The organism is Staphylococcus saccharolyticus (genome assembly GCF_900458815.1).
GTDB classification, from domain to species: Bacteria; Bacillota; Bacilli; order Staphylococcales; family Staphylococcaceae; genus Staphylococcus; species Staphylococcus saccharolyticus.
In genome coordinates, this window is record NZ_UHDZ01000001.1 from 115,343 (window position 1) to 230,685 (window position 115,343).

At 32.2% G+C, this 115,343-nt stretch carries 73 protein-coding genes, 36 pseudogenes and 1 riboswitch (2 of these 110 running past the window's edge); of the genes and pseudogenes, 74 read left to right on the forward strand and 35 right to left on the reverse strand.

Annotated elements, in window-relative coordinates; all coding sequences use genetic code 11:
- From DYE57_RS00455 to DYE57_RS00465, 3 genes and pseudogenes are all read left to right on the forward strand, one after another.
- Positions 1-435 (forward strand): annotated as a pseudogene (locus DYE57_RS00455) (flavocytochrome c); it begins 2,594 nt to the left of the window's first position.
- Positions 436-448: 13 nt separating this feature from the next.
- Positions 449-1,791: pseudogene (locus DYE57_RS00460) on the forward strand (MFS transporter).
- 137 nt (positions 1,792-1,928) lie between these two features.
- Complete coding sequence (locus DYE57_RS00465; protein ID WP_115312490.1) at positions 1,929-2,702, forward strand: acetoin reductase; 774 nt, start codon at positions 1,929-1,931, stop codon at positions 2,700-2,702.
- A gap of 724 nt (positions 2,703-3,426) precedes the next feature.
- Here DYE57_RS00465 and DYE57_RS12665 read toward each other — a convergent pair.
- Positions 3,427-3,978 (reverse strand): annotated as a pseudogene (locus DYE57_RS12665) (DUF5067 domain-containing protein).
- A gap of 610 nt (positions 3,979-4,588) precedes the next feature.
- Between DYE57_RS12665 and cntK the strand changes: the two are divergent.
- From cntK to cntE, 9 genes and pseudogenes are all read left to right on the forward strand, one after another.
- Positions 4,589-5,416 (forward strand): histidine racemase CntK, encoded by an 828-nt coding sequence (gene cntK / locus DYE57_RS00475; protein ID WP_232619764.1) that lies wholly within the window; start codon positions 4,589-4,591, stop codon positions 5,414-5,416.
- A pseudogene (gene cntL, locus DYE57_RS00480) lies at positions 5,413-6,225 on the forward strand (staphylopine biosynthesis enzyme CntL). The gene cntK and the pseudogene cntL overlap by 4 nt, the downstream one beginning before the upstream one ends.
- A pseudogene (cntM, locus tag DYE57_RS00485) lies at positions 6,218-7,453 on the forward strand (staphylopine biosynthesis dehydrogenase). Before cntL ends, cntM begins: the two co-directional pseudogenes overlap by 8 nt.
- Positions 7,454-7,567: 114 nt before the next feature.
- Positions 7,568-9,164 (forward strand): annotated as a pseudogene (gene cntA / locus DYE57_RS00490) (staphylopine-dependent metal ABC transporter substrate-binding lipoprotein CntA).
- Between the two features lie 12 nt (positions 9,165-9,176).
- Complete coding sequence (opp1B, locus tag DYE57_RS00495) at positions 9,177-10,112, forward strand: nickel/cobalt ABC transporter permease (RefSeq protein WP_115312491.1); 936 nt, start codon at positions 9,177-9,179, stop codon at positions 10,110-10,112.
- A pseudogene (gene cntC, locus DYE57_RS00500) lies at positions 10,109-10,976 on the forward strand (staphylopine uptake ABC transporter permease subunit CntC). The gene opp1B and the pseudogene cntC overlap by 4 nt, the downstream one beginning before the upstream one ends.
- Positions 10,973-11,795 (forward strand): annotated as a pseudogene (gene cntD / locus DYE57_RS00505) (staphylopine uptake ABC transporter ATP-binding protein CntD). Before cntC ends, cntD begins: the two co-directional pseudogenes overlap by 4 nt.
- Positions 11,788-12,544: pseudogene (locus tag DYE57_RS00510) on the forward strand (ABC transporter ATP-binding protein). The pseudogenes cntD and DYE57_RS00510 overlap by 8 nt, the downstream one beginning before the upstream one ends.
- 11 nt (positions 12,545-12,555) lie before the next feature.
- Positions 12,556-13,731, forward strand: a pseudogene (gene cntE / locus DYE57_RS00515) (staphylopine family metallophore export MFS transporter CntE).
- A 189-nt stretch (positions 13,732-13,920) separates the two neighbouring features.
- On the opposite strand, the gene DYE57_RS00520 reads toward cntE, so the two are convergent.
- Positions 13,921-14,607, reverse strand: coding sequence for a response regulator transcription factor (locus DYE57_RS00520; RefSeq protein ID WP_115312492.1), 687 nt, complete (start codon positions 14,605-14,607; stop codon positions 13,921-13,923).
- A gap of 3 nt (positions 14,608-14,610) precedes the next feature.
- On the reverse strand, positions 14,611-17,256 hold the full coding sequence (locus DYE57_RS00525; RefSeq protein WP_115312493.1) for a sensor histidine kinase: 2,646 nt from the start codon (positions 17,254-17,256) through the stop codon (positions 14,611-14,613).
- A 268-nt stretch (positions 17,257-17,524) separates the two neighbouring features.
- On the opposite strand from DYE57_RS00525, the gene kdpA reads away from it, so the two are divergent.
- Genes kdpA through kdpC form a run of 3 tightly spaced genes read left to right on the forward strand, consistent with a single transcriptional unit; the run spans position 17,525 to position 21,817 of the window.
- Positions 17,525-19,204, forward strand: a complete 1,680-nt coding sequence (gene kdpA, locus DYE57_RS00535) for a potassium-transporting ATPase subunit KdpA (RefSeq protein WP_115312495.1) — start codon at positions 17,525-17,527, stop codon at positions 19,202-19,204.
- 16 nt (positions 19,205-19,220) lie between these two features.
- Positions 19,221-21,242 carry a K(+)-transporting ATPase subunit B gene (locus tag DYE57_RS00540; protein ID WP_115312496.1) on the forward strand — a complete coding sequence of 674 codons (2,022 nt, stop codon included), beginning with the start codon at positions 19,221-19,223 and terminating at the stop codon, positions 21,240-21,242.
- Positions 21,243-21,256: 14 nt separating this feature from the next.
- Positions 21,257-21,817 carry a potassium-transporting ATPase subunit KdpC gene (gene kdpC, locus DYE57_RS00545; protein ID WP_115312497.1) on the forward strand — a complete coding sequence of 187 codons (561 nt, stop codon included), beginning with the start codon at positions 21,257-21,259 and terminating at the stop codon, positions 21,815-21,817.
- 244 nt (positions 21,818-22,061) lie between these two features.
- Here the strand turns inward: kdpC and DYE57_RS00550 are convergent, their stop codons facing one another.
- A complete protein-coding gene (locus tag DYE57_RS00550) occupies positions 22,062-22,301 on the reverse strand; it encodes a hypothetical protein (RefSeq protein ID WP_115312498.1) in 240 nt (79 codons plus the stop codon).
- A gap of 279 nt (positions 22,302-22,580) precedes the next feature.
- Between DYE57_RS00550 and DYE57_RS12945 the strand changes: the two are divergent.
- From DYE57_RS12945 to gtfB, 5 genes and pseudogenes are all read left to right on the forward strand, one after another.
- Positions 22,581-22,724: pseudogene (locus DYE57_RS12945) on the forward strand (YSIRK-type signal peptide-containing protein); the annotation flags it as partial.
- A pseudogene (locus tag DYE57_RS12950) lies at positions 22,725-23,447 on the forward strand (Ig-like domain-containing protein); the annotation flags it as partial.
- Between the two features lie 117 nt (positions 23,448-23,564).
- Positions 23,565-24,887 (forward strand): annotated as a pseudogene (locus DYE57_RS12955) (SdrD B-like domain-containing protein); the annotation flags it as partial.
- A gap of 162 nt (positions 24,888-25,049) precedes the next feature.
- Entirely contained in the window at positions 25,050-26,558 is a 1,509-nt protein-coding gene (gene gtfA, locus DYE57_RS00560) for an accessory Sec system glycosyltransferase GtfA (protein ID WP_115312500.1), read from the forward strand.
- Positions 26,551-27,870 (forward strand): accessory Sec system glycosylation chaperone GtfB, encoded by a 1,320-nt coding sequence (gene gtfB, locus DYE57_RS00565; protein ID WP_115312501.1) that lies wholly within the window; start codon positions 26,551-26,553, stop codon positions 27,868-27,870. Before gtfA ends, gtfB begins: the two co-directional genes overlap by 8 nt.
- A 248-nt stretch (positions 27,871-28,118) precedes the next feature.
- Here the strand turns inward: gtfB and DYE57_RS00570 are convergent, their stop codons facing one another.
- From DYE57_RS00570 to DYE57_RS00580, 5 genes are all read right to left on the reverse strand, one after another.
- Positions 28,119-29,117 carry a glycoside hydrolase family 5 protein gene (locus tag DYE57_RS00570; RefSeq protein ID WP_232619725.1) on the reverse strand — a complete coding sequence of 333 codons (999 nt, stop codon included), beginning with the start codon at positions 29,115-29,117 and terminating at the stop codon, positions 28,119-28,121.
- Between the two features lie 306 nt (positions 29,118-29,423).
- Complete coding sequence (locus tag DYE57_RS00575) at positions 29,424-30,218, reverse strand: chitosanase (protein WP_232619724.1); 795 nt, start codon at positions 30,216-30,218, stop codon at positions 29,424-29,426.
- Positions 30,219-30,232: 14 nt separating this feature from the next.
- Positions 30,233-30,418 (reverse strand): hypothetical protein, encoded by a 186-nt coding sequence (locus DYE57_RS12040; protein WP_232619723.1) that lies wholly within the window; start codon positions 30,416-30,418, stop codon positions 30,233-30,235.
- Between the two features lie 488 nt (positions 30,419-30,906).
- The gene (locus tag DYE57_RS12045) at positions 30,907-31,179 is read right to left on the reverse strand and encodes a LysR substrate-binding domain-containing protein (RefSeq protein ID WP_306171761.1); all 273 of its coding nucleotides are present in this window, start codon (positions 31,177-31,179) and stop codon (positions 30,907-30,909) included.
- Positions 31,137-31,709: a LysR family transcriptional regulator gene (locus tag DYE57_RS00580; protein ID WP_232619722.1), complete on the reverse strand. Its 573-nt coding sequence runs from the start codon at positions 31,707-31,709 to the stop codon at positions 31,137-31,139. Before DYE57_RS00580 ends, DYE57_RS12045 begins: the two co-directional genes overlap by 43 nt.
- A 97-nt stretch (positions 31,710-31,806) precedes the next feature.
- Here DYE57_RS00580 and maeA point away from each other — a divergent pair.
- From maeA to DYE57_RS12055, 3 genes and pseudogenes are all read left to right on the forward strand, one after another.
- Positions 31,807-33,424, forward strand: a pseudogene (gene maeA, locus DYE57_RS00585) (oxaloacetate-decarboxylating malate dehydrogenase).
- Positions 33,425-33,448: 24 nt separating this feature from the next.
- The gene (locus DYE57_RS12050) at positions 33,449-34,054 is read left to right on the forward strand and encodes a 2-hydroxycarboxylate transporter family protein (RefSeq protein ID WP_232619721.1); all 606 of its coding nucleotides are present in this window, start codon (positions 33,449-33,451) and stop codon (positions 34,052-34,054) included.
- 37 nt (positions 34,055-34,091) lie between these two features.
- Positions 34,092-34,799: a 2-hydroxycarboxylate transporter family protein gene (locus DYE57_RS12055; RefSeq protein WP_232619762.1), complete on the forward strand. Its 708-nt coding sequence runs from the start codon at positions 34,092-34,094 to the stop codon at positions 34,797-34,799.
- 94 nt (positions 34,800-34,893) lie between these two features.
- Here the strand turns inward: DYE57_RS12055 and DYE57_RS00595 are convergent, their stop codons facing one another.
- Entirely contained in the window at positions 34,894-36,390 is a 1,497-nt protein-coding gene (locus DYE57_RS00595; protein WP_115312502.1) for a basic amino acid/polyamine antiporter, read from the reverse strand.
- 16 nt (positions 36,391-36,406) lie between these two features.
- Positions 36,407-37,339 carry a histidine decarboxylase, pyruvoyl type gene (gene hdcA / locus DYE57_RS00600; RefSeq protein ID WP_115312503.1) on the reverse strand — a complete coding sequence of 311 codons (933 nt, stop codon included), beginning with the start codon at positions 37,337-37,339 and terminating at the stop codon, positions 36,407-36,409.
- 262 nt (positions 37,340-37,601) lie between these two features.
- On the opposite strand from hdcA, the gene DYE57_RS12060 reads away from it, so the two are divergent.
- The 5 genes from DYE57_RS12060 (at position 37,602) to pflA (ending at position 41,754) form a co-directional block, all read left to right on the forward strand.
- Positions 37,602-37,787 carry a hypothetical protein gene (locus tag DYE57_RS12060; protein WP_232619719.1) on the forward strand — a complete coding sequence of 62 codons (186 nt, stop codon included), beginning with the start codon at positions 37,602-37,604 and terminating at the stop codon, positions 37,785-37,787.
- Positions 37,787-38,128, forward strand: coding sequence for a cation efflux transmembrane domain-containing protein (locus DYE57_RS12065; RefSeq protein WP_232619761.1), 342 nt, complete (start codon positions 37,787-37,789; stop codon positions 38,126-38,128). Before DYE57_RS12060 ends, DYE57_RS12065 begins: the two co-directional genes overlap by 1 nt.
- A complete protein-coding gene (locus tag DYE57_RS12070; RefSeq protein WP_238394099.1) occupies positions 38,070-38,435 on the forward strand; it encodes a hypothetical protein in 366 nt (121 codons plus the stop codon). The genes DYE57_RS12065 and DYE57_RS12070 overlap by 59 nt, the downstream gene beginning before the upstream one ends.
- A 295-nt stretch (positions 38,436-38,730) precedes the next feature.
- Positions 38,731-40,977, forward strand: coding sequence for a formate C-acetyltransferase (gene pflB, locus DYE57_RS00610; protein WP_115312504.1), 2,247 nt, complete (start codon positions 38,731-38,733; stop codon positions 40,975-40,977).
- A 21-nt stretch (positions 40,978-40,998) separates the two neighbouring features.
- Positions 40,999-41,754 carry a pyruvate formate-lyase-activating protein gene (gene pflA / locus DYE57_RS00615; protein ID WP_115312505.1) on the forward strand — a complete coding sequence of 252 codons (756 nt, stop codon included), beginning with the start codon at positions 40,999-41,001 and terminating at the stop codon, positions 41,752-41,754.
- Positions 41,755-41,848: 94 nt separating this feature from the next.
- On the opposite strand, the pseudogene DYE57_RS00620 reads toward pflA, so the two are convergent.
- Both DYE57_RS00620 and DYE57_RS00625 read right to left on the reverse strand, forming a co-directional pair.
- Positions 41,849-42,758, reverse strand: a pseudogene (locus DYE57_RS00620) (ketopantoate reductase family protein).
- Between the two features lie 163 nt (positions 42,759-42,921).
- Positions 42,922-44,138: pseudogene (locus DYE57_RS00625) on the reverse strand (ArgE/DapE family deacylase).
- Between the two features lie 351 nt (positions 44,139-44,489).
- Here DYE57_RS00625 and brnQ point away from each other — a divergent pair.
- A complete protein-coding gene (gene brnQ / locus DYE57_RS00630; protein ID WP_165417842.1) occupies positions 44,490-45,851 on the forward strand; it encodes a branched-chain amino acid transport system II carrier protein in 1,362 nt (453 codons plus the stop codon).
- A 100-nt stretch (positions 45,852-45,951) separates the two neighbouring features.
- On the opposite strand, the pseudogene DYE57_RS00635 reads toward brnQ, so the two are convergent.
- From DYE57_RS00635 to DYE57_RS00655, 5 genes and pseudogenes are all read right to left on the reverse strand, one after another.
- Positions 45,952-47,043 (reverse strand): annotated as a pseudogene (locus tag DYE57_RS00635) (sensor histidine kinase).
- The gene (locus DYE57_RS00640) at positions 47,031-47,696 is read right to left on the reverse strand and encodes a response regulator transcription factor (protein ID WP_115312506.1); all 666 of its coding nucleotides are present in this window, start codon (positions 47,694-47,696) and stop codon (positions 47,031-47,033) included. The pseudogene DYE57_RS00635 and the gene DYE57_RS00640 overlap by 13 nt, the downstream one beginning before the upstream one ends.
- Positions 47,697-48,371: 675 nt before the next feature.
- On the reverse strand, positions 48,372-49,082 hold the full coding sequence (locus DYE57_RS12075) for a hypothetical protein (RefSeq protein ID WP_238394098.1): 711 nt from the start codon (positions 49,080-49,082) through the stop codon (positions 48,372-48,374).
- A gap of 94 nt (positions 49,083-49,176) precedes the next feature.
- The gene (locus tag DYE57_RS12080; protein WP_232619715.1) at positions 49,177-49,491 is read right to left on the reverse strand and encodes a hypothetical protein; all 315 of its coding nucleotides are present in this window, start codon (positions 49,489-49,491) and stop codon (positions 49,177-49,179) included.
- The gene (locus tag DYE57_RS00655) at positions 49,478-50,371 is read right to left on the reverse strand and encodes an ABC transporter ATP-binding protein (RefSeq protein ID WP_115312507.1); all 894 of its coding nucleotides are present in this window, start codon (positions 50,369-50,371) and stop codon (positions 49,478-49,480) included. Before DYE57_RS00655 ends, DYE57_RS12080 begins: the two co-directional genes overlap by 14 nt.
- 332 nt (positions 50,372-50,703) lie before the next feature.
- Between DYE57_RS00655 and DYE57_RS00660 the strand changes: the two genes are divergently transcribed.
- From DYE57_RS00660 to DYE57_RS00700, 9 genes and pseudogenes are all read left to right on the forward strand, one after another.
- Positions 50,704-51,216: a TetR/AcrR family transcriptional regulator gene (locus DYE57_RS00660; protein ID WP_232619760.1), complete on the forward strand. Its 513-nt coding sequence runs from the start codon at positions 50,704-50,706 to the stop codon at positions 51,214-51,216.
- A 97-nt stretch (positions 51,217-51,313) separates the two neighbouring features.
- Positions 51,314-51,742, forward strand: a pseudogene (locus DYE57_RS00665) (beta-keto acid cleavage family enzyme); the annotation flags it as partial.
- A gap of 56 nt (positions 51,743-51,798) precedes the next feature.
- A pseudogene (locus DYE57_RS00670) lies at positions 51,799-52,708 on the forward strand (3-hydroxyacyl-CoA dehydrogenase NAD-binding domain-containing protein).
- Entirely contained in the window at positions 52,705-53,139 is a 435-nt protein-coding gene (locus DYE57_RS00675; protein ID WP_115312508.1) for a thioesterase family protein, read from the forward strand. Before DYE57_RS00670 ends, DYE57_RS00675 begins: the two are co-directional and overlap by 4 nt.
- Positions 53,140-53,323: 184 nt before the next feature.
- Positions 53,324-54,511: a betaine/proline/choline family ABC transporter ATP-binding protein gene (locus tag DYE57_RS00680; RefSeq protein ID WP_115312509.1), complete on the forward strand. Its 1,188-nt coding sequence runs from the start codon at positions 53,324-53,326 to the stop codon at positions 54,509-54,511.
- Positions 54,508-55,143: an ABC transporter permease gene (locus DYE57_RS00685; protein WP_115312510.1), complete on the forward strand. Its 636-nt coding sequence runs from the start codon at positions 54,508-54,510 to the stop codon at positions 55,141-55,143. The genes DYE57_RS00680 and DYE57_RS00685 overlap by 4 nt, the downstream gene beginning before the upstream one ends.
- Before the next feature lie 18 nt (positions 55,144-55,161).
- Complete coding sequence (locus DYE57_RS00690; protein ID WP_115312511.1) at positions 55,162-56,106, forward strand: osmoprotectant ABC transporter substrate-binding protein; 945 nt, start codon at positions 55,162-55,164, stop codon at positions 56,104-56,106.
- Positions 56,107-56,123: 17 nt separating this feature from the next.
- Positions 56,124-56,771, forward strand: coding sequence for an ABC transporter permease (locus DYE57_RS00695; RefSeq protein ID WP_115312512.1), 648 nt, complete (start codon positions 56,124-56,126; stop codon positions 56,769-56,771).
- Between the two features lie 33 nt (positions 56,772-56,804).
- Positions 56,805-57,562, forward strand: a pseudogene (locus DYE57_RS00700) (alpha/beta hydrolase).
- A 119-nt stretch (positions 57,563-57,681) separates the two neighbouring features.
- Here the strand turns inward: DYE57_RS00700 and DYE57_RS00705 are convergent.
- From DYE57_RS00705 to argF, 3 genes are all read right to left on the reverse strand, one after another.
- Positions 57,682-59,247: a YfcC family protein gene (locus DYE57_RS00705; protein ID WP_115312513.1), complete on the reverse strand. Its 1,566-nt coding sequence runs from the start codon at positions 59,245-59,247 to the stop codon at positions 57,682-57,684.
- A 178-nt stretch (positions 59,248-59,425) separates the two neighbouring features.
- Entirely contained in the window at positions 59,426-60,358 is a 933-nt protein-coding gene (arcC, locus tag DYE57_RS00710; protein WP_115312514.1) for a carbamate kinase, read from the reverse strand.
- Between the two features lie 22 nt (positions 60,359-60,380).
- Positions 60,381-61,382, reverse strand: coding sequence for an ornithine carbamoyltransferase (argF, locus tag DYE57_RS00715; protein WP_115312515.1), 1,002 nt, complete (start codon positions 61,380-61,382; stop codon positions 60,381-60,383).
- A 500-nt stretch (positions 61,383-61,882) separates the two neighbouring features.
- Here argF and DYE57_RS00720 point away from each other — a divergent pair, with 500 nt between their 5' ends.
- The 7 genes from DYE57_RS00720 to dhaM all read left to right on the forward strand — a co-directional run bounded on the left by DYE57_RS00720 (position 61,883) and on the right by dhaM (position 67,815).
- Positions 61,883-62,107 carry a hypothetical protein gene (locus tag DYE57_RS00720; protein ID WP_115312516.1) on the forward strand — a complete coding sequence of 75 codons (225 nt, stop codon included), beginning with the start codon at positions 61,883-61,885 and terminating at the stop codon, positions 62,105-62,107.
- A 287-nt stretch (positions 62,108-62,394) separates the two neighbouring features.
- A complete protein-coding gene (locus DYE57_RS00725; RefSeq protein WP_115312517.1) occupies positions 62,395-63,270 on the forward strand; it encodes a 5'-nucleotidase, lipoprotein e(P4) family in 876 nt (291 codons plus the stop codon).
- A gap of 180 nt (positions 63,271-63,450) precedes the next feature.
- Entirely contained in the window at positions 63,451-64,416 is a 966-nt protein-coding gene (gene bioB / locus DYE57_RS00730) for a biotin synthase BioB (RefSeq protein WP_115312518.1), read from the forward strand.
- A 308-nt stretch (positions 64,417-64,724) separates the two neighbouring features.
- The gene (locus DYE57_RS00735) at positions 64,725-65,831 is read left to right on the forward strand and encodes a glycerol dehydrogenase (protein ID WP_115312519.1); all 1,107 of its coding nucleotides are present in this window, start codon (positions 64,725-64,727) and stop codon (positions 65,829-65,831) included.
- A gap of 14 nt (positions 65,832-65,845) precedes the next feature.
- Positions 65,846-66,808 carry a dihydroxyacetone kinase subunit DhaK gene (gene dhaK, locus DYE57_RS00740; RefSeq protein WP_115312520.1) on the forward strand — a complete coding sequence of 321 codons (963 nt, stop codon included), beginning with the start codon at positions 65,846-65,848 and terminating at the stop codon, positions 66,806-66,808.
- Positions 66,809-66,861: 53 nt separating this feature from the next.
- Positions 66,862-67,437 carry a dihydroxyacetone kinase subunit DhaL gene (gene dhaL / locus DYE57_RS00745; protein WP_115312521.1) on the forward strand — a complete coding sequence of 192 codons (576 nt, stop codon included), beginning with the start codon at positions 66,862-66,864 and terminating at the stop codon, positions 67,435-67,437.
- 3 nt (positions 67,438-67,440) lie between these two features.
- Complete coding sequence (dhaM, locus tag DYE57_RS00750) at positions 67,441-67,815, forward strand: dihydroxyacetone kinase phosphoryl donor subunit DhaM (protein ID WP_115312522.1); 375 nt, start codon at positions 67,441-67,443, stop codon at positions 67,813-67,815.
- Positions 67,816-68,094: 279 nt separating this feature from the next.
- Here dhaM and DYE57_RS00755 read toward each other — a convergent pair.
- Both DYE57_RS00755 and DYE57_RS00760 read right to left on the reverse strand, forming a co-directional pair.
- A pseudogene (locus DYE57_RS00755) lies at positions 68,095-68,716 on the reverse strand (type I secretion system protein).
- A 243-nt stretch (positions 68,717-68,959) separates the two neighbouring features.
- Positions 68,960-70,105: an MFS transporter gene (locus DYE57_RS00760; RefSeq protein WP_256728376.1), complete on the reverse strand. Its 1,146-nt coding sequence runs from the start codon at positions 70,103-70,105 to the stop codon at positions 68,960-68,962.
- Between the two features lie 183 nt (positions 70,106-70,288).
- Between DYE57_RS00760 and DYE57_RS00765 the strand changes: the two are divergent.
- From DYE57_RS00765 to DYE57_RS12085, 11 genes and pseudogenes are all read left to right on the forward strand, one after another.
- Positions 70,289-71,176 (forward strand): annotated as a pseudogene (locus tag DYE57_RS00765) (LysR family transcriptional regulator).
- Between the two features lie 76 nt (positions 71,177-71,252).
- Positions 71,253-71,531 (forward strand): hypothetical protein, encoded by a 279-nt coding sequence (locus tag DYE57_RS00770; protein WP_115312523.1) that lies wholly within the window; start codon positions 71,253-71,255, stop codon positions 71,529-71,531.
- Positions 71,532-71,645: 114 nt separating this feature from the next.
- Entirely contained in the window at positions 71,646-71,981 is a 336-nt protein-coding gene (locus DYE57_RS00775) for a hypothetical protein (RefSeq protein ID WP_115312524.1), read from the forward strand.
- Positions 71,982-72,522: 541 nt separating this feature from the next.
- Positions 72,523-73,861, forward strand: a pseudogene (locus DYE57_RS00780) (MDR family MFS transporter).
- A 657-nt stretch (positions 73,862-74,518) separates the two neighbouring features.
- Positions 74,519-75,757 (forward strand): MDR family MFS transporter, encoded by a 1,239-nt coding sequence (locus DYE57_RS00785; protein ID WP_165417841.1) that lies wholly within the window; start codon positions 74,519-74,521, stop codon positions 75,755-75,757.
- A 202-nt stretch (positions 75,758-75,959) separates the two neighbouring features.
- Positions 75,960-83,120 (forward strand): aureusimine non-ribosomal peptide synthetase AusA, encoded by a 7,161-nt coding sequence (gene ausA / locus DYE57_RS00790; RefSeq protein WP_115312526.1) that lies wholly within the window; start codon positions 75,960-75,962, stop codon positions 83,118-83,120.
- Positions 83,121-83,126: 6 nt separating this feature from the next.
- The gene (ausB, locus tag DYE57_RS00795; RefSeq protein WP_115314102.1) at positions 83,127-83,750 is read left to right on the forward strand and encodes an aureusimine biosynthesis 4'-phosphopantetheinyl transferase AusB; all 624 of its coding nucleotides are present in this window, start codon (positions 83,127-83,129) and stop codon (positions 83,748-83,750) included.
- Positions 83,751-84,110: 360 nt separating this feature from the next.
- On the forward strand, positions 84,111-86,309 hold the full coding sequence (gene lip / locus DYE57_RS00800; protein ID WP_115312527.1) for a YSIRK-targeted triacylglycerol lipase: 2,199 nt from the start codon (positions 84,111-84,113) through the stop codon (positions 86,307-86,309).
- Positions 86,310-86,583: 274 nt separating this feature from the next.
- A complete protein-coding gene (glcP, locus tag DYE57_RS00805) occupies positions 86,584-87,924 on the forward strand; it encodes a glucose transporter GlcP (RefSeq protein WP_165417840.1) in 1,341 nt (446 codons plus the stop codon).
- 179 nt (positions 87,925-88,103) lie between these two features.
- Positions 88,104-89,776: pseudogene (locus DYE57_RS00810) on the forward strand (ABC-ATPase domain-containing protein).
- A gap of 538 nt (positions 89,777-90,314) precedes the next feature.
- On the forward strand, positions 90,315-90,614 hold the full coding sequence (locus DYE57_RS12085; RefSeq protein ID WP_232619713.1) for a MepB family protein: 300 nt from the start codon (positions 90,315-90,317) through the stop codon (positions 90,612-90,614).
- A gap of 220 nt (positions 90,615-90,834) precedes the next feature.
- Here the strand turns inward: DYE57_RS12085 and DYE57_RS00820 are convergent.
- Positions 90,835-91,820, reverse strand: a pseudogene (locus tag DYE57_RS00820) (HoxN/HupN/NixA family nickel/cobalt transporter).
- A gap of 225 nt (positions 91,821-92,045) precedes the next feature.
- Here DYE57_RS00820 and DYE57_RS00825 point away from each other — a divergent pair.
- Positions 92,046-92,265 (forward strand): annotated as a pseudogene (locus tag DYE57_RS00825) (zinc ribbon domain-containing protein).
- Between the two features lie 189 nt (positions 92,266-92,454).
- Positions 92,455-93,357 (forward strand): EamA family transporter RarD, encoded by a 903-nt coding sequence (rarD, locus tag DYE57_RS00830; protein ID WP_115312529.1) that lies wholly within the window; start codon positions 92,455-92,457, stop codon positions 93,355-93,357.
- A 112-nt stretch (positions 93,358-93,469) separates the two neighbouring features.
- On the opposite strand, the pseudogene DYE57_RS00835 reads toward rarD, so the two are convergent.
- Both DYE57_RS00835 and DYE57_RS00840 read right to left on the reverse strand, forming a co-directional pair.
- A pseudogene (locus tag DYE57_RS00835) lies at positions 93,470-94,376 on the reverse strand (ABC transporter substrate-binding protein); the annotation flags it as partial.
- Between the two features lie 57 nt (positions 94,377-94,433).
- Positions 94,434-94,535: riboswitch (TPP riboswitch) on the reverse strand.
- Positions 94,536-94,679: 144 nt separating this feature from the next.
- A complete protein-coding gene (locus tag DYE57_RS00840; protein ID WP_115312530.1) occupies positions 94,680-96,098 on the reverse strand; it encodes an anion permease in 1,419 nt (472 codons plus the stop codon).
- Positions 96,099-96,420: 322 nt separating this feature from the next.
- Between DYE57_RS00840 and lpdA the strand changes: the two are divergent.
- Positions 96,421-97,770 (forward strand): annotated as a pseudogene (gene lpdA / locus DYE57_RS00845) (dihydrolipoyl dehydrogenase).
- A gap of 37 nt (positions 97,771-97,807) precedes the next feature.
- Positions 97,808-98,644 carry an SMP-30/gluconolactonase/LRE family protein gene (locus DYE57_RS00850; protein WP_115312531.1) on the forward strand — a complete coding sequence of 279 codons (837 nt, stop codon included), beginning with the start codon at positions 97,808-97,810 and terminating at the stop codon, positions 98,642-98,644.
- A gap of 158 nt (positions 98,645-98,802) precedes the next feature.
- On the opposite strand, the gene DYE57_RS00855 is transcribed toward DYE57_RS00850, so the two are convergent.
- Entirely contained in the window at positions 98,803-99,318 is a 516-nt protein-coding gene (locus DYE57_RS00855) for a YceI family protein (protein WP_115312532.1), read from the reverse strand.
- A 212-nt stretch (positions 99,319-99,530) separates the two neighbouring features.
- Between DYE57_RS00855 and DYE57_RS00860 the strand changes: the two are divergent.
- Positions 99,531-100,059: pseudogene (locus DYE57_RS00860) on the forward strand (VOC family protein).
- Positions 100,060-100,418: 359 nt separating this feature from the next.
- Positions 100,419-101,238 (forward strand): annotated as a pseudogene (locus DYE57_RS00870) (alpha/beta hydrolase).
- Positions 101,239-101,631: 393 nt separating this feature from the next.
- Here DYE57_RS00870 and lqo read toward each other — a convergent pair.
- Positions 101,632-103,128, reverse strand: coding sequence for an L-lactate dehydrogenase (quinone) (gene lqo, locus DYE57_RS00875; RefSeq protein WP_115312533.1), 1,497 nt, complete (start codon positions 103,126-103,128; stop codon positions 101,632-101,634).
- Positions 103,129-103,495: 367 nt separating this feature from the next.
- Between lqo and DYE57_RS00880 the strand changes: the two genes are divergently transcribed.
- Complete coding sequence (locus DYE57_RS00880) at positions 103,496-104,002, forward strand: GNAT family N-acetyltransferase (protein WP_115312534.1); 507 nt, start codon at positions 103,496-103,498, stop codon at positions 104,000-104,002.
- Positions 104,003-104,120: 118 nt separating this feature from the next.
- On the opposite strand, the gene DYE57_RS00885 is transcribed toward DYE57_RS00880, so the two are convergent.
- The 3 genes and pseudogenes from DYE57_RS00885 to DYE57_RS00895 all read right to left on the reverse strand — a co-directional run bounded on the left by DYE57_RS00885 (position 104,121) and on the right by DYE57_RS00895 (position 105,705).
- Positions 104,121-104,690, reverse strand: coding sequence for a DJ-1/PfpI family protein (locus DYE57_RS00885; protein ID WP_232619712.1), 570 nt, complete (start codon positions 104,688-104,690; stop codon positions 104,121-104,123).
- A 37-nt stretch (positions 104,691-104,727) separates the two neighbouring features.
- Positions 104,728-105,134 (reverse strand): annotated as a pseudogene (locus DYE57_RS00890) (YjdF family protein).
- Between the two features lie 160 nt (positions 105,135-105,294).
- Positions 105,295-105,705 (reverse strand): Lrp/AsnC family transcriptional regulator, encoded by a 411-nt coding sequence (locus DYE57_RS00895; protein WP_115312536.1) that lies wholly within the window; start codon positions 105,703-105,705, stop codon positions 105,295-105,297.
- 91 nt (positions 105,706-105,796) lie between these two features.
- Here DYE57_RS00895 and DYE57_RS00900 point away from each other — a divergent pair, with 91 nt between their 5' ends.
- The 4 genes from DYE57_RS00900 (at position 105,797) to DYE57_RS12100 (ending at position 107,504) form a co-directional block, all read left to right on the forward strand.
- On the forward strand, positions 105,797-106,216 hold the full coding sequence (locus DYE57_RS00900) for a carboxymuconolactone decarboxylase family protein (protein ID WP_115312537.1): 420 nt from the start codon (positions 105,797-105,799) through the stop codon (positions 106,214-106,216).
- 150 nt (positions 106,217-106,366) lie between these two features.
- A complete protein-coding gene (locus DYE57_RS12090) occupies positions 106,367-106,843 on the forward strand; it encodes a serine hydrolase (protein WP_254426206.1) in 477 nt (158 codons plus the stop codon).
- Entirely contained in the window at positions 106,840-107,085 is a 246-nt protein-coding gene (locus DYE57_RS12095; RefSeq protein ID WP_254426207.1) for a hypothetical protein, read from the forward strand. Before DYE57_RS12090 ends, DYE57_RS12095 begins: the two co-directional genes overlap by 4 nt.
- 152 nt (positions 107,086-107,237) lie before the next feature.
- Positions 107,238-107,504 (forward strand): DUF1958 domain-containing protein, encoded by a 267-nt coding sequence (locus DYE57_RS12100; protein WP_232619711.1) that lies wholly within the window; start codon positions 107,238-107,240, stop codon positions 107,502-107,504.
- A gap of 255 nt (positions 107,505-107,759) precedes the next feature.
- Here DYE57_RS12100 and DYE57_RS12105 read toward each other — a convergent pair whose 3' ends face one another.
- The 4 genes from DYE57_RS12105 to DYE57_RS12120 form a co-directional block, all read right to left on the reverse strand.
- Complete coding sequence (locus DYE57_RS12105; RefSeq protein WP_238994479.1) at positions 107,760-108,029, reverse strand: TetR-like C-terminal domain-containing protein; 270 nt, start codon at positions 108,027-108,029, stop codon at positions 107,760-107,762.
- Between the two features lie 86 nt (positions 108,030-108,115).
- Positions 108,116-108,370 (reverse strand): TetR/AcrR family transcriptional regulator, encoded by a 255-nt coding sequence (locus DYE57_RS12110; protein WP_232619709.1) that lies wholly within the window; start codon positions 108,368-108,370, stop codon positions 108,116-108,118.
- Positions 108,371-108,718: 348 nt separating this feature from the next.
- A complete protein-coding gene (locus DYE57_RS12115) occupies positions 108,719-109,126 on the reverse strand; it encodes a TetR-like C-terminal domain-containing protein (RefSeq protein ID WP_338014859.1) in 408 nt (135 codons plus the stop codon).
- A gap of 40 nt (positions 109,127-109,166) precedes the next feature.
- A complete protein-coding gene (locus DYE57_RS12120; RefSeq protein ID WP_232619708.1) occupies positions 109,167-109,310 on the reverse strand; it encodes a hypothetical protein in 144 nt (47 codons plus the stop codon).
- A 622-nt stretch (positions 109,311-109,932) separates the two neighbouring features.
- Between DYE57_RS12120 and DYE57_RS00920 the strand changes: the two genes are divergently transcribed.
- From DYE57_RS00920 to hisA, 7 genes and pseudogenes are all read left to right on the forward strand, one after another.
- Entirely contained in the window at positions 109,933-110,748 is an 816-nt protein-coding gene (locus tag DYE57_RS00920; RefSeq protein ID WP_238994480.1) for an ATP phosphoribosyltransferase regulatory subunit, read from the forward strand.
- Positions 110,749-110,774: 26 nt separating this feature from the next.
- Positions 110,775-111,389 (forward strand): annotated as a pseudogene (hisG, locus tag DYE57_RS00925) (ATP phosphoribosyltransferase).
- A pseudogene (gene hisD / locus DYE57_RS00930) lies at positions 111,382-112,591 on the forward strand (histidinol dehydrogenase). Before hisG ends, hisD begins: the two co-directional pseudogenes overlap by 8 nt.
- 12 nt (positions 112,592-112,603) lie before the next feature.
- Positions 112,604-113,610, forward strand: a pseudogene (locus DYE57_RS00935) (pyridoxal phosphate-dependent aminotransferase).
- Positions 113,588-114,162 (forward strand): annotated as a pseudogene (gene hisB / locus DYE57_RS00940) (imidazoleglycerol-phosphate dehydratase HisB); the annotation flags it as partial. The pseudogenes DYE57_RS00935 and hisB, both read left to right, overlap by 23 nt.
- A pseudogene (hisH, locus tag DYE57_RS00945) lies at positions 114,163-114,682 on the forward strand (imidazole glycerol phosphate synthase subunit HisH). It begins immediately after the preceding pseudogene.
- Positions 114,675-115,343, forward strand: the 5' portion of a protein-coding gene (gene hisA, locus DYE57_RS00950; RefSeq protein ID WP_115312539.1) for a 1-(5-phosphoribosyl)-5-((5-phosphoribosylamino)methylideneamino)imidazole-4-carboxamide isomerase. It continues 36 nt past the right edge of the window; 669 of the gene's 705 nt are visible here — the first part of the coding sequence; the start codon lies at positions 114,675-114,677; the stop codon falls past the right edge of the window. The pseudogene hisH and the gene hisA overlap by 8 nt, the downstream one beginning before the upstream one ends.

The window sequence follows — 115,343 nt, forward strand, 5'->3', positions numbered from 1 at the left end:
GAAGATAAAATCAATCAAGAATTAGCAGACGGAACACTTTTAAAAGCGGACACGTTAGAAGCTTTAGCAGAAAAACTAAATATTGATCCAACGACATTTGTTGACACTATTAACAGATATAATCACTTTGTTGATGAAGGACATGACGAGGACTTTAATAAAAATACCTTTGATTTAAAAATCGAAAAAGCACCGTTTTATGCAACACCACGTAAACCTGCAGTGCATCATACAATGGGAGGCTTAAGAATTAACACACAAGCCCAAGTGATAGATGTAGAAGGACAAGTGATTGAAGGACTTTACGCAGCAGGAGAAGTTGCAGGTGGTATACATGCAGGTAATCGCTTAGGAGGTAATGCGTTAGCAGACATCTTTACATTTGGACGGATTGCTGGACAAAGTGTTGCTACACATTTAATTACTGGTAAGTAGGAGGTTGTTTAATATGAGTACTCAGTTTAATAAGGGTAAACAACTTATTGTAGCCATTATTTTAGGTATTCTCACATATTGGTTATTTGCTCAATCATTTTTAAACATCGCACCACATGTTCAACGGTTTTATCACGTGGATATGAGTATTGTTAATATTGCGGTAAGTCTAACGTCACTCTTAACAGGTGTCTTCATCGTAGTCGCAGGGGATTTATCGGATAAAATAGGGCGTGTCAAAATAACGAATGCAGGTTTAATATTAAGCATACTTGGTTCAATAGCACTGATTATATCCCATGCGCCAGTGTTATTATTAATTGGACGCGTACTATAGGGATTATCTGCTGCATGTCTATTACCAGCAACAACTGCACTCATCAATTCATTCTTCCATGGAGAAGAACGTCAAAAAGTATTAAGTTACTGGTCATTTGGTTCTTATGGTGGTACTGGACTAGCTTCATTGTTTGCAAGAATTATCGCAACGTTTATCGGATGGCGCTTTATCTTCATACTATTCTATTATTTTTGCTGTTATTGCATTAATTTTGCTTAGAGATATGCCAGAATCTAAAGATGAGTCTGCACACAATAAGAAATTCGATATTATAGGAATTATAATTTTCGTCATCATGATGTTAAGCATTAATGTAGTTATTACTCAAGGATCAAGAATAGGGTGGTTTAATCCAATCATTATGATATTGATTATCTTATTTATTGTGACAATAATGACGTTCTACATTTTAAAAAAAGACAACGTGAACCCTTTATAGATTTTAGTTTATTCTCCAATGATATTTATATTGGAACGACATTAGCTAATTTGATGGTCAATATGGATATTGGCTCTCTCGCATTATTTAATATTTATGTTCAAGATGATAAACACTTAACAGGAGCTAAAGCAGGTTTAATAACTATCCCTTATATGTTATGTAGCTTGATTATGATTCGTGTCGGCGAACGTTTTATGCAAAAAAGAGGGCCTCAATTACCTCTAATATTAGGTCCGATATCAATTACATTAGGCATTGTGCTTTTAGCCTTTACATCATTACCTAATGTACTTTACTATGTTGTTGCATGTATAGGGTTTATCTTTATTGGTCTAGGGTTGGGCTTCTTCGCTACACCGGCTTTATCAACAGCTGTATCTAATGTTCCAGCTGAAAAAGTAGGTACAGATTCAGGTATTATAAAAATGACATCAACTTTAGGTGCAGCATTTGGTATCGCTGTAGTAGCAACAGTTTACATAACATTATCTGTGAATCATCCTGCGCAGTACTAGTCTTTGTCGCATTTATTGCAGCTTATAGCTTAGTGCCTAAGCACAATGTTGAAATTTGACGCATTTTGGCGCTAATTAAAAGAATGGTAAACTTCAGAATATTATTAGATTTTGAAAAACAACATTTAACAATTATTGATTATTCTGATACTCAGTGTGTTATGAGGGTAATTGATATATAAGGAGGTGGATATTTATGAGTAAAACAGCAATCGTTACAGGTTCAGCAGGTGGTTTAGGAAAAGGCATTGCAGAGCGACTTGCTAATGATGGTTTTAATGTAGTTTTACAAGACATTAATGAAGAACTTTTATTAGAAACTGAGAAAGAATTCAAAGGAAAAGGCTTTAATGCCGTTGCTTTCAGAAGTGATGTTTCTAAGAAGAAAGAACAAGAAGAATTAGTACAATTTGCAGTAACAGAATTTGGTCAATTAGATGTTATGGTAAATAACGCCGGTGTTGATGCAGTAACGTCTATCTTAGAAATTGGAGAAGACGAACTAAAAAAACTTTTCAGCATTAATGTATTCGGTACGTTATTTGGTATTCAAGCAGCAGCAAAACAATTTATGAAACAAAACAGTAAAGGTAAAATTATTAACGCATGTAGTATTGCCGGACATGAATCTTATGAAGTGTTAGGTACGTATTCAGCTACTAAACATTCTGTACGTTCATTCACTCAAACAGCAGCCAAAGAGTTAGCAGATAAAGGTATTACAGTGAATGCTTATTGTCCAGGTATTGCAAAAACTAAAATGTGGGATCGTATTGATGAAGAAATGGTTAAACTTGATGATAGTCTTGAAATTGGTGATGCCTTTGCAGAATTTTCATCAGCGATTAAACTTGGAAGATACCAAGAGCCGACTGATGTTGCAAACTTAGTATCATTCTTAGCATCAAAGGATTCTAATTACATTACAGGACAATCTATCTTAACTGACGGTGGGTTAGTTTATAGATAAAAATGACTTTAACTTGAGTCAATAAGAAGAGAAAAAGGCTTGTTCCCTAACAAATAGGGGACAGGCCTTTAATTATGATAGCGAGACAAAATTCATTCTGAATTCATAGTTTCACCAACGTTTATGTTTTTTCTGCAAAGTTTCAAGATAATATTCACTACGCTGTACCTATACTTGAAAAAACTTGATTTAAACACATCCTCAATTCGATGGCTACTGCGTGTTTAATAATTTGTTGATATGATTTTTTCAAATGAACTCGTTGAAACGATTCATTTGAAACATAGTACCCTCTTAATCTTTAACCATTAATATTACAAAGTATTATCGTACTTCTCAAATGCCCAGTGTTGTTAATCTAAAACATTGCGATAAAAAGGATTTTGACCTATTTTAGCTATGGACTTCGATAATCCTAATTCCTTCAAGAACGTTTTAGAAGTATTCGCATGTAATTCATAAGAATTTAAAAAATGAAATGTCTTTATGTTTTTCCTGAAATTTCATCTCATTATCGAAATAAGTATCGACATATAATTTTAAATTTTTAGCAATCTTTTTTCACTTAATATATACATTCTTTGGGATGTTAGTTATGAATGCATTAACTCCTAAGGATATTCACAAAATGATTAATAGTCCCACTACGATAAGCACTATTATTTTAACTTTTTTAGACATTAAATATCCTCCCAATTATGTCTATTCATGTATACCTGTGTATTTATTTTTCTTTAATTTTAAATTCTTTGGTACCCACTTTTTCATTTAAACCATGTTCTGGGTCTTTTGTTTCAAGAGTTACTGGTGTCTTTCAATTTGAAGAATTGAACACTTTTTACTTTTCCGCCTTTATTAATTTTGTCTTCATATTTATCCTTTAAATCAGTATCCAATCCTCCACCAAATTCTAATTTTCTCTTAACATCTTTAGAATCTTAATATACATCAAATGCTTGGATAAATGCTGAAGATGCTGTCATCTCTTTATCTTTCTTATTTTTTACACTATAGATGATGGCGATGCTTGGTTTATCGTCATCATCATACTTAGGCGCTTTGACAGTTTTGGCTTCTAAAATTTCAATATCATAATTGTCTGAGGTTAATTTATCTTTCTTGAATTTCGCTGTTGTTTTACCTTTTTTTCATATTTTTCTACTGAAACGTTATCAGTAGAATTAGATGAAGATTCTTTTTTAGAATCGTCATTTTTGTCATCACATGCCCCTAAAACGAGTGTTGATGCAAATAAAAGTGCTAATACTTTTTTCATTATTAATATCCTCCCGTAAATAAATATGTAAATGTAAAACATCCAACTAATAACATTAAAATATAATATAATTAATATTTTATTTATTCGTTGTATCACTCGTTTTAAATAATAATTATTTTATTTAAAACTTATATTTTTAATATGAATTTATAATTTTTATAATATAAATATGAAGAAGTTTAAATAATACGAAAAACTATATTTTTATTTAAACTTATTGTATTAAGTTAAATTTGCTTGATGTAGTTCTAATAACAGTGACTTAGATTCATGTTTGATATTTTCAATAAATTTGATCAATTTTAAAATGTTAATTCTTCTGCTTTTAGCTTCTGTTAATACATATTTTATTTAATTTCTAGTTATTTTTTAGTGTTTTGATCTTAAATCATTAGATTGATTATTCATGCTTTTTAATTGAAAATAATTATCATTTATATTAACATTCTATCTTTGCTCGTATAATATATTTTTTAAATCGAAACGTTTACGATTTGTATTATATAACTTATTTAAAGTTACTGATAACTGTACACATAATCGTTTTTATTAAAAATTTTATTTGAGAATAAATAGCAAAAAGGAGTGTCATATGCGACGTTAACTCATTGAATTTTCAAAGTATAATCCGTCGGGAAATACGACGATACTTGTTTATTCCAAACATCATCCAAGTGAGTACGCTAAGATTGCAAACCAGCTAATGGCAACGACACATGTATGTTGTGAACAAGTCGGCTTTATTGAATCAATCAATTATGATGATATGGAACATTACCATTTAGTAATGAGTGGCAATGAACTTTGTGGCAATGCCACGATGTCTTACATCCAGTATCTAAATGAACGATTGCTATTACAACACCAACAATTTCAGTTAAAAGTATCAGGATGCTCACATCTTGTGCCTTGTACCGTTCATAATCATCAATGTTATGAAGTAGGTATGCCACAGGTACAGTGTGTCACTCGAAGACGCTTAAAGATTGCTGAACAAGAATGGTCTGCCATAGAAATAAGCTATGAATCATACGTACATTACGTGATTGCCTGTGAAGACACTTCAATATCCTTAAAACAAAAAGTTGAAGAGTTCGTACGCCACCAATCATGGCATACGCAATATAAGACGGTTGGTGTGATGTTATTTCAACCACAGCAACAATTTTTACAGCCGTTAATATTTATACCTGAAGTACAAAGTTTAGTTTGGGAAAATGGCTGTGGCTCAGGTGTAGCATCAATTGGAGTATATCTAAATTATCAAACTAAGGGAGCATTCGAAGACTATAAAGTAAATCAACCTGACGGGAGTATACGAGTTACTTCTTCATTTTCTAATGAACAGGGATATCAAACATCGATTAAGGGTCAAGTTTCAACTGTCGCAACAGGACAAGCATATATAGAACAGGAGACGATGACACAAATATGAATTTACATAATAACATAGAGAAAGAATTACACCATTATTTAATGCAATTTGAGAATCTTTACAATCAAGTTTTAACAGATAGACGCTACGTTAAAGATTTAGAGATACTCGTCGACCAGTATAGTCAGTGGATACTTGATCCATTAGCGAAACAACAATACTTAGCTTGGGATCATCATGATAAAAAAAGGAAACTGACACAGCAACTACAAGCTGTTACTTCACAATGTGTTAAACAAGTAGAAGTCATACGTGCAGAGCGCTTATTGAACGGTCAGACCTCTACATCAGGGTACTTCAATAATATTGAACATTGTATCAATGAGGAGTTGGTCAATGGACGATTAAAGACAATGACAAGTTACTGTTAATTGGTTCAGGTGCTTATCCTATGATCTTAATTCAAGTAGCCAAGGAAACAGGGGCATCTGTAATAGGTATTGATATTGACCCGCAAGCAGTTGATTTAGGTTAACGTATTGTCGATGTGCTTGCACCAAATGAAGATATTGAGATTATGCAGAAAACGGTTAATCAATTAGAATCGATTAAATCCATGACACATATCATCTTTAGTTCAACCATTCCAGTAAAATACGATATTTTAAGTCAATTGCATCAGCTAACAAATGATGAGGTGGTCATTGCTATGCGTTATGGCGATGATATGAAAGCATTATAATCACCCATCACAATCTACCCATGAACATCAATGGCATTGTGTTGATCGACAAACACGACCGCAACAAATCTTTGATATTGCGCTTTATCGTAAGGTGACGTCTAAGTCCGGTGTCAAGCATGTCTAAAATATTAATTGTGGGAAGCAGACCGGTAGCAATTCAGTTAGCACAAATTTGTAATGGGTTAAGGCATGACAAAATTGATATGGTCAGTCGTGTTAAAACTTCAACTCAATCAAGAAGTGTATACAATGCGTATCAGAGAGATGGTTATTTCAAAGTGACGACTCAAAATGATTTACATCTTCAATTGTCAGGTCAATTTTCAATAGGTCATTTCTATACAAAGATACAAGATGTGACTCAACAATACGACACGATTATTATGGCGTGTACGGCTGATGCGTATCGTCCTATGTTACAACAACTGACAATGTCAACATTACAACATGCTCGACGTATTATTTTAATGTCGCCAACGTTGGGCTCACATATGATTGTCGAACAATTGATGTCGACATTGAAACCAGATATAGAGGTCATTTCATTTTCAACTTATTTGGGAGACACGCGTATCGTTGATGGAAATCAACCTCACTGCGTCTTAACAACTGGGGTAAAGACAATGCTATTTGTAGGATCTAATCAAGAAAGTTCTACTACATTATCAGAACTTAAAAAGTTATTTGCACAATTAAACATTGATTTAGTAATCATGGATACGCCGTTACAAGCTGAGATACATAATAGCTCACTCTACGTACATGCACCACTATTTATGAATGATTTTTCATTACAAACTATTTTCGAAGGTTCCGAGATACCTGTTTATATTTATAAAATGTTTCCTGAAGGTCCTATTACAATGAAGCTTATTCGAGAAATGCGTATGATGTGGCAAGAAATGATGTCGCTATTACAACAATTAAAAGTGCCGTCAGTTAATCTTTTGAAATTTATGGTGAAAGAGAACTATCCAGTAAGACTAGAAACAATAAGTGAAATGGATATCGAAAATTTCGAAATATTATCATCCATACATCAAGAATATTTACTATATGTGCGCTACACTGCTATATTGATTGATCCGTTTTCAAAGCCGAATGAAGAGGGCACTTATTTTGATTTCTCTGTAGTCCCATATAAGTGCATTGATGCGGATGAACAAGGGGTTATACATATACCACGTATGCCAAGTGAAGATTATTATCGCACGCTTATGATTTAAGCCATTGGTTGAGCTTTGAATATACACATACCTATGATAGATACATTCTTATCACGATATGAAGACTATCTTTATCAATATCGAACAACACATCCAAACCAAAATTTATCTACACAATTTGAGTAACATCACTTTGATAAAGATTTAGTACTAGTCACACAATTTTTAAAATCAAATTTTAAGTAACATGAGGAATGTTTAATTAGGCTAATATATTTTGTATAAAGAAAGAGAAAAACAATGAACAAACTAACAAAAATGAGTACTGTACTTTTAGCATCGGGGTATTATTTTAGCAGGTTGTGGTGGCAACAAAGAATTAGCAGAGAAAAAAAGATAATAAAGTATTGTCTTATACAACAGTAAAAGATATTGGAGATATGAACCCACATGTTTATGGTGGCTCAATGTCTGCAGAAAGCATGATATATGAACCGCTTGTACGTAACACCAAAGAAGGCATTAAGCCATTACTTGCTAAGAAATGGGATATTTCAAAAGACAGGAAGACATATACATTTCATTTGAGAAACGACGTGACATTTCATGATGGCACGAAATTTGATGCTGAAGCGGTAAAGAAAAATATTGACGCTGTTCAACAGAATAAGAAATTACATTCATGGTTGAAGATTTCGACACTGATAGATGATGTCAAAGTTAAAGATAAGTATACGGTACAGCTACACTTGAAAGAAGCGTATCAACCGGCTTTAGCAGAACTCGCAATGCCACGTCCATATTTTAATCACCTAAAGATTTTAAACATGGGACTACAAAAGATAGTGTGAAGTCCTTTAATGGTAAAGGTCCATTCAAAATGGGTCAACATAATAAGGATGAGTCTGCTATATTTAATAAAAATAATCAATATTGGGGTGAAAAATCTAAATTAAATAAAGTAGAAACAAAAGTGAAACCTGCAGGAGAAACAGCATTTCTCTCAATGAAAAAAGGTGAAACAAACTTTGCTTTTACCGATGATAGAGGTACAGATAGCCTTGATAAAGATAGTTTGAATCAATTAAAAGATACTGGACAATATCAAGTTAAACGTAGCCAAGCAATGAATACGAAGATGATTGTTGCCAATTCAGGCAAAAAAGATAGTGCCATTAGTGATAAACAAGTGAGACAAGCACTTGGACATATGGTTAATAGAGAAAAAATTGCTAAAGATATCTTAGATAAACAAGAAAAACCTGCCACACAATTGTTTGCTAAAAATGTAACAGATATTAATTTTAATTTACCAACGCGTCATTATGATACGAAAAAAGCTCAAGAGTTGTTAGATAAAGCAGGCTGGAAATTATCTAAAGATAGGCAAGTACGTCAAAAAGACGGAAAAGAATTGAATCTCACACTGTATTATGACAAAGGTTCTTCAACCCAAAAAGAACAAGGAGAATATTTAGAAGCAGAATTTAAAAAAATTGGAGTTAAATTAGACATCAATGGTGAAACATCAGATAAAATTGCAGAACGTCGCACATCTGGAGACTATGATTTAATGTTCAATCAGACTTGGGGGCTCTTATATGATCCACAAAGTACAATGGCAGCATTTAAAACTAAAACAGGATATGAGAGTGCGATATCAGGAATTAAGAATAAAGCACAGTTATATAAAGAGATCGACAGCGCCTTTAAAATTCGAAATCAACAAGAGCGTTCTAAAGCGTATCAGCACATCTTAAAACAAATTGATGATGAAAGTATTTTCATTCCTATTTCTCATGGTAGAATGACTGTTGCTGCACCTAAAGATTTACAGAAAGTGTCATTTACGCAATCTCAATACGAATTGCCATTTAATGAAATGCAATACAAATAAAGGAGCATCTGAATGTTTAAATTTATGCTAAATCGTCTTGCACTCGTGTTTCCTTTATTGATTGTAGTGACTTTTATGACATTTATGATGACGTATCTTACTAATCAAGATCCAGCTGTAACTATTTTACATGCACAAGGCATACCTAATGTTATGCCACAATTAATTGCAGAGACGAATGAGAAATATGGTTTAAACCAACCCATACTTATTCAGTATAAACAGTGGTTATTTCAAACGATGCAATTAAAATTTGGTACAAGTTATATCACAGGCGATCCAGTTTCTGAACGCATTGGGCCAGCATTTTTAAATACATTAAAGCTAACAATCATTTTAAGTATAACGGTAATGATAACGTCAATTATAATGGGCGTTGTGAGTGCTTTAACCAGTGGAATGTTTGCAGACCATATTATACGATCTGTGTCATTCTTTTTAACTACATTACCGTCCTATTGGATTGCTTCTATACTAATTATTTATGTGTCAGTGAAAATGAATCTTTTACCGATATCTGGCTTAACAGGTCCAGAAAGTTATATCTTACCAGTTTTCGTCATAACAATTGTCTATGCTGGTATTCATTTTAGAAATGTCAGACGTTCAATGATTGAACAATTGAATGAAGACCATGTGTTGTATTTAAAGGCAAGCGGTGTACCAAGAATCGCATTGTTACATCATGTTTTGCGTAATGCGTTGCAAGTAGCAGTATCAATATTTTGTATGTCTATACCAATGATTATGGGTGGATTAGTGGTGATAGAAAATGTCTTTGCGTGGCCAGGACTTGGCCCACTAAGTATTAAGGCGATTACTGAACAAGACTTCTCAGTAATTCAGGCGTATGTACTCATTGTCGCCGTGCTATTTATTGTTTTCAATACGTTAGCAGATATGATTAATGCATTGTTAAATCCTCGTTTAAGGGAGGCGATTAAATGATTGTCTTACAACGACTTTTACGAGATAAAGGCGCTGTAATTGCTTTAACTATTATCTTAGTTTACGTAGTATTAGGATTATTTACACCAACAGTAACATTTTACAATCCTAATCACGTGGATACAGCTAATAACTTTTCCGGAATGAGTTGGGCTCATTGGTTAGGAACAGATCATCTAGGGCGAGACGTATTAATTCGAATGATTTATGCGATTAGACCTAGTCTACTTTATGTTTTTATTGCATTAATTATCTCAGTACTCATTGGATCTGCACTTGGATTTATTTCGGGATATTTACTGGGTTATATCGATACTTTTATCATGCGTTTATGTGATATCATGCTTGCTTTTCCAAGTTATGTGATTACTTTAGCATTAATCACGTTATTTGGTATGGGATTAGAAAATATCATTTTAGCATTTATACTCACACGGTGGGCGTGGTTTTGTCGTGTGATTCGCACTAGAGTGATGCAGTATATTGAAGCAGATCATGTAAAATTTGCGAAAACGATTGGCATGAGTAACTCAGCTATTATACAAAAACATATCTTGCCCCTTACTTTAGCAGATATTGCTATTTTCGCGAGTAGTTCGATGTGTTCAATGATCTTGCAAATGTCAGGCTTTTCATTTTTAGGATTAGGTGTTAAGCCGCCTACAGCTGAGTGGGGCATGATGTTAAATAAAGCACGTAAAGTGATGTTCACACATCCAGAAATGATGATGAACTACAGGTATCGTGATTGTGATTATTGTCATGGCGTTCAATTTCCTTTCAGATGCCTTACAAGTTGCAATAGATCCACGAATGATTACCAAAGAAAAATGGTCTGCAATGAAGAAAGGTGTAAAATCATGAAGACACTCCTAAAAGTTGAACAATTAACCATTACCGATAGTTGGACAAATACCAACCTTGTGGAGAATATCAATTTTACAGTTTCACATGGGGAAACGCTTGGCATTATTGGCGAAAGCGGTAGAGGAAATCAATGACGTGTAAAGCGTTGACTGGATTAAATACTAAAAGGCTGTATGTAACTGGAGATATTCAATTTGATAGTCAACATTTGGCGAGTTTGTCAGCACGACAATTACGTGCACTGCGGGGTAAAGATATTGCAATGATAATGCAACAAGGGACACGAGCCTTTGATCCATCAGCTAAGGTAGGGAAACAAATGATTGAAAGGATGCATGCACATACCATACGACATTATCTAAACGCCAAATTAAACAAGAACTCATTCATTATATGATCTACATGAATTTGAAAAATCATAAAGTGATTTTGAAATCTTATCCCTTTATGTTATCGGGAGGTATGTTACAACGTTTGATGATTGCTTTAGCTTTAGCATTAAAACCGGAGTTAATTATCACTGATGAGCTTACAACTGCTTTAGATACAGTGACTCAGTATGAAGTTTTAAATACGTTTGAAGATATTAAACAACATTTCGATTGTTCGATGATTTTTATTTCGCATGATTTAACGGTAATCAATAAAATTGCTGATCGTGTCATGGTAATGAAAGAAGGTTGTCTAGTTGAAACGGGTGAAACTAATATCATTTTGCAAACGCCACAACATGATTATACGGCTTATTTACTATCGACAGAGAAGAAGGTAAGTGATCACTTTCAATGTGTAATAAGAGGTGAGTTAGATGCTTAAAATTAAAAATGTTGAAAAATCATATGGCAGAAAGTCACTAGTAAGTCGTCCATCTACGCCTATTATTAAAGGTGTATCGTTTGAATGTCCGATTGGTCAAACCGTTGCAATCATAGGAGAGAGTGGGAGTGGTAAATCTACACTTAGCCGGATGATTTTAGGAATTGAAAAGCCTGATAAAGGTCAAGTGACATTATTTAATCAACCTGTTCACATCAAAAAAGTAAGGCGACATCAAATCGCAGCCGTGTTTCGACTATACATCGTCGCTTCATCCCTTTCACACAGTCAGAGAAATAATGTTTGAAGTGATGATGTGTCAATGTAAACAACTAACGAAGTCAGAGATGGAAGCACGGGCACAACAATTATTACTAGACGAAGTGGGATTGCCAGATGCTTATTTAAATCGTTATCCACATATGTTATCAGGTGGTGAAACACAGCGCCGCGTTGCGATTGCGCGTGCGCTATGTGTTCATCTTCGCTACATATTATTTGATGAGGCAATTAGTTCACTAGATATGTCTATTTAAACTCAAATTCTAGGTTTATTAAAGATTTTACGCGAGTCACATCAATTGAGTTACATCTTTATTACTCATGATGTACAAGCTGCAACGTATTTATGTGACCACTTAATCATTTTTAAAGATGGGCGAATTGAATTACAAACAGCGACAAGTAATTTATATCGTCAACACAATAGCCATACAAAAGAATTGATTGATAAACAATTATCATTCTAAGGAGTGACAATATGAAAGGTGCCATGTCTTGGCCTTTTTTAAGATTATGTATATTAACATTACTATTTTTTAGTGTCAATGCTATATTGAACGTGTATATTCCATTACGTGGACATGATTTAGGTGCTACAAATACAGTATAGGTATCGTTATGCGGGCTTATATGTTAACAGCAATGATTTTTCGTCCATGGGCCGGTCAAATTATTGCTCGAGTTGGGCCAATTAAGATTCTGCGAAGTATTTTATTAGTTAATGCTGTAGCACTTATATTATATGGTTTTACTGAATTAGAAGGTTATTTCATTGCACGTGTCATGCAAGGTGTTTGTACAGCTTTCTTCTCAATGTCATTACAATTAGGAATTATTGATGCGTTACCAGAGGAACATCGATCAGAAGGTGTTTCACTGTATTTTTTATTTTCTACAATTCCGAATCTCATTGGACCACTTATTGCGGTAGGGATATGGAATATGCAGAATATGTCTGTATTTGCGATGATGATTATTGTTATTGCTGTATCTACCACACTATTTGGTTACCGTGTGACGTTTGCTAATGCCGAATCAGATAAGAGTCAACAAGTGGAAGCATTGCCTTTTAATGCTGTGACTGTTTATAACTAATTTTTTAAAAATAAAGCATTGTTCTGTAGTGGCATGATTATGATTTTAACATCGATAGTCTTTTTGGTGCTATAAGTATCTTTATGCCTTTATATACAGTTAAAGATGAGTTTGCAAACGCGGGTGTTTTCTTAACGATTCAAGCAATCACTGTAGTGGTAGCAAGGTTTTATTTACGTAAATATGTACTTTCAGATGGATTTTGGCATCATCGTTTTATGATGATTGTTTTAACTTTATTAATGATAGCTTCAGTCATCGTGGCATTTGGACCGCATTTACAAAGTTTTATTGTGTGTAGTAGCGCTATATTGATTGGTATTACGCAAGCTTTAGTGTATCCTACCTTAACGACATATTTAAGTTTTGTCTTACCTCTCAAGCAGGGAGAAATATGTTACTTGGCTTATTTATTGCTTGTGCAGACTTGGGTATCTCATTAGGTGGTGTATTAATGGGACCTATTTCAGATGCGGTTGGATTTAAGTGGATGTATATACTTTGCGGTATATTTGTAATGTTTGCAATGGTGTTAAGTAGAATAAAACAAACACAATAACTAATTCAACAATATAATTGAAGTGAAAGATAGAAGGATCGAAATAGATGAAAAATTATAAGGTAAGGCTTCCAGTTGTCTGAGGGGACTTAGAAGGATGTCTTAAAAAAGGTTGAGATAGTCATGAATTTAAGCAACACACTTGTGTGTGGCTTGTCCTTATGACTAAAGTCTCAACCTCTTTTTGTCTTATTCTAATTGTTGCATTTGATAGCCTATTCTTGGATGTGTAATAATAAGTTTTTTCTCTTCTTGTTTGTAATTTAACTTCTTTCGTAAAGACGCCATGTGGACTCGTAAAGACGCCATTTCACTTTTATTAACGTAACCATACAATGCTTTTAATAAGACTTTGTATGTTAATACTTTGCCTACATGACAACATAAGATATCCAATAATTTAAATTCATTTGGGGTTAAATGAATGGGTTCATTATTAAAATAAACAGTTTTAGCGTCGAAATTAATTGCTAGTGGACCATTAACAAAGTTCTTTTGACAAGATTTAGATGCTCTAGAGATGCGCATCGCCACTCTAATACGTGCGCGCAATTCGTCGACGTTAAAAGGTTTCGTCATATAGTCGTTTGCGCCATAATCTAACGCTTGAACAATAGTCTGTTCAGCTGTACGTGCACTGATGACAATAATTGGTGTATCAACAACTTCTCTAATTTGTTGAATTAAAGATAAACCGTCTATATCGGGTAATCCTAAATCTAATAAAATAATATCCGGGCGCTCTGTTCTAATACGAAAATCTGCTTCCTTTCCAGTTTTAGCAGTAATGACTTTATAAGTATTCATAGTTAAGTCGACACTGATTAAATGAAGTATGGCCTCATCATCTTCGACGACTAAAAGTGTAGATCTCATAACTTATACCTCCAAATCTATTTGATGAATATTTAAGTAAAAATAAAAGTTACTTCCATGTGGTTCGTTGGGCTGGTATGCTAATTGACTATTATGTTGTTTTAAAATGAGTTGTACTAAGTACAATCCTAAGCCAAGACTATCTTTCTTATTGTCTTTAAAGTCATTACCTGAATAGAAGGGATTAAAGATTAATCGACGTTCTTCTTCAGACACACCTTGCCCTAAATCTTTCATTTCAAATTTGACTTTAGACTGCTGTTGTTGAACATACAGTGTGATTGGTGAAGTTGCTTCTGCATGTTTTAATGCATTATCGACTAGATTAAATAATACTTGCAAGATGAGTTTACTATCTATATCAATAAGTACCATTGCTGTTTCATTTTTAATGTTAACTTTGTAATCTTGATGTCTACGTATCAACTCCTGTTCAAATTCTTCTAATAACTCTTCAACTAGATATGGTGTACGTTGAATGTGAATGTCTGTACTTTCTAATCTTGTTAAAGACAAAATATTGGTCACAAGTGTATATAAATATTGTGCTTCATTGTAAGAAGCAATTAATAAATTAGATTTTTCATATTGATTTAATTGCATATCATGATAATTTAACATATCTAAATTACCCATGATTGAGGTCAGAGGTGTTCTAATATCATGTGATATGGAATGCAAGAAGTTGGAGCGTGTAGCTTCTCGTTCAGCTTTCAACATAGACTGTCTTGTTTGTTTAAGTAAATAAACATTTTCTACTGCAAGAGTAATATCATTGAGCATTGAATCTAATATTGAATTATCATACGTATCGATATAATCATCATTATTGAACTGAATAGATATGATTCCTTTAACAGGTTCAGTACCAATTGGAATACACAAATATTTACTACCTGGAAATGTATCAGTAAGTCTTCCAGCACGACATTCATTTTCAATAACCCAACTCAAAGTTTCAGCATCTTCTGATTTATCTGAATTGGTGTGTCCTCTATTTCCGAAGTGGGAGGTTTCTGCCACTTTTTTTGATTGAATCAAAAATACGGTTACATCTTGATGTAATAGTTGGTGAATTTGATTGCCTGCAATATTCAGCAACTTCATGATGGAATATGACTCTTTAATCGATTGGTTAAATTGCAACATAATATTCGTCCTATATAATTGTCGTTCAGTTAGTGCATGCTGACGTTTTAAATTTTTTAAAATTGCACTTGTAAAAATGCTCGCAAAGATGCTTGTTGTAAATGTAATAGGATATTCAAAGCGATACATCTCTAAAGTGAATCTTGGCACAGTAAAAAAATAACTAAAGACAAATACATTTAATATGGAGGCAAAAAATCCAATTAAATATGATTGAGTCCATATGGATAATACGATGATACCAATAAAGAATATGAGTAAAATCATTACACTTGATTCGTTGTGATAGACATCGAATATCCACATTCCTACCAATACACACAAAATTTGAATCACAATCATTTTGACAATATCTACATATAGAGCGGTATAGGACTGCGATTGAGCGTGTGTTTGCACGATACTTTGTTTTTCAGAATGAATGTAATGCTTTGGCACAATCTCTAACTTGAAATGATGAGGTGTGGCATTAATTTGTTCTATTAGGGTCTTTTTGAGCAATTCTGTCCATTGTGTTTTTTCTGATTGGCCTAAGACTAACTTTGTAACAAAGACGCTATCACACCAATCTGTTAGAGCTTTAGCAATATCTTGTGCATAAAGTATTTTAATTTCGGCCCCTAAGGATTGCGCAAGCATTAAATTCTTATGCACGTAATGGTCCTGACTCCTATTATCAGAAGGGGACTCAAACACATCTATATAGACTGCAGTGAATTTAGCATGCTCTTTATATGCAGCACGTCTTGCTTCACGGATGACACGTTCATTATGAATGCTTCCACTTACAGCCACTGCAATATGTGGTGTGATATCAGTATGCTTCGTTTTATATTGCTGTTCTTTCTGGCTCATGATATCAGCCACAGTCCTAAGTGTAAGTTCACGTAGTTCTGTGAGATTTTCATAAGTAAAAAAGTTTGAAAACGCTGTTTCTAAGCGTTCCTTTTTATAAACTTTTCCAGCTTTTAAACGTTGAATTAACATGTTTGGTGAAATATCTACGACCTCATAAGCATCTGCAGACATAATAAATTGATCGGGTACTCTCTCAGAGACTTGAACACCTGTCATTAAAGCAATTTGTCCACTTAAACTTTCGATATGCTGAATATTGAGGGTAGTCCAAACATCAATACCATGTGAAAGGATTTCTTCAATATCCATATAACGTTTCCTATGTCTATTCTTAGAGATATTAGAATGAGCTAATTCATCAATAAGTACAATGTCAGGGTGGGCATCTATGATTTTTTCAACGTCGATATATTGGAAAGTATGACTACCAAATTTACGACTAGAAGTTATAATTTCTGGCAATTGTTTGACTAAAGCATTTGTCTCTGGACGTTGATGTGGTTCAATATAGCCAATTTTAATATCGACATCTTCTTTAAATAAATCCCTACCATTTGATAACATTTCATACGTTTTGCCGACTCCAGGACTGTAGCCTAGATAAATAGTTAGTTTTCCTCTTTCTTTATGAAAACTTTCCATGTGTCACCACCTCTTAGTGATATATTAATTAAATTTAGTACAATTATCCATTTAAATTTTCATTCTATATATTTTCTTTATGTTTTCTTTATAACTTTTGAAAAATATTAATACTTTGATTATAAAACTCTTGCTAAGATTTTTCATGAAAGTGAGGGAGATGCATCATGACTATATTATTAGCATTAATAAATATTGGATTAATTGTATTTTCATTTTATGCACTCATTAAAAGTGAAAAATTTTAATAACGAAAGAAGGAAGTATAGTGAGTATTGTACTTTTTTTAATTATCTTTATCGTACTCGCATACATTGTTAGTAGATATTTATATTCAGTGGCATTAATCATGCCTACCAAATCTGACATTATCTTTGAACCAATAGAGAAGTTCATTTATCAATTTATAGGAACAAAATTAGAGCATATGTCAGGAAAGACTTACTTAAAGCATTTTTTGTGTTTTAATGGATTGATGGGAACGTTATCATTTATATTACTGTCACTTCAACAATGGCTGTTCTTAAATCCTAATCATAATTTAAATCAATCTTTATCATTAACAATCAACACGATTGTTTCATTTATGACTAATACCAATCTGCAACATTATACAGGTGAGACAGGGGTCAGTTATTTCACTCAAATGGGCGTGATTACATTTTTGATGTTCACGTCTGCTGCTTCTGGATATGCAGTGTGTATTGCGATGTTGCGAAGATTAACAGGTATGACAGATGTGATTGGTAATTTCTATCAAGATATGACGCGCTTTATTATTCGTGTGTTAATTCCTTTCGCGTTTATCTTAAGTTTATTTTTGATGAGCCAAGGAACACCGCAAACATTTAAGGGTAATTTGGTTATTGAAACACTAACAGGAGTTAAACAAACTATTGCTTATGGGCCAATTGCGTCACTTGAAGCTATTAAACATATTGGAACGAATGGCGGAGGATTTTTAGGTGCGAACTCATCTACACCTTTTGAAAATCCAACGTACTTATCAAATTATGCCGAAGCCTTAGCTATGATGTTGATACCAGGTTCATTAGTTCTGTTATTTGGCAGAATGTTAAAAACTAAAAAGCAAGTTCATCCTCATGCCACAATGATCTTTATTGCGATGTTTACTTTATTCGTCGTCTTTTTAACTGCGTGTATATGTTTTGAATTTGCAGGTAATCCAATCTTACATCATTTAGGTATTCACGGTGGCAATATGGAAGGTAAAGAAACACGATTTGGTGTCGGTTTGTCAGCTCTATTTACGACTATCACAACTGCGTTTACTACAGGTAGTGTTAACAATATGCATGATAGTTTAACACCTCTAGGCGGTATTGTGCCAATGTTATTAATGATGTTAAATGCTGTTTTCGGTGGAGAAGGCGTTGGTCTCATGAACATGTTGATTTATGTCATGTTAACTGTCTTTATTTGTAGCCTGATGATTGGTAAAACTCCTAGCTATTTAGGTATGAAAATAGAAGGTAGAGAGATGAAATTAATTGCTCTGTCATTTCTAGTTCATCCACTGTTGATCTTAATCTTTTCAGCATTAGCATTTATCGTGCCTGGAGCAGCCAATGCGCTATCTAACCCACAGTTTCACGGAGTATCACAAGTGTTGTATGAGTTCTCATCATCATCTGCCAACAATGGCTCAGGATTTGAAGGCTTACAAGATAATACGCCATTTTGGAATATCTCAACAGCGATTGTGATGTTACTTGCGCGATATGTGCCAATTGTTTTGCAACTGTTGATTGTCTCAAGCTTAGTGAATAAAAAAACGTACCAACATCACACCCAAGACGTACCTATTAATAATTTATTCTTTAGCAGTGTGTTAATTATTTTTATTGTTTTACTTAGCGGTTTGACTTTCTTGCCTGACTTAATGCTCGGACCAATTGGAGAGCAGCTATTGCTGCATGCTAAATAGAAGGAGGATTTTAAAAATGACTGAAACTACAAAAATATTTGAATCCACATTGGTCAAACAGGCTTTAAAAGAAAGTATTTTAAAATTAAATCCAGTATATATGGTGAAAAATCCTATCATGTTTGTAGTAGAGGTGGGAATGATACTTTCATTAGTACTTACCTTCATTCCAAATTTGTTTAGTCATGAAAATGTGTCACGTGGCTATTTGTTTAGCATTTTCATCGTTTTGTTGTTGACACTTATTTTTGCGAATTTCTCAGAAGCGTTAGCAGAAGGACGTGGAAAAGCACAGGCTAATGCCTTGCGACAAACACAAACAGAAATGAAAGCACGCTTAATCTTAGAGGATGGTCAATATCAAACAATCGATGCGAGCGATTTAAAAAAAGGTGACATCGTACGTGTTGAAACGGGTGAACAAATTCCAAATGATGGGGTTGTTATAAAGGGGCTAGCCACTGTTGATGAATCCGCGATAACAGGAGAATCAGCACCTGTCATTAAAGAGAGTGGTGGCGATTTCACTAATGTTATTGGAGGCACGTCTGTAGCATCTGACTGGCTTGAAATTGAAATTACTTCAGATCCTGGACATTCTTTCTTAGACAAAATGATTCAGTTAGTTGAAGGTGCAACAAGAAAGAAAGCACCGAATGAAATAGCACTTTTCACGCTATTAATGACATTAACTATTATTTTTTTAGTGGTTATTTTAACAATGTATCCGTTAGCAGAATTTCTACATTTTCATTTGTCTATTGCGATGTTAATTGCATTAACGGTGTGTTTAATTCCAACTACAATTGGTGGTTTATTATCGGCTATTGGTATTGCTGGAATGGATCGGGTAACACAATTTAACATTTTAGCGAAAAGCGGTCGTTCAGTAGAAACATGTGGCGATGTTAATGTCTTGATTCTAGATAAAACTGGTACGATTACTTATGGTAATCGCATGGCTGATGAATTTATTCCAGTGGCATCATCAAACTATCAGCATTTAGTTATAGCAGCATATGAAAGTTCAGTCGCTGATGATACACCAGAGGGACGTAGCATTGTGAAACTAGCTGAACAACAAGATACTGATTTGCCTCAAGAAGAAGGAGAATACTATCCATTTACCGCTGAAACACGTATGAGTGGTGTAAAATTTGCATATCGTGAAGTGTATAAAGGGGCGCCCAATAGCATGATTAAAAGGGTGAAAGAAGTGGGTGGAAATATCCCTGAAGATTTAGATGAACACATTAATCAAGTGTCTAAAAAAGGTGGTACACCTTTAGTTGTTATAGAAAATAATGAAATATTGGGCGTCATTTATTTAAAAGATGTGATTAAAGATGGTTTAGTCGAACGCTTCCAAGAGTTACGTGAAATGGGTATCGAAACAGTGATGTGCACTGGAGATAACGCTTTAACTGCAGCAACAATTGCTAAAGAAGCAGGGGTTGATCGCTTTATTGCTGAATGTAAACCAGAAGATAAAATCAAAGTCATCAGAGAAGAGCAAGCGAAAGGACATATTGTGGCGATGACCGGAGATGGAACGAACGATGCTCCTGCTTTAGCAGAAGCGAATGTTGGATTGGCAATGAATTCTGGTACGATGAGTGCCAAGGAAGCGGCTAATTTAATTGATTTAGATTCAAATCCAACTAAATTAATGGAAGTTGTATTGATTGGTAAACAGTTATTAATGACAAGAGGATCGTTGACAACATTTAGTATTGCAAATGACATAGCGAAATACTTTGCAATCTTACCAGCTATGTTTATGGTTGCCATGCCAGAAATGAATCGCTTAAATATTATGCATTTACATTCATCAGAATCGGCGGTGTTATCGGCATTAATTTTCAATGCATTGATTATTGTGTCACTAATTCCGATTGCGATGAAAGGTGTTAAATTTAAAGGTGCTTCAACACAAACGATATTAACTAAAAATATGTTGGTCTATGGTATAGGTGGCATGATTGTACCATTTATCGGTATTAAATTAATTGATTTAATCATGCAATTCTTTGTGTAAAGGAGGACTTAAAAGTGCAAATGATAAGAAAGAGCTTTGGACTTGTATTTATCATGTTTATATTGTGTGGTTTTATTTACCCATTAATTGTCACAGCAGCTGGTCAAGTCATTTTTTCACATCAATCAAATGGTAGCCTAGTGAAACAAGATGGCAAAGTGATTGGTTCAAAACTTATTGGCCAACAATGGACGAGTCCAAAATATTTTCACGGTCGGCCAAGTGCTGTGAATTACAATATGAATGAACAACAAGTGTTATATAATAATGGACCAACATCAGGAGGATCTAATTTTGCTAATTCCAACCCTGCTTTAAAACAAAGAGTCAAAGATATGATTCAGCATGACGGTAAACATCTTACAAATGATGCAGTGACTGCTTCAGGTTCTGGACTAGATCCAGATATTACCGTAGAAAATGCGAAGCAACAAGTGGCACGTATTGCTAAAGCAAGAGGTATTAAAAAGTCTGAAATCAGTCACATCATCCAACAACATAAACAATTCTCTCCAATGACACAGGATTATGTTAATGTATTGAAAATGAATATAGCCCTAGACCATTTGAAATAGGGAAGAAAGAGAAAACGGCATATAAAATATAAGAATACTAGCACAAAGATGATTTTAATTTAAAATCATCTTTGTGCTTCTTTTGTCGGAGATATTTAAGGTTCAGGCTGTTTTCAAATATATTTAAAGTGATGAAAATTATAGTTACTAGGTAATTCATACAATTTATTACTATAATCGAAAGTTCATACAATTTTTGAAATGTGTAAAAAGTTTTTTAAATTGTATTGGGTGTTATCAGTCATTACATAAACATTCTAATCATTCGGATGAGTGTTAAAATGATAGCAAGAACTAGAGGTATCATACTGATTATGCGTATACGTCTCTTTACTAACTTGTCTTTTTTAGTTTCTTCGTTATCATTGGATTCCAATAGTTCTTTTTCAATCTCTAAATCTAAGTCGGTTTTATAGTAACCATTAAGGCCTTTTCTATTATCATCTTCGGTTGTTTCATTTAAAGAGTATTTATCTTGTACCATATTTAATTCTCCTCTATTTCCTAATTAGGAACATTATTCAAAACATATATTAACAAGTAACATTACATATTTAAAGATAAAATACATTGCAATCACAGGTAATAAGTATAATGTAATTATCTTAAATTTTAATTATTATTTTGTTGTATAACAAAAGATGTAAAATTATTTATAATTTTTAATATAATTACATTGCAATTTAATTGAGTGTTTGCTACTTTTTAAAATGGAGTTTTTGAAACTCTACAAAAATTTTTAGGATGGAGTGTTTTTTTTTTTTTGAGAAAAAAATTAGACTTTTTACCAAACAAATTAAGTAAGTACTCGATTAGAAGATTTTCAGTAGGGACTGCTTCTATTCTAGTTGGAGCAACTTTATTATTTGGAATTGGTAATGAAGCCGATGCAGCAGGGAATACCCACATACAAAGTACTTCTGAAGAAGTAACAGATAATAATACTGCAAGTGTTGCATCTACAACAGAAGAAACAACAAATAATGAAGTAACAAACGAAAAGCCTTCAAAAGAAGAAGCAACAAGTAATGAAGTAACAAATGAAGACTCTTCAGTAGACGAAGCAAGCACAAATGACTCAACTTCAAATCCTGACCTTAATCCTAAGGTATTAAACGATTCAGTTCAAGAATTTGATAATAACCAATCTTCTGATAGTCAAGATAGAAATGTAGCTTATGCAACACCTATTGGAACAACAACAAATCGTTCTGTTCAACTACGTTCTAGAGTTGCAGTTAATCGTTCTCAAGCACAACAACAAGGTAAAAATGTTAATGATTCAATTAAAGTGACTTCAGTTAATACTGACAAAAATTATGTAGAACCAAATAATGGTCAAGGTTTCTCAGCTGACATATCATTTGAAGTTGACGGTAAAGTTAACAAAGGCAACTATTTCACAGTTGATATGCCAGAATATGCTGACTTTAATGGTATAGCAGATTATAAAGCAGCAAATAACAAACTTTATCCAACAATTAATGATGGTAATCAAGTTGTTGCTAACGGTGTTTATGATACTCAAACTAAGAAATTAGTTTATACGTTTACTGATTATGTAAATAAAAAAGATAATATTAAAGGTAATTTTGAAATCCCACAATTTATTGATAGAGCGAATGCTAAAACAAGTGGTAACTATGACTTAAATTATAATATTGCTGGTAATACAGTTACTAAACCAATGGAAGTTGAATATAACAATTATAACGATAGTCATGTGGTTGCTAACACTAGTTCATTAATTACAAAAGCGGATTTATTTAATGTTGGTTCACACGACTATACTCAATATATTTATGTGAATCCAAAATCTGAAGATAGTTATAACACACGCTTAACTATTCAAGGATATCAAGAAGATGTCAATGATAGTAGTACACTATTAAATCCAGATGATACAAAAATTGAAATATTGGATGCTAAGTCATCTGATAACATTGCGCCAAGTTTCCATATAAATGACGAAGACTTTGAAAATGTAACTGACAACTTTGGAATTAACCAAATAGGTGATAAAAAAGCACAAATTGATTTTGGTCATATTGATCCCCCTTATATTGTTAAAGTAACATCTAAAATTGATCCAAATTCAAGTCAAGATTTACGTACACGTGTTATTATGGAAAATGAAAATGCAGAAGGTACTACGGATTTCTATGCGCACGATAATACAGTTGAACGTTTAGGAGCCAACGGAGTTGCTACTGGTAATGAAAAACTTTATAACCTAGGTGACTATGTTTGGGAAGATACTAATAAAAATGGTATCCAAGATGAAGATGAACATGGTATCGAAGGAGTGGAGGTATCACTTACACGTCCAAATGGTACAGTCGAAACTACAACTACTAATTCTGAAGGTAAGTATGAATTTAATAATTTACAAAATGGTGATTATGTTATTAATTTCAAAACACCTGCAGGATATACACCAACTAAAGCTTATGAAGGCAATAGCTTCGAAGTTGATTCTAATGGTTTAAGTACTGTAGGTACAATTAAAGATGCTGACAACTGGACTTTAGATAGTGGATTCTATAAAACACCTTCTAAATACAGTTTAGGTGATTATGTATGGTATGATTCTAATAAAGATGGTTATCAAGACTATGATGAAAAAGGTATCAAAGGTGTTAAAGTTACTTTAAAAGATAATGAAGGTAATATATTAAAGACAACTGAAACGGATGAAAATGGTAAATACCGTTTTGATAACCTAGATAGTGGTGAATACACAGTTCATTTTGATAAACCAGAAGGACTTACACAAACATCAACTAATTCTGATAACGATGATGCCAAAGATGCTGATGGTGAAGATGTACATGTAACAATTACAGATCATGATGATTTCAGCATTGATAATGGTTACTTCGAAGATAGTGAATCGGACTCTTCTTCAGATAGCGAGTCAACAAGTGAATCAGATTCAGAAAGTCATTCAGACTCTGAACTACCAGATACTGGTGAAGAAGACAATCACCAAGGATTAATCGGTGGAATGCTTGCAGCATTCGGAGGATTAACTCTATTAGGTAGACGTCGTAAAAAAGAAGAAAAATAATTATTGAAAGATTAACAGGGAAATGGGGCAGAATTTATAGTCCCATCCCGTCGCATAGCAAACCCATCTTGCATTGTTCGTATGCGAAATGTTTAAGAGCCTGTACATATTGTTTATGTTCCAGGCTCTTGTTATACATATATAAAAGAAGTAGGTGATAACATGACGATTTATAATCTAAATTTTGGTATCGGTTGGGCAAGTAGCGGCGTTGAATATGCTCAACTTTATCGTAGAAACATTTTAAAGAACTTAAACGAAAATTTTAAATTTATATTTTTAGATTTTATAAACAAAGAGAATATTCAAACACTTACAAGTCATTTAGGTATAGGTGATGAAGAAGTGATATGGATTTATCAATATTTTACTGATATTAAAATTAAGCCTACTTCTTATACAATTGAACAAATTATTGAAACTCTTAATTCTAGTGATGTTGTAGTTAAAGATATTAAAGAAAAGATAAAAAGAATTTATTTTAATGATGGAAAATGTTACGTTAACTGTTATTTAAAATATAAATATGAAAGTATTGTAGATCGTGCGGAATTTGTTTCTAATGGTAAGCTAATAAGAAAAGAATTTTATACCTATACCAAGATTTTTACAGAATATTATGCGCCTTATAATAAGAAGGCCAAAGTTTATTTACGAAAATTTTTTAACGAGGATGGCTCTGTTGCATACGAAGAAGTCGTGAAAGATGGAGACAATATGTATATTTTTCCGAATAAGATTTTATATTCAAAAAAGGAATTTATCGGATACTTCATCAATCAACTTAATTTGACACGCAATGACATTTTATTAGTTGATCGATCTAAAAACATCGGTCAGTTCATTCTAGAAAATAAAAAAGAGGGGCATCTAGGTGTAGTCATTCATGCTGAGCACTATAATTATCCCAATTCAAATGCACAATTTGTCTTATGGAACAGTAACTATGAATATATGTTTAACCATGCCAAGTATATCGATTTTTATGTTGTAGCAACACAGGACCAAAAAGCTGTACTAAGTCAGCAATTTAAAGATTATAAAGGACTGAGTCTTAAAATATATACAATTTCAGTGGGTAATATTAAAAATCTTAAATACGAACAGAATCGTAAGCCTTATTCAATCATCACTGCTTCTCGATTAGCGAATGAAAAGCACGTTGATTGGCTAGTTAAGGCTGTCATAGAAGCTCATAAAATTAATCCAGAAATTAAATTTGATATCTATGGTGAAGGTTCAGAAAAGAAAAAATTACAACAAATCATTGATGATTTTGATGCCAATAGTTATATTCATCTCAAAGGTCATGTTGATTTAACCGAAGTTTATAAATCTTATCAACTTTATTTATCGGGCTCGACAAGTGAAGGATTTGGACTTACATTAATGGAAGCAGTTGGCTCAGGACTTGGTATGATAGGATTTGATGTATATTATGGTAATACGACTTTTATTAAAGACGGAATTAATGGTTTTAGAATATCTTTAGATACTTCCAATTTAGATGAAGATGATATAGTAGCTAACATTTCAAAGAAGATAGTATTATTTTTCGAACATAATATAGAACAAATGAGAGATCAATCCTACAAAATTGCGGATAAGTATTTGATTGAGAACATTCAAAAAGAATGGCAAACCTTAATTGATGAGGTGGAAAATGATTAATTTATACGAAAGAGTAGATCAGAGAACGCTTAAATTACACCAATCATATTTGAACGCTAACTTTAATCCTATGACTGTAGTTATTGAAGATAATGGCTTTTTACCTAATGATATCTTGTCACCGTATAAGTTTTTTTCTCAAAATACAGTTACTGAAGAAGATCCCTGCTTCTTTAATGAAGTAGCAGTTCCTGAATTTTGGGAAATAGAGGGTTCAAATCAATCAGCTGTGATTAAGGATAAAGGTAAAATAAGAGGTAAAATTTTTTATAAAAAAGGATATTTAAATAGAGTAGTTGCTTCTGTAGAGTGGCTGAATGATAGTGGCAACACGCAATTGATTGATTATTACAATCAACACGGTTTTCGTTATGCTCAACTTTTAATGGACGACCATCAAAGTCGAATTTTAAAACGTTATTTTGACCAAAATAATCAAGAATTTCTAGTGGAGAATTATGTTACTAAGGATTTGATTTTAAAATGGAATAATAAAGATTTATTCTTTGATAACCGAAAAGAATTCTTAGCTTTCTATTTTGAACAAGCCAATCTATCAATCGAGGAAATGACACTTAACTCATTTGCGACGTCTTTCTTATTTATATACCAACAGCGTCATCTTATTTCAAAGTGTAGAATATTTTGGCAAGAAAAGATTAAAGATGATTTACCTGAAAATATGAAAATAGCATTAAAAAACATAGAAAATTTAAAGATTTTAATACCCGATAAAGAAGAATATTATCGTGTGAATCGTTTAGTTGAAAAGTCGAATCAACATAAGATAGAACATATTGGATATGTGTATGATTTTGTTAAATCAAATCATTGTAAAAATGAAGTTTTAATATTAACAAATTCTGATGATATTCCACATATAGATGAAATTGCTATCGATAATCAGAAAATGAGTTTTCATATTGCATCTAAAACAGAAATGTCTACGAAACTTATGCAACTTGGTAAAGTACAGAATATTAATTTATATCCTAAAATGTCTGAAAAAAATGTCTTAGATTTATGCCAAAAATGTGATATTTATTTAGATATTAATAAAGGTAAAGAAATATTTGAAGGCGTACAATTAGCATTTATGCACCAACTCATTCTGTTTGCTTATGAAGAAACGATTCATAATAAACAATTGAATAATCGTGAAAATACCTTCAAAATAGAACAATATAAAGAATTAAGTAGAGTACTTGAAGAAATGAGTGAGAATCAAACACTATTTTCTAATCAATTAAATGTACAATTACAACACGCTAATTCTATTTCGAAATTTAAATTTCAAAATAGAATAGAATAAGTTTTTGCGATGATAATTATCAAATTTTTGTTATATATAGTTGGGTGATAATTTTCCCATAATGTTACAATTTATAAATTCATCTTGAGATGATTCTAATTTAGATTTACAAAGAATGATTTTAAAAATATTAATTACTATTATAAATTATATCTCTTATTGCTAGAATTCTAGTGTAGGAGACGTTTTTAATAACTTAAAAAAGCCTCGGTCAAACTGATATGACCGAGACTCATATAAGTGACTATTTAGTTACTACTTGCTCCGTTTTTTAATGTGTCATAATTTGGATTATTAGGTTGTTGACCTGATTTTTTACCGAAATCAGGACTATCAGGGTTTTCATTTATATGATCATATTTGTATGCACCCCATTTGCCTCCGCCTTGTACGTCATAGTTCCAGAATGTCCAAGACATATTATCTTTGTTAGCTCTATCAAGAATATATTTTAAATCACCATCTTTAGCAGAAGGACCGCCTTCCATTGACTGTGTATTAAATTCTCCTAAATAGCTTGGCACGTTATAATTACTGTTTTCAATGTTATTGAATTTTTCATTAAAGGAATGTTTTACTGAAGAGTCTTGAGAAGTAGCATAATTATGATATTCATAAACTAAATTATGAGCAGTATCATTGTAAAATGAAGGATCTTCGAGATTACTCGGATTCCAAACTGCTTCTAAAAAGATAATATGTTTATCACCTGTGTCACGTATTGATTTAACTGCTTCTTTATAGAAATTTTTTACTTGTTTGTCGCTTGTACCTTTATTTACACCTTTTGGTTCGTTTAAGATGTCATATCCTGCGACGGCATTTTCATTTTTATAGTGATTTGCAACATTATAAAGAATTTCTTTTGCTTTTCCTTGAGCATTGTTGTCATCCCAGAAATGGCCTAATCCAGTGCTACCACCGTTTTTATCAGCTGAATGTTCAGTACCATTTTGTGAGTTAGGCGCACCATGGAAATCGATAATTACATATAATCCATGAGCTTTTGCTTTTTGGATGAATTTATCAACTTCATCAAATGAATGACTTGTAATTTTAACATCATCTGGATTCATGCCTTTTTTATAGTTAGTTAAATTAATGTAATTGAGTGGTAAACGTATTGTATTCATACCAATGTCTTTAACATTTTGAAAATCTTCATCTGTCCAACGATTATCTGCATATGTGTTTAGTTTCTTTTTCGCTTCTTTTGGACCATATTTCTCATCTAAAGCATCTTTCAATTCTTTGTATGTTTTATCATTGTATGGTTTAGCGTAACCTTCTCTTTTCTGACCAGTAATACCACCAAGGTAACCTTCTGTAGTAAATACATTTCCAGCATTTACGCCTTTTAATTGATAATTTTGCCCGTCTTTTTGAATTTCTTTACCTTTAGTAGTTAGTGTCCCATATCATCTGCGTGGGCGATATGTGTTGTATTAAAAGCGCCTATGCTAGATGCTAATGTTGTTGCTACAAGTACAGAACTAATAATTGATTTTTTCATTTGTTATTTACCTCTCTTATAAGTGAAATTCGGTCATACTTTATGCATGTTCAAAATCTACGTCTTGATCATTAAAATTGTTAATAATATTTTGGGTTAACTCAAAGTTTTCATCATTCATTTTAAATTTTAAAGGTAATTTTAAATCAAAGTTGCTATCTTTAATTAATTCTTGTTGTACTTTTAAGCGGTCATATACATTAGGATTGTTATCTTCGTCTGCTCGTTGTTCTGCGCTAATCGCATCATAGCGTTTGCCAACGAAATTGTTGAGATAGTCAGCTTCATTTCCACCTTCAGCAGGTGTTTTAGCACCTTTTTTCGCTTCATTTCTTAAATCATCGAAGCTCCAATCTTTAGGATTTGTAGCTCCATGACCAGGGCCATGTTTAACAATGGCATCAAAATAGATATATTGACCTAGTTGAGATAAACCGTCTTCTTTTGCTCTATTAACGGCATCAGTCATATAATCAGTTTTTAATACATAATTTTGTACTTTAATAAAGTTGTCTCTATCATTTTTAGATGCATTTTTCCAAGCTTTTTTAAAACCATTTAAGCCTTTGTGAGAGTCAGATTTTGATTCACTTAATTTTGTTAATGCGTCTTGATATTTTTTTAATTCGTTATTAGGATTTAACTTGTTGTAATGTTTAACCAATTTTACCATGTCGTTTGTGCCTGTAGTAAATCCAATAACACCTGCAGTATAGCCTCTACCATCTCCAATGTCTTCAATGTAAGAATAATTATTAGAATAGTTAATATCGCTATTTTCTGCTGCGCCAACTAATGACATAATTCTTTTTCTTAAGTCATAATTTTTGTCCATATAATTGTTAGTGTTTATTGTTGTTTTGTTTTGTGCTTCTTTTGATAATTTTGCAGAGTTGTTTGTTGATGTTCATTATGATGTAGTGTTTCAGCTGCGTTTGCTAATCCTGTCCCATTTGCTGCGATAAGTGTAGCCAATAATGACGAACTAGTCCCTAATGCAATTTTACGAACTGTACGTTTTTCGAAATTTTTCATGAACAAAGCACTTCTTCCTTAATTAATATTGTCAAAAGTAAAACTTTTGACAATATTAATTATAAATATATTATTTTGTCAATTTAAAAAAGCGCATTCAATTTAATTTAAACAATAGTTTTACATTAAAACCGATTTTTTCAAAAATATTTTACCTAAAAATAATAATGTGTATATTTATTGAGTTATATACAATTAGTGGAATTTTAGTTTTTAATTATATATCAAATATTTTGTAATTTAGTAATCGAAAGTTTTAAGAAACATGTGAGGAAAAAAGATGAATGGAGGTTTAATTAAGAGTGAGTTAGAATAAAGTAACTCTTATTTAAATAGCTAGGTAGGAGAAAAAATAAACATGAAAGGTTATAGGGTTATCAATATATAAGTCAATCTCGTGTAATATAAATAGATTATTACTTTTCAGATAAAGAATCTTCAAATACTTCAATAACCTTATTATAAAGTTCTAAGTTAAAAGAAAATTTTCAATACACCTTAGAAATTAAAAAGTGAGGTTGATTTTTATCACAAATAGGTATGGCTACAATATTGTCACTGTCTTCTATTGCAGTTTCTGTTAAAATACCGACGCCTATGCCTTCAGATATCATTTTCTTATATAAGTTCAAATCACCATTTTTATATATCACATTTGGAGAGTAGTGATATTGTTTACATAATTGGCTTAATGCAAGTGAATGTGTGAAATGATCATTTAGTGAAATAAACTGAGCATCTTTAAGTTGTTTAAATGATATTTTGTCAAATTGAGAGAAATGATGATTTTATAGTTATCTGTTTTAATGACTTTGCTTATCAAATTATTTTCTTTAATTGGTTTAAGAGAACCAATTAACCCGATATCTATATTACCTTCTTTAAGTTCAGTAATAAGGTCTTTAGATCCTTTATTAATAATAGACACACTATCCATTAAATTATTTTTGATTAAATTTAAAGATACTCTATGGAAATATGTATTACCAATGATGGGTGGAACGCCACATTTAATATCTCCTGTTTTTAATTTGTCAATATTGGAAGACATTTCGTGTAGTTCATTTTCTATATTTTCAATGTGAATGATTAGCACTTGTCCTATTTCAGTTATATCGATGGAATGGTGTTTATGATCACTAACAATAATTTCTATATTAAATTCTTCTTCAATTCTTTTAATGGCATATGAAATTGTAGGTTGGCTAACGTTGAAAAAATTTGAGGTCTCCGTAAAGCTCCCTAACTCTGCTAATATTTTAAAGTACATTAAATCTTGTAATTTCAACATTTACCCTTCGCTCATAAATAAAATTTATATGAAGTTTTGAATATACATATTTTAAAGAATTATTGTTTATTTGCAATCAAAAAGGAGTGCAATAATCATGAAAGGTTTAGAATTACTGAACAACCCATTTTTAAATAAGGGAAGTGCTTTTATTGGAGAAGAAAGAGAAAAATGGTTTGTTATCTACTAAAGTAAGAACAATAGAGGAACAAGCTAAACAAACATATGATGAATTTACACAAAAACAAACTAATTTAGAAAAACGTTTGTTTTTAATGGCAATTTTCAATAGAAATAAAATGTTATTTTACAAATTGTTATCAGAGCATTTAGTTGAATTTATGCCAATTATTTATGACCCTGTCGTAGCTGAATCTATAGAGAAATATAATGAAATCTTTTCAAGATCACAAAATGCAGCTTTCTTATCTATTAATGACCCTAATGGTATTTAAGAACAATTAAAAAATGTCACAGAAAATAGAGATATTCAATTAATTGTTGTAACTGATGCTGAAGGCATTTTAGGAATTGGTGACTGGGGCGTTAACGGTGTCGATATCGTGATAGGTAAATTAATGGTCTATACAGCTGCAGCTGGCATCGGTCCTAAAAAAATCTTACTAGTGTCATTAGATGTTGGAACTAACAATGAGAGTTTATTAAATGACGATCTTTATTTAGGTAATCGTCATCAACGAATCACTGGAGAAAGATATGATGCATTTATAGATAAATTTGTTAAAGCAATTCAACGTCTTTATCCAGATGCATTATTACATTGGGAAGATTTTGGTTGTGATAATGCCACTAAAATATTAAAGAAATATGAACCTGAAATTGCGATTTTTAATGATGATGTTCAAGGTAAAAGCATTGTTGTCTTATCGGGAATATTAGGTGCTTTAAATATTGTCAAAGAAAAACTCACTAACCAACGTATATTAATATATGGTGCTGGTACTGCTGGAATGGGGATTGCTAATATTTTATTAAATGAAATGAAAGAACAAGGTTTAAATGATAAAGAAGCTAAGAATTTATTTTACTTTATAGATAAACAAGGGCTTTTGAATCGTCATACTCCAAATTTATCTTATGAACAAAAAGAATTTATTAACGATAGTATAAATGTACAGAATACTTCATTTAACTCATTAGAAGAAATTGTTTCAGAAGTATAACCAACAATTTTAATAGGGACTTCTACAAAACCTGGTGCATTCAATGAACAAGTAGTCAAAACGATGAGTACGTCTACAGAAAGATCGATTATTTTACCATTATCTTATCCTACGAAGTTAGCAGAAGATTTATTAAAATGGACTAACGGTAAAGCGCTTATTGGTACAGGTATTCCGGTAGAAAATATTTAATATAATGGTGTGGAATATTAAATAGGACAGGTAAATAATGCATTAATGTATCCAGGATTAGGTTTAATTGCTTCTAAAGCTAAAAGAGTTAATAAAGACATTTTATCGCAAGCTAGTCATGCACTAGGGAATTTAGTAGATGTTGATAAACCAGGAGCGCCTATTTTACCTCTTGTTTCCAAAATTGAAAGTTTCTCACAAAAAATAGCAAAGGATGTTGCGCAGGCTGTCATTAATCAAAGATTAAATGGTTCAATTTCAACATATAACGTAAAAGATTTAGTAGCTCATTATAAATGGCAACCTATCTATGAATCTTTGTTAGATGAACAAAAATGAGAATAAAGTTATGAGATTTTACAAATGATAAAACCAAGTTGTTCTTCTCAATATTCGCAAAGACGTAAGTTGTTTGATCATCTTTGGAATATTGACGTTAAAGAAATATATCTACCCATTTATATTGGAATGATTATAGTTCTTATTGCCATTATGGCTATTGGTAAACTTCCACATACCATTGTATGCGCTATTTCAGTATTAGTGATTTTAGGTAATTTTCTACATTATCTGGGAAATAAAATTCCTATTATTAAATCTTACTTAGGTGGTGGATCTGTATTTTGTATATTCATATCTGCTTTCTTAGCTACATTTGGGATTTTACCGGCAAATGTAGTCGCTGCTACTAAAGACTTTGTAAATAATATGGGGTTTTTAGACTTTTGTATCGCTGCACTTATTACTGGTAGCATTTTAGGTATGGACCGTTCATTGTTAATAAAAGCATCTGTAAGATTTATTCCCGTAGCTGTTCTTTCAATGTTAAGTTGCTTTATCATGGTGGGAACTGTTGGTGAACTTATAGGGAATGGATTTGGTAAATCTGTATCATACATTGCTTTTCCAGCTATGGCAGGTGGTATTGGGGCAGGTGTAGTACCATTTATCAACGATTTACACGCATAGCTTAGGTGCTTCTGCAGGAAGTATCATTTCGAAATTAATCCCAGCATCCGCGATGGGTAATTTACTGGCTATTATTGGTGCTGCACTTTTAGTTAAGTTAGGAGAAAAATTTCCTAAGGCAAATGGTCATGGAAAATTAATTAAAGAAGATAATCAACAAGTCGATAGAAATAATGAAAGATTAGAAGATGAAGATAGAAAATCTCAAACTAATGTTACTCAAATTGGTGTTGGCTTATTAATTTCTTTTTCATTTTTCATGATTGGCATTATATGTAATTATTTCGCTCCTAAAATTCAAGCCTATGCTTTTATGATTATATTGGTTGTGATTGCTAAAATCACAAGAATATTGCCTAAATATTATGAAGAAAGTGCAATCATGTTTAATCAAGTCATTGTTAAAAATTTAACACCCGCAGTACTTACAGGCATAGGTATCGCTTTACTTAATATAAATGTTTTAGGTCAGGCGTTGACTTGGCAATTTATTGTATTATGTTTAACAAGCGTTATAACAATTTCTACGGCAGCAGGTATCTTTGGGAACCTTTTCGGATTATATCCAGTTGAATCGATAGTTACAGCAGGGATGTGTAACAATAGTATGGGAGGTACAGACAATGTTGCCGTGTTATCTTCTGCGAAAAGAATGGAACTTATTGCATTTGCACAAATGGGAAACCGACTCGGAGGTGCAACGATATTAATTGCATCCGGATTCTTGGCACAAATGTTTTCATAGATAATTAGTGAATTAAAAAATTAAATCTATTTATATAAAATCCCCTTTCAACGTGTTTATAATTAAAAATTACACTTTGAAGGGGATTTTTAATTTAAACTACGACTATAAAAATTCCTACAATTGCTATGAGAACAATTGCGATAGTGAATCCAATTTCAGTTTTAGTAAAGACTTTTTCATTTGGCTCAAATTGGCGTCTAGCATAAATATAAAATGGTGTACCTAGAGCGTATATAATAAATGATATTACTGTATATTTAATACCTGCTGATATACCCATATAAATGATACCAAGTAGGGCAATTAATCCAATTATTAGTGCGTATTTGCGACTATATTGGTGATGTCCCGGCCAATTTTCTTTTTTATATGAACTTTTAACTAAAAATAAGATTGATAAAAGATATGGTGGAACAGTCATTGTCCCAACGATAGTTAACATTGTATTAAATGCTTGAGTAGAAAAATGAGTTAAAATGATAATAATCTCCATTATAATTGATGATGTAATCAATGAGACATAAGGAATATCATTTTTATTAGTTTTAGCAAATTGTTTTGGGAAATGCTTAGCTTTTGCTGCAGCATAAGGCATTTCTGATAACATCAATGTCCAAGTTAGCCATGAAGCTAAGATAGCTACAATAACACCTATTGCTATAATAATGCGTCCAGCAGGTCCAATCACAAGACTTAATAATACTCCTGAAGATGGACTTTTCATTGCTGCTATTTCACCATAACTTTTTAGGCCTAAAGGTAATAATGTTGCTAAAGCATATAAAATTAAGCAAATGATAAAACCTAAATGAGTAGCTGTTTTAACCTCATTCTGAGACTTAGCTTTATCAGATAAAACAACAGCTCCTTCTACGCCACCAAATACCCATAGTGTAGTCATCATTGTTGATGAAATTTGGTGTTGTAATGAACCTAAATCTTTATCATTAAGATGAGGTATGGCATGATTAGCAAACATGTTTGTCGTAAAACTACCCCAGTTAAATGAAATAACCATAACAACTAGGAATATTGCTGTCGTGATAAGCATTCCAATTGTTCCAGCTATCTCTACAGAAGAGGCTGCCTTAACACCATTTAATATGAGTAAACTCATCAACCATAGAATGATACTTCCACCGATGATTGACCAAATATTGTTTCCTCCAGTAAATTTACCAGGGAAAAAGAAATCTAATGTTGCCATGAGTAAAACCGAGTAGGTTACATTAGCAAAACATTCGCAAATCCAATAGCCCCAACTCGTAAAGAAGCCGGCATAACCTCCAAACCCTTTTTCGACGTACTGATATAAGCCAGTTTTGTACTCTGGAAACACATCGGTTAAAATCATAAAGCTTTTTACTATGAACCACATGATAAATCCAGTGATTAGCCAAGTACAAATTTGTCCAACTACTCCAGCATGCACAGCCATATTTTGTGGAAGGTCGTATATACCACCACCCACCATAGCTGATAAAACAACTGCGGTTAAGGCCCATATACCTAATTTTTTAGGACTACTATTCTTCTTTTCGGCATTTTCTAAATTTTTATTTGCATTATTATTAATCTCTTGAGACATGAATCTTCACTCCGAATTAATATTTAATTCCGTTTTTAGTAAGAGATTCATAATTCATTTTGTCTAACCATTCAGTTAAGCTCATGTCTTGTAAACTATAAAAGCTTTCTTCTGGTTTATTTATATCTCCATCTGGAATAGCAGTAATAGGAAATGTGAAATATGGCCCAACTGTAATGGCATTACCAATTTCACCTGGTTCCATCATTGTATAAGCAAAACCAATCCATGAAGATTTATAACGCACATGATTATCTTCACCACACTCAGCTATAGAATTAGCTATAGCATGGCGTTTTTCATTTAGGTATTCGACTAATCTTTCTTCACTAGGATCTTTCCAAATACCTGCGTCTTCAACGAACATATCAGAATCTTTAGTATTATCTTCAGCAAATGAAATTGCAATAGCGGACCAAACACCATATCCTTCATTTTCTGTGAATTCACGATTCTCTCTAGGTCTAGATGCGACTACTCCTTTATTAGCACATATTGACATAGCCCCTGGAGTTAGTGGATGTCGTCTTTCTTGTTCAGTACCAAAATATTCTACTAAAGCGTTTTGAATCGGTTTAGAATCATATATTGGTAACTCACTACCATCCCATTGTTTTACAGTAAATAATGGTTTAGCCTCGTCAACTTCAGGGTTTCTTAAAATATCATAGCCTAAAGTAGATCCTTGTAAGCCAGTGAAAGAAGAAGCGGTAATCATATTAATTTGACCCATATAAGCATTTTTAGCTTCAGCACGATCATATGAAACAATGTTATCTAATATATTATCGTCCGTTTTTTTACGAGTTCCTGCATCTACTTTTAATCCTGCTACGTAACCTTCACCGATGTTACCGTCTTCCATAAATCCTTTTGAATACTTAGTTCCTTTGTTTAAAGCAATACGATTAATACCAATTTCTTTTAAAATTTTGTCTGTTTTATCCATCATTACTCCCCTCGCTAATTAGAAATTTAGTAGTATTCGCTATTGGCTAAGTACAATTTACATTTTCAGATTAACACCATTATTAAAGAATTCAAGCAATAACTTATTTGGTAAAATTTAATTTATGTAACTTTAATGGAAGCGGTAATTCAAGGTCAATTAAAATATAGATTTAAATCTATATTTTAATAAATATATAGTTAATCTTACAGTTAGAAAGATTTTTATAATAAATTTTATATTGTGAGAAGATAAAGTTTAAATGAACAAATTTAATAATGAAGTAAGTCGTATATTAGTCGTTTCAACTATTGGTTCTTTACTTTTTTCAGTAGCAGGGATATTTTTAGGGATTATTTCCAATAGTAATATGGTCTTACTAGACGGCTTATACGTAGTTATTAGCTTAGTAATATCATCATTGTCATTTTATTCACATCAATTATAATTAAAAAGCCAAATCGTGAGTCTTTTCCATTTGGTAAGTATATTTTTCAACCATTGACTATCGTGTTTAATTCTTCAATACTACTGTTATTATGTATATTGTCACTTATATCTTCTATTTATGCTATTATGCATAACGGTAGAATAATCAACGCTGAAATCGGTTTAGGATATGGTATTTTTTCTTTCATAGGTTGTGGAATTATCTGTTTATTATTATCTAAAGATAAAAATAAATCGGATTTAATTTATGCTGAAATGCTTCAATGGCTTTTAGATACATGTGTTAGTTTTAATTGCTGGTATTGTACTCATTTTCATGCCTATAAGATTACTACTTAAAAATTTTAAAGAAATTATAACGATGTTTGCCTCTGATGAGATTCAGTATGACGTTTATAATATAGTCAAAAAAATGAATGTAAAATTTAATATTAATGAAGAAGACCTTAGAATTTCTAAAATGGGGCAAGTTATTTATATTGATTTACAAAAGATCGTAAGCGAGTCGTTACAGGTAAAAACTATTGATGAAGCAGATGAGTATCGAAATGAATTGATTGAGAAACTAAACAGAAACTTTAAAAATTTTGATAAATGGCTAAATGTCTCACTTACTCAACGATATTACTCAAACCAAATTAATTAAATCTGAAACTTTTAAATCACGTATTTGATAGTTATATAACATTATTTTAATGGTCGAAAATGGTCGAATGGTTATCTCCGTCTATCTTTTTAAAATGTTAATACTTGAAACAATTTTCTGAAATCTGTTATGCAACAGTACTAAAATTTCTGAAACTGTAATATTTTTTGTCACAGGTTCGTAATTTATTCAAAGTTTAGTAGAAAAGATGCCACAAATTATGTGAATAAAATCACATAATTTGTGCTAAACTATTGTTGAAAACGTTAAGCAAGATGAAATGGAGGCGGAGAGTATGTTAGAAACAAATAATCATACTAATGCTTGGCAAGGTTTTAAAAATGGTCGTTGGAATAAACACATTGACGTAAGAGAATTTATTCAATTGAACTATTCGTTATACGAAGGAGACGATGAATTTTTAGAAGGTCCTACGAAAGCAACTGAAGCACTTTGGGATCAAGTAATGCAGTTGTCTAAAGAAGAACGTGAACGTGGTGGTATGTGGGATATGGATACTAAAGTAGCATCTACAATCACTTCTCACGGTGCAGGTTATTTAGATAAAGACTTAGAACAAGTGGTTGGTGTACAAACTGAAAAACCATTCAAACGTTCAATGCAACCATTCGGTGGTATTCGTATGGCGAAAGCAGCTTGTGAATCATACGGTTATGAATTAGATTCTGAAACTGAAAAAATCTTTACTGAATATCGTAAAACTCATAACCAAGGTGTATTCGATGCATATTCTAAAGAAATGTTAAATTGTCGTAAAGCAGGTATTATTACTGGTTTACCAGATGCATACGGACGTGGCCGTATCATTGGTGACTATCGTCGTGTTGCTTTATACGGTGTGGATTTCTTAATGGAACAAAAACTTAAAGACTTCCAAACAATGTCTACTGAAATGTCAGAAGATGTGATTCGTTTACGCGAAGAATTATCAGAACAATATCGTGCATTAAATGACTTAAAAGAATTAGGTCAAATATATGGTTTCGATATTAGTCGTCCTGCAACAAACTTTAAAGAAGCTGTGCAATGGCTATACTTAGCTTATCTAGCAGCAATTAAAGAACAAAACGGTGCTGCAATGAGTTTAGGTCGTACGTCAACATTCTTAGATATTTATGCAGAACGTGACTTACAAAACGGTGATATCACTGAAAAAGAAGTTCAAGAAATCATTGACCACTTCATCATGAAATTACGTATCGTAAAATTTGCTCGTACACCAGAATACAATGAATTATTCTCTGGTGACCCAACTTGGGTAACTGAATCTATTGGTGGTGTTGGAATTGACGGACGTCCAATGGTAACTAAAAACTCATTCCGTTTCTTACACTCATTAGATAACTTAGGTCCAGCTCCAGAACCAAACTTAACAGTATTATGGTCTAGACGTTTACCTGAAAACTTCAAAGTTTATTGTGCAAAAATGAGTATTAAAACAAGTGCTATCCAATATGAAAATGATGATTTAATGCGTGAAAGCTATGGTGATGATTACGGCATTGCTTGTTGCGTATCTGCAATGAAAATTGGTAAACAAATGCAATTCTTTGGTGCACGTGCAAACTTAGCTAAAGCTATACTATATGCCATCAACGGTGGTAAAGATGAAAAATCTGGTAAACAAGTAGGTCCAAGCTATGAAGGTATCAAATCTGAAGTTTTAGATTATGATGAAGTCTTTGAAAAATACGAAAAAATGATGGACTGGCTTGCAGGTGTGTATATTAACTCATTAAATGTTATTCATTATATGCATGATAAATATAGTTATGAACGTCTTGAAATGGCTTTACATGATACAAATATTATACGTACAATGGCTACAGGTATCGCAGGTTTATCAGTAGCAGCTGACTCTTTATCAGCAATTAAATACGCTCAAGTTAAACCAATTCGCAATGAAGAAGGTCTTGTTACAGACTTTGAAATCGAAGGCGACTTCCCTAAATACGGTAATAATGATAGTCGTGTAGATGAAATTGCTGTAGACTTAGTTGAACGCTTCATGACAAAATTACGTGCGCACAAAACATACCGTAATTCAGAACATACAATGAGTGTATTAACAATCACTTCAAATGTTGTTTATGGTAAGAAAACTGGTAACACACCAGATGGACGTAAAGCAGGTGAACCATTCGCACCAGGTGCTAACCCAATGCATGGTCGTGACCAAAAAGGTGCATTATCATCATTAAGCTCTGTAGCGAAAATTCCATATGATTGCTGTAAAGATGGTATCTCAAATACATTTAGTATTGTACCTAAATCATTAGGTAAAGAAGATGCAGATCAAAATAAAAACTTAACAAGTATGTTGGATGGATATGCAATGCAACATGGACATCATCTTAACATCAACGTATTTAATAGAGAAACATTACTTGATGCGATGGAACATCCAGAAGAATATCCACAATTAACAATTCGTGTGTCTGGTTACGCAGTTAACTTCATCAAATTAACACGCGAACAACAATTGGATGTTATTTCTCGTACATTCCACGAATCAATGTAATACAAATAAGGTGGGAGCAAAATGCTTAAAGGACGCTTACACTCCGTTGAAAGTATGGGCACTGTCGACGGGCCAGGACTTAGATATATTTTATTTACTCAAGGTTGTTTACTCAGATGTTTGTATTGTCATAATCCAGATACTTGGAAAATTAACGAACCGTCAAGAGAAGTTACGGTTGATGAAATGGTAGACGAAATCAGCTCTTATAAACCATATTTCGATGCTTCAGGTGGAGGGGTAACAGTTAGTGGTGGAGAACCACTATTACAAATGCCTTTCTTAGAACAATTATTCAAAGCGCTGAAAGTTAAGGATATTCATACCTGCATTGATACATCTGCAGGTTGTGTCAATGATACGCTTGCATTCAATCGGCATTTTGACGAATTACAAAAGTACACGGATTTAATACTACTAGATATCAAACATATAGATAACGACAAACACATGAAACTTACAGGTAAGCCGAATACACATATATTAAAGTTTGCACGTAAGTTATCAGATATGAAGCAACCTGTTTGGGTTAGACACGTCCTTGTACCAGGTATATCAGATGATAAAGAAGATTTAATTAAACTTGGTGACTTTATCAATTCGCTTGATAATGTTGAAAAGTTTGAAATCTTACCTTATCATGAGCTTGGTGTTCATAAGTGGAAAAGTTTAGGCATTCCTTACCAACTCGAAAATGTTGAACCGCCCGATGATGAAGCAGTAAAAACCGCTTATCGTTATGTTAACTTTAATGGCAAAATACCTGTCACTTTATAAATGATTTGCACATTCGTAGTTAAGGTATAAATAAGAGAGCACATGTCAATTGCGTAAGTAATTGACATGTGCTCTTATTTTGATTTGATACTGTTTAAGATGTTGTAATTTTCATTTCTAATTGATGAATCATATGTGTAATCAATTCATTGTTAGGTGTAGGAATATCTAGTTCTTTACCATACGCAACAATTTGTCCATTTAGATAATCGATTTCAGTCACACGACCACGGTGATAGTCTTGGTGCATAGAAGGGTAATGTAAACCTTGTGTTTCACTAGAATAAATAGGCTGCTTTAATTTTTGAAATTAAGTCGTTGACGTCGATGTCAATAGATTTAGCACGTGCCACTTCTACAATTTCCTCAATGACCGGTCGAATCATTGCTCTAGATTAATGATATTCTCCAAATTCCCCTATTGTTTGATTTAAAATTGTACATAAAGGGTTCAATACACTGTTTAATGTAGCTTTAGACCAAATTGCTTTAAAAACATTATCACTAACTGTTACATTTAAGTGTGCTTTATTTAAAATGTTAGCAATTTCTTCGGTACGTGTATCGTTAACACCATCTGCACGTTGAAAATCAATTGACCCTTCACCTTCTAGTAATAATTGACCGGAACCGCGTAGACCTGCAGTCCACATAGTTACTGCCAAGAAAATTTGGGACTTTGGTACAAAGTGCGCTAATCGTTCATCATATCCTAATCCATTCATCATACTTATTATAGCTGTACTATCTTTAATCGCACCTTTATCTTTTAAAACTTGCATCATTTGCTCAGATTGCATTGATTTAGTTAATAACACAATGATATCAAAAGCTTCTTTAACTTCTTCTGGGAACATGGCAGGAACTTCAACAGTATAAGTGTCATGTTCGGTTTGAACTTCCATACCATTGTTATTAATTACGTTTACATGTGCTTCCCAATAGTCGAGTAAAGTAACATCTTGTCCACTTTGTTTTAAATAGGTACCAATACGTCCACCCATCGCACCAGCTCCTGCAATTGCGATTTTGTTTGACAACTTAAACACTTCCTAACTTTGATAAAATGGTGTAACTCTTAACCATATTTTTCACTAAAAATAGATTTTATAAACAGGAGTGAGAAGTAAGCATCAATTAAGTTGTCAATTACGTTAGTGTTTTACGCTATTTATTAGCTTTATTTTCAAGATACTTCACAAAGACATCTTTATAAATATCAATGTAACCTAAGTACATGTCTTTTCTTATAAATTCATCAACTTGATGAGCGACAATTAATTCACCTGGTCCAAATACAGCCAAGTCGACATTGTTATCATTTGTTCCTAAAAAGCTTGATGCATCAGTTGTACCAATCAATGCGCTTACTACAATATTTTCATTAACATAATTAGGAGCAATATGAGTAATGCTTTCAATTAATGGGTTATGAGGATCACTTGATACGGGATCATGGCTACTAGGGATGTCTAGTTCTAAACATTCTTTATCTACTTTGTTAATAATCTTTAACAAACGCACTGTTATATTCAGGAACTGTTTTGACGTTGTATTTAGCAATCGCTTTATTTGGAACTGAATTGACTTGCCTACCACCATTGAAAACGGAATTAAGCATTACGAAACCAGAATATATATGCGATTCCTCTTCACCAATTTGTCTTTGGAGATGTTTCTCAATCATTGGAACAGCATTAAGTTCGTGTTCTTTATTGTGATCTTTAATATCTTTGTATTGGTGTTTCATCTCATTTACAAAGTTAACTAAAATATCAACAGCATTTGTGTCTAAATGGGGCATTGAACTATGTGCTGCTTTACCTTTAGCAGTGACGATACAACTCATTGAACCTTTATGAGCATAATAAGCGATATTACTTGTTGGTTCGCCTATAATTAAACCGTCTACATCATCTAAGTAGCCTTTATCAGCAAGTAATTGTGCACCATGTTGTTCAGTTTCTTCGCCTGTTTGTAGATAATAGACGAATGGTACCGTGCTTTAATTTGTTTTCTTGTTTTAATTCAATTAAGGCAATGAGCATTGACATGAGGCCACCTTTCATATCAGTTGTACTTCTGCCAAATAATCTGCCATCTTGCTCGGTTAATTTGAATGGGGGATATGTCCAGTCATCATGATCACCAGCATCAACGACATCCATATGTCCACTGATTGCTAAAACTGGAGAATCACTACCAATTTCTGCAACTAAATTTGCGCGAGAGTCATTCACTTTTATAATTTTAGAATCGATATCATATTTACTTAATAAGTCTTTCAAGTAATAACATACTTCAATTTCATTATCATTTTCAGTTTGAATCTCAATAATATCACCCAATAGTTGAACTTTTTCTTTCTCACTCAATACAGTCATTTCATTAGCCTCCTCATTCATAATAATTGTGCATGCTTACTTTTAAAAAACAAAAATATTTCTAAATTTAATATTATCATAAAAATTATATTTTTTTAATTATTGATAAATATTTTCTTAGAATTTTAAAATAATTTAATAATATCTAATCAAGTGTGAAATTACTTATTTTATATGATTTGATTAGGTCTAATTGGAAAAATTTTAAAATAAAAAAACTTATTAATAAAAGAGGATAGTCGTAGAAAAAGCGAAGAGGATGTGAACAATCATGTTAAAAAATTGTTTTTTTACAAGTCATAAAATCATGTATAATAACTAGTAATATAATTAATAGGAGAAATATAAAAAATGATAAGAAACAAATTAACATTTAAAGAAAATCTTTTTATTGGATCAATGTTATTTGGACTGTTTTTTGGAGCAGGAAATTTAATATTCCCGATTCATCTTGGTCAAACAGCAGGTTCTAATGTGTGGACAGCCAATTTAGGTTTCCTCATCACAGCAATTGGCTTACCATTTTTAGGTATTATAGCGATTGGTGTATCAAAAACGAATGGTGTATTTGAAATTTCTTCTAGAGTGAGTAAGATATATGGATATCTGTTCACAATTGGTTTATATCTTGTCATCGGTCCTTTCTTTGCGTTGCCTAGGCTTGCAACAACAACGTTTGAAATTGCATTTTCACCGTTTATTTCACCTGGCACAGCCAAAATGGTGTTACCGATATTTAGTATTTTATTCTTTGTTATTGCTTGGTTATTTGCGCATAAACCATCTAAAATATTAGATTACATCGGTAAGTTTTTAAATCCAGTATTTCTCATCTTACTAGGAATTGTTGTATTACTTGCTTTCATTCGCCCAATGGATGGCATTGGTCATGCGCCAGTAAGTGGTGATTATAGTAATAGTGTGTTACTCAAAGGTTTTATTGATGGTTATAACACGTTAGATGCACTAGCTTCACTTGCGTTTGGAATTATTATTGTGACAACAATTAAAAAGTTAGGTGTGTCCAACCCTAATAGTATCGCCAAAGAAACCTTAAAGTCAGGTACTATTAGTATTGTGGCTATGGGAGTCATTTATACGTTACTCGCTTTAATGGGTACGATGAGTTTAGGACATTTTAAAGTAAGTGAAAATGGGGGAATTGCACTTGCACAAATTGCACAACATTATTTAGGTGATTACGGTATTATTTTCTTGTCATTGATTATAATTGTTGCATGTCTTAAAACGGCAATAGGTTTAATTACAGCATTTTCAGAAACGTTTACTGAACTATTTCCGAAATCAAATTATCTTTGGTTAGCAACAGGTGTGAGTATATTAGCATGTATATTTGCAAATATTGGTTTAACTAAAATTATTATGTATTCTACACCAGTATTAATGTTTATTTATCCATTAGCCATTACGTTAATTTTATTAGCGTTATTAAGCCCATTATTTAATCATTCAAAAATTGTCTATCGATTTACAACATTCTTTACACTGATTGCTGCATTAGTGGATGGTGTCAAAGCAAGCCCAGAGTACTTTGTTCACACGAAGTTTGCTCAAATGATTATTTCGTTAGGGGAAAAATACTTACCATTTTTTACTATTGGCATGGGATGGATAATTCCTGCATTAACAGGGCTTGTCATTGGTTTTATTGTTTATTTAGTAAGTTCAAGAAAGCAATCGCAAGTAGATTAACACTTAAAATTACTTAGCAAATATATAAATAGAAAAGACTACGATAATCTTATTTTTATCACAAGGTTATCGTAATCTTTTTGCTTAATTATTTATTTTGTTAAACGGCAATAGTAAAACTCACTTGCGTATGTTGATTTACATTATTTAAGTGTATTTCACTGTTATATTGTTTAATAACTTCATTAGCAAAGTATAGACTAATCCCCGAACCATTAGATTCACGTCCTTTAACTCCCCATTCTTTGGCAGAATGAAGTTCTTCTTCAGAAAAGGTTTTGCCATCATTGAGGACTACAAAATTAAGTAGATGTGCATTGACCATTTCAAATTTTAATATAATTTGATTATTGGCGTATTTTAAAGCGTTGCTGATTAAATTATCGATAACATGGTAAAGCACTTGATTATTGATAAATATCTGATGATATGGAAAATGTTTGTCTATTTCTATATCTGGCGTCTTATTTTTTAGAATATATGGATGATTATAACTTTCGCTAATCATTGATATAACCTTAGCAACACTAATAATGTCAGTATGGTTGGGTAATAAATTAATATTATTAATATGAATTTGAAGTTGTTTGTTAATTCTAGATATAGAATTTAGAGCGATATCAGTTTCTTTATTTATTTTCGAAATAATTTCTTCAGTAGATAGATTAGAATTATTCATTTTCTTCAGCAATTCAACATGTCTTTGAAGTACAGTTAGAGGAGTCTTTAAGTCATGCTCGAAGATTTCCAATTTCTTTTTAAAGTTGTTTTGAATAGTTAATTGATCTTTGATGCTGTCACTAAGATAATTATGAATGTTTTTCCACTTCATGAATGATGTGATTAAATTCTGTAATATTTGTCTGATGCTCTTTACAATCAATGTCATTGTTTTTTAAATTTTGAATGACAACATTAAGACGATTGATACTATTTGCAATGTATTTACTATAGAAAATCTGGTCAGTACAAAAATAATAATTAGTGGAACAGCTATATTTATACACACACTTAAAATAATAAAAAGATAATGTGGTTGTTTCCAAAAGTCACTATATAAGGACTTACCAAAACTTGAAAATTCTAATACATTGAGTAGAATTTGTAATAGAAATATCAATGTAACGCTAATAACAATAATGCTGATAATAAGTCGTCGAAGTTTTCTATTTAAGCTTTCTACTCTAGCCATTTATATCCAACTCCCCATTTAGTATCAATATATTCATAGTCGCTATATTGACTTAGCTGTTTTCTAATTTTACGTATATGTTCAGCTACCACTTGTGTACTTCCTAACTTCTCGAAGTTAATAGCATCATATATTTGATCCTTACTAAAATAAAACTGAGAATTTAAAGATAACAATTTTATAATTTCAAATTCTTTACGTGTCATCTCTATTGTTTTTTCATTTACAAAGATACTAAAGTTATCATAATTGATAATTAAGTCTCTGATTTTCTTTACATTGTTAAACTTCTTAAGTGACACATCCCGATTGAGAACATTTTTAATTATCACAATTAATTCTTCCATATAAAAGGGTTTAGAGAGATAATCTTTAGCGCCAAGTGAGAAACATTTGAGTCTAGTATCAAGATTATCTTTAGCAGTAAGAAAAATAATCGGAATAGCTCCATTTTTAAGCGATTGAGCAACCTCGAATCCATTTAAAAAAGGCATTTTAATGTCTAACACAATTAAATGAATGGTGTCATTAAGTTTTTCTAAAACCTCATGTCCATTATAAGCAATGATGGTATTGAATCTTTCTAAATGTAAGTTTTCTTCAATAAAAGACACAATACTTTCTTCATCATCCACAATCATAAAATTATACATTGTATATCACCTTAATTTGACTTTCTTATTTGAATATTTTTTACCTACATATTTAAGGTTACGCTTCAATTTATGAATTACAACTTGTTTTTTAATATGTGTTAAATTTGTGCTTTTTCATCCAATAGTCACATGTAATCAAACCGATTGATCCTAAAATGAACTGTATGACTTTTATATAAAATGGATATTTAAATGTTTCAGAGAATAGATAGATAAAACCTAAATTTCTGAATCCTAGACAAAGTAAAAAATATACAAGCCAAGCATAAAACCACTGAGAGTATTGCGAATTATTATACTTATCAATAAGCAAAGCGTACCTATGAAAAGAGAACTTGTGAAAGCTATAAATGTATCTTTTATAATTAGAATACTTGAATTAAAGACATATAATATTATTAAATTGATAGTAATAAGTATCGTTATGAAAACGATTGTTAAAAGTATTCTCAATATAAATATTAAGTGATAATCATAGTATTTTGTATTTAAAACTAATATAGAATGTTTACTTTTATCAATAGTATAGATAGAAGTAAACAGAATTATACCTAGCAAAGTAAATATCAATTCAATAAATTAGGTAACCCTATCATGACTCAAATTTGATGCATCAAAGATAAATAGTCCTCCTAATAATAAAAAAGATTTCCAAGGTAAAGCTTTATCAGATTAGTTTTGATTTCTATGAAAAGTAACTTCACCATTGCGTGTAACACCTCTTCTTTTTAAATCAAATATCCAGATACTAATCAAAATGATGATAATGTCTAAACAACAGTAACTTATTCTATTCATTAACAATTCATTATAATTGTTATAAAAATATCTAGCATTAAATAGCGTATTGTGACGTGGAATGAGCAAGTAACCATAGTGACCTTCAACAGCATTAGCACCTATATTTAAATTTGTAAACCAAATAACTATTTGTACGATGACCCCTAAATAAGAATGAAACATAATAGTTAGGAGTATGCCCAATGCAATAGTGAACAACAATGTTGGTGTTGTCCATAAGATTAAAATTTTATAAAATATGAGTATCGCTTTGAGAGATACTTGATGAATTATCGATAATTTAATAATAAAATAGAATGAAAATAATAAGACAGGCAAGCATGCGAGCGTCATAATAGAACAAGTACGAATAAATATTATTTGATGTGAAGATATAGTCTTAGTATGGATAGTTTTATAAGCGTTGCTTTTCTTATCTAGAAGAAATGTTTGAGCACTTAAAAAGAATGGAAGTACACCTAATATAACTCTTATTATATCTGAGAGATAACGACTATATGCACCGTAATAAATATCTTTATTTTTGATGATGTTTTTCTCATTTATAAATGTTTGACTAGTCATTTTTTTAGTGCCAAACAAGTGAAGACTCTTACCTGTATACTGGGATCCCCATCCAATTTTTTGTGATACACGATTACAGTAGCTTTTAAATTGATTGAAGTCTTTCTTTTTTTCATTTTAGTAACAAGCATTTTATTTGAATCAATTGCTTTTGATTTAATCTTTTTTGTTTTAAAAAACCCAATTGATATGTTTTAAAATTATTATGATGAACTTCTTCCTTTAATTGATGAATTGCATTTCTCATAATTACATGTTTATCGTCAGTATATGTAATCATGTTTTTAGGTTGGTATACGTTTGAGCTGAGAGGATAATCAAGAATTTGTTGGCAGTTAATGAATGCGAATGTAACTACAAGAATACAATATATAATGAATGGTTTACTCAAAACACCTTTTTTAAGTTCAAATTTAAGTACATTCATTAAAAAAACCTCCTTGATACTTTTTTAAAAAATACATATACGCATCTTCGAAGTCAGGCTTTACTTTTCTTGAACCATCTATGATAGCAATGGAGATAAATTTTACAGTTAACTGATTGTTGAATTCATGTATTTTTGTAATAAATAAATCATTTTTTTTAAAATATTCTAATTGAGACGGTGAAATTGTTATTTCATAAACATAATTGTCACTAAGACGAATGAATTCATTAATATTTCCTTGGTAAACAAGTTGTCCTTTCTCTAAAATTCCAATATTATCGCAAGTTGATTCGATGTCACTTACAATATGAGTTGAAATCAAAACAATTTTATCTTCGGCTAATTTAGATAACAATTGACGTAATCTTATTCTTTCTTCAGGGTCTAGTCCTGCTGTAGGTTCATCTACAATAATGATATCAGGGTTGTGTAAAATAGCCTGTTCTATACCTAATCTTTTTTTCATTCCACCAGATAAACTTTTAACCTTTTTATATTTACGCTCAGTAAGATTAACTTTGTTAAGTACCTTTTCTATTTTAAAATCTAAATCTTTTTTACTCATTTTAGATACAAAACCCAAGTAATATAGGACGTCTAATACTTTCATGTTAGGATAAAAGTCAAAATCTTGAGGTAGATAACCAGTCATTTTTCTAATTTTTTGAGGTTCTCTAATTGATATGTCGTTAATTGTTAATGTTCCATTACTTGGAGTTAGAATTGTTGCAATGATATTCATTAATGTAGATTTACCTGAACCATTGCGACCCAAAATTCCAAACATGCCATTTGTGATGGTTAAATTCATTGATTTAAGCGCATATGTTTTACCATCATACGTCTTATCCAATTTTTTGATATTAAGCATATTCATACTGTGCGACCTCCTTTAAATACAACTTAGCAAAAAGAAATCAATAAATTATCAATTTAGAAGAAGTTTTAAAAAAGATGTTTATCTCTACTTCTTTATATATCAAATAAATTTATAGGACGTTTACTTTTTATAGGTAGGTGACATATAGTTATAAGTAAATTGTTTATTGCATGTGCACACATAATCAGTAAAATTGAATTTAATATTTATAAAATAGTTACATCTATTGAATGCGTATTAAAATAAAGATAAACATAAAATGTTTTTGATATGTTTTTTAATAAAATAAAGAAGGTGACGAAATGCCTAGAACTTCTAAAAAGTAATCTATATTAGAATCAGCTGCAGCCATTATTAATGAAGAAGGGGCAGACTATTTAACATTAGATGATGTAGCAAAGAAGGCAGGAGTAAGTAAAGGTGGCTTATTATACCATTTTAAAAGCAAAGATAGTTTAATAGAAGAATTAGTCAATTACGCTAATAATCTTTATAAAGAAAATGTCAATAAATATATTTCTGATAACAAAGATGAAAAGGGTCAGTGGTTGAATGCTTTTATTGAAGCGACCCGAGAACATCGTACTGAAAATGCACCTATTACTTCGGGAATGCTAGCAGCACAAGGTACGAATAGAAGTTTGCTTTTACCATTAAGAGCATCGTATCAAGAGTGGCAACAACAAATTGCTCATGATGGTTTAGATGAAGTGGATGCAACGATTATTCGACTTGCTGTGGATGGTTTATGGCTATCAGAAATATTTGGAATCAGTGCTCTAGATGAAGAAATGCAAGAAAAAGTAATTGATCGATTAAAAGAACAAATCCAAAAAAGTTAAATCGCTCAGCTCTTTTTTGTATATGGTATGTTGAAACTAAACCGACTGGTTGGTATAGTAATTAATGTCATAAATCAAAAATATAAAGGTGTTAATGATGCAAAAAGTTGTTTTGACAGCTGCTATTACTGGCGCTGGAGATACAATTCAAAAGAATGAAAACGTACCAGTTACACCACAAGAAATTGCAGATTCAGCTATTAAATGTGCACAGGCAGGAGCTACAGTAGTGCATATACATGTAAGAGATCCTAAAAGGGGGGGCGTAAGCCATGACCCAGAACTTTACGCTGAAACCGTAAGATTAATTAGAGCATCTGATGAAGATATTATCATCAACATTACTTCTGGCTGAGGCGGTGACTTTATTCCAAGTTTAGAACATCCAAAAACAGGTGACAAAGGGACATGGATACAGACTCCAGATGAACGATTTAAACCTGTAGGTGACCTACTTCCAGAAATGTGCACGTTAGATTGCGGTAGTGTCAATATGGAAGATACGATTTATTTGAGCCCAGCATCATGACTACGTAAACAGGCGCGAATGGTTAAAGATGCTGGTGTAAAACCTGAATTAGAATGTTAGCACATGGGCATGAAGTTGTTGCCACTGATCCAAGCGAAGGTGCTTATGAACGTATGTTAACGCAAGTGAAACAAAATTGGCCGTACGCTGAAGAGATGGGGCTCTCAGATCAAGCCTCAATTGACAATTTAACATTTACACCTTATTTAGAAGGAGCGGTAAAAGATGCTGACCATATTCAAGAAAATGTCCCTAAAGTAGAAGAAATCAAAGACAAAGTGTTACGAGATATTGATTTTTATGCTAAGCCAGATGTAACCATTGGCTCAAGTACATCAGGGATTAAGCCATCAGAATTACAGGCACATTTATCTCATCCAGAACGTTTAATTGTTGCCCATCCTTTCCATCCAGTTTATATCTTGCCATTGGTTGAAATTGTACCTGGTGAACAAACTACTAAAGAGACAACTTTTAAAGCAGAGCAAATTTATGAAAATATTGGCATGGATGTGTTGCATGTGAGACACGAAATAGAAGGTCACATTGCAGATCGCTTGATGGAGGCACTTTGGAGAGAAGCATTGCATATTGTAAATGATGGTATAGCTACCCTGAAGAAGTCGATAAAGCCTTCACACATGCGGCAGGTTTACGCTATGCCCAATATGGACTTTTATGACTTTTCATTTAGCTGGCGGTGAAGGTGGTATGCGTCACATGCTCAAACAATTTGGTCCAGCACTTAAAAAGCCATGGATGAAATTAGTGGCACCTGAACTAACAGATGATTTATATCACAAAGTTGTAAGTGGTAGTGAAGCTTCATCTCAAGGTTATACGATGTCTGAACTTGATCAAAAACGCAATGAATTTTTAATAAAAGTTAAAGAACTTGCTGAACAATATTGGCCTGAAGATAGTCAATCAATGAAGAAAGTAAACGAGAGGGTGTTTAAATGATAAACCCATATTATATCTTTCAAACAACTGTTCATCATGACTGGGTTGATTATAATGGACATCTTAATGATGCAATGTATAACCGTATTTTTAGTGATGCGACAGATGATTGGCTTGAATATTTAGGATTAACGATTGATACCATCAAAACCTATCAATATACTGTTTTTACATTAGAAAACCATGTCATGTTTTTAAAAGAGATGAAAGAAAACGAAGAGGTCAAAATTAGAGTGTATCTTTATGATTATGACAGTAAGCGATTACATGTATTGATGGAAATGTATAATGCTAATGAGGATATGTGTTCGACTTATGAAGTGATGTTAATGGGAACGAATACTGATCAAGGCAGACCTCAAGCATTTCCAGACGCCCTTATGAAACGTATTGAATATTATTATAACAATAAGAAAGCGACGACTTCTTAATATTTAGGTCATCAAATTGGTATCACGAAAAAACCAAATAAAAATAACAAAGCAACTTAGAATTTAGACGAATAGGTTTTAAGGACTTTTTTGTGACTTGTGATTACTTAGTTTACTTTGTATAAACATCACAATAGGTCCTTATTTTTAAAAAGTCTAAAAACCTAAAGAAAGGAATGGACAAATGTTAAGTATTAAGAACTTATCAAAGGTCTATGCAGGTGGTAAAAAAGCTGTAGACAATATGACAATCGACATTGAATCAGGAGATTTTGTTGCATTTATAGGGACAAGTGGTAGTGGTAAAACCACAGCACTCAGAATGATTAATCGAATGATTGAATCAACTGAGGGAGAAATCACCATTAATGATAAAAATATACGTGATATGAATCCAGTAGAACTACGTCGTAGTATTGGTTATGTTATACAACAAATCGGTCTTATGCCTCATATGACAGTAAAAGAAAATATTGTGCTTGTACCAGAACTTTTAAAATGGTCTCAAGAGAAAAAAGATGCTAAAGCTGAAGAATTAATTCATTTAGCTGATTTACCTAAGGACTATTTAAAACGTTATCCTTCTGAACTCTCAGGTGGTCAACAACAACGTATTGGTGTAGTGCGTGCATTAGCAGCTGAACAAGATATTATTTTAATGGATGAACCGTTTGGTGCGCTAGATCCAATTACACGTGATACATTACAAGATTTAGTGAAAAAACTACAACAACAATTAGGTAAGACCTTTATTTTTGTTACGCATGATATGGCTGAAGCCATCAAATTAGCAGATAAAATATGTATTATGTCACATGGCAAAGTGATTCAATATGATACACCGGACAATATTTTACGAAGTCCTGCCAATGATTTTGTTAAAGACTTTATAGGTCAAAATCGATTAATACAAGATAGACCTAATATTCGTACAGTTGAAAATGCGATGATTAAACCCGTTACAGTACACGTTGATTATACATTAAATGATGCTGTTAATATCATGAGAGATAAGCGTGTGGATACCATATTTGTGGTAGGCAATCGTGATCATTTACTGGGATATTTAGATATAGAAGATATTAATCAAGGATTGAGACAAGGTAAAGAATTGATCGATACGATGCAACGAGATATCTATAGTGTACGTATTGACAGTAAATTACAAGATTCAGTGCGTACAATCCTTAAACGTAATGTAAGAAATGTTCCAGTTGTTGATAGTGATAACCAAACATTAGTAGGTCTTGTTACACGAGCAAATTTAGTAGATATTGTCTACGACAGTATTTGGGGAGAATCCGATGCTCAATCTAAAAATGAAGATAATGGAATTATTGAACCTCAGTCATCAGGAGCTGAAACACTATGATGAAATACATTACTGAATATGGTGGCATGCTATTAACTAAAACATTGGAACACTTGTATATTTCAATTTTTGCATTAGTTATTGCAATGATTGTGGCGATTCCTTTGGGTATTTTACTATCTAAAAGGGAAAAGCTTTCAAAAGTTTCTTTAACTATTGCTGGCATACTACAAACCATTCCAACGTTAGCGGTATTAGCATTAATGATACTGTTATTTGGAGTTGGTAAAACGCCAGCAATTATTGCTTTATTCTTATATGTATTGTTACCAATTTTAAATAACACAATTATAGGTATTCAAAATATTGACCCCAATTTAAGAGAAGCAGGGCGTAGTATGGGAATGACAAATTTCCAATTAATGAAAGATGTTGAATTACCGCTTGCACTATCATTAATACTGAGTGGAATTCGATTATCTTCAGTTTATGTTATCAGTTGGGCAACACTCGCGAGTTATATTGGTGCAGGCGGATTAGGTGATTTCATTTTTAATGGACTAGCTTTATTTGAACCAGGCATGATTATAACTGCCACAATTCTAGTTACTGCATTAGCACTCATTGTTGATTATTGTCTATCACGTATTGAAAAATGGGTTGTACCAAAAGGGTTAAAAATTTCCAGATAATGAATAAAGGAGGACATTATGAAACATTATAAAAAGTTTATTGTCGTTTTAGTTTTATGTCTAACTGTGTTATCTGGATGCAATTTACCTGGTCTTAAAAACAGTCATTCAGATGACGATGTTAGAATCACAAGTTTAGGTACGAGTGAGTCGCAAATTATTTCGCATATGTTAAGGTTACTTATTGAACATGATACGAAAGGAAAAATTCAACCTACATTAATCAATAATTTAGGATCTAGTGTTATTCAACACAACGCTGTGACTAGTGGTCAAGCTAATATATCTGGGGCACGTTATACAGGAACAGATTTGACCGGCGCACTTAATGAAGATCCGATTAAAGATCCAAAAAAAGCGATGAAAGCTACTCAAGATGGATTTAAGAAAAAGTACCATCAAACATTCTTTAATTCATATGGTTTTGCGAATACTTATGCTTTAATTGTGACTAAGGAAACAGCTGAGAAATATCATTTAAATACAGTGTCAGATTTAAAGAAACATGCTAAAGATTTAAGAGTAGGTATGGATAGTTCATGGATGGATCGAAAAGGTGACGGATATCCAGCCTTTAAAAAAGATTATGGCTTTAGTTTTGGAACGGTTAGACCTATGCAGATTGGTCTTGTGTATGATGCATTAAATTCAGGTAAGTTAGACGTTGCAGTTGGATATTCTACAGATGGTCGTATTTCTGCGTATGACTTAAAGGTATTAAAAGATGATCGTAGATTCTTTCCTCCTTACGATGCTAGTCCACTTGCATCTGACAAATTATTAAAAGAAAAACCAGAACTTAAGCCAATTATTAAGAAAATGGAAGGTAAAATTTCCACTAAACAAATGCAAGAACTGAATTATCAAGCAGATGGTAAAGGTAAAGAGCCTGCAACTGTAGCAGAAGAATTCTTGAAAAAGCATCATTATTTTGAAAATGATCAAGATAATAAAGGTAAATAGAAAAGTGGTCGAAAAGAATGAATGGGACTCTCATACAACAACTCATACATTACTATCACATGAACTTTGGCTATCTTTGGGAGCTCTTTGTTAATCATTTATTAATGTCTGTATACAGTGTCATACTTGCATGTCTAATAGGGATACCATTAGGTATCATCATCGCACGCTTTGGTAAACTTTCGGGAGTCATTATTACAATCGCAAATATTATTCAAACTGTGCCAGTGATTGCGATGCTAGCCATTTTAATGTTAAGTATGGGCTTAGGTATGAATACAGTCATATTTACTGTATTCTTATATGCTTTGCTTCCTATTATTAAGAATACTTACACAGGCATTAATGAAGTAGATCCTAATATTAAAGATGCAGGAAAGGGAATGGGTATGACACGTAATCAAGTGTTAACGATGATTGAGTTACCATTATCACTTTCTGTCATAATTGGTGGTATTCGTATCGCCCTTGTCGTTGCTATAGGTGTTGTAGCAGTAGGGTCATTTATAGGCGCTTCTACTTTAGGTGATATTGTGATTAGAGGTATTAATGCGACAGATGGTACATTATTTATTCTTGCCGGTGCGATTCCTATAGTGATTATCGTTATACTCATTGATGTGTTACTACGTTTATTAGAGAAAAAGTTGGATCCAGCTACTTAAAATATTTAGAACAAACGGGGGTTATTATTTAACATGGCTCACATAACATTAAATTACTTATCTCAAACATTAGGTATGCATCAAACTTTGAATGTTATTCTTCCAGAAGATGAAATTTACTTTAACTCAAATCAAAGTGCTAAGCCATTAAATACGTTAATACTCCTACACGGTTTATCTAGTGATACGCATTCATATATGCGCTATACGAGTGTAGAACGGTATGCAAATGCGCATCAAATAGCTGTTGTTATGCCTAATGCAGACCATAGCTTTTAACAAATATGGTATATGTACATAGTTATTATGACTATATTTTGGAAGTTTATGACTATGTACATCAAATCTTACCGCTTTCTAACAAAAGAGAAGATAATTATATCGCAGGTCGTTCCATGGGAGGCTATGGAACAATTAAATTTGCTTTAACACAAAGTCAACTATTCTCTAAAGCAGCGATGTTATCAGCAGTTTTCGATGTTTCAATGATCGGACAATATGAATGGTATGATTTCTCACCTCAATCGGTAGTAGGGGATGCTAATCATATTGCAGGAACACAATTTGATCCATATTATTTAGTGGAACAAGTCGTCGATCAGCATAAAGATTTACCACAGTTGTATATTAAATGTGGTACAGAAGATGAGTTATATCAAGGTAATATTGACTTTATTCAATTTTTAAATCTAAAAGAAGTGCCATATCATTTTAAAGAAAGTACTGGTGTTCATGATTATGCATATTGGGATAAAGCAATTAAAGAAGTCATAGAAGAGTTTACAGCTTAATAACCTATTGACAGATGTCATTTGAAAAATACTATAAAAAAATAATAGCGCGAATCCTCTGTGATTAAGTAACAAGAATTTGCGCTATTTTGATTTGATGAATCATTTATATATATGAATTAAGAGTAAATTAAAACTTGCGTAATGAGTAGGCCACCACCGAAGATTAAAACGAAGGCAACGACTGGCCATACAAAGTGTAACCAATGTGAGTAACGCATATTTAACATTTGTAATGTTGCCATCACGAGTCCGGTAGGTGCTAAGAATAGCATTGCATATTGACCAAATTGATATGTTGTAACAATAACAAATCTTGGTATTCCAACTGTATCGGCTAATGGTGCAAAAATTGGCATTGAAAGTACGGCCAAACCTGATGATGAAGGCACGATAAAGCCTAAACAGAAGAAGATAAAGAGTAAAACGATAATAAATAAAGGTCCGCTCATATGTTGAACTATAGATGATGAGAAGTTCAAGATAGTATCGGAAATGAGTCCTTTATTAAGAACTAAGTTGATACCACGAGCTAAACCGATGATTAGTGATACGCCGACTAAACTAGAAGCCCCATTAACGAAGGCATCTACTGTACCTTTTTCTCCTAAACCGTATTTACCAGTTCCTGCAATAAACATAATGATAATTGTAAAGATTAAGAATGCTGATGCCATTACAGGGAACCACCAACCTTGTGTCATAACACCCCAAACCATAATAGGGAATGGTAAGACGAAAAGTGTGAGAATGATTTTTTTACGAATGGTAAATTTAGAAGAACTATTATCATTCATTACAGACCATTGTTTTTCAAATTCTTGTTTATCTTCATAAGCGTATGAAGCTTTAGCTTCTTTTTTAATTTTTTTACAGTACCAGAATAAATAACAGACTACAAAGATAGCACCGACTATACAAGCGCCTATTCTCCAATATAAGCCGTCTGTGAATGTTGTCCCTGCTGCATTGGAAGCAATAACGACTGAGAATGGGTTAATTGTTGAGAATGTACTACCAATAGAGCTTGCTAGGAAGATAGCGCCGACAGAGACAATGGAGTCATATCCGAGTGCAATAAATATTGGCACAAGTACAGGATAGAATGCGACGGCTTCTTCTTCAATACCACATAGCGTACCACCAAGAATCATTAAAATTGCAACGAACACAATTAACATAAATTCATGACCTTTAGTCTTTTGTGTTAAAGCTAATAATCCGGATTCAAATGACCCACTTGCTTGAGCAACGCCAATCAGTCCACCAAGTACAAGGATGAATACCATAATATCTACGGCTTCAATCGTTCCTTTTACCATGCTACTAGTAATTTGATCAAGACCAGCTGGATGTTGTTTTAAACGTTCATAAGTGTTAGGAATAGAAACAGGTTTATTAATGGCACCTGATTTAAATTGTTCAATTTTTATTTTGACACCCATTTTATCGAGTTCTTTTTGTGTTCCAGGAACTTTTTTAACTTGGTTATGGGGGTTAACTATTTTTAATTCTTGAGATGAAGGTCCATAAGAGAGTTTTGAATAAGCACCGGCAGGAATCACCCAAGTCGCGATTACTGCAATAACAGTTAAGATGAATAAAATCATGAATGCACCCGGCATTCTCAATTTAAAGCGTTTTTTCTTTTTGTTTTCATTGATAGCATGTTCCAACGGTTTCATCTCCTTCGAAAATTAACTTATGATGAATGAATATCATATGAATTGGTTAGTATTTTATATGTTTTATCATGGAAGTGCACCCTGTAGTATGAAGTGGAATGGAGAGGAGTTACAGGGTGCACAGATATGATAAAATTTATGGAGTTTGCATATTATTTAGAAAAAGTATTTTAAAGAACTATTTTTTGATAAGCGTACCAATTTTTCCTTCTAAGGCATTGTCTAATTCATTTAATGAAGTAATTAACACATTGCCGTTAGGGTTGTTTTCAATAAAGGAGATTGCAGATTCGATTTTTGGAAGCATACTTCCTTTAGCAAATTGTCCTTCGTCAATATATTTTTTAAGTTCTTCTGGGTTTGTTGTTTTAAGTGCTTGTTGTTGATCAGTATTGTAATTAATATATACATAATCAATTGCAGTTAAGATAATTAATTGGTCACATTTAATATCAGCACCCAATAAAGCACTAGTTTTATCTTTGTCTATGACAGCATCGATGCCTTTGAAACTATCATGTTGTTCTCTTATGACAGGGATACCTCCGCCACCTGCAGCGATAACTAGTGTGTCATTTTCAATTAAAGTTTTAATACTTTCTAATTCAATGATTGAAATAGGTTGAGGTGAAGGAACAACACGTCTATAACCACGTCCTGCATCTTCTACGAAGTCATAACCTTTTTCTTGATGAATACTGTCAGCTTCTTCTTTAGTGTAGAAAAGGCCGATTGGTTTTGTAGGATTGTCGAATGCTGTGTCATTTTCATCAACTTCAACTTGTGTTACTAAAGTAACAACTTGTTTGTCTATACCCATTGAGTGAAGTTCATTTTGTAAGCTTTCTTGTAGTTGATAACCAATATAAGCTTGGCTCATTGCACCACATTCAGCGAAGGGGAAAGCAGGTCCTTGACCATGTTCAGCTGCATAATTAAGTCCTAAATTAATGCTACCTACTTGTGGTCCGTTACCATGACTGATAACAATTTCGTGTCCTTTTGTAATTAAACCAACTAAAGATTTAGCTGTGTTTTTAACTAATTCAAGTTGTTCTATTGGGGATTTTCCTAAAGCGTTACCACCCAATGCTACTACAATTTTTGCCATTTTATTCACTTCCCTATCTCGTTTAGAATTCTCCTAATGTTGCAACCATTACAGCTTTGATTGTATGCATTCTGTTTTCAGCTTCTTGGAACACAACTGATGCTTTACTTTCAAATACTTCATCAGTCACTTCCATTTCACTAATTCCATATTTTTCATAGATTTCTTTACCAATTTTAGTTTCTGCATTATGGAATGATGGTAAGCAGTGTTCAAAAATTACATTAGGATTACCAGTTTTCTCCATTAATTCTTTATTGACTTGATAAGGTTGTAATAATTTAATACGTTCTTTCCATACTTCATCAGGTTCACCCATTGAAACCCATACGTCTGTGTAAATAACATCTGAATTTTTAACACCTTTATCGATGTCATCAGTCACTAAAATATTACCGCCATTTTCATAAGCGATACGTTCGCAACGTTTTAATAATTCATCAGTTGGGTTTAATTCTTTAGGACAAACTAAGTGGAAGTTCATGCCCATGATAGCTGCACCTTGCATTAAAGCATTCGCTACGTTGTTACGGCCATCACCAACATATGTGAAGTTGATTTCGGAGTAGTCTTTTTTCAAGACTTCTTTTGCAGTTAGGAAGTCTGCAAGTACTTGAGTAGGGTGGTCTTCATCTGTTAAACCATTCCATACTGGAACACCAGAGAATTCAGCTAACGTTTCAACTGTACGTTGTGAAAAACCACGATATTCAATACCATCGTACATACCGCCTAGTACTCTAGCTGTATCTTTGGCTGTTTCTTTTTTACCCATTTGTGAACCTGTAGGTCCCAAATAAGTCACGTTTGCACCTTGATCGTGTGCCGCTACTTCAAATGAACAACGTGTTCTTGTAGAATCTTTTTCAAATAATAGGGCTATATTTTTATTGTTAAGCATAGGTTTTTCAGTACCTATATACTTAGCATGTTTTAAATCTTCAGAAAGAGTTAAAAGGAACTCTACCTCTTTTTGTGAAAAGTCTAATAAAGTTAAAAAACTTCTGTTACGTAAATTTTTCATCAATTACAACTCCTTAAATTTGATTACATGCTTATTGTAAGCGTTTGCTATTCAATTTCAACACATAACCTAAGTTGTAAATATTTATTAATAAAGCATTGAACTTTTTATTAACATTTCATTTATATGGTGTAAAACTTGAGAAAAAGGACTATCTTTAAGTTATAACTATTTTTTAAGATGTTAGAATTTTCAATATAAATGAATTTAACGCAATTTAATTTGTGAAAAAACGATAAATGATTAATAATTTTATCCCATTCTAGCTTAGATATAATGTCTTAAAAGTAATCGCATTCTTTTTCTTGATAGAAACCACAAAATATCTCTTTGAAGTGGATTTTATCCTTCCATTATTAAGATAATTGATTCATGCAAGACAAAAAATTACATTAAATTAATATTGGATTTAGTTTGAGGTGTTTAGTATTGCTGAGATAAGGGCATATTACACTTTATAAGGAAAGAAAACATATATCGAAAGTAGGAGGAATTCTTAGATGAAAGTCTATAAACTAGATTATCAACATCATAAAGATATTGTAGATGATAATGTATTAACTATGTTTGTGACAGCTAATAACAAAAAAGAAGTTGAAACATTCGCGAAGAAATTACATTATAAAATTGAACATTTATCTCCATTATCGAAAAAAGAATTTGAAGAAGAAAAAGCTAAAGATGAACATTATAGACTCGAACATGTAGATCATTATTTAGAATAAAAAGTAACAATGAAATGTTATAGAAGATTTTAAAACCTGTAATTGATGTAAAGATTGCAGGTTTTTTATTTCAAGTAGGACATGTTTTTGTTCAAAAGTAAAAGTAAATTTATGTATAATCAAAATATATTGAAGTTTATCTATATGTATTAATAACTAAGCATCCTACTATGCTTGATAAAAGTCTTTATATATAACTCATTCACTGAATTTTAGTTATTCATTTTTCATTAATTTTAATATATACTTAAAATTGTATTTTTTAATTATTTTAATGAGGTGATTCAATGAATAAGTTAGCGAAGTATATTGCAACAGCAACGTTAGCAACAGCATTTACAATTTCAGCACCACTTAATACATATGCATGTGAATCTCATGCTAAAGACGATCATCATCAAACAACACAACATCATAAAGATCTTAATTTAGGGTCTCAAAATATTATGGCAGTATCATGGTATCAAAATTCTGCAGAAGCGAAAGCACTTTATTTACAAGGGTATAATAGTGCTAAATATCAATTAGATGAGTATCTTAAAAAGAATAACGGAAATAAAAAGCTTGCAATTGCTTTAGATATAGATGAAACAGTTCTTGATAACTCACCTTATCAAGGGTATGCTGCATTACACGATACTTCTTTTCCTAAAGGTTGGCATGAATGGGTAGCAGCTGCTAAAGCGAAACCAGTTTATGGTGCCAAATCGTTTCTAAAATATGCAGATAAAAGAGGTATAGATATTTATTATATTTCTGATCACGATAAAGACAAAGATTTCAAAGGAACGAAAAAGAACTTAAAAAATATTGGTCTTCCCCAAGTTAAAGACGACCATATTTTATTAAAAGGTAAAAATGATAAAAGTAAGGAATCAAGACGTCAGAAAGTTGAAAAAAATCATAAATTAATTATGCTATTTGGTGACAATTTATTAGACTTTACAGATCCTAAAAAGGCAACTTTTAAAGAACGTGAAAAACTTGTTCAACAACATAAAAATGACTTTGGTAAGAAATATTTTATTTTCCCAAATCCAATGTATGGTAGTTGGGAATCTACAATTTATAATAATAACTATCAAATAAGTAAAGAACAAAAAGATCAACTCAGAAAACAATCCATTAAACAATTTGACCCAGATACTGGGGAAGTAAAATAATAAAGAAATTGTAATTTATAGCTATGTTGACACATTGAAATAGTCAACGTGGCTTTTTTATTTTTCAAAAATAATTTAATTTATGTCATCAATAATGTAAACTTATATACGTACGAAGTTTACATCATAGTTGTTATCCCTTTAAATATTTAATTTTTCAAGAATAAGGAGTTAATAGTCATGAAATTAAATCTAGCAGAACGCGTGCTTAAAGAGAATACACTGACTAAGGAAGAAGCTTTAGCAATCTTTGAAAATTCAGATATTGATACTTTTGAATTATTAAATGAAGCATATATCGTCAGAAAACATTATTATGGTAGAAAAGTAAAATTGAATATGATTCTTAATGCCAAAAGTGGTATTTGTGCTGAAGATTGTGGATACTGTGGGCAATCCATAAAAATGAAGGAAAAGCAAAGATATGCACTCGTAGAACAAAATCAAATTAAAGCAGGTGCGCAAGTTGCGACTGATAATCAAATTGGAACATATTGTATTGTGATGAGTGGAAGAGGTCCTAGTAATAAAGAAATAGATCACATTTGTGAAACAGTTGAGGAAATTAAGAAAGTTCATCCTCAATTGAAAATATGTGCGTGCTTAGGACTTACTGAAGAAGATCAAGCAAAAAAACTTAAAGAAGCGGGTGTCGATCGTTACAATCATAACTTAAATACAAGTGAACGTTATCATGAAGAAGTTGTGACAACGCATACATATGAGGATCGTGTCAATACAGTTGAAATGATGAAAGCGAATCATATTTCTCCTTGTTCGGGTGTGATATGTGGCATGGGAGAAACAGAAAAAGATATTGTTGATATGGCATTTGCGTTAAAGGACATTGATGCTGATAGTATTCCGATTAACTTTTTACATCCGATTAAAGGCACTAAGTTTGGTGGTTTAGATTTATTATCACCGATGAAATGTATAAGAATCATTGCATTGTTTCGACTTATTAATCCAACTAAGGAAATTAGAATTGCAGGAGGAAGAGAAGTTAATTTACGTTCTTTACAACCTCTTGCATTAAAAGCTGCTAATTCCATCTTTGTAGGAGATTATTTGATTACAGGAGGTCAGCCGAATGAAGAAGACTATCGTTTGATTGAAGATTTAGGATTTGAGATTGATAAATAGTATAGATTACTTAATTTATATTTCCTTTAGAAATATCCTTACTTTAGAATAATTAATGATAAGGTATAAAGTGTACTTAATTTAATATATAATTAATATTGTTAATGACAATTAAACAAAACTTCATTAAATCTTCATAAAATACATCTTTTAATTTTGAAATGTAAGCGTATACTGTTAATTGAGAGACGAGAGACGGTATAATCCACAGTTATTAAAAATTAAGATTAGGGGAATAATATTAAGTAATTTCATTATTAAATCTTAATTTTTAATATAAATATAAAAGATGTTTTGGAGGAATACTTATGTCTAAATTTATTTATCAATCACCAGGAAGATATGTACAAGGGAAAGGTGTCATCAACTCTATTGCTGAAGAGACTGAACGTCTTGGTAGTCATGCATTAATTATTTCAGACGAAGTTGTATGGAATTTAACTGAATCTAAAATTAAAGACAGTTTCTCAGCAAATAACAACGTTCAATTTGATTATGAAGTGTTTAAAGGAGAATCTTCAGAAGAAGAAATTAAACGTATTGCTAGCCAATACAAAAGCCAAAACGTTGACGTTGTTATTGGATTAGGCGGAGGTAAAGCGTTAGATACAGGTAAAGCTGTAGCTTATGAATTAAATGCAAGTGTTATTGACTTTGCATCTACAGCATCAATGGATGCGCCAACAGCTGCAGTATCTGTTATTTATAACGAAGATGGCTCATTCAGTGGTTACGAATTCTACCCTAAAAACCCTGATACAGTAATGGTTGATTCTGAAATTGTTGCTCAAGCACCTGTACGTTTATTCGCCTCTGGTATGAGTGATGGATTAGCAACTTTAATCGAAGTTGAATCTACATTACGCAGACAAGGTAAAAATATGTTCCACGGTAAACCAACGTTAGCAAGTTTAGCAATCGCTCAAAAATGTGAAGAAGTCATCTTTGAATATGGTTATAGTGCTTATACATCAGTAGAAAACCATATTGTTACACCTCAAGTTGATGCTGTCATTGAAGCTAATACATTGCTTTCAGGTTTAGGATTTGAAAATGGTGGACTTGCTGGTGCACACGCAATTCATAATGGATTTACTGCATTAGAAGGAGACATTCACCACTTAACTCATGGTGAAAAAGTTGCTTATGGTATTTTAGTTCAATTAGTATTAGAAAATGCGTCAACAGAAAAATTCTTGAAGTATAAAAAATTCTTCGATAACATTAACATGCCAACAACTCTAGAAGGACTTCATATTGAAAATATTAGTTATGAAGATTTAGTTAGTGTAGGTGAACGTGCGTTAACACCTAATGATACGTTTGCTAACCTTAGTGATAAAATCACTGCTGATGAAATTGCAGATTCAATTTTAACTGTCAATGATTTATCTAAAAGTCATTTCAACAACTAAAAGGAGTCGCTTTTATGAAAAAGTTAATTCAAGATAAAAACACAATTTTAAAAGACATGCTCGATGGAATTACGGTTTCTAACCAAGATGTTGAAATAGTTTCTGACACAATTGTTGTTAGAAAGAATAAAAAACAATCTGGTGTTGCACTAGTATCTGGTGGTGGTAGTGGACATGAGCCCGCACACGCTGGATTTGTTGCACAAGGTATGCTAGATGCAGCCGTATGTGGCGAAGTTTTTACTTCACCAACACCTGACAAAATTTTAGATGCAATTAAGGCTGTTGATAATGGAGACGGCGTGCTACTCATTATTAAAAATTATGCCGGCGATGTAATGAACTTCGAAATGGCTCAAGAAATGGCACAAATGGAAGACATTCAGGTTGAAAGTGTCATTGTAAGAGACGATATCGCAATTTTAGACCCAGAAAAACGTCGTGGTGTAGCAGGTACTGTATTTGTGCATAAATATGCTGGATACTTAGCCGAAAATGGTGTGGCTTTAAGTGAAATTAAATCTAAAATTGAAGCAATTTTACCAGAAATTAAAAGTATCGGTATGGCTTTAACGCCACCAATGGTACCTACTACAGGTAAAAATGGTTTCGACATCGAAGATAATGAAATGGAAATTGGTATTGGTATTCATGGTGAAAAAGGATTACATCGTGAAGCAGTGCAACCTGTTAATACGATTGTTGAACGTTTACTTGATGAGTTGTTCAAAGAAATTGATAAACAACCATTAATTGTAATGGTTAACGGTATGGGTGGCACACCATTATCAGAATTAAATATAGTTACTAAATATTTAGATGAGCAATTCAAAAATAACAATATCGATGTAAAACATTGGTTTGTTGGTGACTATATGACAGCTCTTGATATGCAAGGCTTCTCTATCACTGTACTACCCTTCAGTGAAGATGTAGCTAAAGGTTTAGTAGCCCCTACTGCAAGTAAATATTTCTAATTTAATATCGAAGAAAGTAATATTATAATTTAATTTTTGAGGTGACTTAGAAAATGAATGTAGCAGATATCAAAGCACGCTTATTAGATTTAGAAAATACTTTTAAAGAAAAAGAAAGTGAACTTACTGATTTAGATAGAGCCATTGGTGATGGAGACCATGGTGTTAATATGGTTAGAGGTTTTGAACATTTAAAAGAAAAATTAGATGATCAAAGCATGCAAGCATTATTTAAATCTACAGGAATGACATTAATGTCTAACGTGGGTGGTGCTTCAGGACCGTTATACGGCTTTGGTTTTATCAAGATGGCAAGTGCAGTAAACGATGAGATTGATCACGATAATCTTAAAGAAGTACTTAAAGCGTTTGCTGATGGTATTCAACAACGTGGTAAAGTTGAATTAAATGAAAAAACTATGTATGACGTTATTGAACGTGCGAGAGAAGCTGTAGAAAATGACGAAACAGTGGATCTTGATAAACTACAATCATTTGCTAATGAAACCAAAGATATGGTGGCTACTAAAGGCCGTGCATCATACTTCAACGAAGCTTCAAAAGGTTATATCGATCCTGGTGCACAAAGTAGTGTTTATATTCTTAATGCAATTATAGGAGGAGAGTAAGAAATGACATCTATAGTAGTAGTGAGTCATAGTCATAAAATAGCAGAAGGTGTTAAACAATTAATTAATCAAATGACTGACGGTGGCGTTGACCTCATCGCTGTTGGTGGTTTAAGTGACGATGAAATTGGTACATCATTTGACCAAATCGTTTCTATTATAAATGGGCTTGAAAATGATGCGTTATGCTTTTATGACATTGGTTCAGCCGGCATGAATTTAGATACAGCTTTAGAAATGTACGACGGTGATCATAAAATCGTAAAAATGGAGGCGCCTATCGTTGAAGGTAGCTTTATTGCAAGTGTAGGAATTAAATCAAATATGAGTATGGATAGTGTTATCTCTGAAGTGAGAGCTAAATATCCAGAGGAATAACTCTTAATTATAGATAATAAATATTGAATGTGTTGCTAGGCGTACCAATGCCAATTGGTTATGGTACGCCTAGCTTTTTAGTGTTAATCTACATATTAAAAATAAGATGTGGTGTTAACGATGATAATGTATATATGTTTCACGTTAAACAACTATAGAATTTGTAAAAATTACAAAATAGAAAAATATAAATAAGCTCAAAACATAAAGAAAAAATTTGTTTGTATGTTGCATTACAAAGGAACAGTGTTTTCTCTCTTATAATGTTTCATGTACTGGTCACATATGACAAAGTTTGATTAAGTTAATATTTTTATTTTTATAAATAGCATAGGATTTATCTACAGTATGGTTTAGTGTTGGTTTATATAGTTGATGATTAGCATATTCGGTTTTAGTAAGTGCTTCTAATTTATCTATAAATTGGTCTATTTCGATGTCTGGTTTTCTTTTAGAGAAAGTAATGCCATTTTTATCAAAATCCGGTGTATTATATTGATGGTGGTAAATCATATAAGCTACTTTAAGTTTGTTATATTGATTTTTGACTGGTTCATAGCTACCTAATAATTTTTGTATTACAGTATTTGATTGATCGCTATGATGACTCATTAGAGAAATTAGATTTTGAACGTGAGTATCAAGAGATTTAAAATCTGTTTCAATATCTTGATAAATTTCCATCGTATTTTCTTTACTAAAAATTAGAAGTTTCGAAATTTAAGTAGTTATTTCTTACTTTTGCAGCTTTATAAGCTGTAATATCTAAAGAACTAACTTGATCGTTATGATAATCTTTACTTTTGTCTCTATCATCTTTTCTAAATTGAAACCAAAGTGCTATAAATGTGTCTGCTAAAGTAAAAATGCCACCGACTATTGTAGCTAAAAATTGACTCAACAATATCACCTCCAGTAAATGTTTTATAATTATATGACAATGATATATATTTGGTTTTTGGTATATATTACTGTTATTTATTATACAAACTTGCGATCAATATGATTTGAATGAAAAATTGAAGTTATCATTTTATAAAAATATAACCACTTAGAGATTTTAAATTTCATCCCTAAGTGGCTATTCAGCAGATGTATAATTCATTTTAATTATAAATATTTGGTCTAATTTCAACTTTCTCTTTCATTTGAATGGATCTTTGTGTGTTCTGCCGTGAACGAAGTAATACAGGATAAGTGCTATGATAACAAGTATACCCATTACCATATATAAATGACGATAACCAATAAATGGTGTGATGATACCTAAAATAATTGGTCCCATACCTGCGCCGAAATCGGCGAAGATATAGAATGTTGACGTTGCTAAGCCTATCTTACTTGCAGATGATTGTTGAATTGCAATTGCTTGTGCAGTAGGTACGATAGTGCCATAACCAAAGCCAATGAATGCAGCTGCAATAAGTAAAATCATGCTGGTATGAGTAAAACCGAGAATAATAAGTCCAATTGTAAAGCTTAGTAAAACTGGATACATTACTTTGTTCTCACCAAAATTATCATAAATTTTACCTGTGAATGGGCGTGTGATAAACGTAACAATCGCAAAGACAAGGAAGAAGAAACTTGATGCTGTAACGAGATTGATTTTTTCAGAGTAAATAGATAAAAATGACAAGACACTAGAATAAGCGACACCGATTAAGATGACTACTAAAGAAATAGGTAATGCTTCTTTTTGTAGGTAAGCGTGAATACCACGTGGTTGATCTTTAGTTTCATGATTATTATTAAGTACAGGTAGTTTTTTAATGAAAATACTTAATACAAATGCTACAAGAATACTTAATAGACTGATAGCAAAAATAGATTTAAATCCTAAATGTTTGTTAAATACTAAGCCAATAAAAGGTCCAATAGCAGAAGCAAGTCTCACACTTAATCCATAATAACTAATGCCCTCACCTTTTCGATCCTCTGGGATGATTCGAGATGAAATAGTTCCTGTTGCTGTTGATGAAAATCCAAATGCTATAACATGAATAAAACGAATTAACATAAGGACCCATAAGTTTGTAATAGCAAAGTATAATGCTATTGCAATAATTGAAAAGATGACGCCGTAAAGTAAGACCTTTTTAGGTTGCAAATGATCTATAATTCTAGCCGAACCTAAACGTCCAGCTAGCATACCAATAATAAATATACCTGCAGCTAAGCCTCCTATACTTTCAGAGGCATGATATTTATCAATAGTATATTCAGTGATTGTTACGACCAACATGTAATGAATTAAATACATAAATAAGTTAACGAAAGTAATAAATATAAAGTCTTTTGTTCACAAACGGTCGTTCACTAAATGATTTGACATGCTGTTCCTCCTCAATATAATGAAATTCTACATTCATAATGTTGTTATATCATCTATTATATAAATTAAATATACTAATGTATAATTGGAATTAATGAATATAATATAAGTAAAACTTATATAAAAAAGGCGAGAATAATGAACTTTGAACAGTTAGCATACGTTAAAAAGTTATATGAATTGGAATCAATGATTCATGCGAGTGAAACCATGCATATTAGCCAATCTGAAATGAGTCAGTCTATCGCTAATTTAGAAAAAGAATTAGGATACAAATTATTCTCACGTTCTAGAAAAGGAACTACTCTAACAGAAGAAGGAAAACGTTTAATACCGTTTATATTAGAAATACTAGAGTCTAAAGATGCGCTATTATCAGAAATAGATACGATGCGAACAAATATTAAAGGGACACTTTAGAGTAGCGACGATTCCAACGCTCTTTCACAAAGTACTACCCAAAGCTTTATCTCATTTTAAAGATAACCATCCTAATGTAGATGTTGAAGTCATTGAAGCTGATAAAAATAGAATTAAAATGATGGTTAATCAAGGTGACATTGATATTGGCCTAATAGGTATTACAGAACGAGAGGATGAAGATAGTCAAGTTTCACAATTCTCACTTAATTTAACCACTCATTTTAAATTGATTGTTCCTAAAAAGTCTAAATTAACTTTTAAAGAATATGTTAATTTGGAAGAAATTTAACAATATCCTTTTGTACTATATGATCGTGGATTTTACCAACATCACTTGAAGAAACACACCATCCACTGAAGATTGTTTTTAAAACGGCTAATCCAATTGTTCTGATGCGTACAGTTGCTGAAGGTTTAGGTGTAGGTATCGTTTCAGCGTTAATGCTTGAAAATGAACCATTTTTAGATAATGAACTTATAGAGTCAGTACCCCTAGGTAAACCATTTGATTATGCAGTTAATTTTATAGTGATTGCAAATAAAGAAAAGACAAAACAACAAATAGTTTTAGAATTCATTCACTATTTAAAGAAGAATGAATAACCATTTTAAATACGTTAAGATAAGCAATAGATATGCAAGGCAGTTAATTTAATGTTCTTGGATGAATATAATTTTTATGAATCATTTACAGGACATATTACTAGCCATTATATATGCTATTTTACTTGCCATTCATTACTTTTCATTACGTACTGGTAATAAATTATTAGGACTGATTGTACCTATAGGTGTAGTTATATCGATTATATATATGTATCAAAACGGGTTGCTCCATTTAAAATTAATAAGAGCAATCATTATAGCTATTGTAGCATTAATAATTTTAGCTATAGAGTGGGATAAAGCGCAAAAAATAAATAATACTTATATCGATTCTCTCAACGTAAGACTTTGAGAGAATTTTTTATTAGGTGTAAATCGTTTTGATGGATTTTCCATGTCGCATATTATAATAATTTTATATAAACAATCTTTAACATTTAGAATATCATCGAGAGGAACATTGTGAATGAAACGAATTTTATTTTTATGTTGTTTTGTATTGATGTTTGCAGTAGCATGTGACTTTAAAGCAACCACAGATAATCAGACGCAACATGAAGAAAAGTCACGTAAAGACAAAGGAAAACAAGCTAAATCATCAAAAGAAACACAAACGAATCTAGAACAAGAAGCTAAAGTAGGAGATTTACCGGATAAAACTAAAATTGCTTTAGCATTTTTAGGTGATGATAGCGAAGAGTATTTATTAACTAAAAAAGAAATTTTTGCAGGAAAGTATCATTTAAAAAGTCCTTTTAATAGAGACGCTAATGTACAAAATATAACTATACGTGAATATTGAACATATAAAGGTGCACCAAAGGGCATGCAATTCTTTTCCATTGAACCTTCTAATGGAAATTTTCTTCCTATCATAGGTATTAATGATTAATCAATTTTTATTGCAGGGACTCAAGGTGGTCATGAATATTTTAATTAGTTACTCGACCATAGTAAAACTTTAAAGTTAAAAGAAGTATACAACAAATTTAAAAATATTCCGGAATTATTCAAAATTGAAGAGAAGATTAATTTCACAAATAGTCATCCTAATATGAATTAAATTTAATTTAATAATTTTATTCTTAAAACTGATTTCTATAATTATATAGAAGTAAGTTTTTAAATTTTCAAAAATATTAACACTTAATTACTTAAATTGGACTTTTAGGATTTATTGAACAAGTTAATTTTGATTTTTATTATCGTTTTAGTATGAACTCTCACACAATTCATTCCTCGCTATATTATCACTTCTAAAAAATTTAAATAAAAAAGTATGTGTAGTTAAATAAAAGTGATTTGTTATATCACCGATTTATTTCTGAAAGGGGTATTGGTTTATGACAAGTGATTCTATAACTAAAACTAAACGTAATGCAATGGTCGCTGTGATGTTAATTAGTGCGTTTGTATCTATGCTAAATCAAACCATTTTAAATACTGCATTACCAGCGATAATCAAGGGATTGAACATCACAGAAACGACAGCTCAGTGGTTAATTACAGAGTTTATGTTAGTCAACGGTATTTATGATTCCGCTCACAGCTTTTTTAATGGATAAATATACTACACGTCAATTGTATATCTTTTCAATGGCTATCTTTCTTATTGGATCAATACTAGCATCATTAGCACCGAGTTTTAGTATTTTAATGATTGCTCGAGTTATTTAAGCCATTGGTGCTGGTATTTTATTACCTTTAATGCAATTTACTGTATTTACATTATTCCCTGCAGATCAAAGGGGCTTGCAGGTGTTGTTGTACAAACTGCACCAGCCATTGGTCCAACTTTAACTGGGTTATTCATTGATTATTTTAGATAAAATATCGGTAGTGTATTCAACCTTTGGGTTTGGACTTATTTTATTTGCGTTTAGTAGTGCGAGTACCTTTGGAATAGCTTCAGCACCACTTATTGTTACTTTTATTTTAGGATTAATGATTATCGCAATATTTACTTTCCGACAATTAAGAATTAAATATCCAGTTTTAAATATTCGTGTATTTAAAAACAAAACCTTTGCATTATCGGCTGTATCTTCAATGCTTGTATACATTACAATGGCCACGCCAGCATTACTTATCCCTATGTATATTCAAACAGGACTAGGACTTTCGGCGTTACTTTCAGGTATAGTTGTCCTACCTGGTGCGGGGTGTAATGGTCTGATTATGGTATATACAGGAAAGGTATTTGATAAATACGGAATAAAAGTTTTAGCTATACCTGGTTTCATCTTATTGATTATCATGACGTTTTTATATTTATTCTTAACTGCAGATACACCATTTTGGTATGTGGTTGTCGTTTATGCTATTCGTATGGTTGCTTTAGGATTATTGATTATGCCACTTAACACGGTAGGACTTAATGCACTTGAGTCAGAAGATATTTCACATGGCACTGCTATTATGAACTCGTTACGTATTATTGCTGGAGCTATGGGTACAGCAATTAGTATTACTATTTTTTCAATTGCAGCCAAAAGTTATACGTCGACTCACCATACAATGTCTAAAGCTAAGTTAATTAAAGTATCAACCATTCATGGTGTTGACGTGGCATTTATGTTTATTACTGTTCTCATAGTTATAGGTACAATTTTAGCGTTATTTATTAAAGAAGAACGCCAACGTCAATCTTCTAATTCGGATAATCAATCTGAAAATTTATAAATACTAAAAGTGAGCCTCGAATATAAATAACATCTAAAGGTTATTAAACTTTTTTGTGATTAACTTGTAATTACGCTTATATCAAGCTTTTCTCAAATAAAGATGGGTCCTAGCATAGAGGATTTTACTCAAGAATTCTTCAAACAAAAGAAGCAAGGGATTGGAGCTCCAACATAGAGAATCTAAAAACAATGTAAGTTGAGGTTTTAAATCAAAACACAAAGATGCTCAATAAAGATTATATAAACAATTAAATCTGTAAATATCTCGCGGGAGTGGGACTTTGAATTCAAAATGAATTCGGTCCTACTTCTGCCTTATTTTTGTCAAAGATAATTTTACAAACGTTAGAATGAATAGAGAGCGATGTAAGTCTAACCGTTGTGTTAGTAGTGAAACGGTTGATTTCAAATTTTTACAATAACTTAAAAAGTATTCAAATTTTAAAAATTAAAGATAATAACCGTAATCATATCAATCATTCTGTAATAATTGTTTCTAAAATGAAACTTGCAATTAATTTTAAAAACGATTATAGATATTAATATAAGTGATATGTCAGTGAATTGAGCTTAATTAAATAGTTAAGCAATATATTATGGTCACTTATCAAGGGTTTATACTTATAAATACATCAACAGAGAAAGAAGGATGAATGTGAAGCAATTAAGTACGACTTTAAAAGTCCGATTAATATGCGATTTTTTTCAAAATATTATAGTAACAGCATTTTTACCATTTATAGCATTGTATTTAACGGATATGGTTAATCAACGATTTGCAGGTTTATTTCTCTTTATACTTGTCATTATTAACTTTCCTATATCTTTAATTTCAGGTCATATTATAGAACGTTTACCTAAAAAGACGTTGACGTTAACTTACCAATTGATTTTAAGTATGATGCTTATTGTTATGGCATTTTCAACTTCAAAACATAGCGCTTTAATTGCAATATTTTGTATTGCTTATGCTATCTTTAGTATCACTATAGGAATGCAACAACCTGTGATGGATACGATTATTATGGATGCCATTACACCCGAAGTAGAACATTATATTTATAAAATTAGTTATTGGCTTACAAACATTGCTGTGACATTAGGGGCATTGATTGGTGGATTGATGTATAGTGCGCATAAATCTTTGTTATTTTTAATTGCTTTTGTGATTTATATGACCGTATTTATCGCACTTTATATTTGGTTGCCTAAAGATTTAAACAAAGTAAATGAATTGAGCGTACAAGATTCTAAACAAACGCGTTTTTCTATGAAACAAATTTTACATAGTTATAAACCGGCTTTTAAAGACACAACGTATCTATTACTGATTGTAGGGTTTAGTATTTTAACAATGGGTGAATTATCGGCATCATCTTATATTTCAATTCGTTTGAAACAAGAATTTGATCCTATCACACTTTTTTCACTGCATATTACCGGAGTTAAAATGTACTCACTTCTATTGATGACAAATACAATTATTGTCATTATTTTTACGTATTTTATTTCAAAAATAGTTATGAAAATGAATGTCAAAAAAGCATTACTGATTGGCATTATTTTTTATGTTGTTGGGTACTCCAATCTCACTTATCTTAATCATTTTGCGTTACTTATTATATTCATGATTATAGCGACAATAGGAGAAATGGTTTATTCTCCAATTCTTGAAGAAAATCGTTTTAAAATGGTTCCTTCTCATAAAAGAGGGACATATTCAGCAGTGCATGCTTTAGGATTTAACCTAGCTGAATTACTTGCAAGATTTGGGATTATACTAGGTGTATTTTTAACCTCAACAGAGATGGGAATCTATATGTTTGTTTTATTACTACTAGGTGGCATGTCGCTTTATATTGCTGTTAGTCGTTTTAATAATGCAAATTTATAATAATTGTAAAATTAGAAATGTATAATTCATACCGAATTTCTCGTAATTTGACAAAAATAATATTTATTAAGGTTTTGTTAAATATTATTTTATTAATTGTTTTCACACGCCAAAATATACTAATATATAGCTTGGCTAGAAAATGAACCAATGTAAGATGTTAGTGAATAATTGAAGTAATGAATATGAAAGAAGGACTTAAATGAGTATTGAAGCATTGCATTTTCAAAAGTATTTTTATTTTAAATATTTAAGACAATCATCCTCGAAACATAGGATGACATACTGGGTCAGGTTAGATAATGAGATTGAACGTCATCGATTGATGTATGCGTTATTAGGTGTTATTCAACATCAACCTATTTTACGTACACAATTTGTGACAGATGATATCAACCAATTAAGAGTAAACATTCGAGAGTTTTTCCCATTTATTGAAATTAAAGAAATTAAAGAAAGTTCTAAAAATCTCGACATTGAAGTATTCTTCAAAAATGAGTTGAATTCTTACTATTTCAATCAACTACCTCTATTTAATTTCAAAATTTATCAGTTTCTTGATGATGCATACCTACTTTTAGATTTCCATTCTACGATTTTTGATGAAAGTCAATTTAACGATTTTTTAAGACAGTTGAATACGGCTTATGCCCATTCTTTATGTCATGAACACTCAGTTTCTGATTTTTATAACATGATTAAAGAGATGAATGAAGAGACTGAACTTGTCGCTCATCAATCGAAGAATTTTAAGGTGTTAAACGCAGATCATGATAATTATGCGTATATGCCAGTTAGAAATGCATCTGAAAAGAAAAAGATGCGTAGTATCTATACGCCATTGTCATCACTTGACGTGAATCAATTAATCGTCAGTACCTATTTAGCTAATCATTTTATGAGTCAATCATCAGAAGTGACATTAGGTATTCATTTTCCGATGGAGTACGAAAAAGAAGATGAGATGATGTTGCCAAATACTAGCATAGCACCGCTTAATATGAATATTGATCAAAACGCTACGGTTGAAAGTATTATAACTGAATGTCATAAGATTCTTGAAGGATTTAAAAAGTATGGTGTGTCCTTTGTTACGCAACCAAAAGCAGAAATGCTAGAAATAGAAACGATGGTTCATATTGCAACAGTGCATCAACAATTTGAACTTAATCATATTTGTCATCATCTTAACCGTTTATATAGCGAGACGTCATCATTGGCAGATTTAGAGATTTATCCACATGTTCAAGGCGGTTTTGATTTAGTATATAATGCTCACGCTTATGATGATTTAACTGTGAATACTTTAATCAAATTAATTAGCAGTATATATATGCAAATTACACAAAATTCATCATTGTCGGTCAAAGAAATACAATTAAGTGACCAAATAGATTTAACTAAATATGACATGATTAATCAACAAAATGATGACTTAAATATCGATACCGGTTCTTATGAAACAGTTGTAGAACGTTTTGAATATCAAGTGCAACAACATCCAGAAAGTATTGCACTCATATTCGAACAACAATTAATGACATATAATGAATTAAATCAGCATGCTAATCTTTTAGCACAAAGATTACGTTCGACATATCGTATTGAGCCTAATGATACAGTGGCTTTAATTGCAGATCGTAGTTTGGAAATGATTGTTGGAATGTTAGGTATCTTGAAAGCAGGTGCAGGCTACTTACCAATTGATCCAGATTATCCTGATGAAAGAACAAATTATATTATTGAAGATGCAAGACCTAAGGCGATTGTTACGTATCATACGACATTACAATCAGACTTACCTAAAGTGAAATTAGAAACTCTAGAGTGGTCAATGGCGCATCATATCGATAATCCTCGTCGTATTAATAGTACTGAAGATATCGCCTATGTAATCTATACATCAGGGACTACTGGTAGGCCTAAAGGGACACTTGTACCACATAGAGGTATTGATCGTTTAGTACACAAACCTAATTACGTCAAACTTAATGAAACTACAACAGTCTTATTATCAGGAACTGTTGCATTTGATGCTGCAACATTTGAAATATACGGAGCGTTATTAAATGGTGGCCGTTTAGTGATCACTTCTAAAGATACATTGCTTAACCCGACACTATTAGGTCAAGCAATTGCTGAAAATAAAGTAAATACCATGTGGTTAACGTCATCATTGTTTAATCAAATTGCGAGTGAACGTATCGAAGCACTAGAATCGTTAACTTATTTACTTATTGGTGGGGAAGTGTTAAATGCTAAGTGGGTTCATTTATTAAATTCACGTGAGCGTCATCCTCAAATTATCAATGGTTATGGACCGACAGAGAATACAACATTTACTACAACATTTGCGATTCCTCCAGAGTTGCCTTCACGTATACCGATTGGTTTGCCTATTAGTGGAACGACGGTTTATGTCATGCAAGGTGAACGTATTTGTGGCGTAGGTGTTCCAGGTGAGTTGTGTATTGGCGGTGCAGGTTTGGCAAAAGGTTATTTAAATCAACCTGAATTAACTGCTGAACGCTTTATTCAGTCACCTTTTAAAAATGAAACATTATATCGAAGCGGTGATTTAGTTCGCCTGCAAGAAGATGGTAATATTGATTACATTAGCCGTATTGATAAACAAGTAAAAATACGTGGATTCAGAATAGAACTGTCAGAAATTGAAAAAGTGATTGAAGCCATACGTGATATCAACAAAGCTGTAGTCATTGTTCGAGAACAAGATCAAGACAAACAAATCGTAGCATATTATGAAGCGTCTCAATCACAATCTACAAGTCAATTGAAGGATATATTAAGTGAAACTTTACCAGATTATATGATACCGGTTCATTTCATGAAAGTAGACCGTATCCCAATTACAATTAATGGGAAATTGGATAAACGTGCTTTGCCTGAAATTGAAACGGTTGATAACGACAATTATGTTGCACCACGTAATGATATAGAAAGAATTGTTTGTCGTATTTTTGAAGAAATTTTACATGTAGATCAAGTCGGTATTAAAGATAATTTCTTTGAATTAGGTGGACACTCTCTTAGAGCAACGTTAGTCGTGAACCGTATTGAAGAGCAGTTGAAAAAACGTCTTAAAGTTGGCGATTTAATGAAATCACCTACTGTAGAACAAATTGTAGAACAAATTGAAGAAATTCAAAATGATGTTTACGAAGTGATTCCAAAAGTAGAAGAAGCTTATCAATATGAATTAAGTGCATCGCAAAAAAGTATGTATTTACTATGGAGTGTAAACCCAGAAGATACAGTTTATAACATTCCATTCCTATGGCGATTAACTTCTGAATTAAATGTACCTCAACTTAAACGAGCATTAACAAAATTAATTGAACGTCATGAAATATTGCGTACGCAATATGTGATTGACGATAATGAAGTTAAACAGCGTATTGCAACAAATGTCGAACCGGATTTCGAAGAGGTAACGACAAATCTTACAAATGAACAAGACATGATTCAAGCATTTATGGAACCATTTAATTTAGAACAACCGAGTCAGATACGCGTGAAATATATTCATACACCAAATCAAGATTACTTATTCATGGACACACATCATAGTATTAACGATGGTATGAGTAATACGATTTTATTATCTGACTTGAATGCTTTATATCAAGATAAAGCACTACCTGAACTTAAGCTCCAATATAAAGACTATAGTGAGTGGATGGCACATCGTGACTTATCTAAACAACGTCGATATTGGTTACAACAATTTGAGAATGAAGTACCTGTTTTAAACATGCCAACAGACTATCCAAGACCAAGCATTAAAACAACAAAGGGTGATATGTTGGTATTCCATTATGAGCACAAATTAAAAGAACAATTGAAATCATATGTTGAACAACATCAAATGACTGATTTTATGTTCTTTGCAAGTGCAATCATGGTATTGCTTCACAAATATACACGTCAAGATGATATCGTTATTGGTAGTGTAATCAGTGCACGTACTCATCGTGATACAGAAAATATGTTAGGGATGTTTGCGAATACACTTGTTTATCGTGGTCGACCTGAGGGAGATAAAACGTGGAAACAATTTATGTCAGAAATGAAAGAGACAAGTTTAGGTGCATATGAGCATCAAGAATATCCATTTGAGAGTCTTGTTAATGATCTTGTGGATGAACGAGATGCATCGCATAACCCATTATTTGATGTAATGCTCGTGCTTCAAAACAACGAGACCAATCATGCGAACTTTGGACATAGTAAACTCACACACATTCCACCTCAATCGACAACAGCTAAATTCGATTTATCATTTATTATTGAGGAAGATCAAGATGATTATGTTGTCAATATTGAATATAATACAGATTTATACAGCCAAGAAACAATCCACTACATTGCACAGCAACTTGAAACAATTATAAAACATGTGATTTCTACTGAAGATGTAAGAATTCAAGATATTAATGAAAATGAAAACCTCTTAGACTGGATGAATAAACACATCAATCATCGTTCTTTACCTTTACCTGAAAATAAATCTATCCAACGACGACTAAATGATGTGATGAACGTAAAAGCAAGTGATGTTGCATTAAAAATGAGTGGTCAATCTATGACTTATCAAGAGTTGAATCACTATGCCAATAGCATTGCTAATGCATTGATACAACAAGGTATTCACAAAGGTGAACGTGTTGCGCTTTTAACTGAGCGTAGTTTTGAAATGGTAGCCAGTATGATTGCTGTAATAAAAGTTGGAGCATCGTATGTACCGATAGATGTTACTTATCCTGATAAACGTATTGAATACATCTTAGAAGATGCTGAAGTAGCAGCAATCTTGACATATGGTAAGTCCATAGAAACGCACATACCAATGATTAAAATAGAAGATATTCATGTGGATGAAAATAATAAAAACTTAAATATTGAATACAATGGTAACTTAGATGATGATATTTATCATATTTATACATCAGGAACAACTGGTAAGCCAAAAGCTGTATCAGTAATACAACGTAATGTATTAAATTTGGTTCATGCTTGGACAGAAAGACTAAGTTTATCTGATGATGAAGTTTATCTACAATACGCTAATTATGTATTTGATGCTTCAGCAACTGATTTTTACTGTAGTTTATTAAATGGATATCCGCTAGTGATTGCAACGTCGACTGAACGTACAAATACAGAACAACTTGAAAGACTGATTTTACAAGAGAAAATTACAATCGCATCTATTCCATTGCAAGTTTACAATGTCATGCACAATTTCTATATTCCTAAAGTCATTACTGGCGGTGCTACAAGTACACCTGCTTTTGTGCAACATATTACTAAACATTGTGATATGTATATCAATGCTTATGGACCTTCTGAGAATACGGTTATTGCAATGTGTTGGACTCATACAAAAGGTGAGCCAATTCCTTCAACGATTCCAATTGGACAACCTTTAGCCAATGTTGAAGTTTACATTATGTCAGGACTGCAACTCTGTGGTGTTGGTATCCCTGGAGAATTATGTATTGCAGGGGAAAGTTTAACTTCAGGCTATTTAAATCGACCAGAACTTTCTGCTGGAAAATTTATAGATAACCCATTTGGTAAAGGTAGACTATATAGAAGCGGAGATTTAGCGCGTCTGACACCAGATGGTCAAATCGAGTTTCTTGGAAGAATGGATAAACAAGTTAAAGTTCATGGTTATCGTATTGAACTCGGTGAAATCGAAAATGTAATTGATTCAGTTGATACTGTGTCAGATAGTGTTGTTATTTTAGCAAACCAAGGTGAGCGTGAAGTTCTGCATGCTTATTATGTAGGGCGCCAAGAGGATGAACATCGCATAGAACAACAATTAAATCAACATTTACCAAAATATATGATTCCTAAAACGTTAACAGCTATTGATGAAATTCCATTAACTGGAAATGATAAAGTTGACGAGTCAAAATTACCTTCACCAAAAGTTCAACAAAATGGACTTATCGAACCACGTAATGAAATTGAGCGTGAATTTGCAGAAACGATTGTTGATGTATTAGAAATTCCTTCAGTAAGTATTGATGATGACTTTTTCGAAATTGGTGGTACATCATTGGATGCCATGGTTGTTGTATCAAAACTTAAATTAAAGAATATCCATCTAACAATGCAAGATATGTATCAATTTAAAACAATCCGTTATCTTGCAGATCATTTTGAAACGCGTAAAGCATTACCGAAAGTAGAGTTGCCAGATCATTTGCCACAATTACAAGCTTTAGTTAAACAACGATACCAAATGAAGCATAAACACATTGTTCGATCTACTTTGGGACATGTATTACTTACTGGAGCTACCGGATTTTTAGGGGCATATTTAATTGATGAACTGCATGGTCATGCGGACAAAATCACATGTATTGTCAGAGGTCATGATTTATCAGAAGCACAAATTAAATTGCAAAATAATTTAAAATGCTATTTCGATATAGCTCATACGACTAAATTAATAAACAATTTAGATATTGTTTTAGGTAATTTATCAGAATTAGATCAACTTCACATTGATGCATCGATTGATACTATTATTCACGCTGGTGCTCGCACTGATCACTTCGGCGACGATCAGGCATTTATCGATGTGAATGTTAAAAGTACTGAAGCTTTAGTAGATTTAGCTAAGAAAAAAGATGCAAAATTCATCTATATTTCAACAATAAGTGTTGGCACAGTATTTGAAGTACATGAAGAAGATGTTTCATTTACTGAAAAAGACTTGTATAAAGGTCAATTATTTACATCGCCTTACACGAAAAGTAAATTTTATAGTGAAATTAAAGTACTAGAAGCGGTTAACGACGGATTAGATGCTCAGATTATGAGATTAGGAAATCTCACAAGTGCATCTACTGGGAAATTAAATATGAAAAATTTAACAACGAATCGATTTAGTATCGTCATGAGAGATTTATTAAAAATGTCATTTATCGGCGAAAGTTTATCAAAATCAGAAGTTGAATTTTCATTCATCGATGTTACAGCTCGACATATTATTAAACTGGCAAGTTCTAATGCTATACCTGTTGTTTATCATGTGTATTCACCTCACGCAATAACAATGAAACAAGTTTTAGATTCTGCAACAGATTCAGAAATGACTGTTGTGAATGATCGTAAATTTGACCAAGAGTTGCATCGATTAGGAATGCATGAACTTATTGGACTCAATAGTAATGAAGACAACCAAATTCCTGGAGTTACTGATTCCTCTATGACTCAAATGTTGCTAAATGAACTACAAGATGAATGGCCGGAACCTACACCAAAATGGTTACATCAATGGCGGCACTTATTATCTGAAAAATTTGAAGCCCAATTGTAGTTAATGATGCAAGTATATATTACGAAGATGCCAAAGTATTTAAGCGAAATTGAGAAGCTATTAGGTAAAAGTCATCGAGCTTTGAAAAAACCGGCACGAGTACAATATCGATTTTTAAAAGATCAATTAATGCATCGTATCGGTGATGTAATCGTTCAATATAGTATTGAACAATGGAGTGGCTTAAAGACTGATGAATGGGAATACAGTATAACTTCTGATGGTAAAGTTGAGATACAAAGCCACCTCAATTTATACGTGAATCTTTCATACAGTTATCCTTATATAACGTGTATCATTGATGAGTGCCCAATTGGTATTGATATCGAAGAATTAAAAACTTTGGACTATTACAGTTTGGCGCAACATTTTTCTATTAATGAGTTAAACCAAGTATTTACATTAAAAGATTTCTTTGATATTTGGACTAAAAAAGAAAGTTACACTAAATTAATAGGTGAAGGTTTAAAAAAAGGTTTAGATTACTACGATGTAACGCAACATTTGTATTATTTAAATGAACGAGTTAAATTTAAATCATACGATTATGGTTCAAGGTTAATTCAAATATGTCATATCAGTAAAACAAAGCTAAACATAGAAGAAATTTCTATTTATCAATTAATGTAAAGTTATCAACAAATAACTCTTGAGTGATGTAAAAAGTTGCTTAAGAGTTATTTTTTATACTTTTGTTGTACTATAATTATCTTAGATTAAGCAATTAACAACTTCTTTCAGCACTTGTGTTTAAGTTTGTTCTTAATAAATATTTATAAAGATGTTAAAAGAAATTAATAAAGAATTAATATTCATTGATTACAATTGGTGCCGTATGGTGTTTGTAAGTTTATTACATAGTAGAGAGGAGTACTTTGATGAAGGCTTGGTTCCAAAGAATTTTAGAAATTATCCCACGCGAAATCATTAATCTTTTCATTTAAGTCAAAGTTGTAGATTAAATAAAAAAGAGATAGAGGTGCTGAAAACATGAAAAACAGAAAGAATTCTTATAGTATTCGTAAGTTAAGTGTTGGTGCGTCTTCAATCGTTGTTGCATCAATGTTATTTATTGGGGGGAGTTCAGCGTATGCTGCTGAATCAAATCATCAAGGGACTCAGGATAATTCTGAGGTAAGCACATCACAATCTATTGGGGAGCAACAAAATAATCAAACAGATAAACAATCTGAGACAGACGATACTCAAAATAATACGCTAGAAACAAAAGATAATACTTCAACTATACATAATACTGACGACCAACAACAAGTAACACCTAAAACAGATGCAACTTCTAATGATGAAAATCAAGTAGACAGTAAGTCTAATGAATCTCAAGCATCTACGACAGAAAAAGATCAACGCAATGATAATCAAAATAAAGCAGTACAAGAACCTACTAGTCAAGATAACAATGCTCAAGAAGAGGAATCTTCACAGACAACTCATCAGGAAGATGCAAATAGTTTAGACCAACCTCAAAAAGATGAAAAAACAACTTCAGAACAACCACAAACTAATGAGTCATCTTTACGAACAACAACAACGAATCAAGACCAGACACATGTGAAAGATTTAACAAATACTCAAAAAGAAGACAAAACTACTGAACAACCACAAACATCTAAAGATATTAAAACGCATCAAAAAGATACTCAAAATGATAAAGAAGAAACTCAAAAAGTTGCAGAAGTCACTCATCGAAGTGATAAAAACGCAACTCAATCCAGCGAAGATGTAACTTCAGAGCAATCTACAGAACAACATGTAACTGCTGAAGATACTGATGCGACACAAGATAGTCCAGTTAAAGGATTTAATAAAGAAGAACAAGCAACTATATCTGATAAAGACCTTAATGTAAATCAATTAGATGAAGGTAACCAAACTAAAGAATTACCTAAAAATGATAACGATGATTCTAAAAAAGGTATCAATGCTTTAACTGAAAATGCACAAGCAACAACAAGAAATAACACAACAGTAAAAGCATCAAAAGAAGATAAAGATCAAACAAATAAAGTAGCACCACAAACTCAATATAAAAACCATGACCCTATTATTCTTGTACATGGCTTTAATGGTTATGCATCGGGTACTGGTCCATTAATAGGTAAAGCCAACTACTGGGGTGGCGATCGTCTTAATATTATAAAAGAAGCGAGAGCTAAAGGTTATAACGTTATGGAAGCAAGTGTAGGTGCATTTGGTAGTAACTATGATAGAGCTGTAGAGTTATACTACTACATTAAAGGTGGTACAGTTGACTATGGTGCAGCACATGCAGCGAAATATGGTCATGAACGTTATGGTAAAACATATGCTGGAGCTTATAAAGATTGGATACCGGGACAAAAAATTCATTTAATCGGTCACAGTATGGGTGGCCAAACGATTCGTTATCTTGAAGAATTATTGCGTCATGGCAGTCCTGAAGAAGTGGAATATCAAAAAGAACATGGTGGCGACATTTCTCCTTTATATAAAGGAGGACAAGATAATATGATTTCATCTATTACTACTATCGCAACACCACATAATGGCACACACGCTGCTGATTTATTTGGTAATGAAGCATTAGTTAGACAAATTGCTTATGATTATGCGAGAGCTAAAGGTAATAAGTTGTCACATGTTGACGTTGGTTTGAGACAATGGGGTCTTAAACAAAGAGATGATGAAACATTAGCTCAATATATCCACCGCGTTAAACAAAGTAAATTATGGAAAACCAAAGACAATGGTTTCTATGATTTAACGACTGAAGGTACTGATATCTTAAATCATACTACTTCATTAAATCCTAATATTGTTTACAAAACGTATCAAGGTGAATCAACAAGACCAGCAATTGACGGTACTCAAAAAGCTGATATTAATATGAATATTGGCTACACATTGACTGCTGATGCTATTGGTAAATTAGATGATACAGCTTGGAGAGAAAATGATGGTCTTGTATCAGTTATCTCAGGACAACATCCATTTAACCAAGCTTATACACCTGCTACAGATCAAATTCAAAAAGGAATTTGGCAAGTGACACCAGTTAAACATAATTGGGACCATGGTGACTTCGTTGGTACAGATACTTCTGAAGTTCGTATCTCTAAAAAAGATTTAGAAGAATTCTGGGACAACATGTTTGAAGATATGGTAAGAAATGAGCAAGTGACTGACAAATAAATACTGTTAGAAATGATAGTTTAAAAAATGCCTCATTCGTTGAGCTCTATATCTTAACAAATGAGGTTTTTAATTTTTTAGTTGTTCAGATTGTAAACCATTTTTGTTAATTAAAATACACATTGTCAACAATATAAACCATTTATCTAAATCATGAGCGTTACATGAATTGACACAAAAAGTGATTCGTAATTAAGTTTTAATAAAAATTAAATTGAAACGGTTTCATATAAAGCTTATAATTATCTTAGTTAGAAAAAAAGAGATGATACATATGAAAGCAAATAAATATTTAATTTTTATATTGGGAGCGTTAGGTGGCTTATTATATGGCTACGATAACGGTGTAATTTCCGGTGCTTTACTATTTATACATAAGGATATACCTCTCAATAGTACAACTGAAGGTATTGTCGTTTCTTCAATGTTGATAGGGGCAATTATTGGTGCCGGAAGCAGTGGTCCACTTGCAGATAAACTTGGACGTCGACGCCTCGTCATGCTCATAGCCATTGTCTTTACTATTGGAGCGTTAATTCTTGCAGCTTCGACGAATTTGGCATTATTAATTATTGGACGTTTGATTATTGGTTTAGCGGTTGGTGGATCAATGTCTACTGTACCAGTTTATCTAAGTGAAATGGCACCTACGGAGTATCGTGGTTCATTAGGATCACTTAACCAATTGATGATCACAATAGGTATCTTAGCAGCATACTTAGTGAACTACGCTTTTGCAGATATTGAAGGTTGGCGTTGGATGCTTGGTTTAGCAGTTGTTCCATCAGTCATTTTACTGGTTGGAATATACTTTATGCCTGAGAGCCCAAGATGGTTGCTTGAGAATAGAAGCGAAGAAGCGGCTCGTAAAGTAATGAAGATTACATACGAAGATCATGAAATTGAAAAAGAACTTAAAGAAATGAAAGAAATTAATGCGATTGCTGAATCAACATGGACAGTGATTAAATCGCCTTGGTTAGGAAGAATACTAGTCGTTGGTTGTATCTTTGCTATATTCCAACAATTTATTGGTATCAATGCGGTTATCTTTTACTCGTCTTCAATCTTTGCCAAAGCAGGTTTAGGAGAGGCAGCATCTATTTTAGGATCAGTCGGTATAGGTACAATCAATGTACTTGTTACAATCGTTGCGCTATTTGTAGTAGATAAAATTGACCGTAAAAAGTTACTAGTTGGCGGTAATATTGGTATGATTGCTTCATTATTAATCATGGCAATTTTAATTTGGACAATCGGAATTGCTTCATCAGCATGGATTATAATTGTATGTTTATCATTATTTATTATGTTCTTTGGAATTTCATGGGGACCAGTACTATGGGTTATGTTACCGGAATTATTCCCTATGCGTGCACGTGGCGCTGCAACAGGTATCTCAGCACTAGTACTTAACATTGGTACACTAATTGTTTCACTATTTTTCCCAATTTTAAGTGATGCCTTAAGTACAGAATGGGTCTTCTTAATATTCGCATTCATCGGTGTATTAGCGATGTTATTCGTAATTAAGTTCTTACCAGAAACGCGTGGACGTAGCTTAGAAGAAATTGAATACGAGTTACGTGAACGTACAGGTGCTAAAACTGAATAACTCACTTGAATATACTTCAAATTTTTAACTTAAGGTTGAGAATTTGAAGTATTTTTTGTTTAGATGAAATAATTTCAATTTACTTGCTACGTTTAATGTTCTTCATTTCCAGGGAAAAATAAAGTTAGAAAAATTGGAACGTTGGAGGTCTAAAATATGAAAAATGTCACTAGATCTTAATGTCTTTGGACGGACAAAAATATGGTGCATATAAACGTACAAAAGGGATATATCAATTTAAGCAGTTTCAACTATCGATAGATCATGTGCAAGTTGATCCTTTTGCACCACCTTCAAAAATGCGAGTTATCATGAGTCGACAAAAAGCAGGAATTCCTGAGACATTGCTGGATAGTAAATTGAAAAGAGTAGCTATAAGTGATTATTTAACGAGAGTGTTTCACCAGTCGATTCAAAAGGCAATATATGGAGACAAGAATATAGGTGGAATTTACATTGATCATTGTGGTCCGGAAATCATAAAACGTACATCTGTAGTGATTAGTGATAAACATATTGAGGCACGTATTGAAGTGGGCTTACCGGCAAAAGGCCGTACAATCCTTGGAAAAGTAGCTGCTTACACACTATCAAAAGTATTACCAAACATTGTAGAACATTCATTACGTTATCAACACCTTAATCAATCACGAATGCATCAACAAGTTGAATTAATGGTTGATCAAGAGGACATTCGACATCAGTTAGCAGAACGTCACCTCGTAGCATTTGTAGCAAACGGCTCTATTTTACCTAGACAAAGTGGTGTGTCAGATCGTCCAATGGCACAAGCGATTGCGTTTCAAAGTCCACCACAATTCGAAATTGAATTTAAATTACCAAGTGGTAAATTAATGAAGGGAATGGGAATTCCTGAAGGTATTACGCTGATTGTTGTTGGTGGTTATCATGGTAAATCTACATTGCTTGAGGCTTTAGAACGTGGTGTATACAACCATATCGCCGGAGACGGTAGAGAATATGTGATCACAAATCAAGATGCGATGAAAATTCGTGCCGAAGATGGAAGAAGTATCAATAATGTTAACATTCAACCTTTTATCGATCACTTACCAGGTAAGAAAGACACAACACACTTTTCTACTGAAAATGCTAGTGGTAGTACTTCTTAAGCCACTAATGTGATGGAAGCATTAGAAGCGGAGTCATCAGTCTTACTTATCGATGAAGATACGTCAGCAACTAATTTTATGATTCGTGATGGTCGTATGCAACGTTTAATTGCGCTTGAGAAATAACCCATTACGCCATTTTCAAATAAAGTAAAAGCATTATATGACAATCATGATGTATCAACCATTCTTATCGTTGGCTGTTCAGGTGACTACTTTGATGTTGCTGATCAAGTGCTAATGATGGATGAATATATATTGAAAGATGTGACTCGAGAGGCTAAGACTATTGCACAGTCGGAAGGTTATCAGAGAACGGATTATTCACATCGACAATTTGGTTGCATTCCAACTAGAGTCCCTCTAAAATCTAGTTTCAATCACAAAGGTAAAAGAGATCGATTTAAAGCTAAAGGAGTAGATACCGTGATGTATGGTAAGGTAAAGAGCCGATTCATATCGCAGGTTTAGAGCAACTTGTTGATGTTAGTCAAACTAATAGTTTAGCGTTAATGTTAGATTATCTTAAAAACGAAATAATCGACAATGAAGAAACGATAATTGAAATAACGCATCGCTTATATGAACGAATTGAGAAAGAAGGATTAGAAGTTGTTTCTCATCATAAAGGTCATCCAGGCAACTTAGCGTTACCTAGAAAGCAAGAATTTATAGGTACGTTGAATAGATATCGTGGATTAGAGATTCGTGAGGATTGATAATACTTATGTTATAAGAAATATTTCTCTTCTTAAATCTTCAATATTCATATGAAGCTAATATCTGTATGTTAGATGAATGAACTTAATGTAGGCTAATACCGTTGTAATTTTATTGTGAAATAGTTACGAATAAGTCTCCTCACATCTGTATCCTTTTAATGTAAAAATTCCACATAATATTTACAATACTATAGTTTGTGTCATAAGAATGGCGTGATAAACTTTCTAAAAAGTGAAGATTTATATTAATATTAATGAGTTATTGATTATATACATTCATTAAATAATAGAGAAGTACAAGTGTGATAACATATTTAATAATAACTTAAGAACAAGAGGTACAAATATATGGGAAATAAAATCTCGGTAGATTTGATTCAACAAGTTTTAAGCGTATTGAGTTGAAGACGTCATTAATCATAGAGGATGAACCTTGGAATGATATGTATAAAGCATTTAATTTTCAATTTCATCGTCGTTGGTTTAAAAGTAGGTTAGCTAAGAAGACAACAAAAAAACAGGTTATTTTTTATCTATGTGGAAGAAAAATACTGGTAGTATCAATCAACCCTTTAATGAAGAAGAATTTCCCGAGAAATTAGTAGTTCATATTGTTGATAAAGAAAGAATAGGCCAATTTATTTTTCCTAAACATGCGTTATTAGCTTATGGAATTTTAAGTGATGGTAAGAATCAAGGGAAAATGGCGTTTCGGGTGTATCCTAGTTGGGAGAAAAATTTGAATAATACGGCCCGAAAGACACAGAAATGGCAAACGCAATATTTTCCAGCTTTGTCGTATCATTATGATAAAACAAAGCTGGAAAAATTATAATACTATAATTAAAACTTATAAAAAGTGATTAGGGAGTGAGACAGAATTCGTTGTCCCATCCCGGCAAGCATCTCTAACTCGCATTGTCAGTAGAATTTCTGAATGAATTTTTATATTGTGATCCATATTTTAAAAGTTTGATATAAGCGCATTTTTAATACAGTCATCGACTGATAATACGTAAAAAATACTTGAGTCCCGGGCTCAACTTCCTTAAATTTTATGACCAATGTTGCTCTATTTTACCAAATTTCCAAATTAAAGTAGAAATGAGCCATGTGACAATGAACAGGACAACTAAAATATAGCCTAAATAATCAAATTGCATCGATTGAATAAAGTTCTAGAAGCTACCTTTAAACTCAAATTTTTCAGATATGATTTGAAGTAATTCAATCACTCCAATGACTAGAGCTGCAATAACTGAAATTGCAGTGATTGTAATATTGTAGTAAATCTTACGAATAGGATTAAAAAAAGCCCAATTGTAAGCTGATTTCATCACGATACCATCTAAAGTATCCAACAAGCTCATACCAGAAGCGAATAAAATAGGTAATGATATAATATACCAATGAACGAAATCGCTTGCTGAGAAGCGCCAGATGATAATGTGAGTAAGGCAATTTCACTTGCTGTATCAAAACCTAAACCGAATAAAAATCCTAAAGGTAAGACATGCCAACTTTTATTGACGATTTTAAAGTACGGTCCGACAAATCTTGAGACAAACCCACGTGCTACTAAAAGATTGTCAATCTCTTGCTCGCTTATAGATTGATGACGCAATTTGGCAAAAAGTTTAATGAGTGAGACTAAAATGATTAAATTAAGTACACCAATTAATACTAGAAAGAATCCAGATACAAGCGTTCCAATAGTTCCTCCAATGTCTTGAAAATGTGGCAGTTCACTTTTCGCCCATTTAACAGAAACACCAAGTAATACTGCCATTAAGAATACTACAGTCGAATGTCCAATTGAAAAATAAAAGCCTACCCCGACCGGCTCACGACGTTGTTGTAATAATTTACGAACGGTAGTATTATCTATTGCAGCGATGTGATCTGCATCAAATGCATGTCTAAGCCCAAGTGTATAGGCAAGAATTCCCATGCCAAATAGAATATGATGATTTTTTCCAGATATCCATAAAAAACTAAAACCAATGATGTGTAATAATGCTACAATGCCAATGTACGGCAATCAACTTAATTTACGATGTTGTTTGTGATGCACAAGTATAACCTACTTTCTTATATAATTATTCATCTTACGTCAATTGTTAGAAAAAGCGAATATTTGTAAGGAAAGGTGACAATAGTGTTGTATAAAAAATAAATAATGTACGATACAAACTTCAAAAATTTAAAATATGTTAACTATATTGAAGCGTGTTAAAATAAAAAAGTAATGAAATGAATGAAAGGAATGATTGTTTTGACTGAAGAAAAAGGGTGTGTCAAATGCGATCATACAGAAATTGAAAAGGGAACATTATCGGCAACTGGCTCAGGATTATCAAAGATGTTTGATATACAACATAATCATTTTGTTACAATCTACATGCACTAAATGCGGTTATACAGAGTTTTACAAACAAAGTAAAAATCGTACAAGTGATTTTATTGATTTATTTTTCGGTGGGTAATGATTGTACCACAGTTGAAAATAATGTACATTTCTAAATACACACTTAAAAGCTTTAATAAAGTAAAGCACAGTGCACAAACAGATTTGTGTGAATCGTTTTATTTTATTAGTAGAATTGATTACGGAACTTTTAATGAGCTGAAATAAGGCTTATTTTTTAATGACTAATAATGAGAGAGGGTTAATAATGTCTTCGGAGTATAAAAAAGGAATATTTTTAGCTTTAAGTGCATATATACTATGGGGCATTCTGCCTATATATTGGCATTTAATTGACGAAATAGGCGCTTTTGAAATTTTAGCATTTCGTATTATTTTTTCAGTTATATTTATGATTTTTGTGCTTATCATAGGTAAAAATCAAAGAAATGCCTTCTTTAGAGATATCAATCAAATAGTGTCGCACCCTATTCAGCTTATAGCTATCATAGTTGCGGGCTATGTTATTACAGTAAATTGGGGGACGTTCATTTGGGCCGTATCTAATGGTCACGTACTACAATCTAGCCTAGGTTACTACATTAACCCGCTAGTGAGTATCGTCTTGGCACTCATATTTTTAAAAGAAAGATTTAATAAATTTGAATGGTTAGCCATCATCTTTGCATTAATAGGCGTGCTTTATATGACAATAAAAATTGGGGAGTTTCCATATGTTTCACTAATATTAGCATTTTCTTTTGGAATTTATGGACTACTTAAAAAGATCGTACATATCGATGCCATCAGTAGTATCACAATCGAATGTGTAGTCACGGCACCAGCAGGACTCATTTATGTGATTTATTTATGGCAACAGCATCACATAACATTTGGATTAAATATGTCATCATTTTGGCTTCTTTTTTCAGGTGCGATTACCGCAATACCATTGATTTTATTCTCAGCAGGTGCAAAGCGAATTCCGTTATCACTCACTGGATTCATTCAATATGTAGGTCCAACAATTATGTTTGTATTAGGTATTTTTGTCTTTAAAGAGCAATTTAACGTTGATCAATTCATTACTTTTATTTTCATATGGATAGGTATTATTTTATATAGCATTTCTCAATATATTAATATTAAGAAAAATCCAATTTTTAAATAATAAATCAAACACACCTTCACATGTTTTGACGTGCACGCCATTAAGTTAGATGATCGTGAGTCCGATTTTTGGGGTGTACATCATTTAAATATAGTGAAGGTGTGTTTGATAATTTCATATATCTACTAAACAATAATTGATTAGTAAAATATAAACTAGGAGTGATAGGGACTTTGATTTCATTAACCTCTTTAAGCCATAATTGTAAATCATTGTAGTAATCAGAACTCATAGATAAATCGTTTGTAAAACATTGAGCTGTTGCTTTGATTGTGTCTTTATTTAATTGGTTTGTAACATCTGTTTGAGTAAACATAGAATAGATATCAATCGCATCTTCTAAATGATGATTGATGTAATGAGTAGCTTTTTGAGTAACTTTAATCAATCTTTTGAGTTTGCTTTCATAAGTAGCTAGCTTCTCAGGTGTTGTAATAAAAATAAGCTGACAGAAATCTGGAACATTATAGTTTTTTAATGAAAAATAATCTACGTTGAGTCCTTGACTTTTTGCTTCGAGAATTTCAAAGTTTTCAAAAACAAGTGTTGCTGCATCAGCTTTATCATTTAAAAGTGCATCGGTATGGTAAAAGCTGTTATTGACTGGTGTAAGATAACCTTTCTTAAAAGTGCCGCCGTCAGCTTCAATCATTGTTTTTGCAATGGCAGTACCATCTGGACCAGGCGCGCCAGGGTATTGAAGCCGTTTGCCAATTAAATCTTTAGGTCGTGTGATGTCTTTATCTTTGTTATACATAATGCCACCATTCGTGTGGAGATATCTGGCAAAACCAATCACATTTTGGTTATTTGCTCTATCTGAACTAAATGAATAGGTTCGGTAATCGCAATGTCCATTGTGCCATTTTCGATTTCGTCTAGTGCATCAAAGTGTTCTTTCGGTTCAATCATTTCAATTTCTAATGATTCTTCTTTAAACCATCCTTTTTCGAGACCTATGATTACGGCATATGGTCAGGATTTAAAAACCATTCTAAACCTACAGTTAATTTGTCCATAAAAAAATCCTCCAGTAACTCATTTTTTGCGCAAAAAAGTGAATTATCAAAGAAATTAGCAATTATCGTTCACTTTCCTACGCTGGTTTTAACCAACAGGTTCGAGGGTTGAAAGTAGCCTTTCTCTCAGCAAATTTAATTGCACCCCTAATGATACATTCTATTCTAATTACAGAATAACACAGATGTATTTAATAAAAAATAAAACACATAGTAAAGAAGAATATTGTAAAAAAATAAGATAACGTTTTTCAACGCCAGCCTATCATATACTCTATTAGCATTAAACCAAGCTAACTTCATTTACATCATGCCAATGAGTTTCATCCATAATGAACCAATACCAATCCAAATGATGAAGTATATGAAACCAAGAACGATGTTCATGAGCCACCAACGTTTCTGAGTGACATAACCAGCTGTATAAAGTATAGGTGCTGGACCACTACTATAGTGTGTTGTTGATGCAAGTAAGTTTCCAAAGAATCCTAGCATTAATGCACTGAACACTGGTGGTGCTCCTGCTGTAACTGCCACACCAAGTAAAGCGGCGTACATTGCGCTTATATGTGCTGTTGCACTTGCAAATAAATAATGTGAGTAGAAGTAGAATAGGATGAGTAATACTAAGACGATTGGCCAACTGAAGCCACCTAAACTTTGCGCAATTATCTTACTTAACCATGGAATAAATCCTAACTTGTTTAATTGATCAGCCATTAATACAAGTACTGAGAACCATACAAGGGTATTCCATGCGCCTGTTTCATTTAAAATATCTTTCCAACTTAATACACCTGTAAGTAATAATAATGATAAGGCGATGAAAGCAGTAAGTGTTGCATCAATATTTAAGAAACTACCAAACACCCACAGTGCCAATGCAACAATGAAGATACCAATCATAAATTTCTCTGCTCTAGACATAGAACCCATGCCTTCTAGTTGTTCTGTCGCCCATTTTTTAGCATTAGGGGTTTCTTTGACGGCAGGTGGATACACTTTATAAATAATCAATGGCACTATAATTAATGAAATTAATCCAGGCACTATCGCTGCGATAAACCAGTTCATCCAGGTAATTTGAACGTGAACGGTCTTTTCTGCTAGGCTTTGCGCAATTGGATTACCAGCCATAGCAGTTAAAAACATGGCAGCAGTGATTAAGTTACCTTGGAATTCAGTAAAGATTAAAAATGCACCCATTTTTCTTTCAGTACCATCTTTAGGTGATGAACCAAAAGATTCCGAGAGGGATTTAATGATTGGAAACATAATACCGCCTGCACGTGCCGTATTACTTGGTGTTACCGGAGCTAAAATTAGATCTACACCTACTAAAGAGTAAGCTAATCCCAACGTCTTCTTACCGAATAATTTGACAAATTGTAGCGCAATACGTCGTCCTAGCCCTGTTTTAACAAATCCTCTAGAAATGAAAAATGCCGTTGCTATGAGCCAAATACTACTATTACCAAACCCTTGAACCGCTGTTTTAGTATTAGCAACACCTATAAAAATCATGAAAGTAAAACCAACAATAGAGACGGCACCGATTGTCATTGGTTGAGTGATACATGCAATAATTGTTGAAACAAAAATTGTTAACATGTACCAAGATTGATTGTTTAAGGCATCAGGTTTAAATGGTGTTAATGCACAAATGATTAAACCTACGACGATTGGAAGAATAAATTTACTGTACTTTACCGTATGTCCCATTTCATCATCTCCCTCTTTCTCAAATTACACTTTTTTTACATCTCAATCATAGTCTTATCGTGCAAAGATGTACAGATTTTTTAAGAAGAAGGGTGATAAAGATTTACATTTATTAATAATTAAAGTTTATATGAGAAATGTTTATAAATATTTAATAAATTATAACACTCAATCGTTTGAAAATTCAAAATGTATGAAGTAAAATGAAATTAAGTGAATAAGAAAGCGCTTACAATAGTTGTTACTCTCTTATTTCTCATATTTTAGAAGTAATGTTGGGGTGCTTTAGCGATAATGTTTTATGGGAAGGAGGCATTCAGTTATGAGTGAATCGTATGATTTGATAGTGATTGGAGCGGGACCAGGAGGTTACGTGTCAGCAATTCGAGCTGCACAACTTGGGAAAAAGTAGCAGTTATTGAAAAGAATAATGCAGGTGGTACGTGCTTAAACGTTGGATGTATACCATCTAAAACATTATTAGAACATGGTCAAAAAGTTCACGATATCCATACCGCAAAGGATTGGGGAATTACAACGAAAGAATTGAATATAGATTTCTCTCAATTTGTGCAACGAAAAAACAAGTGGTCTAAACACTTACAGGTGGTGTTAAGCAATTACTAAAGAAAAACAAAGTTGCTTATATTGAAGGTGAAGCGCAAGTCACTAAAGATTTGAAAGTTCAAGTGAATCAGAACACATATTAAGCCAATGACATTATTTTGGCTACTGGAAGTTAAGCCATTTATACCTCCAATTGATGGCTTAGATAACGTCAATTATGAAACAACAGATACATTTTTCGATTTAAAAGCATTGCCTAAAAAAATGGCAGTCATTGGTGGCGGTGTTATTGCAACCGAATTAGCATCATCTATGGCTGATTTAGGCGTAGATGTGACCATTGTTGAAGTGGCTAACGATATTTTACTTACCGAAATTGAAGAAGTAAGAGAACTTTTAAAATCACATTTAGATCAACAGGGCATTAAGATGATTACAAATGCGAAAATTAATAATGTTTCTAAATCAAAAGTTGTATTAAAAAATGAGGAAGTTGAATTTGATACTTTACTCATTGCAGTAGGACGTCAACCTAACACTCAAATAACACAAGAGCTTCATTATGGATATGGATAAAAAATTCATTAAAGTCAATGAACATTATCAAACAAGCCAAAAACATATTTATGCAATAGGTGACTTAGTATCAAGATATCAATTGGCTCACGCAGCAAGTGCCCATGGTATTCATGTCGTAGAAACGCTAGCAAAACGTAATCCATCACTTGTACGTCAAGAAGACATCACTCGTTGTATTTACACAAGACTTGAATCCGCATCTGTTGGATTATCTGAATCACAAGCAAAAGAAGCTGGATATGATGTTAAAGTGACTCAATCTGCTTTTCAAGGTAATGCTAAAGCGCTTATCAAAGGAGAAAACGAAGGATTTATAAAGCTTGTCATTGATAAGAAGTACGGAGAAATACTTGGTGCCTTTATAGTAGGTCCGCATGCAACAGATTTAATTGGCGAACTTCTTGGTGTTAAAGCTTCAGAAGGTACTATCAATGAAATTTCAAACATTATTCAACTGCATCCAGCTTTATTAGAAACAATTGGTGAGAGTTCGGATGCTTATTTTGGCACAGCTATTCATATGTAATTAACTTTAGCCCTATGAAAGATAGGAGGAATTAACAATGAAAATAGGTAAAGAACAAGCACGTTGGATTTATAAAACAATGAATGAAATTCGTTACTTCGAAGAAAAAGTGCATAAAATTTTTAGCGATGGTAAAATTCCAGGATTTGTGCATTTATATGTTGGTGAAGAAGCCGTTGCAACAGGTGTCATGTCACAACTAAATGATGATGATTATATTACTAGTACTCACCGTGGACACGGTCATGCGATTGCGAAAGGCTGTGATTTGAATGGTATGATGGCAGAAATTATGGTTAAACGTGATGGTTTAGGACACGGTAAAGGTGGCTTTTATTTCACAGATTTTAGAGGTTATTCTACACAATCTCTAGGCGGTGTTTACTATGTATCTCCAGACTTTAAGACGGTCACACCAGTCATTCAAAATATATCTGTGGCGAATGGTATTGCACTAAGTACGGATGAAAAAGTACTATGGGTCACTGAAACTACAACGAATCGCCTTCATCGAATTGTTTTAGAAGATGATGGAGTGACAATAGCCCCATTTGGTACGACGATACCATATTACTTTACTGGTCATGAAGGTCCTGACTCATGTTGTATTGATAGTGACGATAATGTATATGTGGCTATGTACGGACAAGGTCGTGTACTAGTCTTTAATAAAAGAGGCTATCCTATTGGACAGATACTAATGCCAGGACGAGATAAAGGAAAAATGTTACGTTCTACACATCCTCAATTCATTCCGGGTACAAATCAACTTATTATTTGTACGAATGATATTGAAAATAATTTCGAAGGTGGATCAATGCTTTATACAGTCAATGGATTCGCTAAAGGACATGAAAGTTATCAATTTCAATAAATCCTTGGAATAAATAATATGTTATATATCATTATTACTAAGTTAAAATCCCCTTACTAAAGAGTACCTAGTAAGGGGGTTTTGATGTTGATTGAAACGCGTTTCTAATTGAATTTTACTATTAAAGTCTTTAAGAAAGTGTTTCTTTTACAAATGGTTTAATTGTCGATACTAAATTCTGCTGATGCTTCAAATTTTACGTTTTGACCTAACATTACGCCACCAGTTTCTAAAGCTTGGTTAAAATTAATACCATATTTTTCACGGTTAATTGTTCCGCTAACGATAAATCCAGTGACTTGTTGTCCATTCATTGGATTTTTACTTACACCATTAAATTCCACATCAAATGTCTCTTCATGCGTTTCGCCTTTAATTGTCAAATCTCCAACAACTTGATGTTCGTTAATTTCTTTAGTTACAAATATCATTTTATCGTTGTCTTCTGTACCAAAGAAGTCGTTTGATTTTAAATGTTTATCTCTATCTTCATTTTGAGTAGCAATTGAACTTGGAATAATAGTAGTTATTGCTTTTAGTGAATTTAAATCATTAATATCTCCGTCTAATTGAACATCGAATTGTGTAAACGTTCCTTTCACTTGAGATACCATGAGATGTTTAATTTTAAACTGAATGTTACTGTGAACTTGATCAAAGTTAAATTGTGTCACTGTTATAACCCCTTCCTTTTATAGTATAACGATTATACTTGATATACTTATTATTTTAATCATAGTAGAATATCTTTTCAATCTTTTTGTACTGATTAGTTAAATTTAATATTTGCACTTTTTAAATCATTATTTTGTCTCAGAGAAATGTGTTGAAGATTTAAACTATGGAAATATTGAATACATATCAATATGAGGGAGCGAATTCAATCATGAATATTTCTAGAGGCATTAATCATATAGGTATGACTGTTCCAGATATAGAAGAAGCAACTTCATTTTTCAAAAAAGGATTAGATGGCAAAATTGCTTATGATAGTCTGACTAAACAAGATGAACCGCGTGGAGGAAAAAATGTTGAAAAGGTACTGTATTTGTCAAAAGGAGCAAGAATTATTCATAAAAAGAATGATGGTATTTGGTAATGGACCTAACATAGAAATGTTTCAGTTTGAAAATGCCAAACAAAGACAAGCTAAATCTTTACAAGATATTGGATTTACCCATATTTCATTTTATATAGACCATATGGAGGTTGCAGTCGCAAAAGTAAGATCAGCAGGAGGACAACCTGTTTCAGAACCTCATTCTAATATTAAATATGAAGATACAGATGATAATCAAACGGTTTATGTGAGAACACCATGGGGGACTCTTATTGAATTACAAACTATTCCAAATGGATATTACTATCCACCTGATAGAGAAGCTGAATTATTTACGCCTCAGAAACTAGAATAAATAATGAATCGATATTTTAAATAAGTGTGCTTTCATTTGACATTATAATTAGAAGACAGTAATATGGCATTAAATCGTAATTTTTACGATTTAAGGATGATATATAGATGATGGTATGATTAATATAAAATAGGAATATCCGTCCCTGTCTATTTTATTAGAAGTGCAAGCGAAATGAAAAAATTCTTCAATACCTCATATAACACATCAATTGGCCATCATCTATCATATTGTTCTTTTTTTATTTTTAATTTCCTTTTAAATTCTAATTCTTTTTATTTTTTCGCTCGTCTTCGGACAGGTGTTTTTTTATAAAAAGGTGTATTCTAAGAGTAAAGATAGAGGTAAGGGTGATAACAATGAACTATATTAAAATGATTCGCTCCAACGATGGTACTCAGCTATACTCTAAAATCAATGAAGTTTATGACAGTAAAGCTAACATTATTATTGTACACGGCGTAGCTGAACATTTAGAAGGCTATGATCAGCTCACAACATTTTTAAATGAAAATAGTTTTAATGTGATTCGTTATGATCAACGTGGCCATGGACGCTCTGAAGGAAAACCTGTTTTTTATAGTAGAGTTGATGAAATTGTTGAAGATTTAGACGCTATTATTCAATATACTAAAGCCACTTATTCTGGTAAAACGTTATTTAATTGGTCATAGTATGGGAGGTTATGCAGTTACATTATATGGCACAAAGCGACCTCATCAAGTTGATGGAATAATTACTTCGGGTGCTTTAACACGTTACAACAATCAATTATTTGGAGAACTGGATCGATCTTTTCCAGTTGATATGTATGTCCTAAATGAACTTGGCAATGGCGTGTGCTCTGATGAAGATGTCATCAGCAAATATGCACTGGATGACCTTGTAGCTAAAGAAATATCACTCGGCTTAATTTTTACTTTGATGGACGGTGTTGAATATTTAAAAAATAATTCTAAACTTTTCTCAGAAAAAGTACTTATTCTTCATGGTAAAGATGATGGTATCGTCAGTGTTGAAGATTCCGTACAATTTTACTCTGAAATTAAATCAACTCATAAATCTCTTCGTATATATGATGGCTTGCAACATGAAATTTTAAATGAGTCTTCGTACAACGAAAATATTTATATAGAAATAGTGAATTGGTTAGGTAACGATCCTAAAAATGTAAAATGAGATGATATTTGAGTTTGTTTTATATAAAGGGAGACAAGCTTATCTTTTTATATAGAAACGGTGTTTACGAAAAAATGAATTGAGATGGAATCATGTGAATAGCTATTTTAAATCATTGAGTTTTAAAACATGGACTATTTATTAATTTTTGCTGTGTCGCTGATTTGTTAAATATTTACTGTGTTAGATACTTGATTCGCTAAGAAGAAAGATATAAAAAATCCTCCAACGAAGTTGGCTCGACTTCGTTGGAGGTATCATGGGTAGGGGTTAATGTTTCTAAATTTATTTACTCTAATTTAATATTAATTAAGACTTTGAGGATAGGGGGGGATATTAAATACTTAATTATCATTATCTCTTTATCATTTTATATTTTACAGGGAAAGTTTGTTATTTAGATTCGTAATAATTTAATTCTAAATCTTTAGATGTTTGTTTACGAGTTTCTCTCATTAACTTCACATCTTTGATAAGAGATTTACCATATGATGGGATTATTTTTTGTAATTTTGGTTTCCATTCATTTTCATAATCAGCAAAGTTTTTCTCTAAAACTTCTAGGGCTACGGATACTGAAGTTGATGCCCCTGGTGATTCACCTAATAATGCGATAACAGAGTGGTCTTTAGAGTTAACAACTTCTGTACCGAATTGGATGAATCCTTTACCATTTTCTTCAGTGTCTTTAATCACTTGAACACGTTTACCTGCAGTATACACTTGCCAATCTTCATCACGAGCTTCAGGGTAGAACATACGTAGATGGTTCATACAACCTTCTTTAGTCATTAATACTTGATCGATTGAGTATTTGATTAATGGTAAGTTTTTAACTGCAGATGCAAGTAAAGTTGTGATGTTATATGGTTTGATAGATTTGAATAAATCTAAGTTAGAACCATTTCTTAAGAATTTAGGTCCAATGTTTGCGAATGGTCCAAATAATAGTGTTCTTTCACCTTCAATGTAACGAATATCTAAGTGAGGTACAGTCATTGGAGGTGTGCCTGGTGGTTCTTTACCGTATACTTTAACGTCATGTTCATTAATTACACCAGGGTTTGTACAAATTAAGAATTGACCGCTGATAGGGAATCCACCAAGATGTTTGCTTTCAGGAATACCAGTTTTTTGTAATAGTGGTATAGCGCCACCGCCAGCACCGATAAATACATAATCAGTTTGATGTTCAAAGACTTGACCAGTGTTACGATTTTTAACTTTAACTTCCCAAATACCGTCTTTGCGACGATTGAAGTTAACGACTTCATGGTTATATTGGACATCAGCATTTGGATGTTTTTTAATATTTTTAGCCATTTTACGAGTTAATTCACCGTAGTTAACATCAGTACCTTCGTCGATTTTACTAGCCGCCATAATTTCATTTCCAGTGCGACCTGTCATCATTAGTGGCATCCATTTTCTCATTACTTCGATATCTTCTGTGTATTCGATATTATCGAACATAGGGAAGTTACGCATTGCTTCGTAACGGTCTTTTAAGAACTTAACGTTATTTTTACCTCTTACGAAACTAATATGAGGAAGTGGATTAATGAAATCTTTAGGGCTATCAATACTACCACTTTTAACTAAGTAACCCCAGAATTGTTTAGAAATCTCGAATTGTTCGTTGATTTCTTTGGCTTTTTCTATATCAATTGAACCATCGGGTTGTTGAACTGTATAGTTCAATTCACATAACGCAGCATGCCCAGTACCGGCATTGTTTCTTTCGTTAGAACTTTCAATACCTGGACGATCTAAGCGTTCATAGAGTTTGATGTTCCAATTAGGTTCTAATTCTTTAAGCATAGAACCGAATGTCGTACTTAAGACACCAGCACCAATAATAACTACATTTTTTGACTCCGTATTAGTCATTATTTGCTCACCCTTCTTAAAAAGAATTCGTGCAAAAATAATTAAATTATTGCGCTGATTAATATTATAAGACTGATACATCTATAATAAAAATACATATTTATAATACGACCTATTCCGCTTTGTAATATTTTAAACACAATTGTTGTGAAATGGAGAATCTATGATATAACAGTTCGCAAAAAGATCATTATTATATAGAAGGAATATCATAATGACTAAAGGCCAGTCTGACGCATGTCTGAAGGAAGACATACATCATGATTAGGTAGTATAAATTTTGCAAATGACACAGCAAAAAAGGAGTATATATTGAAAAATGTCACTTTTATTTAGAAAGGGCTAAGAAACATGATAGAGGGGGATGATGTTAGAAACTGGAAGATTATTATTAGACAAACCGGATTTAAAATATATTGATGAACTATATCTTTTACACACAAATAAAGAAGCAACTCAGTATACACCAAAGGGTATTCATGAAAGTAAAGAGGTGACTAAAAGGTTTATTGAAGGATGGATAAGACATTGGGAGGAGAACAACTTTGGTTATTTTATCTTAATTACTGAAGACTCTAAAGAAGTTGCAGGTATTACGGAATTTGAATATCGCACGATAAATTATCAACGCTTTCTTAATTTATACTATAGATTTTTTTCAGAATTCACTAAACAAGGGTTAGCTACAGAGAGAATAGACAAGATTTCTTACTCGTTAAAACATTACGATTCAATTACTCCTAAAATTATACATACAAATCAACCATCTATTAAATTAGCAGAACGATTAGGTTATATTGATGATCTATCTTGGAATAATATCATTAATAAAGGTAACCCATTGCTTTTTTATTCAACAACTCAATATACCTAGTTAAGTTAATAGTAAAAATAAAAACTCCATCCTGATAATGTGCAAACTTTGGACTAAGAATTTTAGTTCTATTTTCTAGTTTGCTACATCATCAAAGTGGAGTTTTATTAAAATGTTATCAAGTATATGGATTTCCAAATCGTTTGCAATACTCGTAGAAACCATATTTATTCATAAATATTTGCTTTTTAATATTTTCGGCAGTATCAAAATGAATCGTTTTAAGTACATATTCTGTGAAATCTAAGGTCGCGGTACCATTAGCAGTTATAAAGTGTTTATCTTGTATGATTTGTTCTGGTTGAAAATTATGATGAGAATTATATTTTGGAAATTGTCTAAATATTTCGATTGAATTACCGGTATGCTGATAATGATTTAAAAAAACATGTTTAGCTAAATAATCTACTGCACTACAAATGGCTCCTGCATTTTTATTCAAATTAAATGCTTCTTGAATGAAATCATACAAAGTTTTATTTTCAGTAAACCAACTGCTCCCACCTATGAGTAATAATAAATCGTATTTAGGATTGATTTCATTATGGTTGGTATCGATTTTAGTGTAAAAGCCACCGAGAGAGATCACACTGTCAGAAATGGACACCGTTTGAACTGACCATTCATTACTCCTATTTAAAATTGGACTAAGATAGCAACTTTTCCAATCAGCATATTCATCTAACAATAAAAATAATGCAGTCTACATAAATTTAACTCCTTATTTAGTGACTTTTATGCTTATCTTTTGCCTTTTTCTTTTTAGTTTTCTCTTATATTTTGAGTGTTGCTCTCTCTTAAGCTTATTTAATTTTTTACTGTTATGTTTTTTTAGTTCCTGTTCTTCTTTAATAGCTTGTTGAGCTAAAGTAGTGAATTTAGGTGCTTTTTGTTCTTTTGCCACTTTTCTTTGCAAACGTTTTGGGTTAACCTTTTTCGGTTTTATGGGTTTATTTTTAGTGGTTATTGTTTTTTCCAGCAGTGGGTTCAACTTCCAATAAATAAAATTAAGTACCTTTTCGTCACTAGGTTCACTACCAAAAGTGACTTTTAAAAATTTACTGACTAAATTATCTTGATATTCTACTAAACCAACAAAAAACTGACCATCGTGAAATATTGATAATTTCATTGATAAGTCCCTCCTCGATAGAAAATTGAAATGATGGACGACCTGAGGAGGAAGGTTACTGACAAAAATTTAAATTTGCATTGGGATTACCAACCCAAATGTGTTTTTACATTTCTAGATTAAGTATGACATGAATTTAACTTATAAACAAAGTTCTTTTTTATACTGTTTCTGAAAAAATAAAGTGACTTTTAGTGTGACCGAAAAACTGAATTTTATCAATTAAACTTTCAACATCAGCCATATTTTTGAAATGAGCTTTGAATATAAAGCAACTTTCACCAGAAATTCTATAACAAAAGTCTATATTACTTTGATTATTAATAAATTCTGTAAAGTCTTTATATAAATTATTTTTAATTTCGACTTCTATTATCGTATTAATCTCATATCCTAAAGCTTTATAATTGATGTCAATGGTATATCGATTAATTATCTTGGAATCAATTAATTTATTAATACGTTCTCTAACTGAGGGTGTGGATAAATTAACTTCTTTGCCTATTTCATGTAATGATAATTTACTATTTTTTGCGAGTAAATTAATAATATTTTCATTAGTTAAGTCCAAGGTAGTATTCTCCTAATTTTTGATAAGTTTAATATATTTTTGACTAATATATCATATTCATAAATCTTTTTCTCTTAATTAAGGGGATTTTATGGCTATTGTAGAATTATCAGATAAAGGTCATACACCTTATGATAGAATATTAGGTCATGTTCCTAAAATTTATGAAAATTGGATTGCTCTTGGTGATGTTCTTAAAAAAGAAGAATTTTTATCAGCAGAGTTAAAAGAAGAAATAAGAAAGATGTTAGCACAAAATAACAATTGTTTATATTGTAAAGCTAAAGGTAGACCAGAAAAAAAGTTCATAGATGATAAATCCATCATTTGTATCGGGTTTGTAGATGTATTTATAACACAAAAAGGAATTATGCCTAAGTCTTCAATAGAATTATTAAAAGAGAATTTAACTGAGCAAGAGATGGTAGAATTGTTTGTATATATAACGTTTACCAATTGTCAACATCAGTTTGGCTCATTGATGTCTCTTCAACCTGAAGATGGGCAATAAGTAATCTTTTGAAATGTTGTACTAGACTTGGTATAAGTATAATGTACAACATTTTCTTTAAGGAAATTTTAATTGTGAGTAATTCTTTAGAAATATCATATGCTTATTACATACATGAATGATAATTTTATACTAAAATAGGAGGATACTATGTTTCACAAAGTAACACACACAACAGCGATGATAGGCATTGTTGCTTTACTCGGTACTTCTTTAAGTTACGGTGCAGAAAAACCAAGTGAAGTCATAAATCATCATACAAAGAACAACATATCTAGTACATATGAACCTGATGCCTTAACTTTAACAACACAGAATGGTCAAATTTTATATCGTTATCATGAGAATAAAAAAGAGGATCCAGCCTCTTTAACGAAAATGATGACTATGTATCTTACATTAGATGCAGTTAAATCAGGAAAAGTACATATGAATGACAAAATAAAAATAACTTCTGAGCAAGCTCGATTGTCTCAGTTACCTAATTTATCTTCAGTCCCTTTACAGGCAGGTCAAACCTATACAGTGAAACAAATTTTAGAACAGACTGCATTGGCATCTAGCAACGCAGCGGCATTAATATTAGGTGAAAAAGTATCAGGTTCGATATCCCTACAGATAAAATGAATAAACAAGCTAAGGACTTTGGTATGAAGCAAACGCATTATACAAGCCCAGCAGGTGCAGATAGAAAATTATTAGGTTCATTTGCTCCAAATAAGTATAAAAAACAAGGTAAAACATCTAAAGATATGAATATGATGATGTATCACATGATCAAAAAACATACGGAAATTTTAAAAAATCACCAAAAAGCTTTCATCAACACAACAAGGTCAGTCATTTCAAATCGACAAATCTGTCGTTAAAAGGACAACCTAAGTATTATGAAGGCACAGATGGCTTAAAAATTGGAATAAGTGATACTGGATACAGTTTAGCATTAACAAATCAACGAAACGGTTTGCGACTTAATGAAATAATTTTAAATGTGTCACCTTATCCGAGTGAAGAGGCTAAGGTGAATCGGAATGAAATCGCGAATAATATGATGAAATATTATCGACAACAGTTTGAAAAGGGAGAACATCAAATAGGTGGGAAACAGTATAATGTAAAGAAAGATTTATACGATGTTGTTCCTAAAAATAAAGAATGGCATATTTCAATCAATAGTAAAGATGCGACTTACGTACATTATCAACGTTACTTTTTACAAGGAAATACGTATCCAACAGTGAAAGTTGAAGAAAAACATAGGGGATTCTTTAAGTGGTTATTTAAATAAATGCATATTGCAGTTATATTTTAAATCTTTATGAAGAGCCTGAGATACCAATCAATGTCTCAGGCGTTTTAACGTATTGACAGTCGATGATAGAATTGAGCATGGGCTCATATCAAGCTTTTTTCAACTATAGTCTGGACCCAACATATAGAATTTCATTCAGAAATTCTATAAACAATGCAAGTTGGTGTTCCGGGGATGGAACAATGAATCCGCTATGAATTCTGTCCACGCACTTTGTATTGCCAAGAGTAACTAGAACTTCTTAATGTGTGTTTCTCTCATGCCGTTAATAATTTTAACTATTTCTAATGTTAATTCATCAACTGATTGTTTTTGACCCTGTTTTAACCATGCATAAATAATACGTAAAATACCACCTGCTAGAAATTCCATATAAACTTCTAAATCGATATTAAAGCGTATGCCATAACGTATGTCGAAATCAACTTGTCTTTCAATTCCTTTATATAACTGATTGTAAACAATAATTGTTACTTCACCATAATAGGTAATGTTTAACACACTTTGAATAGTATTTCGGTTATTTTTTAAGAAATTCAAGGTATTCCGTACTACATTTTCAAAGTAAGTTTTAGGTTGCTTTACAGCTAAGTTTTAGGTTGCTTTACAGCTAAGTTAGATGAATGAGATTCATGTAAACTTTTAAAAAATTGATTGAGTACTTGATCTAATAAATCATATTTATCGTTGTAATGTTTATAAAAAGTTGAACGACGAACCATAGCATGTTCACACAAACCTTGAATAGTGATTTGATTAAAACTTTTCATCTTTAGTAATTCTAAAAATGTATCCATTAGAGCACGTTGTGTCTTTTTAACACGTAAATCGTTGCTATTCATTTTATTCACCTCATATAGCGGATACTTCAAAATCTGTGTGACTTAAGCGTCATTATATTTATTTTAACTGCTCTAATTAATTTAACTTAATATTTATTAAAAAAACGTTAAAGTCTCTAATTCAAAAAATCAACACTACTATATCTATAGTGTACTACTTTTATTTTAATTATATACCTTGATGAGTTGTGAAATGTTGATTTAAATCCAAATGGAATTAGAGAGGGGGTTACTGATAAAAAAGAGATACTAAAAGTTTAATGTAACAATTTTTTAGTTTGAACAAGGATGTCCCTGTCTTAAGAGGGAAGTAATTAATGAAAAATGATTATTGAGTGAATTCCTTTTTTAATTTTTTATTTGGTAGTTGTGAACGCCATCTAGAATTTTAACAATTTCTCGAGTGAGTTCATCTATTGAATAATTTTGACCATCTTGGATCCAGGAATAAATCGTTCTTAATATTCCCCCGGTAATAAAATTAGCTAGCACATCAACATCGACATCGACATTAAATTTAAATCCATGTTTAGTTTCAAATTGTATCTGTGCTTGCATTCCAGTATATAATTGTTCGAAGATAATATCTGTTGTCTCATCATAAAGTGTTAAAGTCAATACATTTTGAGCTATAGTTTTATGATTATTTATATAAGCTAATGAATCGTATATGACTTTTTCAAAGTGAGCTCTCGGCTTATCAGGGTTTAATACAGCAAAATGCTTCTCTCTTATTCTGAAAACGAGCTTTCGAATAAGTAATTTAAATAAATCATATTTATCATCAAATCTTCTATCAAAAAGTGGAACGTCTGACTAAAGCTTTGTCACATAAATCTTGTACAGTAATTTGTTTGAATTCTTTAGTGCTTAGAGTTTCAAATAGGGCATCTAACAATGCATTTTCAGTTTTTTCTACACGCAAAACTTTACTATTCATTATACACCTCTTAAAAATGAGACATTTATTGAAAAATGTCACATAAGTATTAGATGGCTTAATTTGGATACACATTGTTTGATTTAAAATTGATACAATTTCTGATATAACTAAATTTTAAATAAATCAAATTTGTGCATGCAATCTTATTACTATATAAGCCATACTAACTCATTTAATTGGGCTTTGTGGGTTAGTATGTTTTGTGTGGTAATTAGAGAGTACTATTAATTTTTTCTCAAAATCACTTACGCAGCTTTATAGCTGTATCTCTAAATTTTTGTGTATAAATGTAGTTTAAGTATCTCTAGTTATTGCGTGTGTTAAGCAAAATTTAGCGACATTTTAAAACTCAAATCGAAACTTTATAAAGTTTTATGAATATAGGTTTAACCACTTTTTAGAATAATATATCTATTATAGTGAAACAAGGCGTTTAGCATTTTAAAATGATGATTTCTGTGTTCTTGTGTAAAGAATGTAAACAGATTTATATATTCTTAAATAAAAGAATTTTCAGAAAAAACACTTGTTATATTACGTGTAACATGGTAGTGTATTACTACAATTTTACTTTAGTACAATATAGTGATAAAGGGATTGCTTGAAAAAGGGGGATTCTGTGCGCCTAGCCATTGATTTAATTTCTATTAAAGAAGAATTACAGTTTTTAAAATATTTTAATCAGCAGGGATATCAACTTGTTGATTTTAATTTAATTGAAAAATTGAACTGGAAAACATTAACACATGAAGACTTGCAACAAATGGACGAGCGTTGCTTTTGGCAACACAATAAGCATATGTATGTTTTAAGAAATGATTTTACAAATCAACTATTTAGATATTTCACCGCATTCCCAATTAAGTATAAGCTCGTGGCATATGTCGGAGACATTATTAGAAATCATAAGGTAATAAAACAAGTTGGTATTGAAAATTATCACCCTAAATTTGAGACAATGACTAAAAGCTTTTTAGATTTTCATCATTTTATCCATCAATATCTCAATGACTGTATTCAATTCGTCATTTTAGGACATTACCAATTGATTAATACACTATTAAAACCTCATGATCAAACTGAAGATGTTATGGAGATGATTGAAGAAAGAAATCTATCAGGCTTGATACAAAAATTAGGTGTACAACATCCTCTCATTCAAATTCTTAAAGAAAATACATTGAATCAACTTAAAGTGTTTCCCGATTATCTACATGTGAATCATCCCGTCCTTAAATCCATTCAATCATGGGGAAGTTGGTTAAAGAAACAAGGAATAACTCAAATTCATCTAGATATTACAGCTCAACCCCCAAGATCATACTACAAGGGTGTATTTATAAAGTGTCATTTGGAGCAATCAAGTCATAGGGTGCTAACAGGTGGTTATTATAATGATGTGCTCGAAGGTTTTGGTTTAGGATTAACGCTTTAATTTTGAAAATGTAAGGAGCGACAAGCATGTTACGAGTAGCACTAGCAAAAGGACGTTTATTAGAAAGCTTTATAGAATACATCCAACAAATACATCAAATGGCTATTGCAAATACCTTATTAAACAGAAACAGACAACTACTTCTTACAATTGACAATATTGAATTTATATTAGTAAAAGGTAGTGATGTATCTACTTACGTTGAACAAGGTATCGCTGATGTAGGAATAGTGGGCAGTGACATATTAAATGAACAGAGATTTAATATCAATAAATTATTAGATTTACCCTTTGGTAGATGCCACTTTGCTTTAGCTACAAAGCCACATATCAACCATTATAGTAAAGTTGTGACAAGTTACGTTCAAACTGCAACGTAATATTTTAATACTAATGGAATGGATGTAGAAGTGATACACCTTAATGGTTCTGTCGAACTTTCATGTGTTGTAGATATGGTAGATGGCATTGTAGATATTGTTCAAACAGGGACCACACTTGAAGCGAGTGGTCTTGTAGAAAAACAGCATATAGCTGATATTAATGCGAAGTTGATAACGAATAAAGCAGCATATTTTAAACAGGCTTCTGAAATAGAAGATTTTATAAATCATTTGGGGGTGTTTATGAATCATGTTTAAAGCGCAACAATTTTTAAACCAATTTAGCAAAGAAGATGATTATATACAATAGTTAGTGATATATGTAATGAAGTTAAATTACATGGAGATTGTGCACTTAAAAATTATAATTTACAGTTTGATCACGTGAAAACAGAACAACTAGAAATTGATCAGAATAAAATTAAACAAGCTTACGATAATTTAGATGATAAGACACGTTCAGCATTAGAACATAGTTACAACCGAATTAGAGCGTATCAAGAACAAATCAAAATACAGTACGTTTCGAATCATCAAGGGGAATGTTATGAAATTCATCATCCTATTGAACGTGTAGGTATTTATGTGCCAGGTGGCAAGGCAAGCTATTCTTCTACAGTGTTAATGATAGCTACACTTGCACAAGTAGCTGGAGTTAAAGAGATTACTGTAGTGACTCCTCCACAAACGAATGGTATTTGTCAAGAAGTATTAGCGGCATGTCATATTACTGGTGTGAACCATGTATATCAAATGGGTGGTGCACAGAGCATTGCAGCTTTAGCATATGGTACAGAATCAATATCGAAAGTTGATAAAATTGTGGGACCAAGAAATCAATTTGTATATGGACAAGTGTGCATCGATCAAATTGCAGGGCCTACAGAAATAGCATTAATCATAGATGAGACTGCTGATTTGGAAGCGATTACATATGATGTATTTGCACAAGCAGAACATGATGAAATGGCTTGTACCTATGTCATTAGTGAACATGAACAGATACTTAAACGTTTAGAAATAATGATACAAGATCAACTTCAATATGTTGAACGTCAAGATATTGTTTCAACAAGTATTGCAAAACATCATTATTTAATTTTAGTTGAGGATATTGAAGAAGCATGTTTAGTCATGAATACCATAGCTCCTGAACATGCGTCTATTCAAACAAAATTGCCTGAAGTATATGTTGATAAAGTTAAATATGTGGGTGCATTATTTTTAAGATATTACTCTCCTGAAGTTATAGGAGGCTATGTTGCAGGACCTAGTCATGTATTGCCTACAAATCAAACAGCTAGATTTACCAATGGTCTATCTGTGAATGATTTTATGACACGTCATTCTGTGATTCATTTGTCACAACAAACATTTAATGAAGTGGCACAGTCAGCGGAACATATTGCACATATTGAACTTTATATAATCATGAAAAGTCGATCTATATACGTCGATAAGGAGGGTATAGGATGATACCGATTAACAAAAATGAAAGTCCTATCACGCCATTATCACAATAACAACTCAAACTAATTATTAAAGATTTAAACTATAATTTATTTCCTAATGAAGAATATGAGCAATTTCTTGAAGCATATGCTAAATTCTATAATTTAAAGTTCACTCAAATTACCGCAGCTAATGGTTCTGATGAATTGATACAGAAGTTAATGGTGATTATGCCAGAAGGTCCTGTACTCACTTTAAATCCTGATTTCTTTATGTATCAAGCATATGCAGCACAAATTAAACGTTCTATACAATTTGTCGATGCAAGTGATGATTTGCGATTTGATTTGCAAAAGATACTAGCAAAGATAGATGAAGTACGACCTTCATTTTTTATCATGAGTAACCCTCATAATCCAACTGGTAACCAATTTAACCTAAACTTTCTTAAAGCAATATCTACTCGGGTGAAGTCTATAGGGAGCTACTTCGTGATTGATGAAGCGTATCTTGATTACGGTCATACTTATCAAGTAGCTTTAGAGTCACATTATTATTCGTATGCGCACATTGTCAAAAGCATTTGGTTTAGCAGGTTTACGCTTAGGTGCCATTGTGAGTCATGAGCAAACAATTCATCTTATTAAACGTATCGAGCATCCGTATCCTTTAAATAGTTTAACATTGAAAGTTGCTACAACTTTATTTACCAAACAAGCAAAGACTTTAGCATTCATTCAACGACAACGCGCTTTGGCAACTTGATTGAAAGGAATTTTTAGTAAATACGTTGCAGATATTATCAAAGTTTATCCTTCTTATACTAATTTTGTTTTAACAAAGGGTGTGCTTGCACAACAATTAGGTGCTTTTATTCATGAAAATGGTTTTAAACCAAGATTTTATGATGAAGGAAGTTATGAGAGATTATGTCCGCTATTCGATTGCTACAGAAGAACAGCTTCATATTTTAGAGGAAGTTGTAAAGAAATGGAGAGAACATTATGACGTACCAGTTAACTCGTAATACTATAGAAACACAATTGAAAATAGTACTGTCGAATGATGAAACTCAATCTAATATTAAAACGGGTGTAGGTTTCTTAGACCATATGTTGACGTTGTTTACATTTCATAGCGGATTGAGTCTTACTATAGAAGCAGAAGGAGATACTTATGTAGATGATCACCATGTAACTGAAGATATAGGTATTGTAATTGGGCAACTTGTCCTTCAATTAGTTAAAGATCAACAGGACTTTACAAGATATGGTCATTCCTACATTCCAATGGATGAAACTCTTGCACGTACAGTGATAGACATAAGCGGGCGCCCTTATCTCTCATTTAATAGTGAATTGAGTGCTCAAAAGGTAGGAACTTTTGACACGGAACTTGTCGAAGAATTTTTTAGAGCATTGGTTATTAATGCAAGATTAACTGTGCATATTGACTTAATTCGTGGTGGCAATACGCATCATGAGATAGAATCCATCTTTAAGTTTTTTGCGAGAGCATTAAAAGTTGCACTCTCATCAAAAGAAGACGGTCGTATCCCATTTCTAAAGGAGTCATTGAAATAGCTATTATTGATTATGGATTAGGAAATATTAGTAACGTAACCCGAGCAATTCAATATTTAGGGTATGATGTTGTCCTTACATGTGATGATAAAGAATTAGAAAGAGCAGATGCTATTGTTCTTCCTGGAGTTGGGCATTTTAAGGATGCAATGACTTCTATTCATGCTAAGAGAATTGATCACTCTCTGAGTAAAATTCATCATAAACCGATTATCGGTATATGTTTAGGTATGCAATTACTATTTCAGCATAGCGCGGAAGGTGACGTTGATGGATTAGGATTTGTCCCAGGAAATATTGTGCGATTCAGACAGATTATCCAGTTCCACATTTAGGATGGAATGATTTGCAAAGTATGCATAACACGTAGTAGCTTACGCCAATTATGGCACAAAAGTTCCGGGTGTGATTCAATATCAGAACTACATTGGTATTCAGTTTCATCCTGAGAAAAGTGGAGAGTATGGATTAGCTATACTGAATCAAGCTTTAAAAGGAGGGTTTATTGATGATTGAATTATGGCCAGCCATCGATTTGATTAATTCAACAAGTGTCCGATTGACTGAAGGTAAATATACTTCAGAAGAAAAAGTGGAGAAAACAGTGGAAGAAAGTATCCAGTTTTATAGTCAATTTGAATGTGTAACACGTATTCATATTATTGATTTAATTGGAGCTAAAACAAAAGAAGCGACAGAATTTAATTATATCCAATCATTAAGAAAACTTACCCTTAAACCTATAGAAGTAGGTGGAGGTATTCGCTCAAAACAAACGATTGAAAATTATATTAACTCAGTAATCGATTATTGTATTTTGGGCACGCAAGGTATCCAAGACGTTGAGTGGTTAGCACGTATGACACAACATTTTCCAAACAAAATATATGTGTCTGTAGATGCTTTTGGAGTGGAAATAAAAATTAATGGATGGGAAGAGGACGCCAAACTTAATTTATTTGATTATGTTGCTAAGATTGAGCATTTACCATTAGGGGGCATTATTTATACAGATATTTCAAAAGATGGCAAACTCGAAGGAGCTAACTTTGAATTGACAGGTCGACTAGCTCATACAACATATTTACCTGTGATTGCTTCAGGAGGAATTAGACATCAAGCAGACTTACAACAATTAGAGGTGTTGAATGTTCACGCTGCCATTGTAGGTAAAGCT

What these genes read in the sequence shown, in the direction of transcription:
- ausA (WP_115312526.1), top strand. Translation starts at nt 75,960, where the DNA reads ATGAGTATTGAAGCATTGCATTTTCAAAAGTATTTTTATTTTAAATAT.
- DYE57_RS12085 (WP_232619713.1), top strand. Translation starts at nt 90,315, where the DNA reads ATGTGGAAGAAAAATACTGGTAGTATCAATCAACCCTTTAATGAAGAA.
- DYE57_RS00525 (WP_115312493.1), bottom strand. Translation starts at nt 17,256, where the DNA reads ATGGAAAGTTTTCATAAAGAAAGAGGAAAACTAACTATTTATCTAGGC.
- arcC (WP_115312514.1), bottom strand. Translation starts at nt 60,358, where the DNA reads ATGGCAAAAATTGTAGTAGCATTGGGTGGTAACGCTTTAGGAAAATCC.
- brnQ (WP_165417842.1), top strand. Translation starts at nt 44,490, where the DNA reads ATGATAAGAAACAAATTAACATTTAAAGAAAATCTTTTTATTGGATCA.
- DYE57_RS00840 (WP_115312530.1), bottom strand. Translation starts at nt 96,098, where the DNA reads ATGGGACATACGGTAAAGTACAGTAAATTTATTCTTCCAATCGTCGTA.
- DYE57_RS12040 (WP_232619723.1), bottom strand. Translation starts at nt 30,418, where the DNA reads ATGAAAAATTTCGAAAAACGTACAGTTCGTAAAATTGCATTAGGGACT.
- DYE57_RS00690 (WP_115312511.1), top strand. Translation starts at nt 55,162, where the DNA reads ATGAAACATTATAAAAAGTTTATTGTCGTTTTAGTTTTATGTCTAACT.
- DYE57_RS00695 (WP_115312512.1), top strand. Translation starts at nt 56,124, where the DNA reads ATGAATGGGACTCTCATACAACAACTCATACATTACTATCACATGAAC.
- DYE57_RS00775 (WP_115312524.1), top strand. Translation starts at nt 71,646, where the DNA reads ATGAAACGAATTTTATTTTTATGTTGTTTTGTATTGATGTTTGCAGTA.
- pflB (WP_115312504.1), top strand. Translation starts at nt 38,731, where the DNA reads ATGTTAGAAACAAATAATCATACTAATGCTTGGCAAGGTTTTAAAAAT.
- DYE57_RS12095 (WP_254426207.1), top strand. Translation starts at nt 106,840, where the DNA reads ATGAATAAACAAGCTAAGGACTTTGGTATGAAGCAAACGCATTATACA.
- DYE57_RS00655 (WP_115312507.1), bottom strand. Translation starts at nt 50,371, where the DNA reads ATGAATATGCTTAATATCAAAAAATTGGATAAGACGTATGATGGTAAA.
- DYE57_RS00705 (WP_115312513.1), bottom strand. Translation starts at nt 59,247, where the DNA reads ATGAAACCGTTGGAACATGCTATCAATGAAAACAAAAAGAAAAAACGC.
- DYE57_RS12120 (WP_232619708.1), bottom strand. Translation starts at nt 109,310, where the DNA reads ATGAATAGTAAAGTTTTGCGTGTAGAAAAAACTGAAAATGCATTGTTA.
- dhaM (WP_115312522.1), top strand. Translation starts at nt 67,441, where the DNA reads ATGACATCTATAGTAGTAGTGAGTCATAGTCATAAAATAGCAGAAGGT.
- DYE57_RS00880 (WP_115312534.1), top strand. Translation starts at nt 103,496, where the DNA reads ATGTTAGAAACTGGAAGATTATTATTAGACAAACCGGATTTAAAATAT.
- rarD (WP_115312529.1), top strand. Translation starts at nt 92,455, where the DNA reads ATGTCTTCGGAGTATAAAAAAGGAATATTTTTAGCTTTAAGTGCATAT.
- DYE57_RS12090 (WP_254426206.1), top strand. Translation starts at nt 106,367, where the DNA reads ATGTTTCACAAAGTAACACACACAACAGCGATGATAGGCATTGTTGCT.
- ausB (WP_115314102.1), top strand. Translation starts at nt 83,127, where the DNA reads ATGCAAGTATATATTACGAAGATGCCAAAGTATTTAAGCGAAATTGAG.
- dhaL (WP_115312521.1), top strand. Translation starts at nt 66,862, where the DNA reads ATGAATGTAGCAGATATCAAAGCACGCTTATTAGATTTAGAAAATACT.
- argF (WP_115312515.1), bottom strand. Translation starts at nt 61,382, where the DNA reads ATGAAAAATTTACGTAACAGAAGTTTTTTAACTTTATTAGACTTTTCA.
- DYE57_RS00850 (WP_115312531.1), top strand. Translation starts at nt 97,808, where the DNA reads ATGAAAATAGGTAAAGAACAAGCACGTTGGATTTATAAAACAATGAAT.
- DYE57_RS00580 (WP_232619722.1), bottom strand. Translation starts at nt 31,709, where the DNA reads ATGTTGAAATTACAAGATTTAATGTACTTTAAAATATTAGCAGAGTTA.
- DYE57_RS00540 (WP_115312496.1), top strand. Translation starts at nt 19,221, where the DNA reads ATGACTGAAACTACAAAAATATTTGAATCCACATTGGTCAAACAGGCT.
- DYE57_RS00900 (WP_115312537.1), top strand. Translation starts at nt 105,797, where the DNA reads ATGGCTATTGTAGAATTATCAGATAAAGGTCATACACCTTATGATAGA.
- DYE57_RS12060 (WP_232619719.1), top strand. Translation starts at nt 37,602, where the DNA reads ATGAACAAATTTAATAATGAAGTAAGTCGTATATTAGTCGTTTCAACT.
- DYE57_RS00640 (WP_115312506.1), bottom strand. Translation starts at nt 47,696, where the DNA reads ATGTATAATTTTATGATTGTGGATGATGAAGAAAGTATTGTGTCTTTT.
- DYE57_RS00675 (WP_115312508.1), top strand. Translation starts at nt 52,705, where the DNA reads ATGATAAACCCATATTATATCTTTCAAACAACTGTTCATCATGACTGG.
- DYE57_RS00520 (WP_115312492.1), bottom strand. Translation starts at nt 14,607, where the DNA reads ATGAGATCTACACTTTTAGTCGTCGAAGATGATGAGGCCATACTTCAT.
- glcP (WP_165417840.1), top strand. Translation starts at nt 86,584, where the DNA reads ATGAAAGCAAATAAATATTTAATTTTTATATTGGGAGCGTTAGGTGGC.
- DYE57_RS00770 (WP_115312523.1), top strand. Translation starts at nt 71,253, where the DNA reads ATGAATCATTTACAGGACATATTACTAGCCATTATATATGCTATTTTA.
- gtfB (WP_115312501.1), top strand. Translation starts at nt 26,551, where the DNA reads ATGATTAATTTATACGAAAGAGTAGATCAGAGAACGCTTAAATTACAC.
- DYE57_RS00725 (WP_115312517.1), top strand. Translation starts at nt 62,395, where the DNA reads ATGAATAAGTTAGCGAAGTATATTGCAACAGCAACGTTAGCAACAGCA.
- DYE57_RS12080 (WP_232619715.1), bottom strand. Translation starts at nt 49,491, where the DNA reads ATGAATGTACTTAAATTTGAACTTAAAAAAGGTGTTTTGAGTAAACCA.
- hdcA (WP_115312503.1), bottom strand. Translation starts at nt 37,339, where the DNA reads ATGGATAAAACAGACAAAATTTTAAAAGAAATTGGTATTAATCGTATT.
- DYE57_RS00595 (WP_115312502.1), bottom strand. Translation starts at nt 36,390, where the DNA reads ATGTCTCAAGAGATTAATAATAATGCAAATAAAAATTTAGAAAATGCC.
- gtfA (WP_115312500.1), top strand. Translation starts at nt 25,050, where the DNA reads ATGACGATTTATAATCTAAATTTTGGTATCGGTTGGGCAAGTAGCGGC.
- bioB (WP_115312518.1), top strand. Translation starts at nt 63,451, where the DNA reads ATGAAATTAAATCTAGCAGAACGCGTGCTTAAAGAGAATACACTGACT.
- DYE57_RS00550 (WP_115312498.1), bottom strand. Translation starts at nt 22,301, where the DNA reads ATGGTACAAGATAAATACTCTTTAAATGAAACAACCGAAGATGATAAT.
- lip (WP_115312527.1), top strand. Translation starts at nt 84,111, where the DNA reads ATGAAAAACAGAAAGAATTCTTATAGTATTCGTAAGTTAAGTGTTGGT.
- DYE57_RS00720 (WP_115312516.1), top strand. Translation starts at nt 61,883, where the DNA reads ATGAAAGTCTATAAACTAGATTATCAACATCATAAAGATATTGTAGAT.
- dhaK (WP_115312520.1), top strand. Translation starts at nt 65,846, where the DNA reads ATGAAAAAGTTAATTCAAGATAAAAACACAATTTTAAAAGACATGCTC.
- DYE57_RS00685 (WP_115312510.1), top strand. Translation starts at nt 54,508, where the DNA reads ATGATGAAATACATTACTGAATATGGTGGCATGCTATTAACTAAAACA.
- DYE57_RS12050 (WP_232619721.1), top strand. Translation starts at nt 33,449, where the DNA reads ATGATAAAACCAAGTTGTTCTTCTCAATATTCGCAAAGACGTAAGTTG.
- opp1B (WP_115312491.1), top strand. Translation starts at nt 9,177, where the DNA reads ATGTTTAAATTTATGCTAAATCGTCTTGCACTCGTGTTTCCTTTATTG.
- DYE57_RS00680 (WP_115312509.1), top strand. Translation starts at nt 53,324, where the DNA reads ATGTTAAGTATTAAGAACTTATCAAAGGTCTATGCAGGTGGTAAAAAA.
- DYE57_RS00465 (WP_115312490.1), top strand. Translation starts at nt 1,929, where the DNA reads ATGAGTAAAACAGCAATCGTTACAGGTTCAGCAGGTGGTTTAGGAAAA.
- DYE57_RS12110 (WP_232619709.1), bottom strand. Translation starts at nt 108,370, where the DNA reads ATGAATAGCAACGATTTACGTGTTAAAAAGACACAACGTGCTCTAATG.
- DYE57_RS00575 (WP_232619724.1), bottom strand. Translation starts at nt 30,218, where the DNA reads ATGGACAAAAATTATGACTTAAGAAAAAGAATTATGTCATTAGTTGGC.
- lqo (WP_115312533.1), bottom strand. Translation starts at nt 103,128, where the DNA reads ATGACTAATACGGAGTCAAAAAATGTAGTTATTATTGGTGCTGGTGTC.
- pflA (WP_115312505.1), top strand. Translation starts at nt 40,999, where the DNA reads ATGCTTAAAGGACGCTTACACTCCGTTGAAAGTATGGGCACTGTCGAC.
- DYE57_RS00735 (WP_115312519.1), top strand. Translation starts at nt 64,725, where the DNA reads ATGTCTAAATTTATTTATCAATCACCAGGAAGATATGTACAAGGGAAA.